General features: G+C 52.1%; 131 protein-coding genes, 2 tRNA genes and 6 pseudogenes (1 of these 139 running past the window's edge). 61 read left to right on the forward strand and 78 right to left on the reverse strand.

The annotated features are described in order from the left end of the window. A partial coding sequence (locus tag AAYN39_RS17750) for a phage tail protein (protein ID WP_346254052.1) occupies positions 1–462 on the forward strand: 462 nt, incomplete at its 5' end. 6 nt (positions 463–468) lie between these two features. On the opposite strand, the gene AAYN39_RS17755 is transcribed toward AAYN39_RS17750, so the two are convergent. From AAYN39_RS17755 to AAYN39_RS17925, 35 genes and pseudogenes are all read right to left on the reverse strand, one after another. Further along, a complete protein-coding gene (locus AAYN39_RS17755) occupies positions 469–1,086 on the reverse strand; it encodes a tail fiber assembly protein (protein WP_001057643.1) in 618 nt (205 codons plus the stop codon). Next, positions 1,086–1,589: a tail fiber protein gene (locus tag AAYN39_RS17760; RefSeq protein ID WP_001802272.1), complete on the reverse strand. Its 504-nt coding sequence runs from the start codon at positions 1,587–1,589 to the stop codon at positions 1,086–1,088. Before AAYN39_RS17760 ends, AAYN39_RS17755 begins: the two co-directional genes overlap by 1 nt. Positions 1,590–1,862: 273 nt before the next feature. Continuing rightward, positions 1,863–2,081 (reverse strand): annotated as a pseudogene (locus AAYN39_RS17765) (phage tail protein); the annotation flags it as partial. Beyond that, a complete protein-coding gene (locus tag AAYN39_RS17770) occupies positions 2,006–2,518 on the reverse strand; it encodes a phage tail protein (protein ID WP_346254053.1) in 513 nt (170 codons plus the stop codon). The gene AAYN39_RS17770 and the pseudogene AAYN39_RS17765, both read right to left, overlap by 76 nt. 10 nt (positions 2,519–2,528) lie before the next feature. Next, positions 2,529–3,482, reverse strand: coding sequence for a phage tail protein (locus AAYN39_RS17775; protein WP_001775322.1), 954 nt, complete (start codon positions 3,480–3,482; stop codon positions 2,529–2,531). Between the two features lie 2 nt (positions 3,483–3,484). Next, positions 3,485–4,063 carry a phage tail protein I gene (locus tag AAYN39_RS17780; RefSeq protein WP_000852584.1) on the reverse strand — a complete coding sequence of 193 codons (579 nt, stop codon included), beginning with the start codon at positions 4,061–4,063 and terminating at the stop codon, positions 3,485–3,487. After that, positions 4,056–5,159 (reverse strand): baseplate J/gp47 family protein, encoded by a 1,104-nt coding sequence (locus AAYN39_RS17785; RefSeq protein ID WP_001219103.1) that lies wholly within the window; start codon positions 5,157–5,159, stop codon positions 4,056–4,058. The genes AAYN39_RS17780 and AAYN39_RS17785 overlap by 8 nt, the downstream gene beginning before the upstream one ends. Beyond that, positions 5,150–5,497: a GPW/gp25 family protein gene (locus AAYN39_RS17790; RefSeq protein ID WP_000859114.1), complete on the reverse strand. Its 348-nt coding sequence runs from the start codon at positions 5,495–5,497 to the stop codon at positions 5,150–5,152. The genes AAYN39_RS17785 and AAYN39_RS17790 overlap by 10 nt, the downstream gene beginning before the upstream one ends. 56 nt (positions 5,498–5,553) lie before the next feature. Further along, positions 5,554–6,081 (reverse strand): phage baseplate assembly protein V, encoded by a 528-nt coding sequence (locus tag AAYN39_RS17795; protein WP_000148263.1) that lies wholly within the window; start codon positions 6,079–6,081, stop codon positions 5,554–5,556. Further along, complete coding sequence (locus AAYN39_RS17800; protein ID WP_000808000.1) at positions 6,078–7,232, reverse strand: contractile injection system protein, VgrG/Pvc8 family; 1,155 nt, start codon at positions 7,230–7,232, stop codon at positions 6,078–6,080. Before AAYN39_RS17800 ends, AAYN39_RS17795 begins: the two co-directional genes overlap by 4 nt. Further along, on the reverse strand, positions 7,220–7,432 hold the full coding sequence (locus AAYN39_RS17805) for a tail protein X (RefSeq protein WP_000478221.1): 213 nt from the start codon (positions 7,430–7,432) through the stop codon (positions 7,220–7,222). The genes AAYN39_RS17800 and AAYN39_RS17805 overlap by 13 nt, the downstream gene beginning before the upstream one ends. Beyond that, positions 7,432–8,316 carry a phage tail protein gene (locus AAYN39_RS17810; RefSeq protein WP_000458383.1) on the reverse strand — a complete coding sequence of 295 codons (885 nt, stop codon included), beginning with the start codon at positions 8,314–8,316 and terminating at the stop codon, positions 7,432–7,434. Before AAYN39_RS17810 ends, AAYN39_RS17805 begins: the two co-directional genes overlap by 1 nt. Further along, entirely contained in the window at positions 8,316–10,781 is a 2,466-nt protein-coding gene (locus AAYN39_RS17815; RefSeq protein ID WP_000135574.1) for a phage tail tape measure protein, read from the reverse strand. Before AAYN39_RS17815 ends, AAYN39_RS17810 begins: the two co-directional genes overlap by 1 nt. A gap of 93 nt (positions 10,782–10,874) precedes the next feature. Further along, positions 10,875–11,012: a GpE family phage tail protein gene (locus AAYN39_RS17820; protein WP_001148841.1), complete on the reverse strand. Its 138-nt coding sequence runs from the start codon at positions 11,010–11,012 to the stop codon at positions 10,875–10,877. Next, positions 10,957–11,292: a phage tail assembly protein gene (locus tag AAYN39_RS17825; RefSeq protein ID WP_000084228.1), complete on the reverse strand. Its 336-nt coding sequence runs from the start codon at positions 11,290–11,292 to the stop codon at positions 10,957–10,959. The genes AAYN39_RS17820 and AAYN39_RS17825 overlap by 56 nt, the downstream gene beginning before the upstream one ends. A gap of 97 nt (positions 11,293–11,389) precedes the next feature. Continuing rightward, the gene (locus AAYN39_RS17830) at positions 11,390–11,671 is read right to left on the reverse strand and encodes a hypothetical protein (RefSeq protein ID WP_000110118.1); all 282 of its coding nucleotides are present in this window, start codon (positions 11,669–11,671) and stop codon (positions 11,390–11,392) included. Between the two features lie 2 nt (positions 11,672–11,673). Then, positions 11,674–12,198 carry a phage major tail tube protein gene (locus AAYN39_RS17835; RefSeq protein WP_162828734.1) on the reverse strand — a complete coding sequence of 175 codons (525 nt, stop codon included), beginning with the start codon at positions 12,196–12,198 and terminating at the stop codon, positions 11,674–11,676. Continuing rightward, positions 12,195–13,622, reverse strand: a complete 1,428-nt coding sequence (locus AAYN39_RS17840) for a phage tail sheath subtilisin-like domain-containing protein (protein ID WP_000729859.1) — start codon at positions 13,620–13,622, stop codon at positions 12,195–12,197. Before AAYN39_RS17840 ends, AAYN39_RS17835 begins: the two co-directional genes overlap by 4 nt. After that, positions 13,612–13,863 carry a hypothetical protein gene (locus AAYN39_RS17845; protein WP_000666498.1) on the reverse strand — a complete coding sequence of 84 codons (252 nt, stop codon included), beginning with the start codon at positions 13,861–13,863 and terminating at the stop codon, positions 13,612–13,614. The genes AAYN39_RS17840 and AAYN39_RS17845 overlap by 11 nt, the downstream gene beginning before the upstream one ends. Continuing rightward, the gene (locus AAYN39_RS17850) at positions 13,863–14,327 is read right to left on the reverse strand and encodes a Gp37 family protein (protein ID WP_001101804.1); all 465 of its coding nucleotides are present in this window, start codon (positions 14,325–14,327) and stop codon (positions 13,863–13,865) included. Before AAYN39_RS17850 ends, AAYN39_RS17845 begins: the two co-directional genes overlap by 1 nt. After that, the gene (locus tag AAYN39_RS17855; RefSeq protein ID WP_000271668.1) at positions 14,327–14,773 is read right to left on the reverse strand and encodes a DUF1320 domain-containing protein; all 447 of its coding nucleotides are present in this window, start codon (positions 14,771–14,773) and stop codon (positions 14,327–14,329) included. Before AAYN39_RS17855 ends, AAYN39_RS17850 begins: the two co-directional genes overlap by 1 nt. Position 14,774: 1 nt before the next feature. Further along, on the reverse strand, positions 14,775–15,113 hold the full coding sequence (locus tag AAYN39_RS17860; RefSeq protein ID WP_000537457.1) for a DUF2190 family protein: 339 nt from the start codon (positions 15,111–15,113) through the stop codon (positions 14,775–14,777). Positions 15,114–15,122: 9 nt separating this feature from the next. After that, on the reverse strand, positions 15,123–16,076 hold the full coding sequence (locus tag AAYN39_RS17865; RefSeq protein ID WP_001286905.1) for a hypothetical protein: 954 nt from the start codon (positions 16,074–16,076) through the stop codon (positions 15,123–15,125). A 14-nt stretch (positions 16,077–16,090) separates the two neighbouring features. Then, a complete protein-coding gene (locus tag AAYN39_RS17870; protein ID WP_001273072.1) occupies positions 16,091–17,206 on the reverse strand; it encodes a hypothetical protein in 1,116 nt (371 codons plus the stop codon). 214 nt (positions 17,207–17,420) lie between these two features. Next, complete coding sequence (locus tag AAYN39_RS17875) at positions 17,421–17,879, reverse strand: phage virion morphogenesis protein (RefSeq protein WP_000135517.1); 459 nt, start codon at positions 17,877–17,879, stop codon at positions 17,421–17,423. A 2-nt stretch (positions 17,880–17,881) separates the two neighbouring features. Beyond that, on the reverse strand, positions 17,882–18,703 hold the full coding sequence (locus AAYN39_RS17880; RefSeq protein ID WP_000117561.1) for a phage minor head protein: 822 nt from the start codon (positions 18,701–18,703) through the stop codon (positions 17,882–17,884). After that, positions 18,684–20,180, reverse strand: a complete 1,497-nt coding sequence (locus AAYN39_RS17885) for a DUF935 domain-containing protein (protein ID WP_000090679.1) — start codon at positions 20,178–20,180, stop codon at positions 18,684–18,686. Before AAYN39_RS17885 ends, AAYN39_RS17880 begins: the two co-directional genes overlap by 20 nt. Further along, positions 20,180–21,721: a hypothetical protein gene (locus AAYN39_RS17890; protein WP_170825686.1), complete on the reverse strand. Its 1,542-nt coding sequence runs from the start codon at positions 21,719–21,721 to the stop codon at positions 20,180–20,182. Before AAYN39_RS17890 ends, AAYN39_RS17885 begins: the two co-directional genes overlap by 1 nt. A gap of 50 nt (positions 21,722–21,771) precedes the next feature. Beyond that, positions 21,772–22,317 carry a DUF3486 family protein gene (locus tag AAYN39_RS17895; RefSeq protein ID WP_000124060.1) on the reverse strand — a complete coding sequence of 182 codons (546 nt, stop codon included), beginning with the start codon at positions 22,315–22,317 and terminating at the stop codon, positions 21,772–21,774. After that, positions 22,317–22,628: a hypothetical protein gene (locus AAYN39_RS17900; protein ID WP_000227700.1), complete on the reverse strand. Its 312-nt coding sequence runs from the start codon at positions 22,626–22,628 to the stop codon at positions 22,317–22,319. Before AAYN39_RS17900 ends, AAYN39_RS17895 begins: the two co-directional genes overlap by 1 nt. After that, entirely contained in the window at positions 22,628–22,954 is a 327-nt protein-coding gene (locus tag AAYN39_RS17905) for a membrane protein (RefSeq protein ID WP_000175097.1), read from the reverse strand. The genes AAYN39_RS17900 and AAYN39_RS17905 overlap by 1 nt, the downstream gene beginning before the upstream one ends. Beyond that, positions 22,951–23,601 carry a lipoprotein gene (locus tag AAYN39_RS17910; RefSeq protein ID WP_000264664.1) on the reverse strand — a complete coding sequence of 217 codons (651 nt, stop codon included), beginning with the start codon at positions 23,599–23,601 and terminating at the stop codon, positions 22,951–22,953. The genes AAYN39_RS17905 and AAYN39_RS17910 overlap by 4 nt, the downstream gene beginning before the upstream one ends. Beyond that, positions 23,585–24,313: a transglycosylase SLT domain-containing protein gene (locus AAYN39_RS17915; RefSeq protein ID WP_001104436.1), complete on the reverse strand. Its 729-nt coding sequence runs from the start codon at positions 24,311–24,313 to the stop codon at positions 23,585–23,587. Before AAYN39_RS17915 ends, AAYN39_RS17910 begins: the two co-directional genes overlap by 17 nt. A 2-nt stretch (positions 24,314–24,315) precedes the next feature. Beyond that, complete coding sequence (locus tag AAYN39_RS17920; protein ID WP_000793143.1) at positions 24,316–24,666, reverse strand: putative holin; 351 nt, start codon at positions 24,664–24,666, stop codon at positions 24,316–24,318. A 243-nt stretch (positions 24,667–24,909) separates the two neighbouring features. Further along, a complete protein-coding gene (locus AAYN39_RS17925) occupies positions 24,910–25,440 on the reverse strand; it encodes a nucleoid-associated protein (RefSeq protein WP_000074408.1) in 531 nt (176 codons plus the stop codon). A 22-nt stretch (positions 25,441–25,462) separates the two neighbouring features. On the opposite strand from AAYN39_RS17925, the pseudogene AAYN39_RS17930 reads away from it, so the two are divergent. The 15 genes and pseudogenes from AAYN39_RS17930 to AAYN39_RS18000 all read left to right on the forward strand — a co-directional run. Further along, positions 25,463–26,107 (forward strand): annotated as a pseudogene (locus tag AAYN39_RS17930) (DUF3102 domain-containing protein); the annotation flags it as partial. 3 nt (positions 26,108–26,110) lie between these two features. After that, positions 26,111–27,880 carry a DDE-type integrase/transposase/recombinase gene (locus tag AAYN39_RS17935; RefSeq protein WP_000990529.1) on the forward strand — a complete coding sequence of 590 codons (1,770 nt, stop codon included), beginning with the start codon at positions 26,111–26,113 and terminating at the stop codon, positions 27,878–27,880. A 10-nt stretch (positions 27,881–27,890) separates the two neighbouring features. Next, positions 27,891–29,057: an AAA family ATPase gene (locus AAYN39_RS17940; protein ID WP_000960673.1), complete on the forward strand. Its 1,167-nt coding sequence runs from the start codon at positions 27,891–27,893 to the stop codon at positions 29,055–29,057. 2 nt (positions 29,058–29,059) lie between these two features. Then, the gene (locus AAYN39_RS17945) at positions 29,060–29,329 is read left to right on the forward strand and encodes a hypothetical protein (protein WP_000843446.1); all 270 of its coding nucleotides are present in this window, start codon (positions 29,060–29,062) and stop codon (positions 29,327–29,329) included. 27 nt (positions 29,330–29,356) lie between these two features. After that, on the forward strand, positions 29,357–29,887 hold the full coding sequence (locus tag AAYN39_RS17950) for a host-nuclease inhibitor Gam family protein (protein WP_001140134.1): 531 nt from the start codon (positions 29,357–29,359) through the stop codon (positions 29,885–29,887). Between the two features lie 97 nt (positions 29,888–29,984). Then, the gene (locus tag AAYN39_RS17955) at positions 29,985–30,179 is read left to right on the forward strand and encodes a hypothetical protein (RefSeq protein ID WP_000576352.1); all 195 of its coding nucleotides are present in this window, start codon (positions 29,985–29,987) and stop codon (positions 30,177–30,179) included. Further along, a complete protein-coding gene (locus tag AAYN39_RS17960) occupies positions 30,176–30,448 on the forward strand; it encodes a hypothetical protein (RefSeq protein ID WP_000632575.1) in 273 nt (90 codons plus the stop codon). The genes AAYN39_RS17955 and AAYN39_RS17960 overlap by 4 nt, the downstream gene beginning before the upstream one ends. A gap of 9 nt (positions 30,449–30,457) precedes the next feature. After that, positions 30,458–30,760, forward strand: coding sequence for a hypothetical protein (locus AAYN39_RS17965; protein WP_000197790.1), 303 nt, complete (start codon positions 30,458–30,460; stop codon positions 30,758–30,760). Next, positions 30,757–31,140: a hypothetical protein gene (locus tag AAYN39_RS17970; RefSeq protein WP_001315283.1), complete on the forward strand. Its 384-nt coding sequence runs from the start codon at positions 30,757–30,759 to the stop codon at positions 31,138–31,140. The genes AAYN39_RS17965 and AAYN39_RS17970 overlap by 4 nt, the downstream gene beginning before the upstream one ends. After that, positions 31,133–31,348, forward strand: a complete 216-nt coding sequence (locus AAYN39_RS17975) for a hypothetical protein (RefSeq protein ID WP_000132655.1) — start codon at positions 31,133–31,135, stop codon at positions 31,346–31,348. The genes AAYN39_RS17970 and AAYN39_RS17975 overlap by 8 nt, the downstream gene beginning before the upstream one ends. Next, positions 31,345–32,028: a DUF2786 domain-containing protein gene (locus AAYN39_RS17980; RefSeq protein ID WP_000131941.1), complete on the forward strand. Its 684-nt coding sequence runs from the start codon at positions 31,345–31,347 to the stop codon at positions 32,026–32,028. The genes AAYN39_RS17975 and AAYN39_RS17980 overlap by 4 nt, the downstream gene beginning before the upstream one ends. Continuing rightward, positions 32,025–32,255 carry a hypothetical protein gene (locus tag AAYN39_RS17985; protein ID WP_000631816.1) on the forward strand — a complete coding sequence of 77 codons (231 nt, stop codon included), beginning with the start codon at positions 32,025–32,027 and terminating at the stop codon, positions 32,253–32,255. Before AAYN39_RS17980 ends, AAYN39_RS17985 begins: the two co-directional genes overlap by 4 nt. After that, a complete protein-coding gene (locus AAYN39_RS17990) occupies positions 32,245–32,460 on the forward strand; it encodes a hypothetical protein (protein WP_010989166.1) in 216 nt (71 codons plus the stop codon). The genes AAYN39_RS17985 and AAYN39_RS17990 overlap by 11 nt, the downstream gene beginning before the upstream one ends. After that, positions 32,453–32,902 carry a regulatory protein GemA gene (locus tag AAYN39_RS17995; RefSeq protein ID WP_001315282.1) on the forward strand — a complete coding sequence of 150 codons (450 nt, stop codon included), beginning with the start codon at positions 32,453–32,455 and terminating at the stop codon, positions 32,900–32,902. The genes AAYN39_RS17990 and AAYN39_RS17995 overlap by 8 nt, the downstream gene beginning before the upstream one ends. Next, positions 32,874–33,263 carry a Mor transcription activator family protein gene (locus tag AAYN39_RS18000; protein WP_001281695.1) on the forward strand — a complete coding sequence of 130 codons (390 nt, stop codon included), beginning with the start codon at positions 32,874–32,876 and terminating at the stop codon, positions 33,261–33,263. The genes AAYN39_RS17995 and AAYN39_RS18000 overlap by 29 nt, the downstream gene beginning before the upstream one ends. A gap of 181 nt (positions 33,264–33,444) precedes the next feature. Here AAYN39_RS18000 and ydgH read toward each other — a convergent pair whose 3' ends face one another. Beyond that, on the reverse strand, positions 33,445–34,389 hold the full coding sequence (ydgH, locus tag AAYN39_RS18005; protein ID WP_000769298.1) for a DUF1471 family protein YdgH: 945 nt from the start codon (positions 34,387–34,389) through the stop codon (positions 33,445–33,447). Positions 34,390–34,915: 526 nt separating this feature from the next. Between ydgH and pntA the strand changes: the two genes are divergently transcribed. Together pntA and pntB are read left to right on the forward strand one after the other, a co-directional pair. Next, on the forward strand, positions 34,916–36,445 hold the full coding sequence (gene pntA / locus AAYN39_RS18010; RefSeq protein WP_001219360.1) for a Re/Si-specific NAD(P)(+) transhydrogenase subunit alpha: 1,530 nt from the start codon (positions 34,916–34,918) through the stop codon (positions 36,443–36,445). Positions 36,446–36,455: 10 nt separating this feature from the next. Next, the gene (pntB, locus tag AAYN39_RS18015; RefSeq protein ID WP_000014056.1) at positions 36,456–37,844 is read left to right on the forward strand and encodes a Re/Si-specific NAD(P)(+) transhydrogenase subunit beta; all 1,389 of its coding nucleotides are present in this window, start codon (positions 36,456–36,458) and stop codon (positions 37,842–37,844) included. Positions 37,845–38,018: 174 nt separating this feature from the next. Here pntB and AAYN39_RS18020 read toward each other — a convergent pair whose 3' ends face one another. Beyond that, positions 38,019–39,053: an AI-2E family transporter gene (locus AAYN39_RS18020; protein ID WP_001118268.1), complete on the reverse strand. Its 1,035-nt coding sequence runs from the start codon at positions 39,051–39,053 to the stop codon at positions 38,019–38,021. A 416-nt stretch (positions 39,054–39,469) separates the two neighbouring features. Here AAYN39_RS18020 and mdtJ point away from each other — a divergent pair, with 416 nt between their 5' ends. Together mdtJ and mdtI are read left to right on the forward strand one after the other, a co-directional pair. Next, complete coding sequence (gene mdtJ, locus AAYN39_RS18025; protein ID WP_000500278.1) at positions 39,470–39,832, forward strand: multidrug/spermidine efflux SMR transporter subunit MdtJ; 363 nt, start codon at positions 39,470–39,472, stop codon at positions 39,830–39,832. After that, entirely contained in the window at positions 39,819–40,148 is a 330-nt protein-coding gene (mdtI, locus tag AAYN39_RS18030) for a multidrug/spermidine efflux SMR transporter subunit MdtI (RefSeq protein WP_001183821.1), read from the forward strand. Before mdtJ ends, mdtI begins: the two co-directional genes overlap by 14 nt. A gap of 34 nt (positions 40,149–40,182) precedes the next feature. On the opposite strand, the gene AAYN39_RS18035 is transcribed toward mdtI, so the two are convergent. After that, positions 40,183–41,004 (reverse strand): serine protease, encoded by an 822-nt coding sequence (locus AAYN39_RS18035; protein ID WP_000549642.1) that lies wholly within the window; start codon positions 41,002–41,004, stop codon positions 40,183–40,185. A 268-nt stretch (positions 41,005–41,272) separates the two neighbouring features. Continuing rightward, on the reverse strand, positions 41,273–41,524 hold the full coding sequence (gene asr / locus AAYN39_RS18040) for an acid resistance repetitive basic protein Asr (RefSeq protein ID WP_001766314.1): 252 nt from the start codon (positions 41,522–41,524) through the stop codon (positions 41,273–41,275). Between the two features lie 235 nt (positions 41,525–41,759). Here asr and AAYN39_RS18045 point away from each other — a divergent pair, with 235 nt between their 5' ends. The 3 genes from AAYN39_RS18045 (at position 41,760) to AAYN39_RS18055 (ending at position 44,256) form a co-directional block, all read left to right on the forward strand. After that, entirely contained in the window at positions 41,760–41,852 is a 93-nt protein-coding gene (locus AAYN39_RS18045) for a hypothetical protein (RefSeq protein WP_001068153.1), read from the forward strand. A gap of 153 nt (positions 41,853–42,005) precedes the next feature. Continuing rightward, a complete protein-coding gene (locus AAYN39_RS18050) occupies positions 42,006–42,593 on the forward strand; it encodes a recombinase family protein (protein WP_346254054.1) in 588 nt (195 codons plus the stop codon). 280 nt (positions 42,594–42,873) lie between these two features. Continuing rightward, entirely contained in the window at positions 42,874–44,256 is a 1,383-nt protein-coding gene (locus tag AAYN39_RS18055) for an amino acid permease (protein ID WP_000412353.1), read from the forward strand. A 61-nt stretch (positions 44,257–44,317) separates the two neighbouring features. Here the strand turns inward: AAYN39_RS18055 and AAYN39_RS18060 are convergent, their stop codons facing one another. Further along, on the reverse strand, positions 44,318–44,653 hold the full coding sequence (locus tag AAYN39_RS18060; protein WP_000524877.1) for a GlpM family protein: 336 nt from the start codon (positions 44,651–44,653) through the stop codon (positions 44,318–44,320). 126 nt (positions 44,654–44,779) lie between these two features. Between AAYN39_RS18060 and rstA the strand changes: the two genes are divergently transcribed. From rstA to tus, 5 genes are all read left to right on the forward strand, one after another. Further along, positions 44,780–45,511, forward strand: coding sequence for a two-component system response regulator RstA (gene rstA, locus AAYN39_RS18065; protein ID WP_001080045.1), 732 nt, complete (start codon positions 44,780–44,782; stop codon positions 45,509–45,511). 480 nt (positions 45,512–45,991) lie between these two features. After that, entirely contained in the window at positions 45,992–47,143 is a 1,152-nt protein-coding gene (gene ompS2, locus AAYN39_RS18070) for a porin OmpS2 (RefSeq protein ID WP_000824321.1), read from the forward strand. 152 nt (positions 47,144–47,295) lie between these two features. Further along, positions 47,296–49,002 carry an amidohydrolase gene (locus tag AAYN39_RS18075; RefSeq protein ID WP_000928668.1) on the forward strand — a complete coding sequence of 569 codons (1,707 nt, stop codon included), beginning with the start codon at positions 47,296–47,298 and terminating at the stop codon, positions 49,000–49,002. A gap of 110 nt (positions 49,003–49,112) precedes the next feature. After that, positions 49,113–50,414, forward strand: coding sequence for a two-component system sensor histidine kinase RstB (gene rstB / locus AAYN39_RS18080; RefSeq protein ID WP_001681605.1), 1,302 nt, complete (start codon positions 49,113–49,115; stop codon positions 50,412–50,414). 75 nt (positions 50,415–50,489) lie between these two features. After that, on the forward strand, positions 50,490–51,419 hold the full coding sequence (tus, locus tag AAYN39_RS18085; protein WP_000092483.1) for a DNA replication terminus site-binding protein: 930 nt from the start codon (positions 50,490–50,492) through the stop codon (positions 51,417–51,419). On the opposite strand, the gene fumC is transcribed toward tus, so the two are convergent. Then, a complete protein-coding gene (gene fumC / locus AAYN39_RS18090; protein WP_000259129.1) occupies positions 51,416–52,819 on the reverse strand; it encodes a class II fumarate hydratase in 1,404 nt (467 codons plus the stop codon). The genes tus and fumC overlap by 4 nt on opposite strands. A gap of 167 nt (positions 52,820–52,986) precedes the next feature. Next, positions 52,987–54,633 (reverse strand): class I fumarate hydratase, encoded by a 1,647-nt coding sequence (gene fumB, locus AAYN39_RS18095; protein WP_000066606.1) that lies wholly within the window; start codon positions 54,631–54,633, stop codon positions 52,987–52,989. 199 nt (positions 54,634–54,832) lie between these two features. Between fumB and manA the strand changes: the two genes are divergently transcribed. The 5 genes and pseudogenes from manA to add all read left to right on the forward strand — a co-directional run bounded on the left by manA (position 54,833) and on the right by add (position 59,326). Then, positions 54,833–56,008: a mannose-6-phosphate isomerase gene (gene manA / locus AAYN39_RS18100; RefSeq protein ID WP_001170615.1), complete on the forward strand. Its 1,176-nt coding sequence runs from the start codon at positions 54,833–54,835 to the stop codon at positions 56,006–56,008. A gap of 102 nt (positions 56,009–56,110) precedes the next feature. Continuing rightward, positions 56,111–57,619, forward strand: coding sequence for a YdgA family protein (locus AAYN39_RS18105; RefSeq protein ID WP_000753325.1), 1,509 nt, complete (start codon positions 56,111–56,113; stop codon positions 57,617–57,619). A 118-nt stretch (positions 57,620–57,737) separates the two neighbouring features. Then, positions 57,738–57,958: pseudogene (locus tag AAYN39_RS18110) on the forward strand (glucose PTS transporter subunit EIIB); the annotation flags it as partial. A gap of 9 nt (positions 57,959–57,967) precedes the next feature. Next, positions 57,968–58,099: pseudogene (locus AAYN39_RS18115) on the forward strand (transcriptional regulator); the annotation flags it as partial. A gap of 225 nt (positions 58,100–58,324) precedes the next feature. Next, positions 58,325–59,326, forward strand: coding sequence for an adenosine deaminase (gene add, locus AAYN39_RS18120; protein ID WP_000565566.1), 1,002 nt, complete (start codon positions 58,325–58,327; stop codon positions 59,324–59,326). A gap of 73 nt (positions 59,327–59,399) precedes the next feature. On the opposite strand, the gene AAYN39_RS18125 is transcribed toward add, so the two are convergent. Next, a complete protein-coding gene (locus tag AAYN39_RS18125; RefSeq protein ID WP_000998242.1) occupies positions 59,400–60,440 on the reverse strand; it encodes an oxidoreductase in 1,041 nt (346 codons plus the stop codon). Between the two features lie 207 nt (positions 60,441–60,647). On the opposite strand from AAYN39_RS18125, the gene blr reads away from it, so the two are divergent. The 12 genes from blr (at position 60,648) to gstA (ending at position 70,895) form a co-directional block, all read left to right on the forward strand. Beyond that, a complete protein-coding gene (blr, locus tag AAYN39_RS18130) occupies positions 60,648–60,773 on the forward strand; it encodes a division septum protein Blr (RefSeq protein ID WP_031608772.1) in 126 nt (41 codons plus the stop codon). Between the two features lie 298 nt (positions 60,774–61,071). Next, positions 61,072–61,287 (forward strand): transcription modulator YdgT, encoded by a 216-nt coding sequence (gene ydgT / locus AAYN39_RS18135; RefSeq protein WP_000217946.1) that lies wholly within the window; start codon positions 61,072–61,074, stop codon positions 61,285–61,287. Between the two features lie 88 nt (positions 61,288–61,375). Further along, positions 61,376–61,816 (forward strand): DUF2569 domain-containing protein, encoded by a 441-nt coding sequence (locus AAYN39_RS18140; protein ID WP_000214061.1) that lies wholly within the window; start codon positions 61,376–61,378, stop codon positions 61,814–61,816. Positions 61,817–61,892: 76 nt separating this feature from the next. Then, positions 61,893–62,474 (forward strand): electron transport complex subunit RsxA, encoded by a 582-nt coding sequence (gene rsxA / locus AAYN39_RS18145; RefSeq protein WP_000133179.1) that lies wholly within the window; start codon positions 61,893–61,895, stop codon positions 62,472–62,474. Next, complete coding sequence (rsxB, locus tag AAYN39_RS18150) at positions 62,474–63,052, forward strand: electron transport complex subunit RsxB (protein ID WP_001092600.1); 579 nt, start codon at positions 62,474–62,476, stop codon at positions 63,050–63,052. The genes rsxA and rsxB overlap by 1 nt, the downstream gene beginning before the upstream one ends. Next, complete coding sequence (gene rsxC, locus AAYN39_RS18155; protein WP_000915581.1) at positions 63,045–65,066, forward strand: electron transport complex subunit RsxC; 2,022 nt, start codon at positions 63,045–63,047, stop codon at positions 65,064–65,066. Before rsxB ends, rsxC begins: the two co-directional genes overlap by 8 nt. Then, the gene (gene rsxD / locus AAYN39_RS18160) at positions 65,067–66,125 is read left to right on the forward strand and encodes an electron transport complex subunit RsxD (protein ID WP_000231887.1); all 1,059 of its coding nucleotides are present in this window, start codon (positions 65,067–65,069) and stop codon (positions 66,123–66,125) included. 3 nt (positions 66,126–66,128) lie between these two features. Further along, on the forward strand, positions 66,129–66,749 hold the full coding sequence (gene rsxG / locus AAYN39_RS18165) for an electron transport complex subunit RsxG (protein ID WP_000920820.1): 621 nt from the start codon (positions 66,129–66,131) through the stop codon (positions 66,747–66,749). 2 nt (positions 66,750–66,751) lie between these two features. Next, on the forward strand, positions 66,752–67,444 hold the full coding sequence (locus AAYN39_RS18170; RefSeq protein WP_001289628.1) for an electron transport complex subunit E: 693 nt from the start codon (positions 66,752–66,754) through the stop codon (positions 67,442–67,444). Further along, positions 67,444–68,079, forward strand: a complete 636-nt coding sequence (gene nth / locus AAYN39_RS18175; protein ID WP_001030324.1) for an endonuclease III — start codon at positions 67,444–67,446, stop codon at positions 68,077–68,079. Before AAYN39_RS18170 ends, nth begins: the two co-directional genes overlap by 1 nt. Before the next feature lie 600 nt (positions 68,080–68,679). Beyond that, positions 68,680–70,185 (forward strand): dipeptide/tripeptide permease DtpA, encoded by a 1,506-nt coding sequence (gene dtpA, locus AAYN39_RS18180; RefSeq protein ID WP_000100913.1) that lies wholly within the window; start codon positions 68,680–68,682, stop codon positions 70,183–70,185. A 104-nt stretch (positions 70,186–70,289) separates the two neighbouring features. After that, the gene (gene gstA / locus AAYN39_RS18185; RefSeq protein WP_000765713.1) at positions 70,290–70,895 is read left to right on the forward strand and encodes a glutathione transferase GstA; all 606 of its coding nucleotides are present in this window, start codon (positions 70,290–70,292) and stop codon (positions 70,893–70,895) included. On the opposite strand, the pseudogene pdxY reads toward gstA, so the two are convergent. The 5 genes and pseudogenes from pdxY to anmK form a co-directional block, all read right to left on the reverse strand. Continuing rightward, positions 70,887–71,584, reverse strand: a pseudogene (gene pdxY, locus AAYN39_RS18190) (pyridoxal kinase PdxY); the annotation flags it as partial. The gene gstA and the pseudogene pdxY overlap by 9 nt on opposite strands. Positions 71,585–71,643: 59 nt before the next feature. Next, on the reverse strand, positions 71,644–72,918 hold the full coding sequence (tyrS, locus tag AAYN39_RS18195) for a tyrosine--tRNA ligase (RefSeq protein ID WP_000168626.1): 1,275 nt from the start codon (positions 72,916–72,918) through the stop codon (positions 71,644–71,646). Positions 72,919–73,044: 126 nt separating this feature from the next. Continuing rightward, complete coding sequence (gene pdxH / locus AAYN39_RS18200; RefSeq protein WP_001282834.1) at positions 73,045–73,701, reverse strand: pyridoxamine 5'-phosphate oxidase; 657 nt, start codon at positions 73,699–73,701, stop codon at positions 73,045–73,047. Positions 73,702–73,759: 58 nt separating this feature from the next. Further along, positions 73,760–74,089, reverse strand: a pseudogene (mliC, locus tag AAYN39_RS18205) (C-type lysozyme inhibitor). An 87-nt stretch (positions 74,090–74,176) separates the two neighbouring features. Beyond that, on the reverse strand, positions 74,177–75,298 hold the full coding sequence (gene anmK, locus AAYN39_RS18210) for an anhydro-N-acetylmuramic acid kinase (RefSeq protein WP_000835021.1): 1,122 nt from the start codon (positions 75,296–75,298) through the stop codon (positions 74,177–74,179). A 272-nt stretch (positions 75,299–75,570) separates the two neighbouring features. Between anmK and slyB the strand changes: the two genes are divergently transcribed. After that, on the forward strand, positions 75,571–76,038 hold the full coding sequence (slyB, locus tag AAYN39_RS18215) for an outer membrane lipoprotein SlyB (RefSeq protein ID WP_000597179.1): 468 nt from the start codon (positions 75,571–75,573) through the stop codon (positions 76,036–76,038). Between the two features lie 47 nt (positions 76,039–76,085). On the opposite strand, the gene slyA is transcribed toward slyB, so the two are convergent. Then, complete coding sequence (gene slyA / locus AAYN39_RS18220) at positions 76,086–76,526, reverse strand: transcriptional regulator SlyA (RefSeq protein WP_000764554.1); 441 nt, start codon at positions 76,524–76,526, stop codon at positions 76,086–76,088. 194 nt (positions 76,527–76,720) lie between these two features. On the opposite strand from slyA, the gene AAYN39_RS18225 reads away from it, so the two are divergent. From AAYN39_RS18225 to AAYN39_RS18235, 3 genes are read left to right on the forward strand one after another with little or no spacing between them, the layout of a single operon-like run. Next, entirely contained in the window at positions 76,721–76,957 is a 237-nt protein-coding gene (locus AAYN39_RS18225; RefSeq protein ID WP_000649756.1) for a DUF1656 domain-containing protein, read from the forward strand. Between the two features lie 2 nt (positions 76,958–76,959). After that, the gene (locus AAYN39_RS18230) at positions 76,960–77,820 is read left to right on the forward strand and encodes an HlyD family secretion protein (protein ID WP_001538147.1); all 861 of its coding nucleotides are present in this window, start codon (positions 76,960–76,962) and stop codon (positions 77,818–77,820) included. Then, positions 77,820–79,859 (forward strand): FUSC family protein, encoded by a 2,040-nt coding sequence (locus AAYN39_RS18235; protein ID WP_000777620.1) that lies wholly within the window; start codon positions 77,820–77,822, stop codon positions 79,857–79,859. Before AAYN39_RS18230 ends, AAYN39_RS18235 begins: the two co-directional genes overlap by 1 nt. Here the strand turns inward: AAYN39_RS18235 and sodC2 are convergent. The 3 genes from sodC2 to AAYN39_RS18250 all read right to left on the reverse strand — a co-directional run bounded on the left by sodC2 (position 79,835) and on the right by AAYN39_RS18250 (position 81,622). Beyond that, positions 79,835–80,356 carry a superoxide dismutase [Cu-Zn] SodC2 gene (gene sodC2 / locus AAYN39_RS18240; protein WP_000826818.1) on the reverse strand — a complete coding sequence of 174 codons (522 nt, stop codon included), beginning with the start codon at positions 80,354–80,356 and terminating at the stop codon, positions 79,835–79,837. The two genes, AAYN39_RS18235 and sodC2, sit on opposite strands and share 25 nt — an antisense overlap. Positions 80,357–80,435: 79 nt before the next feature. Further along, entirely contained in the window at positions 80,436–81,332 is an 897-nt protein-coding gene (locus tag AAYN39_RS18245) for an aldo/keto reductase family oxidoreductase (protein ID WP_000250718.1), read from the reverse strand. A gap of 50 nt (positions 81,333–81,382) precedes the next feature. Continuing rightward, a complete protein-coding gene (locus AAYN39_RS18250) occupies positions 81,383–81,622 on the reverse strand; it encodes a DUF1289 domain-containing protein (RefSeq protein WP_001538148.1) in 240 nt (79 codons plus the stop codon). Between the two features lie 102 nt (positions 81,623–81,724). Here AAYN39_RS18250 and AAYN39_RS18255 point away from each other — a divergent pair, with 102 nt between their 5' ends. From AAYN39_RS18255 to rnt, 4 genes are all read left to right on the forward strand, one after another. After that, positions 81,725–82,324, forward strand: a complete 600-nt coding sequence (locus AAYN39_RS18255) for a TetR/AcrR family transcriptional regulator (protein ID WP_001041823.1) — start codon at positions 81,725–81,727, stop codon at positions 82,322–82,324. Between the two features lie 58 nt (positions 82,325–82,382). Next, positions 82,383–83,480, forward strand: coding sequence for an alkene reductase (locus AAYN39_RS18260; RefSeq protein ID WP_000092935.1), 1,098 nt, complete (start codon positions 82,383–82,385; stop codon positions 83,478–83,480). Between the two features lie 68 nt (positions 83,481–83,548). Further along, complete coding sequence (gene gloA, locus AAYN39_RS18265) at positions 83,549–83,956, forward strand: lactoylglutathione lyase (protein WP_001237787.1); 408 nt, start codon at positions 83,549–83,551, stop codon at positions 83,954–83,956. A 100-nt stretch (positions 83,957–84,056) separates the two neighbouring features. After that, complete coding sequence (gene rnt / locus AAYN39_RS18270; RefSeq protein WP_001282267.1) at positions 84,057–84,704, forward strand: ribonuclease T; 648 nt, start codon at positions 84,057–84,059, stop codon at positions 84,702–84,704. Positions 84,705–84,781: 77 nt separating this feature from the next. Here the strand turns inward: rnt and grxD are convergent, their stop codons facing one another. After that, entirely contained in the window at positions 84,782–85,129 is a 348-nt protein-coding gene (gene grxD, locus AAYN39_RS18275) for a monothiol glutaredoxin 4 (RefSeq protein ID WP_000108176.1), read from the reverse strand. A 334-nt stretch (positions 85,130–85,463) separates the two neighbouring features. On the opposite strand from grxD, the gene AAYN39_RS18280 reads away from it, so the two are divergent. Together AAYN39_RS18280 and sodB are read left to right on the forward strand one after the other, a co-directional pair. Then, positions 85,464–86,285, forward strand: coding sequence for a C40 family peptidase (locus AAYN39_RS18280; protein ID WP_001779739.1), 822 nt, complete (start codon positions 85,464–85,466; stop codon positions 86,283–86,285). A 126-nt stretch (positions 86,286–86,411) separates the two neighbouring features. After that, positions 86,412–86,993, forward strand: coding sequence for a superoxide dismutase [Fe] (sodB, locus tag AAYN39_RS18285; RefSeq protein WP_000007299.1), 582 nt, complete (start codon positions 86,412–86,414; stop codon positions 86,991–86,993). 82 nt (positions 86,994–87,075) lie between these two features. Here the strand turns inward: sodB and AAYN39_RS18290 are convergent, their stop codons facing one another. After that, positions 87,076–87,165, reverse strand: a complete 90-nt coding sequence (locus tag AAYN39_RS18290) for a YnhF family membrane protein (RefSeq protein ID WP_000102277.1) — start codon at positions 87,163–87,165, stop codon at positions 87,076–87,078. Positions 87,166–87,460: 295 nt separating this feature from the next. On the opposite strand from AAYN39_RS18290, the gene purR reads away from it, so the two are divergent. Beyond that, positions 87,461–88,486, forward strand: coding sequence for an HTH-type transcriptional repressor PurR (gene purR / locus AAYN39_RS18295; protein WP_000190992.1), 1,026 nt, complete (start codon positions 87,461–87,463; stop codon positions 88,484–88,486). Here purR and punR read toward each other — a convergent pair. After that, complete coding sequence (gene punR, locus AAYN39_RS18300; RefSeq protein ID WP_000269523.1) at positions 88,483–89,415, reverse strand: DNA-binding transcriptional activator PunR; 933 nt, start codon at positions 89,413–89,415, stop codon at positions 88,483–88,485. The two genes, purR and punR, sit on opposite strands and share 4 nt — an antisense overlap. A 112-nt stretch (positions 89,416–89,527) precedes the next feature. On the opposite strand from punR, the gene punC reads away from it, so the two are divergent. Together punC and cfa are read left to right on the forward strand one after the other, a co-directional pair. Then, the gene (punC, locus tag AAYN39_RS18305; protein ID WP_001182326.1) at positions 89,528–90,733 is read left to right on the forward strand and encodes a purine nucleoside transporter PunC; all 1,206 of its coding nucleotides are present in this window, start codon (positions 89,528–89,530) and stop codon (positions 90,731–90,733) included. A 288-nt stretch (positions 90,734–91,021) separates the two neighbouring features. Continuing rightward, entirely contained in the window at positions 91,022–92,170 is a 1,149-nt protein-coding gene (gene cfa / locus AAYN39_RS18310; protein WP_000098879.1) for a cyclopropane fatty acyl phospholipid synthase, read from the forward strand. Positions 92,171–92,211: 41 nt separating this feature from the next. Here cfa and AAYN39_RS18315 read toward each other — a convergent pair whose 3' ends face one another. Next, positions 92,212–92,853, reverse strand: a complete 642-nt coding sequence (locus AAYN39_RS18315; protein WP_000493973.1) for a riboflavin synthase — start codon at positions 92,851–92,853, stop codon at positions 92,212–92,214. A gap of 216 nt (positions 92,854–93,069) precedes the next feature. On the opposite strand from AAYN39_RS18315, the gene mdtK reads away from it, so the two are divergent. From mdtK to AAYN39_RS18330, 3 genes are all read left to right on the forward strand, one after another. Then, the gene (gene mdtK, locus AAYN39_RS18320) at positions 93,070–94,443 is read left to right on the forward strand and encodes a multidrug efflux MATE transporter MdtK (protein ID WP_001175077.1); all 1,374 of its coding nucleotides are present in this window, start codon (positions 93,070–93,072) and stop codon (positions 94,441–94,443) included. Between the two features lie 151 nt (positions 94,444–94,594). After that, a tRNA-Val gene (locus AAYN39_RS18325) sits at positions 94,595–94,671 on the forward strand. A 10-nt stretch (positions 94,672–94,681) separates the two neighbouring features. Beyond that, a tRNA-Val gene (locus tag AAYN39_RS18330) sits at positions 94,682–94,758 on the forward strand. 157 nt (positions 94,759–94,915) lie between these two features. Here the strand turns inward: AAYN39_RS18330 and ssaU are convergent. The 22 genes from ssaU to sseD form a co-directional block, all read right to left on the reverse strand. After that, the gene (ssaU, locus tag AAYN39_RS18335; RefSeq protein ID WP_001291715.1) at positions 94,916–95,974 is read right to left on the reverse strand and encodes an SPI-2 type III secretion system apparatus protein SsaU; all 1,059 of its coding nucleotides are present in this window, start codon (positions 95,972–95,974) and stop codon (positions 94,916–94,918) included. Then, positions 95,971–96,750, reverse strand: coding sequence for an SPI-2 type III secretion system apparatus protein SsaT (gene ssaT, locus AAYN39_RS18340; RefSeq protein WP_000194051.1), 780 nt, complete (start codon positions 96,748–96,750; stop codon positions 95,971–95,973). Before ssaT ends, ssaU begins: the two co-directional genes overlap by 4 nt. Beyond that, positions 96,751–97,017, reverse strand: a complete 267-nt coding sequence (ssas, locus tag AAYN39_RS18345; RefSeq protein WP_000999977.1) for an SPI-2 type III secretion system apparatus protein SsaS — start codon at positions 97,015–97,017, stop codon at positions 96,751–96,753. Then, positions 97,014–97,661, reverse strand: coding sequence for an SPI-2 type III secretion system export apparatus protein SsaR (gene ssaR / locus AAYN39_RS18350; RefSeq protein WP_000056360.1), 648 nt, complete (start codon positions 97,659–97,661; stop codon positions 97,014–97,016). Before ssaR ends, ssas begins: the two co-directional genes overlap by 4 nt. Before the next feature lie 67 nt (positions 97,662–97,728). After that, the gene (gene ssaQ, locus AAYN39_RS18355; RefSeq protein ID WP_000944194.1) at positions 97,729–98,697 is read right to left on the reverse strand and encodes an SPI-2 type III secretion system cytoplasmic ring protein SsaQ; all 969 of its coding nucleotides are present in this window, start codon (positions 98,695–98,697) and stop codon (positions 97,729–97,731) included. Further along, positions 98,678–99,052 carry an SPI-2 type III secretion system apparatus protein SsaP gene (gene ssaP, locus AAYN39_RS18360; protein WP_001223310.1) on the reverse strand — a complete coding sequence of 125 codons (375 nt, stop codon included), beginning with the start codon at positions 99,050–99,052 and terminating at the stop codon, positions 98,678–98,680. Before ssaP ends, ssaQ begins: the two co-directional genes overlap by 20 nt. Next, positions 99,033–99,410 carry an SPI-2 type III secretion system apparatus protein SsaO gene (gene ssaO, locus AAYN39_RS18365; RefSeq protein ID WP_000449096.1) on the reverse strand — a complete coding sequence of 126 codons (378 nt, stop codon included), beginning with the start codon at positions 99,408–99,410 and terminating at the stop codon, positions 99,033–99,035. Before ssaO ends, ssaP begins: the two co-directional genes overlap by 20 nt. Before the next feature lie 2 nt (positions 99,411–99,412). Next, positions 99,413–100,714, reverse strand: coding sequence for a SctN family type III secretion system ATPase SsaN (ssaN, locus tag AAYN39_RS18370; protein ID WP_000787208.1), 1,302 nt, complete (start codon positions 100,712–100,714; stop codon positions 99,413–99,415). Then, a complete protein-coding gene (gene ssaV / locus AAYN39_RS18375) occupies positions 100,704–102,749 on the reverse strand; it encodes an SPI-2 type III secretion system apparatus protein SsaV (RefSeq protein ID WP_001258227.1) in 2,046 nt (681 codons plus the stop codon). Before ssaV ends, ssaN begins: the two co-directional genes overlap by 11 nt. Then, entirely contained in the window at positions 102,734–103,102 is a 369-nt protein-coding gene (ssaM, locus tag AAYN39_RS18380; protein ID WP_000383695.1) for an SPI-2 type III secretion system apparatus protein SsaM, read from the reverse strand. The genes ssaV and ssaM overlap by 16 nt, the downstream gene beginning before the upstream one ends. A 57-nt stretch (positions 103,103–103,159) precedes the next feature. Beyond that, a complete protein-coding gene (gene ssaL / locus AAYN39_RS18385) occupies positions 103,160–104,176 on the reverse strand; it encodes an SPI-2 type III secretion system apparatus protein SsaL (protein WP_001682022.1) in 1,017 nt (338 codons plus the stop codon). Continuing rightward, entirely contained in the window at positions 104,142–104,816 is a 675-nt protein-coding gene (gene ssaK / locus AAYN39_RS18390) for an SPI-2 type III secretion system apparatus protein SsaK (protein WP_000011199.1), read from the reverse strand. The genes ssaL and ssaK overlap by 35 nt, the downstream gene beginning before the upstream one ends. Then, positions 104,813–105,361, reverse strand: coding sequence for a type III secretion system domain-containing protein (locus AAYN39_RS18395; RefSeq protein WP_001765123.1), 549 nt, complete (start codon positions 105,359–105,361; stop codon positions 104,813–104,815). The genes ssaK and AAYN39_RS18395 overlap by 4 nt, the downstream gene beginning before the upstream one ends. 17 nt (positions 105,362–105,378) lie before the next feature. Continuing rightward, the gene (gene ssaJ, locus AAYN39_RS18400; RefSeq protein WP_000862869.1) at positions 105,379–106,128 is read right to left on the reverse strand and encodes an SPI-2 type III secretion system apparatus lipoprotein SsaJ; all 750 of its coding nucleotides are present in this window, start codon (positions 106,126–106,128) and stop codon (positions 105,379–105,381) included. Further along, entirely contained in the window at positions 106,125–106,373 is a 249-nt protein-coding gene (ssaI, locus tag AAYN39_RS18405; protein ID WP_010989174.1) for a SctI family type III secretion system inner rod subunit SsaI, read from the reverse strand. The genes ssaJ and ssaI overlap by 4 nt, the downstream gene beginning before the upstream one ends. 11 nt (positions 106,374–106,384) lie before the next feature. Continuing rightward, complete coding sequence (locus tag AAYN39_RS18410) at positions 106,385–106,675, reverse strand: EscG/YscG/SsaH family type III secretion system needle protein co-chaperone (protein ID WP_000444714.1); 291 nt, start codon at positions 106,673–106,675, stop codon at positions 106,385–106,387. Continuing rightward, on the reverse strand, positions 106,653–106,868 hold the full coding sequence (gene ssaG / locus AAYN39_RS18415) for a type III secretion system needle filament protein SsaG (protein WP_000350226.1): 216 nt from the start codon (positions 106,866–106,868) through the stop codon (positions 106,653–106,655). The genes AAYN39_RS18410 and ssaG overlap by 23 nt, the downstream gene beginning before the upstream one ends. Positions 106,869–106,961: 93 nt before the next feature. After that, complete coding sequence (sseG, locus tag AAYN39_RS18420) at positions 106,962–107,651, reverse strand: pathogenicity island 2 effector protein SseG (RefSeq protein ID WP_000805847.1); 690 nt, start codon at positions 107,649–107,651, stop codon at positions 106,962–106,964. Beyond that, positions 107,648–108,430: a type III secretion systems effector SseF gene (sseF, locus tag AAYN39_RS18425; protein WP_000690723.1), complete on the reverse strand. Its 783-nt coding sequence runs from the start codon at positions 108,428–108,430 to the stop codon at positions 107,648–107,650. Before sseF ends, sseG begins: the two co-directional genes overlap by 4 nt. Before the next feature lie 15 nt (positions 108,431–108,445). Continuing rightward, positions 108,446–108,880: a SycD/LcrH family type III secretion system chaperone SscB gene (gene sscB / locus AAYN39_RS18430; protein ID WP_000979964.1), complete on the reverse strand. Its 435-nt coding sequence runs from the start codon at positions 108,878–108,880 to the stop codon at positions 108,446–108,448. A gap of 51 nt (positions 108,881–108,931) precedes the next feature. Next, positions 108,932–109,348: an LcrR family type III secretion system chaperone SseE gene (gene sseE, locus AAYN39_RS18435; RefSeq protein ID WP_000249605.1), complete on the reverse strand. Its 417-nt coding sequence runs from the start codon at positions 109,346–109,348 to the stop codon at positions 108,932–108,934. A 2-nt stretch (positions 109,349–109,350) separates the two neighbouring features. Further along, positions 109,351–109,925, reverse strand: partial view of an SPI-2 type III secretion system translocon protein SseD gene (sseD, locus tag AAYN39_RS18440; protein WP_000388328.1) — the 3' portion only. Its footprint extends 13 nt past the window's final position; 575 of the gene's 588 nt are visible here — the last part of the coding sequence; the start codon falls outside the window, past its right edge — the gene reads right to left on this strand; its stop codon occupies positions 109,351–109,353.

Here is a 109,925-nt window from a genome sequence, read left to right on the forward strand (position 1 = left end):
GCACTGCCCGTTGGTGTACCTGTTCCGTGGCCGTCAGCAACACTGCCAGAGGGATGGCTGAAATGTAACGGCGCAGCATTTTCTTCTGAAATGTACCCCAAACTGGCAAAGGCTTACCCCGCGAATAAATTACCGGATTTACGGGGTGAGTTTATTCGTGGCTGGGATGATGGGCGAGGAATTGATGCGGCACGCGCTTTATTGAGCATTCAAAACGGGATGTTGGAAAAACACCGCCATATTGTTGTAGCTAACGATGGATATGACACAAAAGATGAATGGGAGTTGGCCACGATTTTCAAAAAAACATATACACAAGGCAGGGGGCTTGATGCCACAAATACAGGAGGGAGTTTGATTCCATCACCAACGCTTCATTCACGAGGAAGTATTGGTAACACAGGTGGTAGTGAAACCCGCCCCCGCAATATTGCATTTAACTATATCGTGAGGGCGGCTTAGTTATATTCAACTGGCTGCTGCCAGAGGCATTTCCGGCCAGTTGATATCCGGTGCAGTGCTGATGTCAGTCGCATTAAGCACATCTATGAAATCAAGCACGGCGTTTAGTTTTTCCGTCTCCTGGGGCGTCAATCGGCGTCCGGCTCGTAGTTTGAGATTTATAAGCTCAACAGATGCCATTGCCTGTTCCTCAAGTTGCTGACGATGCGCTCCGGCAGCTTCCAGTTCTGCTGCGTGCTGTCGTCCCGCATCTGTCACCCAGGTCTCACCATCCCAGACATCATAGATAGTAGCTGGCTGTTTCACCGTCGTATCAGGAGGGTAATCTCCCGGTTGTGTGATTTGCACAGCGTTACCATTCTCTGTGCTGTAAACCGTTTCGCCTCTGTGGTCTGGAACATATTTCCAGATGTTCTGGTCGGTATCACGACAGACAGCGAAGCCGGGGCGTTTTTCTGGTGGCGCGTCAATGCATGAGTGAGCCGGAATTCCAACACCATAAGCGAGATACTCAACAGTGGCAGAGAGATATTCACGGTTTTCAGCATCGTAGTTATAAACGGTAATATCGCCTGCAGTTATAGCGATACCATTCTGATCAAGTACTGCAGCAGCATTATTCATTAAGTAGCCCTTACAATATAGTTAAACGCAATATTACGGGGGCGGTTTTCCGTTCCTGTATTCCCTCCGTTGGCACCTAATCTATAAACACCACGAGTGCCAATAGCACGTAGTGAAGATGGAACTTTTACACCTGACTCATCTGTTTTAACAATCCCGCCATCACCGTATGTAGCCAGTATACCAGGGTTTGTTCCTGCACGGGTGCTATTTGCGGCAAGCCCTTCACCAGTCCATAACTCCATATAGTGAATATGATCTATAACCGAATGTGATTGTGCATTAAGCAAGGAACGCCCTGAATCAATTCCCCGCCCGTCATCCCAGCCACGAATAAACTCACCCCGTAAATCCGGTAATTTATTCGTGGGGTAAGCCTTTGCCAGTTTGGGGTACATTTCAGAAGAAAATGCTGCTCCGTTACATTTCAGCCACCCTGCTGGCGGTGTGGCTGAGGGCCACGGAACAGGTACACCAACGGGCAGTGCAGAGCCTTCCCCCAAACCAACGTTTNTTGCGCCGACAATACTGGTACTTAGACCCGTTGCTGTTCGTTTGTTATTTTTATTCCCTTCGATCAGACAGTTGTAATCGTCATTACCAATTAACGAATTGGTGGCATCAATACCGTCCGGTGACAAGGCATTAGTTGTGGAACTTAAAGTCAGCATCTCGTCTGAACTTGGAAGATTTTTTAATGGGATTTCATTGCGTGAAATACCCGCATAAAAAAAGGACTCATGCCTGTGCGCTTCAAAAGAGTCATCCTGAAGCCTTAGCAAGGCTCGCCCCGCATCCACGCCACGTCCGTCATCCCAGCCACGGATAAATTCACCCCGTAGATCCGGTAGTTTATTTGTAGGATAAGCCTTTGCCAGATTGGGGTACATTTCAGAAGAAAATGCTGCGCCGTTACATTTCAGCCACCCTGCTGGCGGTGTGGCTGAGGGCCACGGAACGGGCACACCAACGGGCAGCGCCGAGCCTTCCCCCAAACCAACGTTTCTATGCCGCTCTTACNCCCACTTAAAGCAGCTTTGGCACGACCAGTGACGTTACCCAGAATTGCATACCATAAATAATCACTCCGGTAATTCGTTGAAAATGTTTTATCGCCACCGTAATCAATACTATTTCCGTTACTCATATATGAAATATCAACTGCGGCATCATTGTCATCTCTACCACCAACCAAAGTACCTTTCTGCCACTCAAGCAACTGGCGACCAGGATCAATCCCGCGCTCGTCATCCCAGCCACGAATAAACTCACCCCGTAAATCCGGTAATTTATTCGCGGGGTAAGCCTTTGCCAGATTGGGGTACATTTCAGAAGAAAATGCTGCTCCGTTACATTTCAGCCACCCTGCTGGCGGTGTGGCTGAGGGCCACGGAACAGGCACACCAACGGGCAGTGCAGAGCCTTCCCCCAAACCAACGTTTCTATGCCGCTCTTACGATGTAATTAAATGCAATATTACGCGGACGAGCTGATACATAAGCCCACCAGTCATATTTTTGTGCACCTTTACTGGATGCATCAAATATCCACTTTTTGCCATTTATGGCCCCCCATTGATTAGAGCTTAAAGTGTCACCAAATCCGTATTGTGTTGAGCTGAGTGAACTGATATCCCCAGTATCATTATCATCAAAACCGGAGACGATAGTGCCTTCCTGAAATGAAAGTATCTCTCGTCCTGCATCAATACCTCGTCCGTCATCCCAGCCACGAATAAACTCACCCCGTAAATCCGGTAATTTATTCGTGGGGTAAGCCTTTGCCAGTTTGGGGTACATTTCAGAAGAAAATGCTGCGCCGTTACATTTCAGCCATCCCTCTGGCAGTGTTGCTGACGGCCACGGAACAGGTACACCAACGGGCAGTGCAGAGCCTTCCCCCAAACCAAGGTTTTTGACAAACAGCGCAGGCTCAGGAATATCTGCGCCGTTCTGGTCTTTAGCCAGCTTTTCCGCCAGCTTGTTCAGTACCGTAGTCGCAAAGTTTGGATCATTACCGAGAGCGTCAGCCAGCTCTTTAAGCGTATCCAGTGTCTCAGGGGCGCTGCCTGCAAGTGCCGCAAGTGCTTTGGCCACAAACTCCGTCGTCGCCAGCTTTTTGCTGTTATCACCATTTGCAGGTGTAGGTGCTGTTGGTGTGCCGGTGAATGTCGGACTGGCTTTCGTCGCGTACTGGGTATGCGGGTCAACTGCCGCGATATGTGCAGCCAGGTCTGTTCCGCTTTTTTCGACCTTCTGTTTGAGGTATGACGTTCGGCTGGCCAGTTGTTTAGCCTGGCGGTTAGAAATTCCGTCAGGTCCGCCCAGAACGGGGTCAGAGACCTCAATCTGGTAGATGCCGCTTTCCCACTGCGGGGTTTCGGGTAGATTTGCCATAATTAACTGCTCCCGTGGTTGTAACTACCGTCATAACGGGTAGTACTGTTGTATCGAATGGCGACAGACTGATATTCCAGACTTGCCAGATGACAGCGAGCCGGAGCAAAGGCAGCAAGCGTCTGACGTAACAGCGCCGCCTGATCGTTAGTGATGGGTTGTTGAAGGATGACGCGATAGACTGCCCAGGCTTGTGCATCACCATGGACGAAAAGCCCGTTGTACGTGTGTCTGCCGTCATAGCCAATCTGCCCCGTACCTTCAATCAGATCCACTTCGCCGAAGCCAAAACGGCGGATAATTTCCCGGATTGACCACGGTGTTCCTTTATAGCGGTGTAGCTCGATAGCGGATTTGATAAGCATGCGGCGTACATCGTCCGATTCCGCCAGTTCCCAGCCATCGCCGAACAGCGAGAACTGCTCGCCAAGCCATGGCAGCGCGGAACTGTCGACAATATCGACGAGACCGACCATCAGTACGCTCAGGTCGATGTTATCCAGCCGTCCGGCCAGTCTTCCCAGCGTTCTGAGACTGATATCACCCTCAAGCGGTGGCGGGAGTTGTAGCACCTCAGCCATCGGACACCCCGGTCATGTTAAGAGTGATCGCTGTACAGTTTGCCCATTCGTTTTCTGCCACCACCCTCAGTGCCGGTGTCACCAGTTCGACCTGGTACACCCCGGAAACGGACAACACGCTGATAATCTGGCTGGGAACAATATCGCGCCCCAGCGTGGCGGTACGGGATGCCACCCAGTTCTGTATGGCGCTGTTAGCGTTGTCCTTTACCAACCTTGCATCCTGATCACGATAGATCGTAATCCTGGCTTCAATGGTGTAATCCACCTGAACAGGTGTTTTAGCCCGCACGGTATCAGTGAGTGGTCTGACTTTTTCGTCAGAACAGAAACTCTCTACCAGAGTGAGGATACTGCTGTCCGGCAGACCAGTGCTGAGCAGCGGATACAGCTCGACAGTGCCGGGAGCGGGAGAAAGAACAGCAACGTCGACAATGCCGGGATGCGCCCCCATAGCATGAAAACGGTATGCACCACGGCTTCCGGCATTGGTGAATGACTCCGGGGCCAGCCTGATACGCTCCCGGAGCCGGTCATCGTCTTCCTGCTCTGAACCGCCAGAGCTGGCCGTCAGATTGGTCACCAGCAGGTCAATGTTATCAATCTCATCGAGTAACTGACTGACCTGCGCCGGTTGCCAGCCGTTGCCAGCGGTACCCGGCTCGGTACAGGTGGCCGTGACATTGACCAGCAGCAATCCGGCCTTCAGCACCACATCTGTATCGGTGGCAAAAATAATACTGTCGGAAGCGCTGACGCGGGTGCCTGCCGGGATCAGCACATCAATGGCCAGTGCCTCATCCACAGAGAACTGAAGTGTGGTGGTGGCAGGCTGCGCAGCAAGGCGGTATACGTCGACCAGTTCACCGAGGTAATCAATCATCGGCTCACGGGAAAAAGCGACCAGATTCTGCTTCGCCGCCTCCTGTACTGCCACCCTGACCAGCATTTCGCGATAGGCCCACAGGTCAATCAGCAGACGTTCAGCCTGTGCCGGGTACAGCGTTTTTCCGGTATCCGCTTCATACTTCGCAATCATTTCTGCCGTGATTTTATCGGCATCGCGTTCAATAAAATCGGGTTCTGTCAGCGCCATAGCAGTTCCTGAGTACGGGGTTGTCCGTCTGAGCCTTTCCAGCTCACCCGGAGCGTAAGATGTTCGCCGTCGACGGCGGGTTTAACCGACATAAGCTGGCAGCGGGGTTCCCAGCGCCTGATGGCATCGACGGATTCGCGAACCACATGCGGAATGGCCCGGCCGACAGGCCAGTCGATATAAAGGTGCAGATTGCTGCCGAACTCCGGGCGATGCGGGTCGCTGCCGCGGGGAGTCCGCAGGATGATCTGGATGGACTGCCGGATATCATCCAGCCCCCGGACGATTTCGCCGGGAGCCTGCAGAGCTGGTTGCCAGAATACTGAGGTCGTTTTCATGGAGGCAGTATTGCCCCCGGGAAGTAAGCGCCGATATTAAAGGCGTTTAAGAAGGTTCAATGGGAATGGTGATTAGAGTTCTGACCATCAGCAAATATGTTACCCGTTGCATGGGCGCTTCCGTTGATTTCCAGATCACCATTGAGTGTCGCGGGGCCGTTGATCGTGGTAACTCCCGTGAGGTCGAGGTTTTTCCCTTTGAGAGAGATATCAGCGGCAACCTCCACCACGATACGCTCAATACCTCCTCTGACCGTCAGCGTATGGGTCGCGCGGTTATAACTGAACTCCGCGCCATCAGCGTATTTCGTACCCCGGACGTTTTTATCACTGAACGGCGGTTTATCGACGTCTGAGTACACCGCGCCCAGAATAACACCATCCTCGCCGTTGGCATCGAGCAGCACCTCAACCTGCTCCCCCACGTCAGGGAGCCAGTAATCCTTGTTATCCTGGGTATTGCGCTGTAGCACGTTAAGCCAGTTTGTGCGCAGATTATCGCATTCAGGCAGACGAACGCGGGCCTGAACCCTGTCGGCATCAACGGCACTGACCGTACCGATCTGACGGGTGACACCAGTCATTTTTTCTTCTCCTTAATCACCGTCGATGTACTGCCATCCGGGTGATAAACCGTGAGTTTCTGAGTTTTTTGTTTTTTCCCTCTTGTGACTGGCCCCCGTGCCACTTCCAGCTCTGTGGTGTAGCCGCTGTTACGCTCAAACGCATGGCGGGCAGTGATTATCAGCCATGGACCGGATAACTGTCCAAAGCCCACCAGTTCAATTTTGTTGCCTGCTGTCAGTTGAGGCGTTCCCGTCAGCGTCAGGGAGCCGTTCTGCTGGTATTCGTTATGTCTGGCCAGTGCTGAATCCGCTTTAATCCGGGCGCTGTCCGGGTCGCTGACGCGGCTGTTAACTTTAAGTGAGTCAGCGCTGGTAACCTTACCGCCTTTGAGCTTTTTGTCGCTTTCACGGGTACCACCATCAGCTTCGTAGACGATCAGTTTTTTACTGCTGCTTTTCTGGTGTTTTACCTTTGCAGATTTATAGACCCGGTTGATGGTGTCACGCAGGGAAAAGCGGGCCACACCCTGCGGTTTTAACTGCCTGACCGGCTCCTGACTGCGCAGTGTGGCCAGATGAGAAAAAATCAACTGGTCACTGACCACTTTCACTGCATAACCATACTCGCTGGCCAGCCGGCGCAGAAAACCCACGTCGGTTTCAGCATACTGGGTCACCCGGTCGATTTTGATGGACTCAATGCTGCCCACCAGTTTCAGTCGGTGCTTTCTGGCAATCCGCCCCGCAACAGCTGCCAGCGTGGTGTTCTCAAAACCACGGCTGGATTTAGTCCGCAGAGCACTGTTAACCGAGGTGGCCACCCCACGGATAGCGACAACGGACGCGGGCGAACTCACTTCGATCTCGTCTATTGAGAATGTACCGCAGGACAGCAGTTTCTCGCCCTGATAACCCATTTTCAGCGTCAGCGTGTCACCCTTGCCCGGATACCACTTATCCAGCCAGCGACCATCGGTGTCATCCAGCTCCACCTCAATGGTATCGGACTCATTTTTGATGTTATCGCTCCAGACCACACGGGTGACATAAGGCGCGATATCAGAGGTGATGTTTTTCTGCAGATACCACAGAGTGAATACCGGCGTCAGCACATCGCTGACGCTGGTTAACGCTGATGTGGCTTGCGCAGTACTGTTTATCTCAGCCATGGGGCAATATCCTCTTCTGTACGGGCATCTTCAGCCTCAATAACCGGGATCAGTAACAACAACCCGGAGGGCAGCACCGGCGTAATGGCCACGTGCGGATTGGCTGCAATAATCCGGGGATAGCCCAGCGGGTCACCGTAGTACTGCCATGCCAGCGAATCCCAGCGCTCTCCGTCACGGGTAATATGTTCAAGAAACATCACACACTCCTCGTCAGTATTCTGGCGGCCATTGCACTTAATCCCGGAGACATGCGGTTGAATGCTGTGCCGGCGGCGTTAAGCTGCCCGGAAACGGTATCCAGAGCACCTGCAATATTTCTTTTGTCCACACCACTCAGCGCCGACTGCGCCTGCTGTACATACGTGGCTGCCTCACTGGCTGTTCTGGCCAGACTGATGGCATCGGGCATGGATTCAGAGAGTGCATTAAACGCCGGAACACTTTTCCCCAGAGCTCCGGATATATTACCCAGTCCGCTCATCAGTCCCGGCACACGGGTCAGCGCGACAACGGGGTTACCCTTCATTTTCTGCGCCACCCGAACGGCACTGATAGTGGTCTGGAGTACAGACTGCGCCTGTTTCGCATAGTTGACGCCGTTACGGACGAACTGCGCCACCCCGGAAGGCGATGGAACAGCACCCGATACAGCTCCGGCACCGGGAACCTGCCTGCGTATTGCCGGCGGTTGCAGAGGATTTTTCGGGTCACCGGTGTATTCCCGGAGAGACACGGTGGCACTGACAGCCAGCACGTTACCGGTGCTGTCTGTCTGCTCGCTGGTTGCGGTCACATCGGTAATCACGAACCAGCCGCGATAGTCACCGTTGCCGAAGACCAGCGCCAGTGCCTGATGGGCCTTCATGGCTGTTCGCACTCTCGCCAGCTCCACGTCGGGCACACAATAATGCTGATGGAAGACTAGGCTTATCTGGATTTCGTCCAGCCTGTCGCCGACAAACTGCAGGCCGGGTTTACCCTCGATGCGGGCATGCTCCGCATAATCGACGCCGAACGTGGCCTCGAAGCCGTCCCAGTAGGTAATCAGTTCAAACTCAATATCACCCAGTACGGCAAACATCAGCTGTACTCCTTACGTTGTTTCTGAGCCAGCAGACGCTCCAGCATTTTTTCCAGCTCATGCAGGCTCATATTCAGGGCACCAGTCAGCCCGGCAGGCGCTGCGGTTTCCTTACCATTGAGGAAAAACTGAGGATTAAAGCTGACCTTGATACCGCCAGACGCTCCACCGCCAGTTGCAGTTGCGCCACGGCCTGAATATCCGGCAGCCATGATTTCCGGCGACGGGATACGGGGAACATCCGGTGTCATTTCAGCGGCCAGGCGCTGCCCGGCCAGTGCAGCAAGCGGAGTGGTCCGTTGCAGGCCAATGGCGGCACCCTGCGCGATATTGTCACCAAAGCCCATAAACACGCGACTCGGTGAATGGATGCCCAGCTTTTCGCTGAACCAGTCACTGATGCTGTCACCCATTCCGGTTACGCTGGTTTTGAGTGACGCCCATTTGTTTCTGATGCCATTTATCAACCCGTCAATAAGATGACCACCGAAGTCGGTGAATTTCGCCGGCAGATCAACGCCGAGATATTTCAGCGCAGCCGCAAAGGCTTTATAAAGCAGACCAGCCGGAGACCAGTTAACCAGCAGTTTACCAATTCCCACGATGCCGCCGTTAAAGGCTTCCTGAATGTCAGCCCAGCGCTGTTTAAACCAGCTACTGACTGCGCCCCAGTTGCGGTAGATAAGGTAAGCTGCTGCCGCGACGGCGGTGATAACGAGACCGATGGGATTCATCAGCAGCGCCCGGCCAATCCAGAGAACGGCACGCCCGGCGCTCATAATTCCGCGAACCAGCCCCCCTGAGAGCACACCACCCAGTGTTCTGGCTCCTCTGGCGACAGCACCAAAGCCTGTCACCAGCCAGCGGAGTTTACCGCCTTCCCCCAGTGCGAGCGTCAGACGAAGCCAGTTGGCCCGAAGTAAAACAGCATTTTTCCAGACGCTTACAAAGGGGGAAAGAAGGAGATTCAGCCCAAGCTTGAGACCGATAGTGGCCATCCTGAAAGCGAGTAATGCGCCCACAACCTTTATGGTGCTGCTGACGAGCTGCGGATTTGCCGCTATCCATTTGCCAACACTGTCCATTAAAGGAATAAATGTTTCACCCAACTGGAGCAAAGCCGGACGCAAGGATTGCCCGATGCTGATAGCAGAATCATTAAAGCCGATCTGCATTCTGCGCCAGCGACCTTCAAGCGTATCATTCTGCTTTGCAGCATCCTTATCCAGGGTAGAAATTGCAGCCGGAGCATTCATTTCCTGCTTACTGGAAAGGTATTTATCCCAGCCCTGTCGCATTGACAGTAAATGGTTGACAGTCTGAATATCGGTAAAGACCTCAGCCAGACCAAATGACTCCATGAGTTTCTGCTGACCTTCCTGATCGCCTCTTGCTCCTGCAGCTTTCCATTGCTGCAAGAACGCTTTGCCTTTACTGTCGATAAAACGGTTGGCAATCATCAGTGAAGCTTCGTACTGCGAAAAACCCTGAGCGACGTAATTCTGCATTGACCCCTGGTAATCCACCCCGGCTTTAGCATATTTCTGGATGGTATCTCCGCGGCCCATTGCTGCCAGCCAGTTGGACATATTGGTGACCGCTTCCTCTGCAGAGCCACTACCTTTACCGACCTCCAGACTGGCAACAATCTGGGTAATCGCATCTTTTCCATAAATACCACGAGCAGCGAAGGCTTTAGCCATACCGGGTAATGCTTTTGCCATATCCTTCAGCTCAAATGACCCAAGTTTGGCTCCTGTTGCCGCAATACCAAACGCCTGTTCAAGTTCTTTCGCATCAGTGATTCTGAGTGCATCGCTGAAGGCATAAGTCATTTTGGCAAGGTCGGTCATATCGGCTTTGGTTGCTGTAGCGGTCTTTCCAAGCATCTCTGCAAACGTTGCTGCCCGTTCGGGGGCCATACCATCAGCAACTAATTGTCCGACTCCCCCTAACAGAGACTCCTGCAGTTGGTTAACCTTCAGCGAGGCTTGTCTGATAGCCTGGCCAATTGCACGTTCCTGTTTTGCATCCAGGTCTCCTGTGACACTGATATCCCGCAACTGTGATTCAAACGAGGCATATTGTTTAACCGAGGCCATGACCGGTGCGCCCAGCGTTCTGCCAATAGCATAGGTTTCTGCACCCTGACCATAGAGCGCCAGGCGGTTAGCCTTCAACGCATCACCGGTGGCTGATACTGCTGACAGACGGCGCTGCTGACGTTCAATTTGCTCCATGGTGCGGCTTACCCGCAGCAACTCGCTGTTGAGATGCTGCATCCGGGAAGAACCCAGTTGACCATAACGTTCTGTTGCCCGGGTTAAGGCATTCTGGCGTTCCTGCAGACGGCGGGAGGTATCACCAAGGGAATCAAGGGCGCGTCGGGTGCCACTGACGGCTGAGCGGAAGCTGCTCCCGACAATGCCGCCAATAATGACGCCGACTGAAAATTCACTGGCCACGGTGGCTATCCTCTGAAAGCAAAAAAAACGGAAGGGAAGTGTCTGAAACCCATGCAGAACAGCCGCGACTGGCGGCTGTTAAGTGATACGTTGTTACTGATTGTCGCCGAACTCGCTTTTGATTTGCTCTTCAGCCTGCTCCAGCCACATCTCCAGATCGTCAGTATCGAGGGCATCAATCTCCCCCGGTTGAAACCTGAACCATCTCGCCAGCAGGCCCTGCGCCTGCATCAGTGTTTTTGTCGCTCTTGCCCAGCCCAGTGATTTTCTGAAATCGTTTCTGCAGCTCCATATAGTCGGCAAGATCCATGTTATCGAGGTCTTCCGGGAGGATACCGGTGCTACGGGCAATCAGTGGTTCGTCCCAGTCTGCCGGGTCTTTGTTGATTTTGCGCACCTGCTTCAGGTCTTTTACTGTCAGGCGTTTCAGTTCAATCTGTTCAATTCTGGTACCTGCAGCAGTGGTGAAAGGATAAGACAGCGTAAAAGTATCGGACTGGGTCTGTGACATGATCATACTCCTTTGTAAATTCAGAGCAGTATGTCTGGCGGTGGACGTGACGGATATTAAAGGGGATTAAGAAGAAGGGGCCGGAGCCCCTGTGATGTCAGCAAGTGCGAAAACCCTTGCAGTTACGCAGGAAAGCGATGAGAAGCGCCTTTCCCTCAGATTTGCCGGTGCCGGAGAACCACTGGTCGGGCGGCTTCCATGCTTCAATCAAATCGGCCAGTTTGCGGGCCTTTGAACGTGTGCAGTCAATCGGGTCATTGGTTTTACGGGTATTAAAGAGGGTCTCCACCCCCGGAATATCAAGGAGGGTAAACCACGTACCATTTGACATGCCCAGTGACGCACATCGCCCTCCTTTGTCAGTCAGTTCAACACTCACCGTCAGCCCCCGATATTGATTCGATAGTCAGTCAGTTGATCAACGCCACCGACGCGGAAGATGTTGGCCAGATAGTCCAGTTGCAGCAACTCTTCACCATCCAGTACCTGTCTGATATACGTGCAGGTGAAGCTACTGGAGAACTCGGCGTTCTCGTGCTGTTTGAACGTCCCCAGCGGGTTCTTCTTGAACATAATTGTCAGGAAGGTGACCAGCGGGATTTCGTCGATCAGCCCCTGCGAGCTGTAGCGCTGGACGCTGGAGCGACACTGCAGCGCCAGCGACTTGTACGGGTTCGCGGCAGACAACATCGCATCGCGGTAAAAGCTGTTCCATTTGATTTCGCCTTCCAGTTTGTCAAAACCAGCCGGGAGTTCCACCTTACCCACCATCCCCAGTGCCTTGTGCTCCTGCATAATCATGGAGACATCGGGGAGTTTAACTTCCTCAGCCCGTCCCAGCAGGTTAGTACCATCCAGATAGATGTTGGCATTCGTGATTCGGTTTATCTCAATCTTTGACATCAGTTGCCCCCTTTCAGGGTTAACAGGTATTCCGAGGTGATTTCAGTCTCAAACGTCAGTCGCTCCAGCGGCGGTGGTGGCGTATATTTGTAGCTCAGCAACAGGTGCCCGGCGGCCAGCTCCGTCTCCGGATTGCGGGCCGGATCAAACCAGCAACGGAAGCCCAGTACCGCACCATCACCAGTCATTTTGCGACCGTAGGCGTTGACCGACTCCGTCAGTGCATCAATCAGCGCCTGAGTAATCGGCATGTCGATGTACTGCTGGCTGAAGTAACGAATGGACTCGTTGATCACATCACCGGTGCGGCGAACGTTCTCAAAGTTACGCATATGGGTGACCGTTGGCCATGCTGCCGTCCGGTTACCCCACAGATGAAGGCCGCTGCCGTAACTGCTGAATACCGTGGTGATCCCCTGTTCGTTAAGCAGGTTCACCTCGCTCTGCGGATCGTCAATCATTGCCGACAGCTGGCGCTCCACGCCGGTGATCCCCAGAATTTCCTGATTGGAGGATGACCACCAGTACCCTTTGTCCAGGTCGACTTTGGCACGCAGGCCCGCCGCACGCTGGCTCAGTGGCTCCAGACGCTCCGTGTTCGTCACCGGGTCATATACCTTCACATGCGGGTAGCACAGGCGGACACGGTCAGAGCTGGTATTAAAGTTAATGGTGCCTTCCGGGCCACGTCCCGCCAGAGCCTGCGCAAAAGTGGTACCAACCGGCGCATCAATATAGGTTACTGCTCCCAGTTTCTCAGCCATGGCGATAAGCTCAACCGAGACGCTGTTCTGGGTGCAGAATACCGGAGCAATCAGGATTTTGGCGAAGTAGCCAAACAGGTTAAAACTGTCGTTAAGCAGCTTCATGCCGGTACGGTTGCCTGCAGCGTTAACGGTACCGATGATATCAGCCGGGGTGACTTTGGTCGGATCAGCATAGTTATAGCTGGCCTTCACCGTTGCATCTGCAGCAATGCTTTTACCCAGGTTAGTAATCACCCCGGTCTGTGCATCAAGCGAGTAGTCCTGACCTTCAACATAAGGCTGACCGTTGCTGTCCGGTTTCAGTACCAGCTGCGCGACCACCGGATTAGCCAGCCGGGCTCTGCCTGTCGCCTTGTCGAACGACACATTCTCACTGACCACAGCGATTTTATGCACAGACGGATCGAGTACGTTAATGACCAGAACGGTGCCTGCACCATGGTCATAAATCGCATCCAGCGCCTGCGGAATGGTAAAGCCGGTGAACTGGCTGCCAAATGCCGCAGCGTCTTTCTCAGACAGGCACTGTACCAGCGTATTGACATCCCCCATCGGGGCGGTACCAATCAGGCCAATAACGGCAGATTTCACCGTTTTAACCGGGCGGGCTCCGTTTTCCACCTCAATGGTTTCGACGCCATGCAGATAGTTAGCTGCCATGGGAGTCCTCCGTTTTCACTTCGCTGTCACTGCTGCTTCTGCGCTTTGGTGACTGCACAGCCGGTGTGACGGCGGGTTTAGTATCTTCTGGTACCGGCGTCAGATGCTTCAGCGCCACCAGTACCTTCACGTAGTCATGCTCCTCCGGCAGGGAAACCGTCTTCCCCGGCCAGAGCAGGATTTCGGTTCCGTCCGACAGCGTGACGCCGCTGGCCGGGCCGGAATAGCGGTATTCTTTCATCACTCGCTTTCCTCATAGTTCACTTCGGTTAACAGCGGGCCGGACGGTAAATCGCTGTCTTCGATAAAGACGCTTTCAGTCGCGAAGTCGAGGGCGTATTGCCACAGCCCCCTGACTTCACCGATAAACACCTCGCGGGTCAGCCAGATACGGCGGCGGCAGCCGGGCGGGGTGTGGCCGCCGAGAATGCGGCGGACAGCATCCAGGACATTAATCGCCCCTTTTTTACCGTTGAGCTGGCGGAAGACCACCGTGACGCAGAGCTGGATAGTCTGAGACTGGATCACCGCACCGGTATCATCCGGCCTGTCAAAGCGCGAACCGGCATAGCTCAGCAGCAACGCGCCAACCGGATGGTTCAGGCGATATTCAGCCGGTTTCTCCGGGAAGTACTCCACCTGCAGTTGCGGCAGCTTCTCGCGTAACCGGGCCAGTACCGCATCAAGGACGGGCAGAACGTTCATCAGTATTTCTCCAGTAAACCGTCACGACCGCCGAAAGTGGCCGGGCGGCTGCGTACACGAAACTCGCCAGGCTCAGGCACATCTTTCTGAGTGGACGGCAGCCCCAGCGTGAGCCTGTTATCACGTAACTCCCTGAGTTGCCGCAGCGCTTCTTTGTGGTCATCCTTCACCGTATCCGGGAGGTCACCTTCCGGGCGGCGGGCGTAGAGCCGGTAACGGACTAGCGTGATGGCAATGTCCCGCAGAACAGTCGGTATCTCTGCCAGTGGCAGGATATAGCGTCCGCGCAGATGGGCATCAATCAGCTCGTCGGCATAGCGGATACAGCTGTCCACCACACGGGTATTCACTGTTGCAGGCGAGTCGAAGTCCATCTCTTCACTGGTGAGCTCGATCAGCGTTCGTTCCGGCACCTGCGCAAGCAAATCCTCCAGGGTGCAGTACATGTCACACCCCGCGCAGGATACGAATGACGTCGCCTTCACCCCCGGCTTCATCAAGTGCAATACCACAGGATTTACCGTCGCCGGACTGCGGCACGGCTCTGGCCTGAGCATCTGACTGAACAGCCACACCACGGCTGACAGCGGCCCCGGCCTCGACAGCAATAATGCCCAGAACGCTCACCGGCGTGCTGTCGCCGGTAACAGCATCCACTTCGGCAACCCCGAGCGCTGCGGCACCGGCTTTACAGGGGGTATTATCTGCCCCGACAAAACGCTGCTGTGCCAGTGCGGCCCCTGCCGTTACGGTTGTGATCAGAATGACCTGCTGAGTGGTTCCCATAACGCCTCCTTATTTACTGATACCGGTAATGAGATACCCGGCATCGCCACCAACCACGGCGACTTTGTAGATATCGGTATAACGGCAGTACTTCACCTTGCCGCCGGCTCCGTCGTACTTGTCGGCAACAGGCATCCCCTTACGGCGCAGGGTGTAGCCGAAGGACGGCTCGTTCTCGTCCGCGCTGTCCGCCCCCGGCTGCGGCTTGCCGACGTAATGCAGCATCAGATTGTCTCCCCAGATATCCGTCGGCACGCTGTCCTTATCCATTGCCGCTTTCATGGACGGCAGGGAGACAGGAGCACCGATGACGATCTCTTCGATCTGAAAGAGGTCCTGCAGGATCTCCGTGGTGATGCGCTTGCGTTCGTTGGCTCCGATGGCTGCCTGAATTGCCGGGTGGAACTTCAGCAGCGCCATCACGCCGGCCCCCATGGTCATCAGGTTAGGACGCAGCCCCGTGGCCGTACGGACCGCTTCCATACCGGCTTCAATTACCCCGATGGGGTCCCCCTTACCACCGGCCCAGCGGTCGCCGGCTGTCAGTTTTTTAACGTGCCCGGTACGGTAGACCTTTTCATCCTGAGCCAGACGGGCGGCGATAAGTTCACGGCGCAGATTCACGCCATTCGTGGCGCGACGGATGGCCTTGCTCTCCTCGTTAAACATGGACTCCGCCTGTTCGCGATAGTCCACTGGCGCAGCCAGATCGTGCTCACCCAGCACCAGATCAAGCGTGCCGGTTTTCTCACGGACCAGAACATTGCTGTCCGCCCCGACGGCACGCTCGGTGTCATATTCCACAAAGGCGGTTTTCCCGAAGGTCGGCACACGCACGCCTTCCTTGTCCGTCAGCACGACGGGGAAAATACGTTCGCCAATGAATGCGGCATTTTTATAGCCTCGGGCGATACTGGTCAGTACCGGATCAACGACACGTTTACCTTTTAAGTAATCAGACATGCTCTCTCCTTAAATTACAGGCAGCGTGCGACAGCAGCCTCATAGCTGATGCCTTCTTTTTTGGACAGGGCCACTGCTTTCTGATGCAGGGCCAGACGCTCAGGATCGGCTTCCGCAAACTCCGCCACATCCACCTTCACCGCGTCGCCGACACGATCCTTTGTGGCCTGTTCGGCGAAGTTCATCACCGGCTCCCCGTCGGAGAGCAATGAACGGAAGGCGGTGGCCAGCGGTGTGCGGCTTTCCCCCTCAGCAAACTCCACCGGCTTGTCGCCACCGGCGACGGCATCCAGCAGGGCAACCACCACGGAGGAGGCGCGGGGAGCCAGACGCCCCTCTGCGACCAGTTTTTCTGCAAAGGCCACATTGTCCTTATGCAGTTGCTCCTGTCTGACCTGTGCATCACGCGCATCGCGATCAGCAGCCTGCTGCTTCAGGCGGCGGTTCTCCTCCTGAAGGGCTTCAATCTCTTCTTTTGTCATCGATGATTCCTCGTTACTTGCGGAAGACGGCCCCGGGCCTGTCTCACTGAATTGTGCACCTGCTGCATCCTGCGACAGTGTGTCGCGGTACGCCTCTTCGCGCAGACTGTTGAGCTGCCATTCCGGCAGGACTTTTTCTGCCTCGTCCAGACTGAAGCGGGCGATCAGAAAATCGCGCAGCTTTCCCCACAGGGAGGCATTCGTGATGGCCTGCCAGTCGGCGAACTCCACCACACCTTCTTCCTGCTCACTGAAGGACACCTGTTTCAGCCCTTTGACGGAAGGTGGCTGTGCCCCGAGAAAGCCCACATGGCGAAGGTAGAGCACGCCGGGCTTCGGATTGGACGGTGAATCCGGGAGGTAGAAAGAGGCGGACACTTTTTTGAATCGTCCGTCGGTGACCATCTCAGCAAACTGCGGGTCCAGCTGGGCAGGCTCTGCCATCAGATCGACGCCGCTGAGCGACAGGGCTTTCACCCAGCCCCACGCCGGGTCTTCCGTTCTGGGATGACCAATCACGAGTGGTGCTTCATGGACGGACGGGTCATAGGCTTTCACGCAGGCGGCAAGATCGTCTGGCGTGAACGGCAGTTTTTTGCCGTGCATATCGGTATGAGTACCGGCTTTAAAAATGTGAATGGCTGACATTTTGCTGTCCCGCGTTATGTTGTCGGAGACAGTTTGTGAGAAATGCAGGCCCGGCGATTTTAATCTGCTTTAGAAAACATCAGGGGAGAAGGACAGGGAAAGCAATGCGGTGAACCGGAGGCGGTTATAAAACAGAGGCTGTAAAGCCTTTATAAAGGTAATACAGCCCCTCATTCGCTGGCAATGATAAATCACCCACCTGAAGAGAGAAAACTCAGCGACGGGCCGCTGATTCAAGATGGCGGACAATGGTATCGAGGATGGGGATTACCACTTCAGGCTGTAGTTCTCCATCCCCCGTCACCGGCAGGAACGGGCGGGCCGGAAGTTCAACAGACTCATTACGCCCCGTTTTACCCCCGAACTGGTGAATGGCACCGTAAACAACGTTGGTCCCCACAACAGCCTGCCGGTCGTCATGGTCGGTTGATACTGACCCCATCAGACGCCCGGTATCCTGCAGTGTCTGCCCGTCACGTTCTTCCGCTGCCAGCGAGGGCATCCACCCCGGACGCCCCTCATCAAGAAAGTTAAACTGTGTTTCCGCCAGCAGGGTTCCGGCGATTTTGCGCATCGCGGGCTCCATGTCTGTGGCAGCCAGATCCAGCGCACGGAGGCTCCGGCGCAGGGATTTATCGTTAATGGTGATACTGACCAGGTTATCGGAAGCCATTGTTATCCTCTCAGTTCCTGTTGTGCCAGTGGCTGAAGCGTACCCTGATAGCGGGCCAGGTCGGGACGGTATGCTGCCCCCGGTGCATAAGACCAGCCGACGTCGGTGGTCACCTTCGTGGTGCCGGTATTAAAGGTGGCCACGTTCCGCATTTCGCCGGTTTTCTCTGAGACCAGTTTCAGTTCCTGGCCCATGGCAGAGCCGGAGCTGATAACCTTCAGGCCACGGGCACGTACATCCGTCGCACTCAGGGCAATCACACTACAGCGGCAGCGCCAGCCGTTCGGCGGGTAAAATGCCTGCCAGAACGGGTCATCCCAGCGCAGCACCAGACCATGCAGCGCCAGATGGCTCCTGCGGGTATGGCTGTCGTTGATGCCGGTATACATCCAGTACGGCCTGTCGTCGACGTTTTCCATCTGTTCCGCCCAACGACCGGCGCTGTAGAGTACGGACATATTGGTGCGAAAGATGGTATCGAGCCGCCACGGACTGCCCTGCTGAATGGTGACCGGCTTACCCGTTACCGGGTCAGTCGTGTCACGTGGTCCCCACCATCCCTTACGCTTCAGCACCGGCTCCAGCTCCTGCCGGAACCAGCGATCGGTTTTTCCTTCATCGACAGCCTGCTGCAGTGCCCCGCGAATATCTTCCAGGATATCCAGGCGGGTCACTTTAGCAACGGTAAAGGCGCGGGCATGGGCCTCCTGCCACATTTCTTCCCAGTCCCAGGTAATCTGATACCCTTTGGACTTCAGGTAACTGACTGCCCGCTTCGGGGGAAGCGTCATGCAGTACGCCAGTTCAGCCGTTGTCACGCTCATGCAGGCGTCCCCAGATATTTGCCACAAAGAGAATGCGGGCCAGCCGTTCCTGCAGATCGTCCGTGTTCATCTGAGGGTAGAGCTCCGCCAGTTCGCCCAGCAGCTCAGTCGGGTTAACCCCGTTTTCGACCCGCTTAAACAGAGGTGCCAGGACGGGTTCCAGCGTGCCATTTAACACACCTCCGTTCATCAGAATGTCCAGCGCGTCGTCAAGCTGCTGCTGAGCCTGAATATCGGCATCAATCGCCTCGGCAAATGACAGCGGCAGCATGTTATTCTGGCGTTCCGACGGTGGTGTCTCGTCAATATCGCCGTCCTGCAGCTGGTACTCACGCTTAAAGTATTGCGGGGTCAGACGCAGACCCGCCCGGGTGAGTTTTTCGTCGCGGGTGGCGCGGGTGTCATCAATGGTCTCCTGTTCCCACATGGCCCAGACCGGACACGGCACATCGCCGAAGTTCAGGGTGACCACCGTTCTGATAACCTGATTCACTGCTGCCTGAATGATGTCCGCATCCGCATCGCGGATATCAGCCGTTACCTCCAGCCCGGCCTGTGCTGAGGCCTTGTTACTGTTCGCTTCCGTGGTCTGATTCTGACCAAGTAATGCAATGGAGATCTCACTGCGTGACAGTGTGATCAGCTCGCGGAATACCTCGCTGCTGTCCGCCTTACCATCCGCGGCTTTGAGTTCGATGCTGCTGTCATCGGGGATGGCGGCCACCGCGTCCTCCACCATCTGCTCCATGGAGTCCAGCAGTTTTTCAATCTCTGCATCATTTGCACCCCTCGGGTGCTTACCGATCACCCACGGGGAGCCAAACTTTTCGGCAAAGCGGAGCCAGAATTTCATCCCGCCTTTCTTGAAGGCGACCGGCCAGAAGCACATGGACAGGTCCGGGAAACCGTAAGGATTGTCATACGAGGCATCCTGTGCCGGCACCACGAATTTTGACGGTGACAGCAGCTCACCCTCCACACCCGCATCACGCGCCCGGAAGCGCAGGCAGTTGTCCGTATCAAACTGAAACCACTCAGGCGGTTTGCCGACAATATCCGTCACTGCCCACGCCCTGACCGAACGGCCCCACATGATTTCACAGGGCTGATACCCGTAGAGCACGGCATCACTCATCTCACCGATGATGCGGGACAGATCCAGATCGTCGAGCATGTCGCGGATGAAACGGAAGACCCGGGCAGAAGCGTGACCGCGCTCCAGTCCACGCTCCAGTGATTTGAGCGCTGCTTTACGTCTGCGGATACAGCCCCCAACCAGCGGGTCGGTGCGCAGTTCGCGGTAGATACGGATATCCCGTCCCTGAGCCTTGAGAATGGGATCAGGATTGGGCAGATACATGCCCAGTCCGTAAAAGTCGATCGCGCGGCTGCGGGAGGCAATCTGCGCGGTCAGTGATTTCTGAGGCTCAGAAAAAGCAACAAATTCATCGGGTGAAACCCAGATACCCCTCGCCATCAGAATCCCTCCAGCATACGGGCCGCCTGACGACGACAGCGTGAGCTTGCCTTCACCGGCCCTTTGTTAATTTCACGGCTGGCGAAATACGCCAGCGCCAGTGCGATGGCTGAATCCCCGTGGCGTTTACCACCGTCAGCCTTTGCTTTTGAGCGTTGCTCCGGCACGCGGGGGACACCGTTCACCACCTGAACGGCCCGCAGGTCATCCAGTGTGTCTTCATCCTTTGGTAAGTCCACCAGGTTACCGTCTTCCAGTGCAGCTTTGACCGGAGGCATATGCTCCCGGTACCAGCCTTCAGTTGGCATCACCTGCTGAACCCGGCTGGAGCCGTAGCGCTGCATGGCGTATTCAGCCAGATAGGCACCATTACCACGGGCATCAAACGCTGCACCCAGCAGACCGGGCAGGCCATCCATCAGATACCAGGTGATTTGCTCCTGCTGTCTGAACGGCACGTTACGCAGCTCCAGTACGAATGGCACGCGTCGTACCAGGTTCTTCTCCTGCAGCAGGGGATAGTCCACCGACAAATCACCGCTACGGCCAAAGTCGCGCCCCAGGAAAGAGCGGGCATCAGCGGGGAGTGCCTCCAGCAAGGGTTTCAGATGCTCATCAAGCCAGTCCTGTGTCTCGTGGAAGCGAACCTCATCAGACAGCAGTTCATAACCTTCCTGACAGGTCAGACGCAATACCGGCGTATCAGCGGACATGCGGGACTCTATCAGGGCACGGGACAGCCAGGCGCCGCCACCGTTGGCCGGAATACAGTCAAGCTCTTCGGATGCGCCGGCAGCGTAGAATTTGTACACCGACGCCATCCAGGCCTGCTCGGATGCCTCTGACCATTCCTTCCCGGTGCGCAGACAAACGCGCCGGAACAGCCCCTCAGATACGGCTTCCCGGAAAGTGATGCGATGTACGCTGCCTCCCTGACGTCCGGCACGGATATCCCCGATAAGCGTATTGAACGGATTGTCGTCACCGTCATGGGTGGAGATAACGCGTACCTTTCCCCCCCAGATAAGCATCGCCAGCGCCGCTTTCAGCAGTTCGTCCAGTTGCTCATGGAACGCCGCTTCGTCGATAACAATAATACCCTGACGGCCACGCAGGTTAGACGGGCGGCTGGAGAGCGCAACAATACGAAAGCCGGAGTCAGGAAATTTGATGGTGTAAGTCTTGATGTGTTTGTCGTCGTCGTCCTCTTCCCAGAATCCTTCTTCAATTTCACTGGCCGCATAGTTGAATGCCCGTGCCCACATTGCACACGCCTGAATGTATTCGACGGTCATGTCCTGGTTATAAGCGATGTAATACACATTCATCCCGCCTGCTGGCGCAGAAGAGGCGGCGGTCAGTACGTTATCGGATGCCTCAGCCCATGTAATACCGGTACGACGGCTCTTTTCTATCACCTTAAGCGGAGAGGTGTCTGCCACCCAGCGCTGCTGGTAAGGCAACAGAACGGGAGGGGCATCCAGCGCCGAGGTATCAGGCAAAACGGGAGCAAGGTTATTCCTCCCGTCCATGGGACTCATCCCTTCGGGGCCGCCGCCAGCGGCGTTTAAAATCACTCCGGATGATTTTGTCATGTGGCAATCCCCAGAATCTCGCGACGAAGCGCCTGTACTGCGTCGCTTGACAGTCCCCCCTTACGGGCAATTTTCTCGGCGTTGCTGGCTGCCTGCTGCGCTCTGGCCCGTACTTCAGACTGGAACTTTTTGAGGTTGACGGACGCGCGGGACAGCGTAGCCACATTCTTCGCCACCTTCGACAGCAGGGCCACGCGTTCTTTAGGATCGACTTCGCCTTCTTCCGCCTCCTGCAACTGGACAATACTCTCGAACAGCTCGGTCTGAATAAGGGCTATCACAGCCTCCGAACGCGCATCCTGATCGTCTGCTGCGCCTTCGGTCAGCATGCGGGCCGCTTCTGTTGCCGCACGGATAGCACCATAGCGGCGCTCAATCTTCTGTCCATAGCGATGGATAGCGGATTTGCTGATAACGTACCCCCGCTCACGCAGCAGGGACTCCAGCTCGTTATACCCGCTGAAGCCGGATTCAGTCAGCGCCCGTTCAAGCCAGCGGCGCACGTCTTCCGGCAGCTTTTCTATTGTGCTGCGTCTGGCCATTATTCACTCCAGTACTTTTCCGGGCGGGCAATACCCGGACCACATTCCACGGTGTATTCCACCAGGTCTACGCCGAGGCGGGTCAGGTCAGCAAACCAGTCGCCAGAAGGTTTTTTCTCCAGATCAACCATTTTACGGTCAGCCAGATAATCCAGTTCGCGGCGCAGTTCCAGCGGTGTGGTGTCCGGGTAGATGGCACGGGACACATCCAGCAGCAGCGTCTCGCTGGCGGTGTAAGGGCGGGTCTTGTTCAGGGCAACCAGCAGACTCCAGCGCAGGGATTCGCGGCGTACCCGGGTAATATCGACCATTATTGACCTCCGGTATTGCGGTACTGCTGTACCACTTCCAGTTTGTTATAAAGCGCGTCCAGTTTGGCCTCAATGACTGTCTGGCCACGGATATAATCCTCTCGACGGACATAATTCAGCGGTAAATCCGCTTTAAATCGCATAAATTCTTTTTCCAGCTCGCCCCAGTTGGAGGCGGATTGTTGCAGGGCCTGTTCAAGGGAGGCGAATCGTGCCGCCTGGCGTTCTTCTGTTTTACTGAACAACCATTTGGCGAGCCCTCCCACAAACCCCATGAAGGTGAGCAGAAAACTCACTACCGTCCAGAATTCAACCTGCAGTGTCATTTCTGTAATCCTTCCCGTTCATCCAGTAACGCGTTTATCTGGTTCCGCCAGCGACGACATTGTCCTGCGTTGTCGATGATGTTGGCGAGAACGTCACGCTGGGAGACACCCGAATCGCGTAACCGGGTGTCAGTGGTTTCAGGTTGCCCGGTCGCTGTGCCAGAGCGGGTGCCAGCGGCGGCAACTGAGTCTGAATGACCGGTGTCGACGGATGCATTGTCATATCCGAGTGCGGCGTTGTACTGGCGCACGAAACCGCGAGTAAACACGCACTCAATGGGATGGCTCTTACCTTTTTCATCAATCCAGCGCTGTGTGACATCGTTAATTTGCCCCTGTAGTTGTTTATTCCGGCTCTCCAGTTGAGCAATCTGCTCAAGATAACCGGCTTCAGCCCGCTGCCCGGCGGCCACCTGCTCCTGATACCGTCTGGCCCAGGCCCGCAGCGCAGCATTCTCAAGCGTTGCCTGCTCCGTTTTGTACGCGTCAAATGCTGACTGCAACTGACTGAGCGCGGTATCACCGTCACGCTTTGCAGAGTCATGACCACTTCTGTATCCCATGGCATACAGGCCGACCAGAAAGGCATTGATAAGAATGGCCAGCAGAATGCCGCGCCACGGCAGCTTTTTAACCAGATGCCACACAACTGCAGCCTCCCCATGTGAGATATCGCGGTGCCAGTTCGCGCAGGATGCGCTGCGGATAATGGCGGTTCTCCCGCCAGCTGGCCGCATTGCGTCCGGCATTCACCGTGGCGACATGTCCGAACCAGCGGGTGCTGTCCAGACCTTTCTGTGATGCAAGCCGCCTGTCCCGTTGTACCCAGCCCAGACCACCGTTATAGCCCGACAATGTCATGGCCATACGCTCGCAGTCGTTGGCGGCGCTGACGCGCTGCCACAGCCAGCGGTCATAGCTGACCAGCGCCCGGATAGCCCATGCAGGATTAAACGGCTCACGATTGCTCAGCATCGGTATCAACTGGCTTATCCAGTCGGCAGTGGCAGGCATGAACTGCGCCAGTCCCTGAGCGCCAGCCGGCGAGACCACATCAGGTCGCCAGCCGCTTTCCTGATGCAGTTGCGCGGCGAAATCGGCCACCGGCGCAGACAGTCCCCATTCAAGCCGGGCATTACGGATCACATCATCGCGATACTGCAGCGCAGCCTGCGGAGGCTGCGCTGCGCGGGCCTGACTGAAGAAGCCGCCACACCAGAGCAGCCAGACAATCACCAGGTTGCCAGCAAGCTGCCACCAGAAGCTGTATTTATCGTTACGTGGTTCTCCGTGTCTGATGGCGGTTACGCCCAGACCAAAGGCGAACAGAATAATGAGGGTGATTTGAGGCCAGTTCATGGTCACAGTCCTGTTGCCACAGCCAGACAGACCGCTGCAACAATCAGTGCACGGCGGATTAACGCAGCAGAAAATACAAGGTGAAGGCCGGTCTGCACAGGGAAACGCCCTTCAGCCATCAGTCTGTCGTCATGTTTCAGGTACTGACCGGGACGGGCTTTGGGGAAGAGCGAACGGTCAAGCCAGTAACCCAGCACTGCTGCCAGCGTGATGAGTGCCAGCTTGTAGATCACAACAGGCAACTGCTGTGGCGAGACCAGAGCGATGATGCCCAGCAACAGCACTGAGGTCAGCAGCCAGCCGCTGAGGCGAGGTTTTTTAACAGGGGGAATGAATTTTTTCAGGTTTTTCATGTGTGTCTCCTCGTTTGGTGGAGACAGCATCACAAATGTGGCGGGATACGGATTTTAAACAGCGTTAATAGTGAAGATGTAAACGTGCACTGCATGATGGCTTTGAAAGAACGACCAGCCCGGTACCCGAACACCGGGCTGGCCATCGCCCCACAGGAATGCGCTGTGAGCCGACACGAAACCCCTCTTGGAATTCCATACGACGATACAGAGCTGTCAGCATCTCAAATGAAATCGCCACGATTAAACCTCAGTCATCCACATTTCCCTAAATTCTTCAGGTACATTACGTAGGGTGATAATATTTGTTTCCGGATCATAATCAATATAGCCTTCAGTTTTCCCTTCCCGGTCAAACTTAAGTTCCCAATATTTAGACTTGCCTTTAAAAGATACCAGAGCCCGAATGACTCGACCATCAGGAACGAAGCCATCCGATAACTCCAACTCTTCAGCAGCAAGTTTACCAGATAACTCCTCGGGAGCCTGGGGCCAAATGGCATTAACAAGGGTTTCAAGACTAAGTGGTTCACCAGCCTTACTTAGTGCATGTAAGTGTTCAAACGCACTCTTAAGAAATGCATCTTTTTCAGCGCCGTCAAGTCCTTTCTCTGCCGCAAATGCTTTTAAAACGTCACGTAACTTTTCAGACTCTCGTTTGGCGATTAAGACATCATTACAGCCTAGGAACTGTGTGCGTCCTGCATATTTTGCACAAATATCGTTTATAAGGCGCTGAGAGGCTTCAGTAACTAGACCTTCTTCAGGACTCAATCTCTCAGAAGCGTCTCCATTTGAAAGTGAGTTGGGGCTGGCATACCGGACATCTGTGAGAATGATGCAAGCATCGACAAAATACTTATCCCCGGCGCTGAAACCAAATGTGCCAACGTTGGCACATTTGGGAAAAGCCAAACTTTTCGAATTAATGACAGAAGACGACGAAGAGCTTGCCGAACTGGCCGACGGCGGCACAGTTGCCGGCCTGACGCTTGACGACGTTGATCGCATGTCAGTACGCGAACTTCGCCAGGCCCTGCGCGAAGCGCGCGAAACCAACGCAGCACAACAGCGCGTACTCGCCGATAAAAATGAAAAAATTGATTCTCTCTCTACCAGACTGGAAAAGAAATCCCGTATTCAGCCGCCTGAGCCTGATGAGGAGGTTAAGAAGCTGCGGGCGGAAGTGACAGCATTAGCGGTTGAGGCGGAATCTGCTATCGCCGTTCGACTGTCCAGCGCTTTTGAGACACTGTGCGCATATTGAGCTGAAAACATGATTGATACCCCCAGAGACTTCATGGCAGGCCTGGTCTGTCAACTGGAAAGCACAGCGCGTAGCCTGCGCTCCACATTTGACCTGCCGGACGAGCCAACAGGCAATGCAGCGCCTTCATGGCTGACTGAGCCGACGCCACAGATTAACGGGCTGGAGGCATAACCAATGAATGCTGCCCTGACTGAACGACTGGTTTATGTCGCCCGCGCGGCACGTGACGCGGGGCATGGTAAACGCGGTGCAATATACGACGCTGCCTGTGCTGAACTTGGCATGTCCCGCGCCACTCTGCTGCGCAGGCTGAAGGAGGTCTCTGTGACTGATAAACGCAAAAAACGCGCCGATGCCGGGCGCAGCGCCCTGACCCGCGACGAAGCCGCGCTGATATCTGCCACACTGCGTGAGGCCACCCGCAAGAACGGTAAGCGTCTCTATTCCATCGCGGATGCAGTGGAAACCCTGCGGGCTAACGGCTTTATCTCCGCAGGCAGAACAGATGAAACCACCGGTGAGTTTTTCCCGTTGTCCGAAGATGCCATCAGCCGTGCCCTGCGTAACTATGGCCTGCACCCGGAACAACTGGATGCCCCTGCACCATATACTGAAGTGGCCAGTCTGCATCCCAATCATGTCTGGCAGATTGATGCCTCGCTCTGCACGCTTTACTACCTGAGCAATGGACATAAAGGGCTGCAGGTGATGGACAGCGCGAAGTTCTACAAGAACAAGCCCGCTAACCTTGCCCGTATCGCCAGTGACCGCGTGTGGAGTTACGAGATTACCGACCATGCCAGCGGCTGGATTTACGTTGAGTATGTGACGGGGGCGGAATCCGGTGAGAACCTGTGTTCTGTGCTTATCAACGCCATGCAGGAGCGTGGCGGCGCAGACGTGTTGCACGGTGTGCCGAAAATACTCTATCTCGACCCCGGCTCGGCAAACACCGCGGGTATGACGAAAAACATGTGTCGCTCACTGGGCATTGACCTGATAGCGCACAAGCCGCATAACGCCCGCGCCACCGGACAGGTGGAAAAGGCGCGTGACATTATCGAACGCAAGCTGGAGCCGGGTCTGAAGTTCCGGCCGGTTCACAGTCTGGAAGAACTCAACGCGCTGGCCGCGAAATGGCGCAGCCACTTTAACGCCACGGCTGTTCACAGCCGCCACGGTAAAACCCGCACGGATATCTGGCTGAAGATTACTGCTGAGCAGCTGAAAAAAGCGCCTTCCGTTGAGGTATGTCGTGAACTGGCTGTGGCGGCACCAGAACTCCGCAAAGTCACGCCAAAACTTCGTGTCTCGTTCCGGGGCACTGAATTTGACGTATCAACGGTACCGGGCGTACTGGTCGGTGAAAAACTGATGATTACCCGTAACCCGTGGCGCAGCGATGTGGCACAGGTGGTTCTGACCGGTGAGGACGGCCACGAGACGTTCTTCCTGGTCGAAGAGGTCAGAAAGAACGAGTTTGGCTTTGCTGAAGGCGCGGCGGTATTTGGCGAAAGTTACAAAGCCCTGCCGGAAACCCCGGCGCAGATGGCGGCAAAAGAAACCGAAGCGCTGGTCACCGGTACAGACAACGCCGCAGATGCAGCTGCCGCACGCAAGGCGAAGGCGCTGCCGTTCGGCGGGCGGCTTGACCCGTATAAACATATTGATGACGCCACACTTCCGGCCTGTATACCGAAGCGAGGTCAGGCCTCTGACGTACGCGGACCGCGCACTGAACAGCGTCCCATGACTCATGTGGAGGCCGCGAAAGCCCTGCGCGGGAAGTTCAGCGCCAACGGCCTTACCTGGACGCCGGAACATTACCGCCAGTTAACGGCACAGTATCCGGACGGCGTACCGGAAGCCGCACTGGATGAAGTCATGGCTACGCTGACCACGCCGGCCCGCAGCAGCGTTATCAGCATTGTTAACGGCAACTGAGGAGGGAAACATGCTGGTACTGAAGCAGCAACTGAAAGAGGCCCGTATTCCACAGGCGGTGGTGGCGAGAGCTGTCGATGTTTCTGAGGCCACGCTGGCCCAGATTGTGAATCATAACGCGTGGCCCCGCACCAGCCCCGGAGAAGTGCGCCGGCGTCTTGCGTCCTGGCTGGAAAGTCAGGGGATTGATACAGCGAAGAGTTTTGATGCTGTACAGGGCGCGGCCACGCCCCGTACAGCGGGTACCACAGATAAAACGAGCCTCAGTGAGGAAGAGAATATGTTACTCAAAAAACAGGTGTTATTTCCAGCAACCAAAAAAGCGTTTGGTCTTTTCCGTGACCCGTTCGCCGACGAAGCCATGCAGGGTTCTGATGATGTGTTCACCACACCAGACATTCGCTACGTGCGTGAGGCGTTGTACCAGACAGCCCGTCATGGTGGGTTTATGGCCGTCATCGGTGAGTCCGGTGCGGGTAAATCCACGCTGCGCCGTGACCTGACTGAACGTATCAACCGCGAGAATGCGCCAGTGATTGTTATCGAGCCATACATCATCGCTATGGAAGACAACGATGTGAAAGGGAAAACTCTGAAGGCAGCAGCGATTGCCGAAGCCATTATCAGTACCATCGCACCACTGGAAAGCATCAGACGCAGTCAGGACGCCCGCTTTCGCCAGTTGCATCGCGTCCTGAAAGACAGCAACCAGGCGGGGTTCAGCCACGTTCTGGTGATTGAGGAGGCTCACAGTTTGCCCATTCCGACACTGAAACACCTCAAACGCTTTTTTGAGCTGGAGTCCGGTTTCAAAAAGCTGCTGTCCATCGTGCTGATTGGCCAGCCGGAACTGGCGACAAAACTCTCTGAACGCAACATGGAAGTCCGCGAAGTCGTTCAGCGCTGTGAGGTGGTCGAACTTCTGCCTCTGGACAATCACCTTGAAGAATTTCTGACGTTCAAACTGCAACGGGCCGGTAAACAACTGACGGACATTATGGACGCCAGCGCAGTGGATGCCATACGTACCCGCCTGAGCAATCCGGGAAGTCATCGTAAAAATATGGTCAGCCTGCTGTATCCGCTGGCCGTCAGTAACCTGGTAATAGCCGCCATGAATCTGGCCGCTGAAATCGGGGTTCCACAGGTCAACGCTGACGTTGTCAAAGGGGTTTAATAATGAAATCCACCACAGGTATCAACCAGCAAATCAGTAAAGTGCAGTCAGCCATTATGGCGCTTAAGGCGACGAACACGGATGTACAAAGCATCACCATCAGGGGTAACAAACCTGTCATCCGCGTTTCCAGGAGTGCGCATTGCATGCGCATGCTTGAGCAGGGAAAGGCCTGTTATCTGTATACCGGACATGACCACAGGGGATATTTCCGTCAGGGCGTTTTCGAACTGCACGGCTGTCGCGTCGTGTGGCCGGAATCTTTGTGGTAATCAGCACAACTGGAGAAATCATAAAAAATGGCAAAAAGTACAAAAGGTGCAAAACGTATCAAGGCCGCAGCAGCACTCTGGGTGCCGGGGACACGTGAAGAGGTCATTGAGGGCATCAGACTGCTCGGTGACGCACACCGTGAACTGGTCAGGGCTGAAACAGAAATGAATGACGCCATTGGCGATATCACCGCACGTTATGCCCCGCTCACCGAGAGCCTGAAAAAACGCATGGCCGAACTGCAGTCCGGTATTCAGACATGGTGTGAGGCACACCGTGATGAACTGACCGGCAACGGGAAGGTGAAGTTTGCTAACCTCACCACCGGCGAGGTGCAGTGGCGAAACCGCCCGCCGTCAGTCAGCATTCGCGGAGCGGATAATGTTATTGAACTACTGAGACGTCTGGGGCTTGAGCGCTTTATTCGTGTAAAAGAGGAAATAAATAAAGACGCTATCCTGAATGAAAAAGAGGCCGTGAAAAATATTCCCGGTATTTCCATTAAAAGCGACATTGAGGATTTTTCAATAATTCCTTTTGAGCAGGATGTGCAGTAAACACACCACGTTAATTATTTAATAAAAACATTTTCTTTTTTATTCCGGCGTCAGCGCCGTGGGCTTCTGCACGCTGGAAACAGAGGAGAATTAAATTATGATATTTAAATGTATTCAGTGCGAGAGGGATATAACAGCCCTGCGTTTTCACAGCGCCATCGCCGTGATGTCCGGTAAATACCACATCCCTGCGGTACGCGTCACCCTGGTCTGCCCGTACTGCAGCCAGCATTTTTCGGCAGACGTGCCTGTCATGGAATTCTCCCGCCCTGACAGGGAGGACGCGCAATGATTACCCCACAGGAAGCACGCCAGCGTACCCGCGCCCTTGTTGAACACTATGTCAACGAGTGTGAATGCCGCGACCTCACCGATGTGAAGCACGTCCTGACGGCGCTAATCAGCATGGCCACGCAGGCCATTGTGGCGACCAACGGAAAGGCGGCTGCACTGCAGGTACTGGTGAACACACTCACCCACACGGCAGAGAACGAGGTGCCGTACCGGATGGAAACCACTGCAGAAGGCGGCCTGCACATCACCGTCAGCCGGAAGCACTGAGGGCGCGGCATGACACGGAACACCGAACTCACCCGCACCGCCCTCTACCGTCTGGCCCTGCAGCGTTTCGGGCCGGACGCACAGGCCCTGAAACTGACAGAAGAGGCCGCTGAACTGGCGGCCAGTGCCGCCCGCAACCTGAACGGACAGGGCAGCGAAAGTGACCTCGCGGCAGAGCTGGCAGACGTGGAAATCATGACAGAGCAGCTGCGCCTTCAGGGAATGGACCGGCTGATTGACTTCCACAAACAGAAAAAACTGGAACGCCTTGCCGCACGGCTGGGCGTCACATACACCGGAGAAATCATATGAACCGCACCGAACAGACGCCACAACTGACGCCGGAAGATGCTGCACAGCGTATTCGGGTACTGGAAGACGAAAACGAATACCTGCGCAAGAGATTTGAAGAGGTGGACCTGTACTTCGGGCGCAATCTGGTCGTCATGAAAGCTGCAGTGATTGAGTGGCGGGCCACCGGTGATGCCAGGAACGGCATGGCGTGGATTTACAACACCCTGTGTGGGCCGGGCGAACTGCCGCCGCAAGAGGAGAAAGAGGCACAGGAATACTTCAACAGGGAAACTGAAGTTATCGACAGAAAACTGGCTGCCCTGTACCACTGGTTCAGGAAATACCACAGGACACACGCCGCACCTGACCAGACCACCACAGGAGGTACCAGTGACTGACACCATTATGGAAATTGTGGTATGGGCTTTCCTGCTTACTGGTATAGCCGTGTGCATCTGCGCCGGATTCGCCCTGGTTGCCCTGCTGACCCACGTGGTGACGCAGTGGTTATGGGAAAAGCTTAAAGCAGCATACAGCCTGAAAGAGCTGTCCGACGCTGTTCGGGCATGGGAACAGCAAAAAAATACCGGAGATACTGAACAATGACAGACCAGGATAAGCACATTGAGAAACTGAAAAAGTTGCTGGCGCTGGCAGCATCCGGCAACCCGCATGAGGCTGCTCTGGCACTGCGCCGCGCCCGTAAACTGATGGATGTTCACGGCATCACACATTCCGACATCGCCATGAGTGATATTGATGAAACCATCAGTCACTACTGGCCGACAGGCAGCCTCCGTCCGCCGCGCTACATGCTGGGCCTGATGAACATCATCCGCGAGGCATTTGGTGTTAACTCCATCATTCACCCCGGCACATATCCGGGTGTGGGGTTCTACGGCAACCGGGAACGGGCCGCACTGGCCGCGTACACCTGGGAAGTGCTGGCCCGTCAGCTGAAAAAGGCGCGTCAGCAGTATATCAGTGCACAGAACAAAAGAATAAAAACCGCCACCCGCACCAGCCGTGGAGACCAGTTTGCTGAAGGCTGGGTGCTGGCCGTTATCAGTGAAATACAGTCCTTCGCCCTGACCGATGACGAACGTGAACTGATGCAGCAGTGGCTGGAACATAAATACCCGCAGACGCAAACCACCAGGGCGCGTAAACCGGGAAGAAGTCGCAATGGCGACGCCTCGCGCTATGCGGGGTTTCGAGAAGGGCAGAACGTCAGACTGCACCGACCGGTCAGTGGGCGGGAACAGCAGAAACTGGAGGCCAGATGATTACGTTATCAGGTAACAGCCGGAAATTAAAAGCCTGCCGAATATCTGCCAGATACCTTTTTGCCCGCGCCTTTTTTAAGAACGTCAGGCCGGGGATCACAATTGGTGTTATTGCCGGACGCGAACAGGTTGAAAAATACATGTCAGGTGCATGGTGGAATAAAGACCCTGTCATTGCTGCCCGTAATATTCATATCAGTTGGGGGGATATTCAGAATGACGACTGAATCTGTTGTATGTGCCCTGTTCTGGTATTGTTTTGTCGGTTGGTGTACTGCTGAACTGCACCGCCGTTCAGGGTTTTATTCACGTTACAGTGGTGCCGGTTACTGGATTAGCTGGTCGGTGATGTTCCTGTGCTGGCCTGTGGCACTTCCTTTATATGTCGATTATATCGGTGATGCAGGCAGAAGGAGCAACAATGATGACTAAACAACGTCTTATCCAGCTCATTCATATTGCCCGTAATGAACTGGGTATGGATGAAGACACCTACCGCCAGATGTTACAGGGGCTGACCGGTAAAGCCTCAACCAAAGGAATGGATACCACACAACTAAACTGCGTGCTGGAATCCATGAAAAGGAAAGGCTTTCGCGTTAGGCCTGCAGGAAAAGCCAGCTCCGGTTTACCGCTGGATAACCATCCGCAATCCAGGAAAATCCGTGCGCTATGGCTTGAAATGGCTGCTGCCGGCATTGTTCGTGACCGTTCAGAAAATGCATTAGCGCGGTGGATCAAGCGGGAAACGGGCATCAGCGCCCTGCGCTGGCTCAATACTGAACAGGCAAGCAGTGTTATTGAGAAACTGAAGAAGTGGCAGCGCAGAGCTGCGGGAGTAAAACATGAGCGACCTGAATCAGTTTCGAAGTAAAGGGCCGGAACTCCTGGTGGAACTGGCACAGCATACCTCTGAGACCGTTCGCGAGATTATTGATATTGAGCCCGCAATTGCCGACCAGATTGGTCAGGCCGTCGCGAACCGCATGATGCAGGTCTGGGGCGGGCAAAACGTTTATTTCCCGATGGGCATGGTATGGAAGGTCAGTCAGCGCGACCGGGAAATCTTCAGGGAGTTTAACGGACGTAACCACCATGAACTGGCCCGCAAATTTGGTGTTTCGCTTCAGTGGGTCTACAGCGTGGTTAAGCGGGTAAGAAAAGAAGAACTGGATCGGATGCAGGGCAAGCTATTTGCTGATGAACCCGATGTAGATACGGAGAAAAAAGAGTAATATCTGCAATCAGGCTGGCGCGAGTTCTGTTTTTGTTCGGGCCGGTCTGATTTTCACATACTGTAAGGTTATTGCATATTCCTCCTGGTCTCTTCCCATTTTGACCCAGTTCTTCCCATAAATATCTCACTTATTCCCTGTCATTTATCTCAAGTCTAATCACCTGATGGCGACGCGCGCCTTATTTATAGAGGTCGGCGCTGATGGTGATGTTATTACCGCGCTCCTGCCACTGACGCGTAATATGATAATACTTAGCGCCTTTCTTCGCCGCGCGTTTGGCGACCTGGTAGGAGATTTCTGTCATATTGCCGTAGTTGCCGGTGAACTTAACGCTGTCGAAAGGCACCATCATCGCAGCCGTCGCTTTATTCAGCTCCTCAACTTTTGTGCCATCCGGAAGTGTGACAGTGTAACGCCCGCCTTTGGAGGATTGCGTTTCGAAGAAACGGCCTACTTCGGCGCTCGGCGAGGCTGACGTGGCGACGCCTGGAATTTCGACTTTCTTCGCAGCTTCGCCGCCCTGAGCCAGCGCGGCACGGCCAGCTTCAGAGTCTGCCGGAATAGCGTCCGGGCTCTGGACGATGCGTTTTTTCGCATCTTGTTTATAGATAAATACAGTGATGCGTTGGTTTCCGCCCTGATTCGCATCTATCTGACGAACAATATAGAAAGCGTATGCGCCTTTTTGTTTCGCCGCTTTCGTAATGGCATCGTTAACTTCCGGCTGGCTACGGTAGAAGCCCTGAACGGTGACGGTGTCATACGGTTCTAATTGTACGGCCTGGTCTTTCGGTAATTCCACGATGCCATTAATGACACGATTTTTGGGCGCGTCGGCTTTCGGCGCGTCGGCTTTATACACGTCCGCCACAACACGCCAGTTACCACTGTTGCCGAACTCCGAGGTGTCGACAACATAGAAGGAGGCTGCGCCTTCTTTATCTGCGCGGCGGGACACGGCGGAGACCGCATCGCCAATAGCATTAAAACGACCGGTAATAACGATGCGGTCATAAGGTTTTAGTGCAGCCGCTTGCTCCGGCGTCAGTTCTGTTGCTGCATGGACAGAAAAAGCAGCCGCAGAAAGCAGAGCCGACGCCAGGAGAGTGTTCTTAAGCTTCATAAAAATAATCCTTTGCCTTGCGCAAACCAGGTACTGGTATTGTTATTGACTAGAAACGTGGCTGATTATTGCATTTAAACCATATGGATGTCTGCGGGATTTTTCACGCATCGTGTCATGTATCCTATCTTTGATGATAACATTTACTGATATGTCGAAAAAAACGGCGTCCGGGCGGCTAAGCTAATGAAGCGCATAAATTTAATAAGTTAATTTAATGTTAATTTCTTGATCTCGCCAGGGGTTTAATGATGTTTTGCTGTCAAATTTGAGCGAATTATCAGCCCTCGCAGGCCATTTTCAAGGCATTATGGCTGCTTAGCGGCTGAATCGTTCATGTTTTGTAAATTTGATAAAAAATTCTGTTTTTTGGCGCTAGATCACAGGCGTTATTTTCAGTAGGTTATAGAGAGTTTGTAACGGTTTTATTCTGCTGGGGTAACATTTACCTCAAACGCGGGCAGGCGTACGCTTCTCGCGCTTACTGACAAACCATCATCAAAAATACCGATGGAAGGGAACATTTATGCGAATTGGCATACCAAAAGAGCGGTTACCCAATGAAACCCGTGTCGCTGCGACGCCGAAAACGGTAGAGCAGCTACTGAAGCTGGGGTTTAGCGTCGCTATCGAAAGCGGGGCGGGTCAACTGGCAAGTTTTGACGACAAAGCGTTTGCGCAGGCTGGCGCGGATATTGTAGACGGCAATGCTATCTGGCAATCGGAAATTATTCTCAAGGTTAATGCGCCTGAAGAAGAGGAAATCGCTTTACTGAACCCCGGGACTACGCTGGTCAGTTTTATCTGGCCTGCGCAAAATCCTGGGTTAATGGAGAAACTTGCCGAACGTAAGGTTACGGTGATGGCGATGGACTCCGTGCCGCGTATTTCCCGCGCGCAGTCGCTCGACGCGTTAAGCTCAATGGCGAATATCGCGGGTTATCGCGCCATTGTAGAGGCCGCGCATGAATTTGGGCGCTTCTTTACCGGGCAAATCACTGCCGCCGGGAAAGTGCCGCCGGCGAAGGTGATGGTGATTGGCGCGGGCGTTGCCGGTCTTGCGGCTATCGGCGCGGCAAACAGCCTGGGGGCGATTGTCCGCGCGTTTGACACTCGTCCTGAAGTCAAAGAGCAGGTCCAGAGTATGGGGGCTGAGTTCCTCGAACTGGATTTTAAAGAGGAAGCCGGTAGCGGCGATGGTTACGCCAAAGTGATGTCCGAGGCGTTTATCAAAGCGGAAATGGCGCTCTTTGCCGCCCAGGCCAAAGAAGTCGATATCATTGTTACCACCGCGTTGATTCCGGGCAAACCTGCGCCGAAGCTGATTACCCGCGATATGGTCGATTCTATGAAGGCCGGCAGCGTGATTGTCGACCTGGCCGCGCAGAACGGCGGTAACTGCGAATATACCGTCGCCAATCAGGTTGTGACGACGGACAATGGCGTAAAAGTGATTGGCTACACCGATCTACCGGGGCGTTTGCCGACGCAGTCATCCCAGCTTTATGGCACCAACCTGGTTAACCTGCTGAAGCTGCTGTGCAAAGAGAAAGACGGCAATATTGACGTGGATTTTGACGATGTCGTGATCCGTGGCGTGACGGTGATTCGTGACGGCGACATTACCTGGCCTGCGCCGCCAATCCAGGTTTCCGCGCAGCCACAGGCCGCGCCTAAAGCAGCACCTGCGCCAAAAGAGCCGGAAAAGCCCGCTTCCCCCTGGCGGAAGTATGCGTTAATGGCGCTGGCGATCATTCTTTTTGGCTGGCTGGCCGATGTCGCGCCAAAAGAGTTCCTCGGCCATTTTACCGTGTTTGCGCTCGCCTGCGTGGTTGGTTATTACGTGGTGTGGAACGTGTCTCATGCGCTTCATACGCCATTAATGTCGGTGACCAACGCAATTTCAGGGATTATTGTTGTCGGGGCATTATTGCAAATTGGTCAGGGCGGCTGGGTCAGCTTCCTGAGCTTTATCGCGGTGCTTATCGCCAGCATTAATATTTTCGGTGGCTTCACCGTGACTCAGCGTATGCTGAAAATGTTCCGGAAAAACTAAGGGGTAACACATGTCTGGAGGATTAGTTACAGCTGCATACATTGTTGCCGCGATCCTGTTTATTTTCAGTCTTGCCGGGCTTTCAAAGCATGAAACGTCCCGCCAGGGGAATAACTTCGGTATTGCCGGGATGGCGATCGCGTTGCTGGCGACCATTTTCGGGCCGGATACCGGCAACGTGGCATGGATTCTGGTCGCCATGATTATTGGCGGCGCGATTGGCATCCGCATGGCGAAAAAAGTTGAGATGACCGAGATGCCGGAGCTGGTCGCGATTCTGCACAGTTTCGTGGGCCTGGCGGCGGTACTGGTTGGCTTTAACAGCTATCTGTACCATGACGCCAGTCTGGCGCCGGTGCTGGTGAATATCCATCTGACCGAAGTCTTCCTCGGTATCTTTATTGGCGCAGTCACTTTCACTGGATCGATCGTAGCGTTTGGTAAACTGCGCGGCAAAATCTCTTCTAAGCCGTTGATGTTGCCTAACCGTCACAAAATGAATCTGGCGGCGCTGGTTGTTTCTTTCCTGTTGCTGCTGGTTTTTGTTCGTACCGAAAGCGTGGGTCTACAGGTTCTGGCGCTACTGCTGATGACCATTATCGCGCTGGCGTTTGGTTGGCATCTGGTCGCTTCTATCGGCGGGGCGGACATGCCGGTGGTTGTTTCAATGCTGAACTCCTATTCCGGTTGGGCTGCCGCGGCGGCTGGCTTCATGTTGAGCAACGATTTGCTGATTGTGACCGGCGCGCTGGTCGGTTCGTCAGGCGCGATCCTGTCTTACATTATGTGTAAAGCGATGAACCGCTCTTTCATCAGCGTTATTGCTGGTGGGTTCGGTACTGACGGCTCCTCAACGGGCGACGATCAGGAAGCTGGCGAACATCGCGAAATTACGGCGGAAGAGACCGCTGAGATGCTGAAAAACTCCCACTCCGTCATTATTACGCCGGGGTACGGGATGGCGGTAGCGCAGGCGCAGTATCCGGTGGCGGAAATCACCGAAAAACTGCGTGCGCGCGGTATCAACGTGCGTTTCGGCATTCATCCGGTGGCGGGTCGCCTGCCGGGGCATATGAACGTGCTGTTGGCGGAGGCGAAAGTGCCTTATGACATCGTGCTGGAAATGGACGAAATCAATGATGATTTCGCCGATACCGATACCGTGCTGGTGATTGGCGCGAACGATACGGTGAACCCGGCGGCGCAAGACGATCCCCGCAGCCCGATCGCCGGTATGCCGGTTCTCGAAGTGTGGAAAGCACAGAATGTCGTGGTCTTTAAGCGTTCCATGAATACTGGTTATGCTGGTGTGCAGAACCCGCTGTTCTTTAAAGAGAATACGCAAATGCTGTTTGGCGATGCCAAAGCCAGCGTGGATGCAATTCTGAAAGCGCTTTAATCTTTTAAACGTGCGGCGGCCTCTTTGGAGGCCGTTTTTATACATTTCACCCTATAAGCTGCCTCTTTGTTGGCTGCGCTCAGAAACCCCGGTCACATCGTTATCTATGCTCCCGGGGATTTCTTCCCTTGCCGCCGCGATGCATCTTGAATGATTTTGTGTATATATTGCATTTTATCTTTTGTTTAAATCGCTAAGCAGAACGGCGATACTCTGCCCGCCGGTGGTCTGTTCGAGGGCGATTTTGACAATGATGGTTAACGGAACGGAGAGCAACATGCCCACCGGACCTAATAGCCAGCCCCAGAAAATTAACGACAAAAATACCACTAAGGTTGAAAGGCCTAAACCACGTCCCATGATACGTGGCTCAAGGATATTGCCGAAGACCAGATTAATCAGCAGATAGCCCGCCAGCACCAGCAGCGCATCATAAAACCCGTTAAATACCAGCACCTGAATAATGGGCGGCAGGGCAGCGAGCACCGATCCAATATTAGGGATATAGTTCAGCGCGAAGGCCAGTAGACCCCAGACAAAGGCGAAGCGGACATCCAGAGCGGCCAGCATTCCCCATGCGACCAGTCCCGTCACGATACTGATCGCTGTTTTTAGCACCAGATAATGTGAAACGCTATCAAGCGCGCGTTGAATTGCCGCCATACCTTCTACCGGACGGCTCATCATCTGCTGCAGTTTTTCAGGCAGTTGTGGAACCTCCAGCAGCATGAATACCACGGTCAATAACAATAAAAAGATGGATGACATGGCATTGGACAGTTGGGTGAGCAGGTTCGTTACCAGAGTCATGGCGGCGTTTGGATCGATATATTTCGCCAGCTCATCAACCGACACGCCAATGCCTGCTCGCTGCAACCACGGTTCAATACGTTGCAACGGTATCACCAATGAGGAGCGATACTGCGGTAGGGTACGGGCCAGTTCATTTAATGATGTCCCCAAATAGGCCAGTAGCAGTACCATTAACATAACAATAATCACAATGAGCAATGATACGGCGATAACGCGCGGAATTCGACATCGGGTCATCCGTTGCACAACGGGATTGAGAACGACTGCAATAAATAACGCCAAAATAAAGGGAACAATGATATCTGCGGCGAAGCGGATACCGCTCAGAATAACCACCAGCATTCCCAGCATAATGACGATTTTTAGACCATTGAGCGTGATGATCGGTTTTGCCATATCAGTCCCTGTTTTCTATGCCGACACGAATAATAATGTGATGTCGGTCGACCTGTTCTGGTTAAAATCAAACACTTCAGGTAAAGAAGTGAAAATATTTTGAGTTAATTCCTGGCTTATGATACAAATCAGGCGTGTTCAACTACCGAGGACAATTATCATCCGCGATGACGAGAAGCAACACTGCGGATAATTGTAATATTATGGACAATATGTTCAGCGCTTTTTTCTCCACGCAAACGCATCTTCACTCTACCTCCTTTTTCCTGCTTATCGGCGAGCAGCACTGGCGTAACGCACTTTAGTCTCTCACTTCTGCCTGAGCTGGCGCAATGCGCTGTGCTAACTGATTTTATTTTTTAGTTTGCTGCGTGCAGCAGACTCGAAAGAGTATATTCTCATGCAGGAGAAGTGTCATGTTTTACTGGATTTTATTAGCTCTGGCTATCGCGACTGAAATTACCGGCACGCTCTCAATGAAATGGGCTAGCGTGGGTAATGGCAATGCGGGTTTTATTTTAATGCTGGTGATGATCACGCTGTCATATATATTTCTTTCTTTTGCGGTAAAAAAGATTGCCCTGGGTGTAGCGTATGCCTTATGGGAAGGGATCGGCATTTTATTTATTACCATTTTTAGCGTGCTGCTATTTGATGAAGCATTATCAACCATGAAGATTGCCGGCTTGCTGACGCTGGTCGCCGGCATCGTATTGATCAAATCAGGGACGCGTAAACCCGGCAAACCGGTGAAGGAGGCGACTCGTGCAACAATTTGAATGGATACACGGCGCCTGGCTTGGGCTGGCAATAATGCTGGAAATCGCGGCTAACGTTCTGTTGAAATTTTCGGACGGCTTTCGCCGTAAATGCTATGGCATCTTATCGCTTGCCGCTGTTCTGGCCGCCTTCAGCGCGCTTTCCCAGGCGGTAAAAGGGATAGACCTGTCGGTGGCGTATGCGCTATGGGGCGGTTTTGGTATTGCCGCCACGCTGGCGGCGGGCTGGGTGCTCTTCGGCCAGCGCTTAAATCCCAAAGGCTGGGTTGGCGTGATATTGCTGCTCGCCGGAATGGTCATGATAAAATTTGCCTGAGACGATCGCTGCCGGTCAGGCAGCGATTCCCGCATTAATCCTGCGCCAGAGCTTTCAGCTTATCGCGAAAGCCGGTGACGGATATAGCGCGGTTATCGGCGCGCCAGCGATCTTTAGCCGCAGGGGCGGAGCTTTGTACGCCAATGAGCTGCCATCCGCTATCCGTGTGCAATAATAACGGCGAGCCGCTGTCGCCAGGTAACGTGTCGCACTGGTGTGAGAGTACGGCATTCTGCGCCCAGCCGGTCACGACGCAATCCTGATGGGAATAGAGCGCATTCAGATGATCTTCCGGATAACCGGACTGCGTGACTTTTCGGTCTGCGGCTTTCAACGCCGCAGTGAGCGCCGCTTTATCGCCGGTAAATAAAGGCACTGGCGTGATACCGGAAGGTGGGTAGCGCAATATTACCAGACCAAAATCCCAGCTTGCCGCGGCAGGCGGCACAATCCAGCCATCGCCATCCGCTTTCAAACGTCGGCCCAGCGACGGTTCAACGCGGCCTTCAATGCCGTGGATTTCATAGCGCCATACTCCTTTTCGCGCCACAAAACGCAGCGCAACCGCTTTGTCCGGTTTTCCTTTCGGCGGCGTTAGCAGGCAGTGACCTGCTGTCAGGGCGATATGCGGGGAGATAAGCGTTGCCGTACACAAATTACCGCTGGCGGTCTCTAGTTGCCCGATGGCATCCCACGGCGATTGGGTCGGATCGGCGACGGGCACTCGATCGTCATGGTTAAAAAAAAGCGTTTTGACGTCGCTGGCATCCGTGGCGTCTGTTTCAGCCCCCCCGGCTTTCGCCATAACCGGTAAAAAACACACTATGCCCAGTAATACAGCAATGGTTTTATGCATATCACACTCTGGTGGGTAATTATGATTATTAACAACAAACCCTCAGTACTACTATAGACGTGACGGTAAGAAAGTGGGAGTAAAATCAGATAACTACACTCAGGAAAGATAGAAATGCGTGGCAATAACGGCGCATAAAATAAGCACGATAAGAATGAGCTCAAAGCGGTAGCGAGACACTTTTTTGCCCTCCCGGAAGGCGGCGCTAAACCAGAACGATTTAGCGCCGTAAAAACGGGCGCGGGGGCGCGCCGCAGCATGTTACGACTTACGCAGCTGGTTGCGAAGTTGTTTTTGACGTAGATTTGGCTGGGGCTTTTTTGCCATCTTTTTTCTGGTGCTTTTTAGCCGCCTGCGCTTTTTGCTCAACGGTTTTTTTATGCTGTTTTTTGTGGTGCTGGGTGGTCTGGGTTGTTTTGGCAGGCGCTGCGGTTTTTGCAGGCGTTGCAGTCTCAGCCGCGAATGCTGCGGAAGAGAGACCCATTGCAGCGGCAACAACCAGAGCTAATACTTTTTTCATTTTGATACCCTCGATTTGGTTTTCATTCAACCCCACTGCGGGGCCGGTGAAATGACTATATCGCTGTTATCAAAAGGCTTCCGTGAGTGATTGGTTTCGGCATGTAACGCTATGTACAATCCCCCGGTAACGCGATGTAAGCCCCCACCATAATAGGTAGCTTTACGTTACCGGCCGTTATTTTTGGTCGCAGAGTCGGTAATATCCGCCCTCCAGAATAACAGGCACACCGTATATGAATCCGATAATCTGGGTGGTATTTACGCTTCTGGCGCTGGATGCAATCAGAGAAGTCATGGGCGTATCAAGCCTGGCAGGTCTGTGGTGAACAGTGAGTCGTGGCGTGAAACCAGCCCGGCGATAGCGCACGTTGCTATCGCCGGATTATTGTCTATGGAAAACCCCCAGCTAGGCTGGGGGTTCCGGAAAGCTTTCAGCTTTAAGCCAGTTATTAAAACCCCTTTTGATTTGTTAAAACATCTTGCGGTCTGGCAACTGCAAAAGTTCAACAANTCGTGTGTCAACAAATGACCAGAATACAGATTTACAACGAAACGCACTGAACTGCGCAGGATGTGAACTGATTTTTGAGGATAAAATCAGCGGAACAAAGTCAGCCCGACCGGGATTGAAAAAGCTGCTCAGAACGTTATCAGAAGGAGATACGCTCGTTGTCTGGAAGCTGGACAGGCTGGGCAGAAGCATGAAACACCTCATCACTCTTATTGAGGAACTGCGGGAAAAAGGGGTTAACTTCCGTAGTCTTACAGACAGCATTGATACGTCAACACCCATGGGACGTTTCTTTTTTCACGTCATGGGGGCTTTAGCGGAAATGGAGCGTGAATTAATAGTTGAACGAACACTGGCCGGACTTGAAGCAGCACGTGCACAGGGGCGTATTGGTGGACGTCGTCCGAAACTGACAAAAGAGCAACATGAACAAATAGCAAGGCTGATCAAAAATGGCTATAGCAGGAAACAGTTGGCAATTATTTACGATATCGGTATATCGACGATTTATCGTTATCACCCTGTAGAGGAACTTCAAACTCAAGCTGAGTTGTAATTCTTTTTCTGATATTGAAATGCCGCGGCGATGTAATTTATCTCACGGAAATAGGTACGTTTATCGCGCGGCGCATCAATCAGGCTTTCTCGCGGGATGCCAGTTCCGTCAAATATCGCGATGAATCTCACTTTTCGCTTTTTTGGCGATAAATCTTATCCAGGCCGTTGCATGCGGTCCCTTCTCTCCGTAAAATCCCGCGCCTTAGTGGCTTTCACCATTTTTATGCGTTTTGCCATAATAATTATTCTTCCAATTTCATTTTTATAGCTGGATACCAATGGAAAAAAAACTGGGACTGAGCGCGCTGACCGCGCTGGTTTTAAGCTCAATGCTTGGCGCAGGTGTTTTCAGTCTGCCCCAGAATATGGCCGCCGTTGCCAGTCCGGCTGCGTTGTTAATTGGCTGGGCCATTACCGGCGTGGGGATACTCCTACTGGCATTCGCCATGTTAATCCTTACGCGCATTCGCTCCGAGCTTGACGGCGGCATCTTTACTTACGCCCGCGAAGGCTTCGGCGAACTGATTGGCTTTTGTTCTGCCTGGGGCTATTGGCTGTGCGCGGTCATCGCCAACGTATCCTATTTGGTTATCGTCTTTTCAGCGCTGAGTTTCTTTACCGATACGCCTGCCCTGCGTCTGTTTGGCGACGGTAATACCTGGCAGGCTATTGTCGGCGCTTCAGTCCTGCTCTGGATTGTCCATTTCCTCATCCTGCGCGGCGTACAAACGGCAGCCAGCATCAATCTGGTCGCGACTCTGGCGAAACTGTTACCGCTCGGCGCGTTTATTGTGCTGGCTATCATGATGTTCAAACTGGATACCTTCACACTGGACTTCACCGGTGTTGAGCTCGGTATTCCCGTATGGGAACAGGTCAAGAACACCATGCTTATTACGCTGTGGGTGTTTATTGGCGTTGAAGGCGCCGTCGTCGTCTCGGCCCGAGCGAAAAATAAACGCGATGTAGGCCGCGCCACGCTACTGGCGGTACTCGCAGCGCTGGGAATATATCTCCTGGTCACGCTGCTTTCTCTTGGCGTTCTTGCGCGTCCGGAACTGGCGGAGATGCGCAACCCGTCGATGGCCGGTCTGATGGTGAAAATGATGGGGCCGTGGGGAGAAATTATTATTGCAGCGGGACTGATTGTGTCTGTCTGCGGGGCTTATCTAAGCTGGACTATCATGGCGGCAGAGGTGCCGTTTCTGGCGGCAGCCTATAAATCCTTCCCGGGCATCTTCGCGCGACAAAATGCGCAAGGCGCGCCTTCTGCGTCGTTATGGCTCACCAACATCTGTGTGCAAATCTGTCTGGTGCTGATCTGGCTGACCGGTTCGGACTACAACACACTATTGACGATTGCGTCAGAAATGATTCTGGTGCCCTACTTTCTGGTCGGCGCATTTCTGCTGAAGATTGCAACGCGTCCCCTCCATCGGGCGGTCGGTATCGGAGCCTGTATTTATGGCTTATGGTTATTATATGCGTCGGGCCCTATGCACCTGCTGCTGTCCGTCGTACTGTACGCGCCTGGATTACTGGTTTTCCTGTATGCGCGTCGGACGCACAAGCATGACAATGTATTAAATCGTCAGGAAGTCGTGCTGATTGGTTTATTGCTGGTCGCGGCGGTTCCGGCTACGTGGATGCTGGTGGGTTAACAACCTCCCTATCGTAATATCCGTCTGTATTACGATGGGGAAACCACGGTCTTTGCCAATATTAATGCCATTTAATCCAGCAAAAAATCAGCAGCCACGCGCTTAGCCCCCAGCAGACCACCGCACCGCCAAGCGCGACGGGCAGGCGCATCACGCCGCTGAAATACCATAGCGTTGCAAGATAAATGAAATAAGGAATGATCGACCACATGCTAAAGACGATGGTGGTACGCATCGCGTCGATGCCCCGCTCGCTAGCCACGATATAGTGCGCGATAAGCGCAAACGTTGGAAACAGAGGAATTAATCCGGCGATATAATAATTTTTTGTTTTTGACAGCAGACCAATCAATACGACGACCAGCGCCCCCAGGGCAGCTTTAATCACGAGTCCCATTACCTTGCCTTAACATGCTAATAACAACAGCATGTAGCATAACGGAACCGCTCTCGTTTAGAAAAGATTTATGGAAGGGAAAACAGAGGAGGTGTATGTTGGCGTTTTCTATTCTCCATTTATAATATGAACCGCATTGTATTTGTTGAAGACGACGCTGAAGTGGGTTCTCTCATTGCCGCTTATCTGGCGAAACATGATATTGATGTCATTGTTGAGCCGCGTGGTGACCGGGCGGAGGATCTTATCCTCATCACTCAGCCCGATCTGGTTTTACTGGATATTATGCTTCCAGGTAAAGATGGCATGACGATATGCCGCGATTTACGCCACCGCTGGCAAGGTCCGATTGTCCTGCTCACCTCGCTGGACAGTGATATGAATCATATTCTGGCGCTGGAGATGGGCGCCTGCGACTACATCCTCAAAACCACGCCTCCGGCCGTTTTGCTGGCGCGTCTGCGCTTACACCTGCGGCAAAGCGAACAAACGCAACAGGCAAAAAGTCTTCAGGAGAGCGCGCTTACGCCGCATAAAGCGCTGCGTTTTGGCGCGTTAACCATCGATCCCCTTAACCGGGCGGTCCAGCTCAATGGCGATTTCATATCGCTCTCCACCGCCGATTTTGAATTGCTCTGGGAACTGGCGACACACGCCGGACAAATTATGGATCGCGACGCGTTGCTAAAAACGCTGCGCGGCGTTAATTATGATGGTCTGGATCGCAGCGTGGATGTGGCGATTTCCCGCCTGCGTAAGAAACTGCTGGATAGCGCTGCTGAGCCCTATCGTATAAAGACCATTCGCAATAAAGGCTATCTTTTTGCCCCTCATGCCTGGGACGAAACGACGGGATAAGTGAGTCGACAGATTTTACCTGCCTTTATCAAGTCATAGTGGCGATGCTCATCACCGCCACTGTTCAAAAAACAGACACCGTATACATCAGTGCTATTTTTATTAGTCGGAACAGCCCCTTTATTACCGTTTTCTCTGCGTTGCGGTTCATGATTACGTCTTTTTCGCTCAAGAAAATTAAATTAAAAAAAACTCGAAGCCAGTTCACAAAATTGATAACAGAATGTCTGCCCGCCGCTATATTGCCATCTTTTTTCGCAAATTGTGAAATCAAACAAATCACAACCATGAATATATAATAACAAACATATTCACCATAAATATATGCGTTTCCGATAGTAACTTTTGTATTAATTAATAACATATAAGAAAAGTTAGCATTTGCTGAAATAATATTATTCAGATTAGGATGCCTTTGATTCAACGAATCTGTAGAAGTTCAATCTTTTGCAAATAAGTTAAGTTTTTAAGGATAAAAAAATGAAAAGAAAAGTATTGGCACTTGTCATCCCGGCTCTGCTGGCTGCTGGCGCAGCACACGCCGCTGAAATTTATAACAAAGACGGCAACAAACTGGACCTTTACGGGAAAGTAGACGGCCTGCACTATTTCTCTGATGACTCTTCTAAAGATGGCGATCAGACCTATATGCGTGTCGGCTTTAAAGGCGAAACGCAGATTAACGACCAACTGACCGGTTACGGCCAGTGGGAATATAACGTTCAGGCTAACACTACCGAAGGCGAAGGCGCGAACTCCTGGACTCGTCTGGCATTCGCCGGTCTGAAATTCGGCGACTACGGCTCATTCGACTATGGTCGTAACTACGGCGTCCTGTACGACGTGGAAGGCTGGACCGATATGCTGCCTGAGTTCGGCGGCGACTCCTATACTTACGCTGACAACTACATGACCGGTCGTGCTAACGGCGTGGCCACCTACCGTAACACTGATTTCTTCGGTCTGGTAGACGGTCTGAACTTCGCGTTGCAATATCAGGGTAAAAATGAAAGCCAAAGCGCTGACGATGTAAATATCGGTACCAATAACCGTAATAATGGCGACGATATTCGTTACGATAACGGTGATGGCTTCGGTATTTCTACTACCTATGATATTGGCATGGGCTTCAGCGCAGGCGCTGCGTATACCACTTCCGATCGTACTAATGAGCAAGTCAATGCTGGCGGCACGATTGCTGGCGGCGACAAAGCGGATGCATGGACAGCTGGCTTGAAATATGATGCCAACAACATCTATTTAGCGACTATGTATTCTGAAACCCGTAATATGACGCCTTATGGTAAAACGGACAAGGGTTATGATGGCGGCGTAGCAAACAAAACGCAAAACTTCGAAGTTACAGCCCAATATCAATTTGATTTCGGTCTGCGCCCGGCGGTTTCTTTCCTGATGTCTAAAGGTAAAGATCTGACCTATAACAACGTTAATGGCGATGATAAAGACCTGGTTAAATATGCTGATGTAGGTGCTACCTACTATTTCAACAAAAACTTCTCCACCTATGTTGATTATAAAATCAACCTGCTGGATGACGACGACCCGTTCTATAAAGATGCCGGTATCAGCACTGATGATATCGTCGCGCTGGGTATGGTTTACCAGTTCTAATTATTCATTAATTCTTCTCAAGCCCGCCGTTTCGGCGGGCTTTTCTTTTTCTATCACCACCGTTCTAAAAACAGAACGCACTGTTCCCTGGGCACAGATTGAACAATTCTTGTTCGCTCTCTATGGTTTGCTTATCTCCCGACAAAAGGAACATGCTAATGATCAGTCTCGTCCCGCCTCTGCTTTCCAGAACCGCGCTTCTCTTTCTGCTCACGGCCACAGGCGCAGCCACCGCCGCCCGCCCGGCAGCGGATATTATTTTGCATAACGGTAATATCATCACTCTGAATGATGCCCAGCCGCAGGCCAGCGCGCTGGCGATTTCCGGCTCGCGGATTGTGGCGATTGGCGATGATACGGCGACAAATGAATGGCGCGGCGACCATACCCGTACCATCGATTTACAGGGTAAAACCGTGATACCCGGCCTGACCGATACCCATATTCACGCCATTCGCGGCGGACAAACCTGGACATTCGAAACCTACTGGTACGACAGCCCTTCGCTTAAAGACGCGCTGGATAAATTACGCGCCGACGCTAACCGTCGTCCCCACGATCAATGGGTAGCCGTAGTGGGATCATGGATACCGGCGCAATTTGCAGAAAACCGGGCGTCGACGGTAGCCGAACTGAGCCACGCCCTTCCCGATCATCCGGCTTATATTCAGTATCTTTACGACTATGCGTTAGTGAATCAGCGCGGTATAGACGTACTTGGCCTTAACGACACCCCTCCTCCTGATTTAGCGGGAATCCGCGTAGAGCGCGACGCAAAAGGTAGCGCCACGGGGAAATTATTTGGTGACATCGCCGCGTTTAACCAGCTTTTTGCCAGCATAAGTAGTAACGCCGATCGCGAGGGCGGTCTGCGACAATTTTTCGCTGATATGAACGCTCGCGGCGTGACCGGCATCATTGACCCCTCTGCCGGGCCTGCCGCCGCTTATGAGCCTTTATTTGCAATGCGAAACCAGGGGGATTTACCGCTGCGCGTGGGGTATCGCATTCCGGTACAGCCGGAAGCGAAAGGTCATGAAGCGCAGTGGTTCAGCAACCTGATGGCCTTTCGCCCGGCGCGTGCCGACGACGGGCAACTGGCTTTTCTTGGCCTGGGGGAAAGCCTGGTGGCAGGAATGAATGACGGCGTGCGGATGGCCCCAGGGTTTTCTTCCTCAGAGCAGGACAAAACCGCGCTTCGCCAGGTCGCGACGTTTGCGGCAAAACGGGGAATACCGCTTGAGATCCACGCCTATACCGATGACAGCGCCGACGCGATATTGACGATTTTTGAGCAGGTAGCGCAGCAGTACGATCTGCGCCCTCTCCGCTGGTCTATTGCGCATCTGAATACCGGTTCGCCACAGACACTTGAGCGAATGCGTAAGCTGGGTCTGGCATACACTGTGCAAATGGGGCCTTACTTTGAGGGGCTTGCCATCCGTGACGCCAACCCACCCGGTGCGACGGACAATTCGCCGCCGGTTCGACTGGCGCTGGATAAAGGGCTTGTCGTAGCTGGCGGCACCGATTCGACGCGTATTGGCATTGCCGGTGTCTGGCACGCTATCGAATATCATATCACCGGTATAGCGTCAGGCGGTTCCGTGCGTAAACCCGCCAGCGAGCGGCTCACGCGTCTGGAAGCGCTAGCGTTATATACACGTCATGCCGCCTGGCTCGCCTTTGCCGAACAACACCGGGGCCAGCTTAGCGTCGGAAAACAGGCCGATCTGGCGGTGCTCAATCAGCCCTTTATGACGATGCCGGAAGACAGAATTGATACCATTCGCGCTGTTTTGACGCTTGTCGATGGACGCATTGTTCACGAAAGTCCGGACCTTAACGCCGGACAATGAGGTTGTCAGTTGACGCAAAGCCTGCTTTTATAACCCACCAGCGGCGCTGACGGGAAATCTTTTCCGTCAGCGCGCGATAGAGCTAATGTATTGAGATCCGGTGGGCGTTGATGAAAAAGCTGTTTGTGCAGTTTTACCTTTTGCTGTTCGTCTGTTTTCTGGTCATGACCTTATTGGTCGGACTGGTGTACAAATTCACTGCCGAACGCGCGGGCAGGCAATCGCTCGACGATCTGATGAAAAGTTCGCTCTATCTGATGCGCAGCGAACTGCGGGAAATTCCGCCGCGTGAATGGGGGAAAACGTTAAAAGAGATGGACCTGAACCTCTCTTTCGATTTACGCGTTGAACCGTTAAATCACTATAAGCTTGATGCCGCCACCACGCAGCGACTGCGTGAAGGCGATATTGTCGCGCTTGACGATCAATACACCTTTATTCAGCGTATCCCGCGCAGCCATTACGTCCTGGCGGTTGGCCCGGTTCCCTATCTCTATTTCCTGCATCAAATGCGACTGCTGGATATCGCCTTAATGGCGCTCATTGCCTTTTCTCTCGCCTTTCCTGTGTTTATCTGGATGCGCCCGCACTGGCAAGAAATGCTCAGGCTCGAATCCGCCGCGCAGCGCTTTGGCGAGGGTCATTTGACTGAACGCCTGCATTTCGATAATGGTTCCAGTTTCGAACGTCTGGGCGTCGCGTTCAACCAGATGGCGGATAACATTAATGCTCTGATCGCCAGTAAAAAACAGCTGATTGACGGTATCGCCCATGAGCTTCGCACGCCGCTGGTACGTTTACGCTATCGGCTTGAAATGAGTGAAAATCTGACTCCGCCGGAATCACAGGCGCTCAATCGCGATATTGGTCAACTGGAAGCGCTGATTGAAGAACTGCTCACCTATGCGCGCCTTGACCGACCACAAAATGAACTGATGTTGACCAAACCCGACCTCCCCGCCTGGTTGTTCGCGCATTTGCAGGATGTGCAGAGCGTGAACCCGGAACGCGCCGTAAATCTTCTCACATGTGTAATCGGCGATTATGGCGCGCTTGATATGCGGTTAATGTCGCGAGTGCTGGATAACCTGCTGAATAATGCGTTGCGCTACAGCCGTACCACCGTTCAGGTCAGTCTGTTACTTGACGGCAGTCAGGCAACGCTGATAGTCGAAGATGATGGCCCCGGCATTGAAGCGGATGCGCGAGAGCGCGTATTTGAACCTTTTGTCAGACTCGACCCCAGTAGAGACCGGGCGACAGGCGGCTGCGGGCTTGGACTCGCCATCGTACACTCTATCGCTCTGGCGATGGGCGGTAGCGTCGTCTGTGACGATAGCGAACTGGGCGGCGCAAAATTTAGCTTTCGCTGGCCGGTCTGGCACGCGATGCCCGACATGACCGCGGCCTGACGTATTTTGCACGCTGGTTGAGCCGCGGGAATTGTGCTATACAGATAGTATGTTGTAACTAAAGTGAGTGATACCATGTCCCGCTACGATCTCGTTGAACGCCTGAATGGCACTTTTCGCCAGATAGAACAACACCTGGCGGCGCTGTCGGATAATCTACAGCAGCATTCGCTACTTATCGCTAGTGTCTTTTCACTGCCGCAGGTGACCAAAGAGGCGGAACATGCGCCGCTGGACACTATCGAGGTCACGCAACATCTGGGGAAAGAGGCCGAAGCGCTGGCGCTACGTCACTATCGCCATTTGTTTATTCAACAGCAGTCCGAAAACCGCAGCAGTAAAGCCGCCGTCCGCCTGCCTGGCGTTTTATGCTATCAAGTGGATAATGCGACACAGTTAGATCTGGAAAATCAGGTACAGCGCATTAACCAGTTGAAAACCACCTTCGAGCAGATGGTTACGGTAGAGTCCGGTCTTCCCTCAGCGGCACGTTTTGAGTGGGTGCATCGGCATCTACCCGGCTTAATTACGCTGAACGCTTACCGCACGCTGACGCTTATCAATAACCCCGCCACCATACGTTTCGGTTGGGCAAATAAACATATTATTAAAAATTTAAGCCGGGATGAGGTTCTGAGCCAGTTGAAAAAAAGCCTCGCGTCGCCGCGCAGCGTCCCGCCGTGGACGCGCGAACAATGGCAATTCAAGCTGGAACGGGAATATCAGGATATCGCTGCCTTACCGCAGCAGGCCAAACTCAAGATTAAGCGCCCGGTTAAGGTACAGCCGATCGCCCGCATCTGGTATAAAGGCCAGCAGAAACAGGTGCAACACGCCTGCCCCTCGCCGATTATCGCATTAATCAACACGGACAACGGCGCTGGCGTGCCGGATATTGGCGGGCTGGAAAACTATGACGCCGATAATATTCAGCACCGTTTTAAACCACAGGCGCAGCCGCTGCGACTGATTATTCCGCGACTGCACCTGTATGTGGCGGATTAACGTCCCGGCGTCATACTGCCAACCATTAACTCCGGACGTACCCAGGCGTCGAACTCCGCGTCGCTAAGGTATCCTAATGCCACGGCTGAGGCTTTGAGCGTCAGCCCTTCTTTATGCGCCTTCTTCGCAATCTCCGCCGCTTTATCGTAACCGATGTGCGTATTGAGCGCAGTGACCAGCATCAGCGACTCATTCAGCAACTGCGTAATACGCTCGCGGTTTGGCTCGATTCCTGACGCACAGTGTTGATTGAAACTCGCCATGCCATCGGCCAGCAGGCGCACCGTTTGCAGAAAATTATGAATAACCATCGGACGATAGACGTTGAGCTCAAAGTTGCCCGATGCGCCCCCCATATTGATGGCCACATCGTTACCCATTACCTGGCAACATAGCATCGTTACCGCTTCACACTGGGTCGGGTTCACTTTACCAGGCATAATGGAACTGCCTGGCTCATTCTCCGGGATAGCAATCTCGCCAATGCCGCAGCGCGGGCCGGATGCCAGCCAGCGAACATCGTTGGCGATTTTCATCAGCGAGGCCGCCAGTCCTTTTAATGCGCCATGCGCCTGTACCAACGCGTCACAGGTCGCCAGCGCTTCGAATTTATTCGGGGCGGTAACAAACGGCGCCGCGGTAATGGTCGCCAGTTCCTCGGCCACGCGCCGGGCATATTCCGGGTGGGTATTAAGCCCTGTCCCTACTGCGGTTCCGCCGAGCGCCAGTTCCGCGACGTGCGGTAAACTGTGCTCAATGTGTCTGAGGTTATGTTCCAGCATGGCTACCCAACCGGAAATCTCCTGGCCTAAGGTGAGCGGCGTCGCGTCCTGCAGGTGAGTACGCCCAATTTTGACAATATCGGCGAAAGCGTGGGATTTATCGCGAAGCGTATCCGTTAATGCGGATAATTGCGGGATAAGGTGTTCGCGTAACGCCAGTAACGCCGCCACGTGCATGGCGGTTGGGAACACATCGTTTGAGCTTTGACTCTTATTGACGTCATCATTGGGATGCACTTTGCGTTCCATACCGCGAACGCCGCCCAAAATTTCACTGGCGCGGTTCGCTAACACTTCATTCATATTCATGTTGCTTTGCGTACCGGACCCGGTCTGCCAAATCGCCAGCGGAAACTCATCAGCATGTTTTCCCGCCAGCACTTCATCAGCTGCCTCGATAATCGCGCTGGCTTTTTCCGCCGCCAACAACCCTAAGTCCTGGTTGACCTTCGCAGCGGCGCGCTTGGTCAACGCCAGAGCGTGAATGAGCGAGACGGGCATTTTCTCCGTGGAAATCCGAAAATGCTCCAGCGAACGTTGCGTTTGCGCCCCCCACAGTTTATCTGCCGGGACTTCAATCACGCCCATTGAATCTTTCTCGCGGCGTACCGTTACCATTACCTGCTCCTTACTCAAGTTGATGAGATCATGTGTCGACATTGCTCACATGTTTGCGGTCTTATGAGTATTAACGATAACAACACAACGGTGTAGACCGGATAAGGCGCTTGCGCCGTTCTCCGGCAAAATAGCGAATCATGTTACCGCCCCGCAGGGCGGCGACATTACTTAACGCAGCGCGCGCACTGCGATGACTGAATCTGCTGGAAGAAATCGTTACCTTTATCATCCACCAGAATAAAGGCCGGAAAATCCTCCACTTCAATTTTCCAGATAGCCTCCATACCCAGTTCAGGATATTCCACACACTCCAGGCGCTTGATACTGCCCTGCGCCAGAACGGCTGCCGGGCCGCCGATACTGCCCAGGTAGAAGCCGCCATGTTTCTTACAGGCATCGGTCACCTGCTGGCTGCGGTTGCCTTTCGCCAGCATGATCATACTGCCGCCCTGCGACTGGAGCTGATCAACATAAGAGTCCATCCGTCCTGCGGTAGTCGGCCCAAGCGACCCGGAGGCGTACCCTTCCGGCGTTTTTGCCGGCCCCGCATAATAGATAGGATGATCTTTGATGTACTGCGGCAAACCTTCGCCTCTGTCCATCCGTTCTTTCAGTTTAGCGTGCGCGATATCGCGGCCCACAATAATCGTGCCGTTCAGCGACAAGCGCGTTGATACCGGATACTGCGACAGTTGTTGCAGTATCTCGCTCATGGGACGGTTAAGATCAACGCGCACCGCCTCGCCCTCTCCCGCCTGGCGCAGCGCCTCTGGAATATATTTACCGGGATTGCGCTCCAGCTTCTCGATCCAGAACCCTTCCCGGTTGATCTTCGCTTTAATGTTTCGATCCGCGGAGCAGGACACGCCCATACCTACCGGACACGATGCCCCATGGCGCGGCAATCGGATGACACGAATATCGTGAGCGAAATATTTGCCGCCGAACTGCGCGCCTAAGCCAAGATTTTGCGCCTCAAGCAACAATTCTTTTTCCAGCTCAATATCGCGGAAGGCCTGCCCGTGTTCATTGCCTTCGGTCGGTAGCGCATCATAGTATTTTGCCGAGGCCAGCTTAACGGTCTTCAGGTTCGCTTCCGCCGAGGTACCGCCAATGACAAACGCAATGTGATACGGCGGACAGGCGGCGGTGCCCAGCGTACGCATCTTATCGACGAGATAATTTTTGAGCTTACCCGGCGTCAGTAGCGCTTTTGTCTCCTGATAGAGGTAGGTTTTATTCGCCGAACCGCCGCCTTTAGCGATACAGAGGAATTTATATTCATCGCCATCGACGCTGTAGAGATCGATCTGCGCCGGCAGGTTAGTACCGGTATTGACCTCTTTGTACATATCCAGCGCCGCGTTCTGCGAATAGCGCAGGTTATCTTCGATATAGGTGTTATATACGCCGCGAGCCAGCGCCGCTTCATCACCTCCACCAGTCCAGACGCGTTGGCCTTTTTTGCCGACAATAATGGCCGTACCGGTATCCTGGCAGGTGGGCAACACGCCCTTGGCCGCGATATCGGAGTTTCGCAGGAATTGCAGCGCGACATATTTGTCGTTTTCACTGGCCTGCGGATCGCGCAGAATATCCGCCACCTGCTGCTGATGCGCGGGACGTAGCATAAAAGACGCATCGTGGAAGGCCTGACGCGCCAACAACGTTAGCGCTTCCGGCGCGACTTTCAGGATCTCTTGTCCTTCGAACTCGGCGACGGAAACATGTTCGCTGGTCAACAAGTAGTACTCGGTATCGTCCTTTTTGAGGGGAAAAGGGTCTTGATAAAAGAAGGGTTTGTTTGACATTGTGCTCTCACTTACCGCTCGGTATGGTTATTCTCTGGGCAGGTGTTCCATTGCCCGACTCAAAGCGAGTTACACTATCCTACACAATTTTTTAACAAAAACTGAGACAAGTACGACTTTTTACGCCCGGAGGTTACTTCATGCGGGTTTCTTGGTTTAATACCTCCCATTGATCTCCACATTGAAACAGGGCTTGATAATGCAAAAACTCATTAACTCAGTGCAAAACTATGCCTGGGGAAGTAAAACTGCGTTAACGGAACTTTATGGCATCGCCAATCCGCAGCAGCAGCCAATGGCTGAACTCTGGATGGGCGCGCATCCCAAAAGCAGCTCGCGAATCACCACCGCCAACGGCGAAACCGTCTCCCTGCGTGACGCCATCGAAAAGAATAAAACCGCCATGCTGGGCGAAGCGGTAGCCAACCGTTTCGGCGAACTGCCGTTTCTGTTTAAAGTACTGTGCGCCGCGCAGCCGCTCTCTATTCAGGTGCACCCGAATAAGCGCAATTCCGAAATCGGTTTCGCGAAAGAAAATGCGGCGGGTATCCCCATGGATGCCGCAGAGCGGAACTATAAAGATCCTAACCATAAACCAGAGCTGGTTTTTGCCCTGGCGCCTTTCCTGGCGATGAACGCGTTCCGCGAATTTTCTGACATTGTCTCTTTACTGCAACCTGTCGCCGGCGCGCATTCCGCTATCGCCCACTTTTTGCAGGCGCCGAATGCTGAACGTCTGAGCCAGCTTTTCGCCAGCCTGTTGAATATGCAAGGCGAAGAAAAATCCCGCGCGTTAGCCGTACTCAAAGCGGCGCTTAACAGCCAGCAAGGCGAACCGTGGCAAACGATCCGCGTGATTTCAGAGTATTATCCTGACGACAGCGGGCTTTTCTCTCCTTTGTTGCTGAATGTGGTCAAACTGAATCCCGGCGAGGCGATGTTCCTGTTTGCCGAAACGCCTCATGCTTATCTGCAGGGCGTTGCGCTGGAAGTCATGGCGAACTCCGATAACGTTCTGCGCGCTGGCCTTACGCCAAAATATATCGACATCCCTGAGCTGGTCGCGAACGTGAAGTTCGAACCTAAGCCTGCCGGCGAGTTGCTGACTGCCCCGGTGAAAAGCGGCGCGGAGCTGGACTTCCCAATTCCGGTTGACGATTTTGCTTTTTCACTGCACGACCTGGCGCTTCAGGAGACGAGCATCGGCCAACACAGCGCCGCGATTCTGTTCTGCGTTGAGGGTGAGGCGGTGTTACGTAAAGATGAACAGCGTCTGGTACTGAAGCCGGGTGAATCTGCCTTTATCGGCGCGGATGAGTCTCCGGTTAACGCCAGCGGCACGGGCCGTTTAGCGCGTGTTTATAACAAGCTGTAGCAACGTACTGAATTTTTTAACAACTCTTGCTAAGCTTATAACAGACGTAAAACTCCTCCAGGCGGTTTAATCCGCCTGGTTTCATTTTTATGGACAATTGATATGAAAAAAACACTGGTAGCTGCAGGTGTAGTAATTGCACTTGGCATCGTCTGGACAGGCGGCGCCTGGTATACGGGGAAAAAGCTGGAGAACCATCTTGCAGAAATGGTGACTCAGGCCAATGAACAGCTCAAGCGTACTGCGCCGGAGGCCGGTGTCGAATTAAGTTATCAAAACTACCAGCGCGGCGTGTTCAGTAGCCATCTGCAACTGGTTGTCAAACCGGTTGCCGGCGCAGACAATACCTGGTTGAAGCCCGGGCAAAGCATTGTGCTGGACGAGTCCGTTTCACATGGCCCCTTCCCGCTCGCCCAGCTCAAAACGCTCAATCTGATCCCTTCTATGGCGTCGGTAAAAACCACTCTGGTGAATAACGATGCGGCAAAACCCCTCTTTGATATTGCGAAAGGCGACGCGCCCTTTGTTATCAATACCCGCATTGGTTATGGCGGCGATACCCGCTCCGATATCTCTCTCAAGCCGTTAAACTACGAGAATGCCGGTGAAAAGGTCGCCTTTAGCGGCGGCGAGTTCCAGCTTAACGCCGATAAAGACGGTAATGTGGTTTCGCTGTCGGGCGAAGCGCAGAGCGGCCTGGTCGATGCCGTTAACGAATATAATCAGAAGGTACAACTCACCTTTAATAATTTGAAAACAGACGGTACCAGTAAGCTGGCAAGCTTTGGCGAGCGTGTAGGCGACCAAAAGTTAACGCTGGATAAACTGTCCATCGCCATTGAGGGTAAAGAGATGGCGGTGCTGGAAGGGATGGAAATTGCCGGCAAGTCCGATCTCGTCAACGACGGAAAAACCATTAACAGCCAGTTGGATTACTCGCTTAACAGCCTGAAAGTGCAGAATCAGGATTTGGGCAGCGGTAAATTAACGCTGAAAGTCGGTCAAATCGACGGCGAAGCCTGGCACCAGTTTAGTCAGCAATATCATGCGCAAACGCAGGCGCTGCTGAATCAGCCGGACGTGGCGCAGAATCCTGAGCTTTATCAGCAAAAAGTCACTGAAGCGTTCTTTAGCGCTCTCCCCGTGCTGTTAAAAGGCGATCCGGTTCTGACCCTGGCGCCGCTTAGCTGGAAAAACGCCAAAGGGGAAACCACGCTGAATCTGTCGCTGTTCCTCAAAGATCCGGCAACCACAACGGCACAACCGCAAACGCTGGCACAGGAAGTCGACCGCTCCGTGAAATCGCTGGATGCGAAACTGGCAATTCCGATGGACATGGCGGTCGAGTTTATGACGCAGATAGCAAAACTGGAAGGCTATCAGCAGGATGATGCGGAAAAACTGGCAAAACAGCAGGTGCAGGGGCTGTCCGCAATGGGTCAGATGTTCCGACTGACAACGCTGAAGGATAATACTATCGCCTCCAGTTTGCAGTACGCCAATGGCCAGATCACGCTCAACGGACAAAAAATGCCGTTGGAAGACTTTGTCGGCCTATTTGGGATGCCGGCGCTTTCCGTTCCGGACGTTCCGGCGCTGCCTCAACAATAATCGCCTTGCCGGGTGTCGCGACGCTGCACCCGGTCTGCGCCGAACGACGCGCAGCCTCTACTTTTGCGTTACCAGGCGAGCGGCTATCGTTTGACTCCGCACATGGTGCTCGTCGTGAGCATTAGGCGGCACGGAAAACATCGTGAGTCTGGACAACTGCATCCCCCCCTACGCCTGTCAGTGAAAGATATGTCGTTTGTCGATGTCCAGGCATTGAAGGACAATCACGCGACAGGCATCGTACAGCTCAATCAGCATAATTTGCAGGTAATTATCGGCCCGCAGGTTCAGTCGGTAAAAGATGAAATGGTTGGCCTGATGAATACCGTTCAGGCATAAGGAAGGGATATGTTCGATTTTTCACAGGAAGTTGACCGACGCGGGACATGGTGTACGTAGTGGGATTATGTCGCCGATCGTTTTGGCGAAGCCGATCTGCTCCCCTTTACGATCTCGGATATGGATTTTGCCACCGCGCCGTTCGCTGATACCGTCTACAAGCGGGGGGTTGACCCTTTATCCTGAGAGGCGATAACAGAGACAACCCCCGTGAGCTGACCGGGGGCGCGTTACAGAGAATGATACAAAATTTCTCCCGCGCTCTCGCGAAGTTGCAACGTAATGACTCCGTTTTTGCAAAATTTCCAGAGCATTATCAATCTGTAGTATAATGGTGCGCACTTTTATTAAAAATTGAGTGCGCCCATGATTGATATTACGCTTCCTTTGACTGACATCCACCGCCACCTTGATGGCAACATTCGCGCCCAAACAATTCTGGATCTTGGTCGGCAGTTCAACATCGCCCTTCCCGCCCAAACGCTGGAAACGCTGATTCCGCATGTCCAGGTCACCTCAACCGAACCCGATTTAGTAAGCTTTCTCACTAAACTCGATTGGGGGGTAAAAGTCCTGGCATCGCTTGACGCCTGCCGCCGTGTGGCCTTTGAAAATATTGAAGATGCGGCACGTAACGGCCTGCATTACGTCGAGCTTCGCTTTTCGCCCGGCTATATGGCGATGGCGCATCAGTTACCGATCGCAGGCGTGGTTGAAGCCGTTATCGACGGTGTACGCGACGGCTGTAACACGTTTGGCGTCGAGGCACGACTCATTGGCATTATGAGCCGTACCTTCGGCGAGGCGGCATGTTTACAGGAGCTTGATGCGCTGCTGGCGCACAGAGAGAAAATCACCGCGCTGGATTTAGCCGGTGATGAGCTTGGCTTTCCCGGCAGTCTGTTTTTGTCGCACTTTAATCGGGCGCGCGATGCGGGCTGGCATATTACCGTTCACGCTGGCGAAGCCGCAGGGCCGGAAAGTATCTGGCAGGCGATTCGCGAACTGGGGGCCGAGCGTATCGGACATGGCGTAAAAGCTGTCGAAGATCGCGCGTTAATGGATTTTCTTGCACAGCAGCGTATCGGTATTGAATCCTGTCTGACCTCGAATATTCAGACCAGTACCGTCGCATCGCTGGCGGATCATCCACTAAAAACCTTCCTTGAGCATGGCGTTCTCGCCAGTCTTAATACGGACGATCCGGCTGTTCAGGGCGTAGATATTATCCATGAATATCACGTCGCCGCGCCAGCGGCAGGATTGAGCCGCGAACAGATTCGCCAGGCGCAGATTAACGGTCTGGAAATCGCCTTTCTGAGCGATAGCGAAAAACGTGCGCTACGCGAAAAAGTGGCCGCGGCGTAAGATTGCTTTATTGACACTAACGCTCTTCTCCGCCTGCGGTTTAATGCTATCCCAGGCGGAGAAATGCGACATCTCAGGCAAGACACAGCGTCGCGCGATGTTTTGCCGATTCCATGCCCAGTTCAATCAACTCCATAATTTGAATCGCCTGGCTTGCCGGCACGGGATTTTCACCGTTACCGTTTAACGCATCGCGGATGGCGGCATAATATGCCGGATAGTTACCCGGCAACGTAAGCCAGTTCTCTTCTTTGCGCGTCTCTCCCTCAACCAGGGTCAATACGCCGTCACGCATGTCGTATCCCCAGTCTTCCTGCGGTAAACGCTCGCCGTTTTTTAACCGTTCTTCCTGGGGATCGAGGCCATATTTAACATAGCTACCGCGCGAACCATGAACGATGTATCGCGCGGATTCCGCCGCGGCCAGCATCGTACCGTGCAAAATCACGCGGCGCTGGGGGTAGGATAAAATCGCGTGGAAATAATCTGTAGATTGCGCGCCCGGACGCAGTTGCGCTAAATCCACCGTCATGCTGACCGGCAGGCCAAAAAGTTGAATGGCCTGATCCAACAAGTGCGGCGCCAGATCGTACCAGATACCACTTCCCGGCCCGCCTTGCTCGCGCCAGCGGTCGCGCACCTGGGGACGGAAGCGATCAAAGTGGGATTCAAACAAGGACACCTCGCCGAGCACGCCATCCGCCAGCAAGGCCTTCAGCGTCAAAAAATCGCTGTCCCAGCGTCGGTTGTGGAAGACGGAAAGTACCCGACCAGTGCTCCGCGCAAGCGCATCCAATTCTCGCGCCTGTGACAGTGTCACGGTAAAGGGTTTATCAACCACCACATGCTTACCGGCTTCCAGCGCAGCTTTCGCCAGCGGGAAATGGGTATCGTTGGGCGTCGGGATCACGATCAGGTCGATATGCGGATCGTTAAATAAATGTCGGGGCTCAGAGACCACGGAGACCGCCGGCCAGTCTGCTTTCACTTTTGTTTCATCGCTGCTGGATACCGCCGCAAGCTCTAACCCTGGCGTTCCCATAATTAAGGGCGCATGAAAGGTTTTACTGGCGTAGCCATAACCGATTAACCCAACGCGGATTTTGTCATTCATCTCACTGCCTCCGGTTTTAGATATCGCTATTCCACACCATCGTGCGACTAGCCGCAATAGCGTCCTGACCATCAACGTAGCATCAAATGATTAACTTGTTACAGAACAGAGGCTGAAATCGTTCCCCTCCCTCTTGCCGACCGTTCGCCAGGAAAGTAACATTTACTCTCTGTGTTTATGGATAAATCAAAGCAAATGTCGTCAATAATGAATCGTCTTATTGAATTAACTGGGTGGATAGTTCTCATTATCTCAGTCATTCTTTTAGGTATTGCCAACCATATTGACAATTACCAACCACCTGAGCCCACGGCTTCCGTTCAGAAGAAGTAAGCGTCAGATAATGTAAAGGCATTTTCGCGCGGTACGGTAAGCAGCGCCCCGGGGCGTGCAAAGAAAAGTCAAAAACCGGCAAAAAAAACGAAATATGTTCTATCTGGTCTGACGTTTATTGCCTGTTGTAGTAAAGCGCGTTAACCTTTCGCCCCAGGCGCCATGTGGCGCCTGACTCTTTACCGGTAAGAATATTCCCTTTTTACCTGCACCCCTGACCTCTCACTGGTGCAATTTTGTTTATTTTTTTATCAGTGACTACTCCGTTGGCATTATATTTAATATGGATCAACTTTATATGACTGTTCAGGATTATCTATTAAAATTCCGCAAAATTAGTTCGCTCGAAAGTCTGGAAAAACTGTTCGACCACCTTAACTATACCCTTACTGATGACATGGACATCGTTAATATGTATCGCGCTGCAGATCACCGCCGTGCCGAGCTGGTTTCCGGAGGACGCCTGTTTGATGTAGGTCAGGTTCCGCAATCCGTCTGGCGCTATGTGCAATAAAGAAAGTAGCGTTTAACATCAAAAACCTTATAATATTTGCCCCAAAATGAGCGGCATGACCGTTAACGCGCGTAACCCCGGAGAAGATATGACTACAACACCGCCACAACGAATTGGAGGCTGGCTTCTTGGCCCGTTAGCCTGGCTGTTAGTCGCGTTGTTGAGCGCCTCGCTGGCGTTATTACTCTACGTTATGGCGCTTGCCACACCGCAAACGTTCAAAACGCTTAGCGGACAGGAAACCGGTAATTTACTGCTATGGGGCATTTCATTTATTACCGCTATCGCCATGTGGTACTATACCTTGTGGTTGACGATCGCATTCTTCAAGCGCAGACGCTGCGTGCCAAAGCATTACATTATCTGGCTGCTGGTGTCGGTGTTACTGGCGGTTAAAGCATTTGCCTTTTCGCCCGTCTCAGATGCCTTTGCCGTGCGTCAGTTACTCTTCCCACTGTTGGCGACGGCGCTCATTGTGCCTTATCTCAAACGTTCAGCGCGCGTTAAAACAACGTTTGTTAATCCGTAATAACCCTACAGTTAACCTGTTGTCGCCTGTGGTAGTTTGACAGATAATAGGCGGCTTTTTTATTTCAGGCCGAAACATGACTGATTACCTGCTGCTCTTTGTCGGAACTGTACTGGTCAATAACTTTGTACTGGTCAAATTCCTGGGCCTTTGTCCCTTTATGGGCGTATCCAAAAAACTGGAAACCGCCATGGGGATGGGCCTCGCGACGACCTTTGTCATGACGCTGGCGTCGATATGCGCCTGGCTTATCGACACCTGGATACTTATTCCGCTGGATCTGATTTATCTGCGGACGCTGGCCTTTATCCTCGTCATTGCTGTGGTCGTGCAATTTACCGAAATGGTTGTGCGGAAAACCAGCCCGGCGTTATACCGCTTGTTAGGCATCTTCTTACCACTGATTACCACTAACTGTGCGGTTCTGGGCGTAGCGTTACTGAATATTAATCTCGGTCATCACTTTCTTCAGTCGGCGCTGTACGGATTTTCCGCCGCCGTCGGTTTTTCATTAGTGATGGTTCTGTTTGCCGCTATCCGCGAACGCCTTGCCGTGGCGGATGTGCCCGCCCCTTTTCGTGGTAACGCGATAGCATTGATTACCGCAGGATTAATGTCTTTGGCCTTTATGGGCTTTAGTGGTTTGGTGAAGTTGTAATGAATACTATCTGGATTGCCGTTGGCGCCCTGACCCTTCTGGGTCTGGTGTTCGGCGCCATTCTGGGTTATGCCTCCCGCCGATTCGCGGTTGAAGATGATCCGGTTGTTGAAAAAATCGATGCGATTTTGCCGCAGAGTCAGTGTGGTCAGTGCGGCTATCCCGGCTGTCGCCCCTACGCCGAAGCCGTGGGTCTCCAGGGCGAGAAAATCAATCGTTGCGCGCCCGGCGGCGAAGCCGTCATGCTGAAAATGGCAGAGTTGCTAAACGTAGAGCCGCAACCATGCGATGGTGAAGAACAGCAGGCCGCGCCAGTACGTATGCTGGCAGTTATTGATGAAAATAACTGCATTGGCTGCACAAAATGCATTCAGGCCTGCCCGGTTGACGCCATCGTTGGCGCAACGCGCGCCATGCACACGGTCATGAGCGATCTCTGTACTGGCTGTAATCTGTGCGTCGATCCGTGTCCGACGCACTGCATCGAATTACGTCCGGTGAATGAGACGCCCGACAGTTGGAAATGGGATTTGAACACCATTCCCGTTCGCATCATTCCCGTGGAACAACATGCTTAAACTATTTTCCGCTTTCAGAAAAGATAAAATCTGGGATTTCGACGGTGGTATTCATCCGCCCGAAATGAAGTCCCAGTCAAACGGCACGCCGCTGCGCCAGGTGCCTTTGGCGCCGCGCTTTGTTATCCCTTTAAAACAGCACATTGGCGCTGAGGGCGAGCTGTGCGTTAGCGTCGGCGATCGCGTGCTACGCGGCCAGGCGCTTACCCGTGGACGTGGGAGAATGCTGCCGGTACACGCGCCCACCTCCGGGACGGTTATCGCTATTGCGCCCCACTCGACGGCGCATCCTTCGGCGCTGGCGGAGTTAAGCGTCATCATTGATGCCGACGGCGAGGACCGCTGGATTGAACGCGAGGGCTGGTCTGATTACCGCGCCCACAGCCGTGAAGCGCTCATTGAACGCATTCATCAGTATGGCGTTGCCGGGCTTGGCGGCGCAGGGTTTCCCACCGGCGTTAAATTGCAGGGCGGCGACGATAAAATCACCACGCTTATTATCAATGCCGCAGAGTGCGAACCTTACATTACGGCGGACGATCGTCTGATGCAGGACTGCGCCGCGCAGATTGTGGAAGGTATTCGCATCCTGGCGCATATTCTGCAACCGCGTGAGGTATTAATCGGCATTGAAGATAACAAACCGCAGGCTATTTCCATGCTGCGCGCCGTACTGGCTGACGCTCATGATATTTCATTACGTGTTATCCCGACCAAATACCCTTCCGGCGGCGCAAAACAGCTCACCCAAATACTGACGGGAAAACAGGTTCCCCACGGCGGGCGCTCCTCTGATATTGGCGTGCTGATGCAAAACGTCGGTACGGCATATGCCGTGAAACGCGCCGTGGTTGACGGCGAACCGATCACAGAACGCGTCGTCACCTTAACGGGTGAAGCGATAAGCCGTCCGGGTAACGTCTGGGCGCGGCTCGGCACTCCCGTTCGTCATTTGCTTAACGATGCCGGGTTCTGCCCCTCTGCTGACCAGATGGTCATCATGGGCGGCCCGTTGATGGGATTCACCCTTCCCTGGCTTGACGTACCGGTCGTAAAAATCACCAACTGCCTGCTGGCGCCATCCGTGACTGAAATGGGGGCGCCTCAGGAAGAGAAAAGCTGTATTCGTTGCAGCGCTTGCGCTGACGCCTGCCCTGCCGACCTTTTACCGCAGCAGCTTTATTGGTTCAGCAAAGGGCAGCAGCATGACAAGGCTACCGCTCACCATATTGCTGATTGTATAGAATGCGGCGCCTGCGCCTGGGTCTGCCCGAGTAATATTCCGCTCGTCCAATATTTCCGTCAGGAAAAAGCGGAGATTAATGCGATCAGGCTTGAAGAAAAACGCGCCGCCGAAGCCAAAGCGCGTTTTGAGGCTCGTCAGGCAAGACTGGAGCGCGAAAAAGCCGCCCGCCTTGCACGTCACAAGAGCGCAGCGGTACAACCAGCGGCAAAAGATCAGGATGCCATTGCCGCTGCGCTGGCGCGGGTAAAAGAGAAACAGGCGCAGGCCACGCAACCGGTGGTTATTCAGGCGGGTAGTCTGCCAGACAATAGCGCCGTCATCGCGGCCCGTGAAGCGCGTAAAGCGCAAGCGCGCGCTAAACAAGCCGCTCATCCGATGGCTGACAGCGCGATATCCGGCGACGATCCGCGTAAAGCCGCAGTGGAAGCGGCTATCGCCCGCGCCAAAGCTCGTAAGCAGGAGCAGCAGGCCGGAAGCGAACCTGCCGAGCCGGTCGACCCGCGTAAAGCCGCGGTGGAAGCGGCTATCGCCCGCGCCAAAGCCCGCAAACAGGAGCAGCAGGCCGGAAGCGAACCCGCCGAACCGGTCGATCCGCGTAAAGCCGCGGTGGAAGCGGCGATCGCCCGTGCCAAAGCCCGTAAGCAGGAGCAGCAGACCGTAAGCGAACCTGTCGAACCGGCCGACCCGCGTAAAGCCGCGGTTGCTGCGGCTATCGCTCGCGTTCAGGCAAAAAAAGCAGCACAGCAGCAGGTTGTTAACGAGGATTAAATGGTATTCAGAATCGCAAGCTCGCCTTATACCCATAACCAGCGCCAGACATCGCGAATCATGTTGCTGGTATTAATCGCCGCTCTGCCGGGGATTGCCGCGCAGACGTGGTTTTTTGGTTGGGGAACGCTTTTCCAGATCGTTCTGGCTGCTATCACGGCGCTCGTCGCGGAAGCCATTGTCCTTAGACTGCGCAAACAATCGGTCGCCAGTCACCTGCAGGATTATTCCGCGTTATTGACGGGGCTTTTGCTGGCGGTCAGCATCCCTCCGCTCGCGCCCTGGTGGATGGTCGTGCTGGGAACCGGATTCGCCATTATTATCGCTAAACAGTTATATGGCGGGCTGGGACAAAACCCCTTTAATCCGGCCATGATCGGCTACGTGGTGCTATTAATTTCCTTTCCGGTGCAAATGACAAGCTGGTTGCCGCCTTATGAAATAGCCGCAACAACGCCCGATATACTGGACACGTTACGGATGATTTTTAGCGGGCATACCGCCAGCGGCGGCGATATGACGCTACTACGTATCGGTATTGACGGTATCAGCCAGGCGACGCCGCTGGATACGTTTAAAACGTCCTTGCGCGCCGGGCACTCCGTTGAGCAAATCATGCAGTACCCGATATACAGCGGTGCGCTGGCTGGCGTGGGCTGGCAGTGGGTTAACCTCGCCTGGCTTGTCGGCGGCGTATTCCTGCTGTGGCAAAAAGCCATCCGCTGGCATATCCCGGTCAGTTTTCTGCTCACGCTGGCGCTATGCGCCGCGTTAGGTTGGCTTTTCTCGCCCGCTACGCTGGCCTCGCCGCAGCTTCATCTGCTGTCAGGCGCCACCATGCTGGGCGCATTTTTTATCTTGACGGATCCGGTTACCGCCTCCACGACCAACCGTGGACGTTTAATTTTCGGCGCGCTGGCTGGGGTATTAGTGTGGCTGATTCGTAGCTTCGGCGGCTATCCGGACGGCGTTGCTTTTGCTGTCCTGTTGGCGAATATCACGGTTCCTCTGATCGACTACTACACGCGCCCCCGCGTCTATGGACATCGCAAAGGATAAACCATGCTGAAAACGATTCGTAAACACGGTATTACGCTGGCGCTTTTTGCCGCAGGCTCTACGGGATTGACCGCGGTGATTAATCAGATGACAAAATCAACCATCCACGAACAAGCGCTGCAACAACAACATGCCCTGTTCGATCAGGTATTGCCGCCAGATCGTTACAATAATAATCTGCAAGAGAGCTGTTATCTGGTCGATGCGCCCGCCCTCGGCAAAGGCACACACCGTGTTTTTATCGCTCGCAAGGATGATAAACCCGTAGCGGCCATCATTGAGGCCACCGCGCCAGATGGCTATTCCGGCGCTATCCAGCTTATTGTTGGCGCAGATTTCAACGGTACTATCCTGGGGACGCGCGTGACGGAACATCATGAGACGCCAGGGTTAGGTGATAAAATTGAGCGCCGTTTGTCTGACTGGATTACCCACTTTAGCGGTAAAACCATCAGCGGTGAAAATGATACGCACTGGGCGGTGAAAAAAGATGGCGGTGATTTTGATCAATTTACCGGGGCGACAATAACGCCGCGCGCCGTAGTGAATGCGGTTAAACGCGCCGGGCTGTACGCCGAATCACTGCCCGCTCAGCTCCCCCATTTAACCGCCTGTGGAGAATAGCCATGAGCGAAATAAAAGACATTGTTGTTCAGGGGTTATGGAAAAATAACTCTGCTCTGGTGCAGCTACTTGGCCTGTGCCCTTTACTGGCAGTGACGTCTACGGCAACCAACGCTCTGGGGCTGGGTCTCGCCACAACGCTGGTATTAACGCTGACCAACCTTACGGTGTCCGCACTACGTCGCTGGACGCCGGCAGAAATCCGTATCCCGATTTACGTTATGATCATTGCTTCGGTGGTCAGCGCAGTACAGATGCTGATCAATGCGTATGCGTTCGGTCTGTATCAGTCTTTAGGGATTTTTATTCCGCTGATTGTAACGAACTGCATAGTTGTTGGTCGCGCCGAAGCGTTTGCCGCGAAAAAAGGACCGTGGCTTTCCGCGTTGGACGGTTTTTCCATCGGCATGGGCGCGACAGGCGCGATGTTCGTGCTGGGCTCACTGCGCGAGATCCTCGGGAATGGTACGCTTTTCGATGGCGCGGATAGCCTGCTGGGAGGCTGGGCAAAAGTATTACGGGTCGAGATATTTCACACCGACTCGCCTTTCCTGCTGGCGATGCTGCCGCCAGGCGCGTTTATCGGTCTGGGACTCATGCTGGCGGTAAAATATCTTATTGATGAAAAAATGAAGAAACGCCGCGCCGAAACCGCGCCTTCCGCTGTTCCGGCCGGTGAAACAGGGAAAGTCTGATGAACAAAGCAAAAAGGCTGGAAATTCTGACGCGCCTGCGCGACAGCAATCCGCACCCCACAACGGAACTCAATTTCACGTCGCCGTTTGAGTTGCTGATTGCCGTGTTGCTTTCCGCGCAGGCAACCGACGTCAGCGTGAACAAGGCGACCGCCAAACTTTACCCGGCCGCCAATACGCCAGCCGCGATGCTGGAACTGGGCGTAGAAGGCGTGAAATCCTATATCAAAACCATCGGCTTATTTAACAGTAAAGCGGAAAACGTGATTAAGACCTGCCGTATTTTAATGGACAAGCATAATGGCGAAGTGCCGGAGGATCGGGCGGCGCTGGAAGCGCTTCCCGGCGTGGGGCGTAAAACCGCTAACGTGGTGCTAAATACCGCCTTCGGCTGGCCGACCATCGCCGTTGATACGCATATATTTCGTGTATGCAACCGAACACAGTTCGCGCCGGGTAAAAATGTCGAGCAGGTAGAAGAGAAGTTACTGAAAGTGGTGCCGAATGAGTTCAAAGTGGACTGCCATCACTGGTTAATTTTGCATGGCCGCTATACCTGTATCGCCCGAAAACCCCGCTGCGGCTCCTGCCTCATTGAAGACCTTTGCGAATACAAAGAAAAAGTCGATATTTGATATGGTCGGAGTGCGCCCGTCATACCAGCGCGCTCCCACCTTCGGCCTGGATCTATTTTAGCCATCAATCATTCCAGTCTCTGTCCTTTTTCTGATGTAATGTGCTTTCGTTTTCCCTCCACGTCAGGTTAATCATTTTTTAATCGCAAAAATTTCTATCTATCCGTGATCAGGATCACTTTGATAACTTCATGTGAAATTTAATGACACCTAAGGTTACATTTACAACCGGATAGACTGACGCCCCGTTTTCACTACAAAACATTACTCTGCCATTTTTTCAGATAATGGCCTATATCACTGCTTTTCACCTTAAATAGCAGAAGATATCGCCTTTTATCCAAACTAATGGCCTTTTTGCAGTGTAAAAATCTGCCATTCTTCAAATGAAGAAATTTAACGCTGGATAACATTTCTGACATCGGACGATTCAACCAGAAGAGTTATATGTAACAGATTATTACAAAGCTCTTGTCTGGAGAGGAAAGATAGTGAACATTACCTGCCGTTTCCCCTCCAATATAACAATCGGACGGATGAGTCTGACTCATCACGCGCCAGACAATCCCTGTTAATACGGGGCGTAAAAAAGAGGTAAAAGTGTCTACTGCAAACAAAAAACCAACTGAAAGCGTCAGTTTGAACGCTTTCAAACAACCGAAGGCGTTCTATCTAATCTTCTCGATAGAGTTATGGGAGCGTTTTGGTTATTACGGCCTGCAAGGCATTATGGCCGTCTACCTGGTAAAACAACTGGGTATGTCAGAAGCGGATTCCATCACCCTTTTCTCTTCCTTCAGTGCGCTGGTGTACGGCCTGGTCGCCATTGGCGGTTGGTTAGGTGATAAAATTCTGGGCACCAAACGCGTTATTATGCTGGGTGCCGTGGTGCTGGCTATCGGTTATGCGCTGGTCGCATGGTCTGGTCATGACGCTGGCATCGTCTATATGGGCATGGCGGCTATCGCTGTGGGTAATGGTCTGTTTAAAGCTAACCCGTCTTCCCTGCTGTCTACCTGTTACGCGAAGGACGATCCGCGTCTCGACGGCGCATTTACGATGTATTATATGTCCGTCAACATCGGCTCCTTCTTCTCTATGCTGGCGACGCCGTGGCTGGCGGCGCGTTATGGCTGGAGCACCGCGTTTGCGCTTAGCGTCGTCGGTATGCTGATAACCGTCGTTAACTTTGCTTTCTGCCAGCGCTGGGTGAAAAGCTACGGTTCCAAACCCGACTTTGAACCGATCAACTTCCGTAATCTGCTGCTGACAATCGTGGGTATTGTCGTTCTGATTGCGGTCGCCACCTGGCTGCTGCACAACCAGGATATCGCGCGTATGGTGCTGGGCGTAATCGCTCTTGGCATCGTCATTATTTTCGGTAAAGAAGCGTTTTCCATGCACGGCGCGGCTCGCCGTAAAATGATCGTCGCCTTTATTTTGATGCTGCAGGCGATTATCTTCTTCGTACTGTACAGCCAGATGCCGACGTCGCTGAACTTCTTTGCCATTCGTAACGTCGAGCACTCTATTCTCGGTATCGCGTTCGAACCGGAACAGTATCAGGCGCTGAACCCATTCTGGATCATTACCGGCAGCCCGATTCTGGCCGCTATTTATAACAGGATGGGCGATACGCTGCCGATGCCGATGAAATTCGCCATTGGTATGGTGCTGTGTTCCGGCGCGTTCCTGATTCTGCCGCTGGGCGCCAAATTTGCGAACGATGCCGGCATCGTATCCGTAAACTGGCTGATCGCAAGCTACGGCCTGCAAAGTATCGGTGAGCTGATGATCTCCGGTCTGGGCCTGGCAATGGTCGCACAGTTGGTTCCGCAGCGTCTGATGGGCTTCATCATGGGTAGCTGGTTCCTGACAACGGCAGGCGCTAACATCATCGGCGGTTATGTCGCCAACCTGATGGCTGTGCCGAGCGACGTGACTGACCCACTGATGTCCCTAGAAGTCTATGGTCGCGTATTTATGCAGATTGGCATAGCAACCGCCGTTATCGCCGTCCTGATGCTGCTGACAGCGCCTAAGCTGAACCGTATGACCCAGGACGATGATACCGCTGAAAAAGGCTCTAAAGCCGCTACAGTTTAATTTTCCGGGAAACAACATTCAGGCCGCTAACTGTGCGTTAGCGGCTTTTTTTTTGCTCGTCCCCGCACTACCATACTTTAAACCTCAGCAAAAAGGAGTTACCGATGAAACTGTTCTACAAACCGGGTGCCTGCTCTCTTGCTTCCCATATTATCCTGCGCGAAATTGGCAAAGACTTTACGCTTGATGGCGTCGATCTCGCGAAAAAACGCCTGGAAAACGGTGATGATTACCTGGCAGTCAACCCTAAAGGACAGGTTCCGGCTCTGCTGCTGGATGACGGCACACTGTTGACTGAAGGCGTCGCCATTATGCAGTACCTCGCCGACAGCGTTCCCGACCGCCAGCTTCTGGCGCCGGTAAGTAGTCTTGCTCGCTATCATACGCTGGAATGGCTCAACTATATTGCAACGGAACTGCATAAAGGCTTTACCCCGCTGTTCCGCCCTGACACGCCGGAAACACTTAAACCCGCCGTTCGCGCCGGTCTGGAAAAGAAATTTCAGTATGTGGATGAGTCGCTTTCAGACGACCAGTGGATTTGCGGCCAGCGTTTTACCATTGCAGACGCTTATCTGTTTACCGTATTGCGTTGGGCCTATGGCGTAAAACTGAATATGGACGGGTCAACGCATATTGAAAGTTATATGCAGCGTGTCGCAAAAAGACCGACCGTTGCGGCAGCGCTTAAAGCGGAAGGACTGAATTAATGTCATGTTGCCGGATAGCTCGCTGTAGCGCCAACCGGCTGACGTGAGCCGAAATCCACCAGCGGACGGCTAATATGCCAGGCTTCCTGCGCTGTCACCAGCAGCATTTCAAAGCGTTCTGAACTGTAACCGGCGCGGGCGAGATGTTTTACCAGTACAATTTCTGGCCCCTGAGCAATCAGTTCTCGCGCCACCTGCACGGCGTCATTCACATTATTCACGCTATGTTTGCTGAGAATTTCCAGTTCAATCAGGTTAGGCGCGATAATATCGCTGGCGGGTAGCGCATAACGCACATGGAACTCTGCGACGCCAGGCGCCACGATACAACCCTTTTCCGGATGCCCCATCACGGGATCGCAGAAATATTTTGCCTGCGGATTTGCTGCTTTAACCTGGCGCACAATACCGAGAATGTGTTCTCCCTGCTCGGCAGATCCCAGGTAACCGCTAAGTACGGCGTCGCAGTGCGCTAACTGGCCAATGTCCGCAATCCCCTGGACAATCTCAGTCAGATGGCTGGGCGGCATGACACAGCCGGTCCATTTACCATATTGCGTGTGGTTAGAAAACTGAACGGTATTCAGCGGCCAAACATTCGCGCCAAGACGGCGCATGGGAAATTCGGCGGCGCTGTTGCCCGCATGTCCGAAAACAACATGGGACTGGATAGCGAGGATATTCTTCATTTTTTTACCTGAACATCAAAAATAAGGGAGTGATTTCTCACTCCCTGTTACTTAATGCCTTATTTCCAGCAAATCAGACAATAGTTCTTTTTGCCGCGACGTAATAAGGTATAGCGGCCAAACAGACGGTCCTCATCGTTAAAGATGTATTCAGGATCGGATTGTTTTTCACCATTGATAGTGACAGCGTTGGAGGCGATAGTCTTACGCGCCTGACCACGTGACGGCTGGAGTTCGGCGTCTACCAGCGCCTGCATCAGGTCGGCGCCTTTTTCCATTTCAACCATCGGTACGCCGTCCTGGGCCAACTGCTCAAAGTCAGCTTCGCTCAGCGCGCTCAGTGAACCGCTGAACAGGCATTCAGTGATCCGTTTCGCCGCGACCAGCCCCTCTTCACCATGAACCAGGCGCGTCACCTGCTCGGCCAGTACATACTGCGCGCGCGGCGCTTTACCGCTGTTTTTATCTTCTTCTTCCAGGGCATTGATCTCCTCAATGTCCATAAAAGTGAAGAATTTCAGGAAGCGATAAACATCGGCATCTGCGGTGTTAATCCAGAACTGGTAGAATTTGTACGGACTGGTTTTCTTCGGATCCAGCCAGACAGCGCCGCCTTCGGTTTTACCGAATTTCGTGCCGTCAGCTTTGGTAATCAGCGGAACGGTCAAACCAAATACCTGATTCTGGTGCAGGCGACGGGTCAGGTCGATACCGGAAGTGATGTTCCCCCACTGGTCAGAACCGCCAATCTGTAAGGCAACGCCGTGCAGTTTATTCAGACAAGCGAAGTCGTACCCCTGTAGCAGGTTATAAGAGAACTCCGTGAAAGAGATACCCTGATCGTCACGGTTCAGACGCTGCTTCACCGCTTCTTTGTTGATCATCTGATTAACGGAAAAATGTTTACCGATATCGCGCAGGAAAGTCAGCACATTCATGCTGCCGAACCAGTCATAGTTATTGGCCGCGATGGCGGAGTTTTCGCCGCAATCAAAGTCCAGGAATGGGGCAACCTGTTTACGAATTTTCGCCACCCACTCCTGAACGGTCTCTTCAGTGTTCAGTTTACGCTCGGCGGCTTTAAAGCTCGGGTCGCCAATCAGACCGGTCGCGCCGCCTACCAGCGCAACAGGTTTGTGCCCTGCCTGCTGGAAGCGTTTCAGGCATAACAATGGAACCAGATGCCCCAAATGCAAGCTGTCAGCGGTAGGATCGAAGCCGCAATAGAGCGCGATCGGGCCTTGCGCCAGTCGCTCTGCCAACGCGTCTTCGTCCGTCACCTGGGCTACCAGCCCCCGCTCTTGCAATTGTTTAATCAAGTTACTGCTTGCCATCAAAATCTCCATGTATAAAACGACTGCACCTTTGCCGGTACACGACTTTTCGCCAGACGCGAAAGAGACATAGCATAAAACGGCGGATTCATCCGCACCAGTGCTTAAAACAAGATTTTTGCATCTTTAGGGCGCAAGACGGTCGATTTTCCATGCGCCGTCGTCGCGTTGGTATAAAAAGCGATCGTGCAGACGATGTTCGCCGCCCTGCCAGAACTCCATCTGTTCGATACTCACGCGAAAACCACCCCAGAAGCTGGGTAACGGCACTTCGCCCTGTTGAAACTTCTGCTTGAGCTCCAGGAATTTGCTTTCGAGGATACCGCGCGCGGAAATGCGGCTGGATTGTTTAGAGACCCATGCGCCGATCTGGCTGTCGCGCGGACGGCTGTGGAAATACCTCACCACCTCAAGTGTGGAGAGACGCTCGGCTTTGCCTGTCACCATCACCTGGCGTTCAAGCATATGCCAGGGAAATAACAGACTGATACGCGGATTGTGCTCAATTTGATGCGCCTTGCGGCTTCCCAGGTTAGTATAAAAGACTAGGCCTTTTTCATCATAATGTTTGAGCAATACGATACGCTGGTACGGTTGCCCCTTGTCATCTACGGTCGCCACGACCATTGCCGTTGGATCGGCCAGTCTGGCGTCACACGCTTGCCCAAGCCAGCGCTCAAATAAGGTTAACGGTTCAGCGGGTAAATCGCGGCGACGCAAGCCGCCTTTCGTGTATTCACGGCGCAGATGCGCGATCTGCTGCAATTGGTTGTTATCAGACATGGCGTTGATCAGAAATAATCAGTGGGTGGCGCTATTGTGCGCCCCCATACTGAAAATCTCAACGCTTCGGATTTTGTAACTGACAGTTATTAAGCACAATTCTGTCTCGTTTATAGACCGTGGCGCTCTCGCCTTACGACCAGAAAACATAAATCCCGTCGGTATAACGCGCGCCCGAGGCCGAGATTCCTTGCTTCAGGGTCAGCAGCTTATTGTCATAAACAAAACTGACCTCTTCACGCGGGTTATTGGCTTTAACGGTAAGCGGCTTCTCATCACACTGATATTCCAGCGTATCCGTTTGCATACGTTCAACAAATTGTTGATAAACGCTACAGCCGGTCAGCAGCACAGGTAAAAACATTATTGCGATCTTTTTCATAGGCATATCCCGAAAGCTCTCCTGCTTCTGGAAGGGCAAACGCCCCTTCCTGACCTTGCTAGTTTACCGATATAGGGTCCGGGAAAAATTCAGTTAACTCTGAGTTATTGGGTTAGCCGGGTAAATAGCGCCTAAAACACTGGCTTCTGTAGCCCCCGTCACGGAAGGTAAATTTCCCGGCAGGCCCGCGAGCGTTCGCCAGGCAAGCCATGCAAAGGCCAGCGCTTCCATATCATCGCCGCTGATCCCCGCCTTATCGGTGGTCGAAACCTCGATACCGGGCAACAGCGCCGCCAGACGGGCCATCACTAACGGATTCCGGCTTCCGCCGCCACAGACCATCAGCCGCTCGCAGCCGCCATTGAGCAGCACCTGTTGGGCGATGGAGACCGCCGTCAGCTCCGCCAGCGTGGCCTGTACATCGCGCGCGTCTGCGCCAGGGAAAGCCGTAAGATGACGCTCTAACCAGCCATAGTTGAAATATTCGCGTCCTGTACTTTTGGGCGCCGACGCAGCAAAGTACGGATCGCGCAACATCTTTTGCAGCAATGGAAGAATAACCTGACCTTCTTTCGCCCATGCCGCGTCTTTGTCGTAGGGCTGCGCGCATTGTCGCCAAATCCACGCATCCATCAACATATTACCCGGCCCCGTGTCGTACCCGCGCACCGCCTGTCCGGGGAAAAGCAGAGATAAATTGGCGATGCCGCCGATATTCAGGACCATACGTTTTTCCGTCGGATGTCCCAACAGCGCGTGATGGAAAGCGGGCACCAGCGGCGCGCCTTGTCCGCCCAGCGCAATATCCCGCCGCCGAAAATCGCCGACCACTGTAATCCCCGTATGGGCGACGATGTGATTATTATCGCCAATTTGCAGCGTATGCGGGGCCTCGCCGGTCGGCTCATGCCAGACCGTTTGCCCATGACAACCAATGGCGACGATATCCCGCGGCTGCAAACGTTGTTGCGCTAACAGCGCATTAACCGCCTGTGCAAAAAGCCGGCCTAACTGGGTATCCAGCTGGCCGAGTTGCGAGAGCGTAAGCGGTTGTCCCTGGCAAATATCGAGAATGCCTTTTTTCAGATGAACGGGAATGGGCCAGGTGAGACTTGCCTGTTGCGCAACCATGGTTTCATCAATTGCCGCCAGTACAACATCCACACCATCAAGGCTGGTCCCGGACATAACGCCAATAAAACGGCCCGATTTCATACCTCTTCCTTATTAAGCTGGGTTAAGCCTTAACACTCGGCATAACGTATTTTGCAATGCGATGCCCGCGTCACGTTTTTTGCCGTGCCGTCCACGGATATCAATAACCTATCTTTTCTTGCTTCCCACTTCGTTTAAGATTAGTTAATTAACTTCTGATTATGATTTTTACATTCTTTCGGCAGAAGATATGACCTTAACTGCATAAATGCCATATAATTTAGCTATAGGGATGCTGAAATAGCGTTTCGTGAAGAACAGGAGATGGGTAAATGATTAAACGTGTACTGGCCGTTTCACTGATGGGGTTATCCTTAGCTGGGTGTGTTAACAATGATAGCCTTTCGGGTGATGTTTATACCGCATCCGAGGCTAAACAAGTTCAGAATGTAACGTACGGTACTATCGTTAACGTTCGTCCGGTTCAAATTCAGGGCGGTGATGATTCTAACGTGATTGGCGCTATCGGCGGCGCGGTGTTGGGCGGATTCCTCGGCAACACTATCGGCGGCGGTACGGGTCGTTCACTGGCGACCGCGGCAGGCGCGGTGGCTGGTGGCGTAGCGGGCCAGGGCGTCCAGAGCGCAATGAATAAAACCCAGGGTGTGGAACTGGAAATTCGTAAAGACGATGGCAACACCATTATGGTTGTGCAGAAACAAGGAAATACGCGTTTCTCGGCAGGTCAGCGTGTCGTGCTGGCCAGCAACGGCAGCCAGGTTACTGTCTCTCCACGCTAAACCAGGCTTTACGTGTGGTCACATGGCCACACGTATGCCCCTGCACCTCAATCGTGAGAGTGCAATTCCATAATGTTGTGTTCAAGTTTAGCGACAAGTTTAATCAGAAGCTCAATCTCCTCTGAAGAAATCCCAGCCAAAATTTCACCGCGCGTTTTATGAATGACCTCTTCCATCTCAGCGATCAGCGGCTCCGCTTTTTCGGTCAGTTTAATCCGCTTAGCGCGACGATCGCTGGCGCAGGTTTGCCGCGAAATTAGCCCCTTATCTTCAAGTTGATCCAACGTGCGTACCAGCGATGGCTGCTCAATGCCTATCGCTTTAGCCAATTGAATCTGCGACTGGTCAGGCGGCAATTGATGAATATTGTGCAACGTGACCCAATGTGTCTGCGTCAATTCCAGAGGCTTGAGGCGATGGTCAATCAGAGCACGCCAAATGCGCACCAACCGTGCCAGATCAGAACCTAGTGGCGATTCCAATTTCACCTCCTTATAATTAGCTTGCTAAGTTATTATGCTGATTTTAGAATAGTGTGCAGTATTTGTATTCTCAAAACAAATGTATTGCTAAATTTGCTTACCAATAGACATTTTTTCAGACATAGTGCGCACCTGGCACCTGTAGCTTCGGTTTTGGCTAAAACTAAAGCATCGATGTCTGACGCAAAGGAACATTGCTTGTGAAGTGTATACTCAACGCCACAGGATTGCCCTTACAAGATCTCATGTTGGGAGCATCTGTTTACTTTCCGCCATTCTTCAAAGCCTTTGCGCTTGGGTTCGTTATCTGGTTGTTTATTCACCGACTCCTGCGTGACCGGATATACTCTGATGAAATCTGGCATCCCCTGTTAATGGATCTCTCCCTCTTTACGCTTTGCGTATGTCTGGGCCTCGTTTTACTGATCGTGTGGTAAATATGTCGTTAAAAACAATAAAATATTTTTCTACTCTCATTGTCGCCGTCGTCGCCGTTCTGGCCGCGTGGTGGTTATGGAATTACTATATGCAGTCACCGTGGACGCGCGATGGTAAAATCCGCGCGGAACAGGTCAGCGTAACGCCACAGGTTTCTGGCAGCATTACCCAACTCAATATCAAAGATAATCAGTTCGTCAACGCTGGGGACGTTCTCTTTGTCATTGATAAAACGCCCTTCCATATTGCAGAACTTAACGCGCAGGCACAGTTGGCCAAAGCGCAGTCCGATCTGGCAAAAGCGAATAATGAAGCCGATCGACGTCGACATTTATCGCGTAACTACATCTCTGCTGAAGATCTGGATAGCGCCAATCTGAATGTTAAAGCGATGCAGGCCAGCGTAGATGTCGCACTGGCAACGTTAAAACAGGCGCAGTGGCAGCTTAGCCAGACGGAAGTAAAAGCGCCGGTATCCGGCTGGGTGACCAACCTTTCCACGCGTACCGGTGATTATGCTAGCACCGGTAAGCCACTTTTCGCCCTGGTAGATAGCCATTCATTTTATGTAATGGGATATTTCGAAGAAACCAAACTACGCCATATCCGCGAAGGTGAGCCTGCATTAATAACACTGTATAGTGGCAATGTTAAGTTACAGGGTCACGTTGGCAGTATCGGGCGCGCTATTTACGACCAAAGCGTGGAAAGTGACTCCGGTTTAGTGCCCGATATCAAACCCAACGTACCGTGGGTACGTCTGGCGCAACGCGTACCGGTACGTATCGAATTTGACGCTTTGCCGCAGGATATCACGCTCGTCTCCGGCACTACCTGCAGCGTAGCCATTGGACAGCGGTAATGAAACTCTCCCTGCCGGCCCTGCGAAATACGCCCTGGTTTAAAGCGACCTCCGGCCAGTGGCGTTACGCGTTGCGCAATACCATTGCCATGTGTCTCGCGCTGACATTCGCTTATTATCTCAATCTGGATGAGCCCTACTGGGCGATGACTTCGGCCGCAGTGGTGAGCTTTCCGACCGTAGGCGGCGTAATCAGTAAAAGTCTGGGGCGTATTGCCGGGAGTTTACTCGGCGCGACCGCCGCGTTGATTATTGCCGGCCATACGCTGAATGAACCCTGGTTGTTCTTATTTAGCATGGCCGCCTGGATCGGTTTTTGTACCTGGGCCTGCGCGCATTTTACCAATAATGCCGCTTATGCTTTCCAGTTGTCCGGCTACACGGCGGCGATCATCGCGTTCCCGATGGTTAATATTGTAGAAATCACGCAGTTGTGGGATATCGCCCAGGCACGTGTATGTGAAGTTATCGTCGGCATCCTCTGTGGCGGCATGATGATGATGATCCTACCCAGCACATCGGATGGCACTGCCCTGCTCACCGCGTTGAAAAACATGCATGCGCGCTTGCTGGAACATGCCAGTCTACTGTGGCAGCCGGAGACTACCGACGCTATCCGCTCCGCGCATGAGGGGGTCATTGGGCAAATCCTGACCATGAACCTGCTGCGTATTCAGGCCTTCTGGAGTCACTACCGTTTTCGCCGTCAGAATGCATTGCTAAATGCATTGTTACACCAGCAATTACGGCTAACCAGCGTGATCTCCAGTCTGCGTAGAATGCTTTTAAACTGGCCGACGCCGCCGGAAAACAGCCGCGAAGTCATTGAACAACTCTTAGCTGAGTTGGCAAAACCGCGCGCGGACAGCTACACCGTGGCGCGGATTATTGCGCCGCTATGCCCGCAGGATGAACAGGATTATCGTCACCTCGCGTTCTGGCAGCGATTACGCTATTTTTGCCAGCTATATCTGCGCAGCAGCCGTCAATTATATCTGATCGAAAGCGGCGCGCCGGTGGATCAAATCCATATCCGCCGCACTCCCGGCCTTGCGCGGCATACGGATAACGCAGAGGCCATCTGGAGCGGCGTGCGTACCTTTTGCACGCTCACGGTGATTGGCGCCTGGAGTATTGGCGTGCAATGGGAATCCGGGCCCGGCGCATTAACCCTGGCGGCGATCAGTTGCGTCCTCTACTCCATCGTCGCCACGCCGTTTAAGTCGCTTTCCTTATTGATGCGTACTTTAGTGCTGCTGTCCTTATTCAGCTTCGTGGTGAAATTTGGCCTGATGGTGCAAATCACCGATCTGTGGCAATTCTTGCTTTTCCTTTTTCCGCTGTTCGTCACGATGCAACTGCTTAAACTGCAGATGCCTAAGCTGGCGGGACTGTGGGGGCAGCTTATCGTTTTTATGGGCTCATTCATCGCCGTGACCAATCCACCGGTGTACGACTTCGCCGACTTCCTTAACGATAATACCGCCAAGATCGTCGGCGTCGCGATTTCCTGGCTGGCGTTTGCGATTTTGCGCCCCGGTTCCGATGCCGTAAAAAGCCGCCGCCATATCCGCGCGCTACGCCGGGATTTCGTCGATCAGCTTAGCCGTCACCCTTCCCATAGCGAAAGCGAGTTTGAATCGCTGACCTATCATCACGTCAGTCAGCTCAGCAATAGTCAGGATGCGCTGGCGCGCCGGTGGTTATTACGTTGGGGAGTGGTGCTGCTGAACTGCTCGCATGTGGTGTGGCAGCTGCGCGCCTGGGAGTCGCGTTCCGATCCGCTTTCCCGGGTGCGGGATATTTGTATATCCCTGCTGCGCGATGTGATGAGCGAGCGCGACGTGCAGCAACGCCCGCTTGCCGTCACGCTACAGGAACTACAGCGTATCTGCGACACGCTCGCACATCATCATCAACCCGCCGCGCATGAGCTGGCGGCGATTATCTGGCGTTTACACTGTTCGCTGTCGCAGCTGGAACAGGCTCCAGCGCAGGGAACACTGTCTCCGGGTTATTTAATGACGCCGCAGGCGTAACGCGTTCCGCCGCCGCCGAGCGGTTTCGGCTGATCGGACATGTTATCGCCGCCCACATGGATCATGAGCGCTTTATCTTTCACTTCATCAAGAGACTTCAGACGCGGCGCAGTAACCGGTTCGGTGGCGATACCATCATTATTAACGACTAACACCGGGAGGTCGCCCAGATGCCCCTGACCTTCCGGTCCTTCATGCTTACCGGTATTTTGTGGGTCCAGATGACCACCAGCGGCTTCTGCGGCAACCGCTTTGCCGTCTTTAATCGCGGGCTGGCAGCTACCTTTGGCATGAATGTGAAAACCATGCTCGCCCGGCGGCAACGCTTTAAGGTGTGGGGTAAATTTTAAGCCGCCTTCGGTTTCATCGATGACGACGGTGCCGATAGACTGTCCTACGCCTTGCGCCGTCACCAGATTCATCTCTACTTTCTCGCTGGCAGCCTGCGCACCCGCACAGGCCAGCAGCGTCACCATCGCTAAACTTAATCGCTTCATAAAACCTCCGTTACATGTGGTCGCCTGTTAAGTGTAAACCACTGGCGAAAACATGAACGGAAAGTCAACGAGTTGGCGATTACGGCACGTCATAACCCAGTGCCGCCTTGCGGATTCGGAACCACTGTTGACGCGACAATGACAGCGTTTCCGCTTCTAGTGCGGCGCGTACGCGTTCGATTTTACCCGAGCCAATAATCGGCAGCGGCTGCGACGGCAAACGTAAAATCCAGGCATAGACCACCTGTTCAATAGAACTAGCGTTGAGTTCTTGCGCGATAACGGAAAGTTCCTGGCGCAACGGCTGATAAGCCTCATCATTAAACAGACGACCGCCGCCAAGACATGACCAGGCCATCGGACGAATACGCAGTTGCTGTAATTGATCTAATGTGCCGTCCAGCAACAAAGGCTGGTGAACCGGCGAGATCTCCACCTGGTTGGTCGCCAGGGTGAACGGCAGGCGCGATTGCAGCAACGTAAATTGCGCTGGCGTAAAATTAGAAACGCCAAAATGGCGCACTTTGCCGCTTTGATGTAGATGTTGAAACGCCTCGGCGACGTCATCCGCATCCATTAACGGATCGGGACGGTGAATTAACAACATATCCAGATAATCTGTCGCCAGATCTTTTAATGACTGTTCGGCGCTCAGAATAATATGGCGGCGATCGGTAATATAATGACCGAGCCTATTTTCCGCTCTGGCGGTGGTCGCAATACCACATTTGGTAACGATTTGCAGTTTTTCCCGCAAATGCGGCGCCAGCGTTAGCGCCTCGCCAAACGCCGCTTCGCACTGATAACCGCCATAAATGTCCGCATGGTCAACGGTAGTGACGCCCAAATCCAGATGTTCTTCGATAAAACTCACTAACTGACGCGCGGACATATTCCAGTCCATCAAACGCCAGTAACCCATGACAAAACGCGAAAATTCCGGGCCTTGTGGAGCGATGGTGACACGCTGAACCATAACAGATTCCTCATAGAGAATAATGAGGTTGAGTATACGCAATTCCGCGTTTAAAAGAGTGAAGGTTGTTGAGGATCTTCCGATGGGAGAGGCTTATTTGCGCGTATTTTACGCAAGAAACGCTGGCGACAAAGCCGCAGTACATTTTGTTTCTCGGCATCGCTCATTTTTTGCCAGTTAAACCGTTCGTCGCGGCTGCGCATACATCCCCGACAAAAGCCACGCTCATCAGACTGGCAGATACCGCGACATGGGCTTGCTACAGGAAAAAACTCCAACTGCTCGGCCACATCCCCTCCTCAACGTTTGGCGCTTATGACTATTGAAGACGCTAACTGACATTATGGCAACTCTGCTTGCAGTAGACCGACTGGTCTACTATACTGCCTGTCATGAATAAGCAAACCGAACATGATACCCGCGAACATCTGCTGGCCACCGGCGAGCAGCTTTGTATGCAACGGGGTTTTACCGGCATGGGGCTTAGCGAGTTGCTCAAAACCGCCCAGGTACCTAAAGGGTCGTTTTATCACTACTTTCGCTCGAAAGAAGCCTTCGGCGTCGCCATGCTTGAGCGACATTACGCCTGCTATCATCAGCGTCTTACGGCGCACTTCACCTCCGGTCCCGGTAATCATCGCGATCGTCTTCTCGCCTGGTATCAGGAAACGTTAAAGCAGTTTTGCCAGCAAGGCGCCATCAGCGGTTGCCTGACGGTGAAACTGTCAGCGGAAGTCTGCGATCTGTCGGAGGATATGCGCTCTACGATGGATAAAGGGGCGCAGGAGATCATGGCACTGCTTGCACGCGCGCTGGAAGATGGCCGTAATAGCCACTGTTTACATTTCACCGGCCAGCCGTTGCCACAGGCGCAGGTACTTTATGCCCTGTGGCTGGGCGCCAATTTGCAGGCCAAAATATCCCGTAGCGCCGCGCCGCTGGAAAATGCGTTGGCGCATGTTAAGACCATCATTGCAACGCCTGAGCAGTAACGGGCGTTTTTATTTCCTTTATTACAAGACGACCGGTCTACTTATATCAGGAGCCACTATGTCATCAGCAAAACTGTTTACCCCCCTCAAGGTGGGTGCCATCACGGCGACAAATCGCGTATTTATGGCGCCTTTGACGCGTTTGCGGAGTATTGAACCGGGCGACATTCCTACGCCGTTAATGGCGGAATATTACCGTCAACGCGCCAGCGCCGGATTGATCATCAGCGAAGCCACACAAATCTCCGCGCAGGCGAAAGGCTATGCCGGCGCACCGGGATTACACAGCGATGAGCAGATCGCCGCCTGGAAAAAAATCACTCAGGGAGTCCATGCCCAGGGCGGCCATATGGCGGTGCAACTGTGGCATACGGGCCGTATTTCACACGCCAGCCTGCAACCAGGCGGACAAGCGCCCGTCGCGCCATCCGCTATCAATGCGGGAACCCGCACCTCTTTGCGTGACGAAAACGGCCAGGCCATCCGCGTAGAAACTTCCACGCCGCGCGCGCTGGATACTCATGAGATCCCCGGGATCGTCAACGATTTCCGCCAGGCTATCGCCAATGCCCGAGAGGCAGGCTTCGATCTGGTGGAGCTGCACTCCGCGCACGGTTATCTGCTGCACCAGTTCCTCTCACCGTCTTCTAATCACCGTACCGATCGGTACGGCGGCAGCGTAGAGAATCGCGCCCGTCTGGTGCTGGAGGTGGTTGATGCCGGCATTAAGGAATGGGGCGCGGACCGTATCGGCATCCGCCTTTCTCCTGTCGGCACTTTCCAGAATGTCGATAACGGCCCGAATGAAGAAGCTGACGCCCTTTATCTGATTGAAGCGTTAGGCAAACGCGGCATCGCTTATCTGCATATGTCTGAACCAGACTGGGCGGGCGGCGAACCGTACAGCGACGCGTTCCGTGAAAAAGTGCGCGCGCGTTTCCACGGTCCCATCATCGGCGCTGGCGCCTATACGCCAGAAAAAGCGGAAGATCTGATCGAAAAAGGGCTGATTGACGCCGTGGCGTTTGGTCGCGATTACATCGCTAACCCGGATCTGGTGGCGCGTCTGCAACGTAAAGCGGAACTTAATCCACAGCGTCCCGAAAGTTTTTATGGCGGCGGCGCGGAAGGCTACACTGACTACCCTACTCTGTAATTTCATTGATAGCGGCCTCACATCGCCGCTATACTTTGAATATCTTGACTATTTTAAGGACAACGAAAATGCGTTTATTGCATACTATGCTGCGCGTCGGCGATTTGCAGCGTTCCATCGCTTTTTACACTAACGTTCTGGGCATGAAATTGCTGCGTACCAGTGAGAATCCGGAATACAAATACTCGCTGGCCTTTGTGGGATATGGTCCGGAAACGGAAGAAGCGGTCATCGAACTAACCTATAACTGGGGCGTTGAGAGCTACGACATGGGCAATGCGTATGGGCACATCGCGCTGAGCGTTGACAATGCTGCTGAAGCCTGTGAACGCATTCGTCAGAACGGCGGCAACGTGACCCGTGAAGCGGGGCCGGTAAAAGGCGGTTCGACCATCATCGCCTTCGTTGAAGATCCGGATGGCTATAAAATCGAATTGATTGAAGCTAAAGACGCAGGCCGCGGTCTGGGTAACTGATCCCCCGCCGGGCGCAGGTCACTGCGCCCGTTGTTTTACTGCATCCCGGCGTAAAATTTGCCATAATACGCGCTGCATTTTTTCGTATTAAGAGACTCAGATGTCCGATAACGCTCAACTTTCCGGTCTGTGCGACCGTTTTCGTGGTTTTTATCCTGTCGTCATCGACGTTGAAACTGCAGGATTTAACGCTAAAACCGATGCGCTGCTCGAAATCGCCGCCATCACGCTGAAAATGGATGAACAAGGCTGGTTGATGCCGGACATGACGCTGCATTTCCATGTAGAGCCGTTCGCTGGAGCCAACTTACAGCCGGAAGCGCTTGCGTTTAACGGTATCGATCCCTCTAACCCGCTACGCGGCGCGGTGAGTGAATATGAGGCGCTACACGCTATTTTCAAAATGGTACGTAAAGGTATCAAAGACAGCGGTTGTAGCCGCGCCATTATGGTCGCGCATAACGCCACTTTTGATCACAGTTTTATGATGGCCGCCGCAGAGCGCGCCTCGCTGAAACGTAACCCGTTTCATCCGTTCGTCACCTTTGATACTGCGGCATTGAGCGGACTGGCGCTGGGACAAACGGTGTTATCAAAAGCGTGCCTGGCGGCAGGTATGGAGTTTGACGGTGAAAAAGCCCATTCCGCTTTGTATGATACCGAGCGGACAGCGGTGCTGTTTTGTGAAATCGTCAATCGCTGGAAGCGCCTGGGCGGCTGGCCGTTACCTTTGCCGACGGACAAATAACGAGGCTAACAACGCCGCTCTTGCTCACGATGGCGGTAAAAAAGCGACCTTTACAGGTCGCTTTCCCCTTTCACAGATTACTCTGCGTCCGGCTCCTGAGTTTTATATTTTGCCGCAGTTTCTTTAATAAGCTGCTGCAGCTCGCCACGCTGATACATTTCAATCACAATATCACACCCGCCGACCAGCTCGCCGTCCACCCACAGTTGTGGGAATGTCGGCCAGTTGGCGTATTTCGGTAATTCAGCGCGAATATCCGGGTTTTGCAGGATATCAACATAGGCAAAACGTTCCCCGCAGGCTGAAAGCGCCTGAACGGCTTGCGCAGAGAAACCACAGCTTGGCAGTTTCGGTGAACCTTTCATATACAGGAGAATCGGGTTTTCAGCGATCTGGCGCTGAATTTTTTCGATAGTGGTGCTCATTGTCTCGCTTCCTTAAACTACTTTTACGACCGAAGCCTGTCATTGTAACGGGTCAGGCTGGCAACGGAAAATAACATTTTCATCATGCCTTATTATTTTACCGTCTGCGGGAATAAGTTGTATACAAAATATCTTTTAAGCGGGTTGCCGCGCAGTGATTTGTAGATAACGCGTTCGTGTTTAGCATTAATTGCTATTTTTTTACATCTGTTAACGAAACATAGCTTCAGAAACCAAAAGCAATTACCAATCTGTGCTTTTGTAGATTAGAATTATCAGGTTTTGTAAATCATACGCAGGCATGAATCGCCTGCCTTTAACAGAGGATTGCTCAGTGGCGCGGATAAACAAAATCTCGATCACGCTCTGTGCTTTACTTTTTACTACTCTCCCCTTTACGCCAATGGCCCATGCTTCCAGGCAAGCCAAAGCGACGCCTGCTGTTTCTCATGTCACGAAAACGGCAGATAAAAAGAAAAGCACAACTAAAAAGATCAGTAAAACCAGCAAAAAAAACGTAAAAAAAACCTCAAAAACCAGCCGTTCTTCTTCCGCTTCTACGCCAAAACGTACCACCGCCGCCACAAAATCTCGTCATACGACGCATCGTCGTAACAGAACCGCGCCCACGTCAATCGCCGCCCTCGACGTAACGGAAAAATGCACGACGCGTAAAGGCCGTAAGCCGCACTGCGTGAAGGGGAAAGGAACATTGCCGGTCTCTATTGCCGATGCGCATCGTGCAAAAGTACAAAAGGCGACGAAAACCGCGATGTCCAAGCTCATGAATCAGATTGGTAAACCGTATCACTGGGGAGGCGCATCGCCGCGCACCGGTTTTGATTGCAGCGGTCTGGTTTATTATGCCTATAAAGATTTAGTGAAGATCCGTATCCCCCGAACGGCGAATGAGATGTATCACCTGCGTGACGCGGCCCCCATTGAGCGTAGCGAGTTGAAAAACGGCGATCTGGTGTTCTTCCGTACACAGGGGCGCGGCACCGCTGATCACGTTGGCGTCTATGTCGGCAACGGTAAGTTTATCCAGTCTCCGCGCAGCGGTCAGGAAATTAAGATCACCTCACTGAACGAAGAGTACTGGCAGCGTCATTATGTCGGCGCCCGCCGGGTGATGACGCCTAAAACAATTCGCTAATATTTTATCCTGTCGTTTAACGACAGGATAACTTCTTCTTTTGCGCCACCTCTCAATTTGCTACCCTATCCTTACGCGCACCAGGGTTATTGTGCGTGCGCAATATTAATAATAAGGAGAGAAGCAATGTCGTTCGAATTACCTGCATTACCGTATGCCAAAGATGCTCTGGCGCCGCATATTTCTGCTGAGACGCTGGAATATCACTATGGCAAACATCATCAGACTTACGTGACCAATCTTAACAATTTGATCAAAGGCACGGCGTTTGAAGGCAAATCGCTGGAAGAGATCGTGCGCACTTCCGAAGGCGGCATCTTTAATAACGCCGCTCAGGTGTGGAACCACACCTTCTACTGGAACTGCCTGGCGCCAAACGCTGGCGGCGAACCGACCGGGAAACTGGCTGATGCTATCGCGGCATCTTTTGGCAGCTTCGCGGAATTTAAAGCGCAGTTCACCGATGCCGCTATCAAAAACTTTGGTTCCGGATGGACATGGCTGGTAAAAAGCGCTGATGGCAAACTGGCTATCGTTTCTACCTCAAATGCCGGTACGCCGCTGACTACGGATGCAACGCCGTTGCTGACGGTTGATGTGTGGGAACACGCGTATTACATCGACTACCGCAACGCCCGTCCAAACTATCTGGAGCATTTCTGGGCGCTGGTTAACTGGGAATTTGTTGCGAAAAATCTCGCCGCATAAGTCTGAGTACGCAGAAGGTACGCCTTCTGCGTTTTAGAGAGGGATAGAATAGAGGAGACGCCCACTCTCAGAAGAGAGGAAATCAGTGCAGAGCGGCCGTTAATCCACCTGCGACAATCACGCCCAGAACAATCAGCGTAGTAATCAACGAAAATTTCAGGTCGGTACTCATCAAGTTTTCTCCTTTTTATTCCCACACAAAAAGTGATATAGCGCATTTTTGCACATTCCCGCACAAAAATCTCTCATGTTTTATATTGATAACTGTTTTTAACGCTTCCCCTTTTCCTCAAGATCAGACAAAATTCCAGGCTTACTGAATTAGCGTAACGGCCATTGACCCCTTCCTGACGTTCCGTGTCGTTTTTCCGGCGTGCCGCAACCCTGATGTTGCGATTAGGGTGTGTGTAGGCAAACGTTTACCTGGCGTTTCTCAGGAGCTTAGCGAGGGTCTGGAGTGAAATGTAATGGCAACAATTAAAGATGTAGCGAAACGGGCAAACGTTTCCACTACAACTGTATCACACGTAATCAACAAAACGCGTTTTGTCGCTGAAGAAACGCGTAACGCGGTCTGGGCGGCAATTAAAGAGCTGCACTACTCTCCCAGCGCCGTCGCGCGTAGCCTGAAGGTTAACCATACCAAGTCGATAGGCTTACTGGCGACCAGCAGCGAAGCGGCCTATTTTGCCGAAATTATCGAGGCAGTTGAAAAAAACTGTTTCCAGAAAGGCTATACGCTGATTTTAGGCAACGCCTGGAATAACCTGGAAAAACAGCGCGCCTACCTGTCCATGATGGCGCAAAAGCGCGTGGATGGCCTGCTGGTGATGTGTTCTGAGTATCCAGAACCTCTGCTTTCCATGCTGGAAGAGTATCGCCATATTCCGATGGTGGTGATGGACTGGGGTGAGGCGAAGGCCGATTTTACCGACACGGTGATTGATAACGCCTTTGCAGGCGGCTATATGGCGGGTCGTTATCTGGTTGAGCGCGGCCACCGGGATATCGGCGTTATTCCCGGCCCGCTGGAGCGCAACACAGGCGCGGGGCGGCTGGCAGGCTTTATGAAAGCCATGGAGGAGGCGCTGATCAACGTGCCGGACAACTGGATTGTTCAGGGCGACTTCGAGCCGGAATCCGGTTACCACGCGATGCAGCAAATCTTATCGCAGTCACATCGCCCTACCGCCGTTTTCTGCGGCGGCGATATTATGGCGATGGGCGCGCTTTGCGCAGCTGACGAAATGGGGCTTCGCGTACCGCAGGACGTTTCGGTGATCGGTTATGACAATGTGCGTAACGCCCGTTTCTTTACCCCGGCGCTGACGACGATTCACCAGCCCAAAGACTCTTTAGGCGAAACCGCATTTAATATGCTATTGGATCGCATCGTCAATAAGCGTGAAGAGTCACAGTCTATTGAAGTTCATCCACGCCTGGTTGAGCGTCGCTCGGTCGCTGACGGCCCGTTCCGCGACTATCGGCGTTAATCCCCGCTGTCGGGAGCCTCTTCTGGCTCCCGCAGCCACTCCCGATTCAACGTTTCGCTATCGCCCAAATAGTCCAGCAGCCATGCCAGCGCGGGCGAGGCCTCGTTTTGCTGCCACGTCACGCAACAGGCCGCATCGGGAAACGGATTCTCTAACGTCAGCGCCACCCATTTTCCGCTGTCTATCCACTGTCGGGCAAAATGCGTCGGCACCATTCCCACGCATAGTCCTGCCGACAGGCAGGTTGCCGATGACTCCCAGTCCGGTACGACGACCCTTTTTTGGTTATCCAGCAACCAGGTAATCCGTTTCGGTAAGGTTCGCGAAGTGTCTTCCCTGACCAGCGACGGCCAGTTGCGCAGGGTATCATCGCTTAACGGCCCAGGCATCGACGCCAGCGGGTGATCGCTTGCCACTACGCAGCTCCAGCTCAGGGTCCCCATATCCCGAAAAGCGTAACGCCCCCCTACCGGAATCGCCTGCGTCGCCCCAATCGCCAGTTCGACACGCCCGTCGGAGAGCGCGTCCCAGACGCCGTTAAACACCTCCTGAAAAACCAGCAGTTCCACATCGTCAAAATGACGATAAAAATCGACGATCATCTGCCGGGTACGTTCTGGTCTGACGATATTGTCCACCGCAATAGCTAACTGCCCGCGCCAGCCATTAGCAATTTGCTGACACTGTTGGCGAGTGATCTGCATTTTTTTGATAACAGAACGCCCTTCTTTTAAAAACCAGACGCCAGCAGGCGTTAGTTCAACATCACGGTGACGTCGTACAAAAAGCGGTACGGCCAGCCACTCCTCTAACTGACGAACGGTGTAACTGACTGCTGAAGGCACACGGTGCAGTTCTTGCGCCGCCGCGCTAAAACTGCCATTGCGCGCCACGGCGTCAACCACTTCAAGCGAGTATTCCGACCACATAATTTGCCTACAAAAATTTTGAATTCACTGGACAAATATTAACGTTTCACAACCGTAATTTCACTCCCTACACTCTGCGACAATGTCTGTCTGATAAGAAAGAGAAACAAATATGCAACCTGGAAAAGGTTTTTTAGTCTGGTTAGCCGGCCTTAGCGTGCTGGGATTTCTGGCTACGGACATGTACCTGCCCGCGTTTGCCGCCATACAGGCGGATTTACAAACGCCTGCCGCCGCTGTCAGCGCCAGCCTAAGCCTGTTTTTAGCTGGCTTTGCCGTCGCGCAACTACTTTGGGGACCGCTATCGGATCGTTATGGCCGTAAACCGATTTTACTGCTGGGGTTATCTATCTTTGCACTCGGAAGTCTGGGGATGCTGTGGGTAGAAAGCGCGGCAGCACTGCTGACGCTGCGCTTTGTGCAGGCCGTCGGCGTTTGTGCGGCAACGGTAATCTGGCAAGCGCTGGTGACCGATTATTATCCTTCGCAAAAAATTAACCGTATCTTCGCCACGATCATGCCACTGGTGGGATTATCCCCGGCGCTTGCGCCCTTACTGGGAAGCTGGATACTGACGCATTTCTCATGGCAGGTGATTTTCGCCACCCTGTTCGTGATTACGTTGTTGCTGATGTTGCCGGCGCTGCGCTTAAAACCATCGGTAAAAGCGCGTACCGAAGGACAGGATAAACTCACTTTCGCGACGTTGTTACGCTCTAAAACCTATCGCGGTAATGTGCTGATTTATGCCGCCTGTTCCGCCAGCTTTTTTGCGTGGCTAACAGGGTCCCCGTTTATTCTCAGCGCGATGGGTTACAGCCCGGCAGTGATTGGCCTGAGCTATGTTCCTCAAACCATCGCTTTTCTGATTGGCGGATATGGTTGCCGCGCGGCGCTACAAAAATGGCAGGGCTACCAATTGCTTCCGTGGCTGTTAGGGCTGTATGCGCTGAGCGTTATCGCCACCTGGGGAGCGGGCCTTCTGAATAATGCCTCACTGGTGGAGATCCTGATTCCTTTCTGCGTAATGGCGATTGCTAATGGCGCAATCTACCCTATCGTCGTCGCGCAAGCGTTACGCCCTTTCCCTCAAGCCACGGGGCGCGCTGCGGCGCTACAAAATACGCTGCAACTGGGGTTATGTTTCCTGGCAAGCCTGGTGGTTTCATGGCTCATCAGCACGCCGCTGCTGACCACCACCAGCGTAATGCTCTCTACCGTTGTTCTGGCGGCGTTAGGTTACAAAATGCAGTCTCATGCAGATTGCGCTGAGACTGGATTTCCCCATGCCAATGTCGCCCACGACAAGTCTCACTAAAGACTTGTTAACCGCTGGTAATTAGCACGCTAACAATTTTCGGTTGAATCATCAAAAATTGCGGCCTATACTGATTCCCGGTTGTTATATTACGATAATTATTAGGCATTAACGGGAACCGGAGTGTTCCCGATTCACCATGGATGGCCTTTTCGGCAAGGGCTCCTCCCTTCCTCTGTTCTACGTCGGATAACTGGCTCACGGAATTGTCCGTGGGATTTCTCACAAAGCCAAAAAAGCGTCTACGCTGTTTTAAGGTTCTGATCACCGTCCAGTGATGGAGAAACTATGAGTTCATCGTGTATAGAAGAAGTCAGCGTACCGGATGATAACTGGTACCGAATCGCCAACGAATTGTTAAGTCGTGCGGATATTACAATTAATGGTTCCGCCCCGTCTGACATTCGTGTTAAGAATCCCGATTTTTTTAAACGCGTCCTCCAGGAAGGATCGTTGGGGTTAGGTGAGAGTTACATGGATGGCTGGTGGGAATGCGAGCGTCTGGATATTTTCTTCAGCAAAGTCTTACGTGCCGGTCTTGAAAATCAACTCCCCCACCATGTCAAAGATACGCTCCGTATCCTCGGCGCGCGTCTGATTAATCTACAAAGTAAAAAACGCGCCTGGATTGTCGGCAAGGAACATTACGATCTTGGTAATGACCTTTTTTCCCGTATGCTCGATCCCTATATGCAATATTCTTGCGCCTACTGGAAAGATGCCGATACGCTGGAAGCGGCACAGCAAGCCAAGCTGAAATTAATTTGCGAAAAGCTACAGCTACAACCGGGGATGCGTGTGCTGGATATCGGCTGCGGCTGGGGCGGCCTGTCGCAATATATGGCGACCCATTATGGCGTTAGCGTGGTGGGCGTAACGATCTCCGCTGAACAACAAAAAATGGCGCAGACGCGTTGCGAAGGTCTGGATGTCTCCATTCTCCTGGAAGATTATCGCGACCTTAACGATCAGTTTGACCGAATCGTCTCCGTCGGCATGTTCGAACATGTCGGGCCAAAAAACTACAACACCTATTTTGAAGTTGTTGACAGGAATTTAAAACCGGATGGTCTTTTCCTGCTCCATACTATTGGTTCTAAAAAAACCGATCATAATGTCGATCCGTGGATCAATAAGTATATTTTCCCCAACGGTTGCTTGCCGTCTGTTCGTCAAATCGCCGAGGCCAGCGAATCACACTTTGTAATGGAAGACTGGCATAACTTTGGCGCCGACTATGACACGACTCTGATGGCGTGGCATGAGCGCTTTATCAATGCCTGGCCAGAGATTGCGGGCAATTATAACGAGCGCTTTAAACGTATGTTCAGCTATTATCTCAACGCCTGCGCGGGTGCGTTTCGCGCGCGTGATATCCAGCTTTGGCAGGTGGTATTTACGCGCGGCGTTGAAAACGGTCTGCGCGTTCCTCGCTAATCATCTCCCCCGCATTTCATGCGGGGGAATCTTATTTTCCGTTAGCCAATGTCGGCCTGATTTCTGACCACATTTTCTCGTGTAGCCAGTACGCGTTCTACGGTATCGACAACCGCCTGCGTTTGCGGATCGATCTCGATATTCACACGCTCACCCAGTTTTTTTCTGCCAAGCGTAGTACGTTCCAGCGTTTCCGGAATGAGATGCACGCAGAAGCGCGTTGGCGTTACCTCGCCGACGGTCAAACTGATGCCGTCGACGCCGATAAAGCCCTTGTACAGGATATACTTCATCAGGGACGCATCCTGCACTTTAAACCACACCTGATGGTTATTTTCAGAGGTCAGGATTTTCGCGATCTCCGCCGTCGTAATAATATGCCCCGACATCAGATGTCCACCGATTTCATCGCTGAATTTGGCGGCGCGCTCTACGTTGACCTCATCACCTACCCTCAACGCGCCCAGATTGGTGATGCGCAACGTTTCTTTCATCAGATCAAAGCTTATCTGATTGCCGTTTATTTCAGTTACCGTCAAACAGCATCCGTTATGCGCTACCGACGCCCCCGTCTCCAGCCCCTCCAGCATGTAGTCCGGTAACGTCACCACATGGGTGCGAAAGTTGGGTTTTTCATCAATCGATACCAGTTTCGCGGTACCCTGTACGATCCCCGTAAACATATCTTCAACTCCTGAAATAAATAAACGCAGAACTGTTCAGCACAATAGCAGGTGGAAAAACAGCTTGCCAGCAATGCGCCGTTAACAACTGTTTTTTCACTGGAGAAATAGTAATACCCCGCTACAATAGACTGAAATTTCCCCTGCTATTTCTTTTGGCTGCCACTACGGCGGCTTTTTAGTCTTTCATATAACAACAAAATAAAAGGTGAATACGTGCAGAAGTATACCAGTGAAGCGCGTCAGTTATTAGCGTTAGCGATACCGGTGATCCTTGCGCAAGTGGCACAGACCGCAATGGGATTCGTCGATACCGTCATGGCGGGAGGCTATAGCGCTACGGACATGGCTGCCGTCGCTATCGGCACCTCTATCTGGCTTCCCGCCATTTTGTTTGGTCACGGCTTACTGCTGGCCTTGACGCCTGTGATTGCGCAACTCAATGGCTCCGGCCGTCGTGAGCGTATCGCGCATCAGGTTCGACAAGGGTTCTGGCTGGCGGGCTTTGTCTCCGTGCTGGTGATGATCGTCCTGTGGAATGCCGGATACATTATCCGCTCTATGCATAATATTGATCCGGCGCTGGCCGATAAAGCCGTGGGTTATCTTCGCGCGCTGCTGTGGGGCGCGCCAGGATACCTTTTCTTTCAGGTAGCGCGAAACCAGTGCGAAGGTCTGGCCAAAACCAAACCGGGTATGGTGATGGGATTTTTGGGCCTGCTGGTGAATATTCCGGTGAACTATATTTTTATCTATGGCCATTTTGGTATGCCGGAACTCGGCGGTATCGGCTGCGGCGTTGCGACTGCGGCGGTCTATTGGGTGATGTTTATCGCCATGCTTTCTTACATTAAACACGCGCGTTCAATGCGTGATATTCGTAATGAAAAAGGCTTTGGCAAACCTGATAGCGTCGTCATGAAGCGCCTGATTCAACTGGGGTTGCCGATTGCGCTGGCGCTGTTCTTTGAAGTGACGTTGTTTGCGGTCGTTGCGCTGCTGGTTTCGCCATTAGGTATTGTGGATGTCGCCGGTCATCAGATTGCGCTTAACTTTAGCTCGCTGATGTTCGTACTGCCGATGTCGCTGGCTGCGGCGGTAACGATTCGAGTGGGTTATCGTCTGGGCCAGGGCTCAACGCTGGATGCGCAAACCGCAGCGCGTACCGGTTTAGGCGTCGGCATTTGTATGGCTGTGGTTACCGCTATTTTTACCGTTACTCTGCGTAAGCATATTGCTTTGCTCTACAATGACAACCCTGAGGTCGTGGCGCTTGCCGCGCAATTAATGCTGCTCGCTGCGGTTTACCAGATTTCCGACTCTATACAGGTTATCGGCAGCGGTATTCTGCGCGGTTATAAAGATACGCGTTCCATCTTTTTTATCACCTTTACCGCCTACTGGGTGTTAGGTTTACCCAGCGGTTATATCCTGGCGTTAACGGATTTGGTGGTGGATCGTATGGGACCGGCAGGCTTCTGGATGGGGTTCATCATCGGCCTGACCTCGGCGGCGGTGTTAATGATGCTACGGATGCGCTATCTACAACGTCAGCCGTCCGCCATCATTTTGCAGCGCGCTGCGCGATAATACGACGATAGCCGTCGCATGGCGGCTATTTTTTCGACATGTTGCATATTTCCACCGCAATCAGGTGATTTCAGGAAGAAAATTGCGATTTCCCTCTTGCCTCATTGCGGTTGTGACGCTAATATTCGTCCCCGTTGTCACCTACAACGTTGCGTTCATAGCTCAGTTGGTTAGAGCACCACCTTGACATGGTGGGGGTCGTTGGTTCGAGTCCAATTGAACGCACCATCATTTTAATGCGTCTGTAGCTCAGTTGGTTAGAGCACCACCTTGACATGGTGGGGGTCGATGGTTCGAGTCCATTCAGACGCACCAATCCATTATCTTGTTTAATTTTATAATACGCTATCTGGTGCTTGTGCCAGGCTAAAAGCGATTATTTTCAGTCTCTCACCTTTATCGTCAAGCACTGCTCTATACGCTATTACCCTCTTAACCTTCGCAGTGGCCTGAAGAAGCATACCAAAAGCATTTATGGTGTTTCGGTAGAATGCGCATAATCTATCTTCATCACCATACGTAACAAGGCTGCAACGGGTTCAAATAACGTTTCAGGAATTTTATCTCCGCGTTCCACTTCAAAAAATAATGAGCGGGCCAGCTCAACATTTTCAACAACGGGGATGCAGTTGCGTTCAGCGATGTTAACAATATAGTTAGCTTGAGCATCACTGCCTTTTTCCAGGACGCGTGGTATTGGCATATCGGTGGGATGATAGCCAAGACAAACCGCAATATGCGTTGGATTACGCACTACCGCAACAGATTGTTTAACAGATTGAGCTAAACTCCCACTTTGTATTTCACTCTGCATTTCCCGACGCCGTGTCTTCATTTGAGGATCGCCCTCCAGATCTTTATGCTCCTGTTTTACGTCATCTTTACTCATTTTTAGATCTTTTCTAATCTTATAATATTGAAAAGAATAGTCCAGTATGCCAACGACGATATAAAAAGCCATCACCCCTACCCATAACCATTTTATTAAAGAAGAAACCACAAGCACGCCACAGGCTAACCCACAGTACGGTAGCGCCCGAAAAGTACTGGCATAATAATAAAAGAAAAAGGCAAAGATAAGAGATAACATGATAACTTTTAGGCTGGATTTACATAATTCTACTACGCTATGTAAAGAGAATATCTGCTTAAAATTACTTACCGGATTTATATGCTCGCTTTTAAAACCAATGGCCTTGCTGGCAATAACCACCCCCACCTGAAGAAACACGCTACCCACAGTAGCAACTATTACCCCAGCGCCCAGAAACAGCAGTGCAGAAGTCAGTGACTCTATTAAAGCATGACTCAATTGCGTTAGTGCATAAGAAAATGGTTTATTTACTAATTGTAATGTGAACGTTATTGACTCAATCAGTATCAAAATCATCTTTTCAGTAAAGAAATGAAAATACAAATAAAGCGCAATCAGCTGAAATAATGATGTTATTTCAATACTTTTGACAACCTGCCCTTCCTTACGGCCATCACGTAATTTCTTTTCTGTAGGCTGTTCTGTTTTCTCGCTCATACAGATGGAAACCAGTCTTTTAGATAAATATAAAACTTATCGCTTTCAACCAAATAGTGATGAAGAGCATAAGGGAATGAGATCAGGAGCGTTAGTAGAACTAATATACTTTTGAGCGGCATTGAGAAGAAAAACACATTCAATTGTTGTGCCGACCGATTTAAAAGACCTAAAGCCAGATCGGCTAATACCATACATATTATGGCAGGAAGAGAGAAGCTGATGCATAATTGATAAAGCGTTCTCCACTCTGCCTGGATATATTTTAAAAATTGCCGATCAAATAATAAAGTACGCCCTGGCGGTAAATATTGGTATGACTCATACAGAATGTTTAATATAAACTCCATGCCGCCGCTTATAAAGAAAATAACACACAAAAACTGGCTGAAAAGCAAGCCAAAAAGTGAGGTTTCAGCTTCCATTGTAGAATTGAATATCGTACCCATTGTCGCGCCACGTAAAGTATCAAGCAGAAACCCCGCCATATCAACGGCCCAAAAGGGAACCGCCGCACAAAACCCAATTAAAAAACCAATAATCACCTCTCCGGTGACTAACCCTAACCAGCTGTAATCTTTACCAATATGCATCATAATCTTCTGCTGGTAAATGATTGGTAATATGGGAAAGGTAAGTGACATAAGCACGCCATTACGTAAAAGCGCGGCCCCTAAACTGCCACTTTTTAATAGAGGAAGTAATAAAGAAAGGCTCAATGGTCGAATAAAAGCCACAGCCAATGCAATAAGCCACTCATTTACCTGTTGTGTCATTCAACCATGCTCTCCAATTCGTAACATTATCTGCCGGGTATAATTCAACAGGATTCCGCTAAGCCATGGGTAGCTGACCATCAAAGTTATTGCAATTGCTAATAATTTAATCATGAACTGTAGCGTTTGGTCCTGAATTTGAGTCAAGGCCTGGACAAGACTTACGATGACACCAACTACCGATGCCACCAACACCACCGGCATAGACGTAAAAAGGACGATCCATAAAAGTTGCGTTATAAATTGCGTCAATTCAGAATCATTCATGAAAAGCTCTGTACCAATTGCGCCAGTGTCAGATCCCAACCGCCTGCCAGTAAAAATATTAGCAGCTTAAACGGTAATGAAATGGTCATTGGCGATACCATCATCATCCCCATAGCCAGCAGTATATTTGAAATAAGCAGGTCAATAGCCAGAAAGGGAAGATAAATAAGTAATCCAATCCGAAATGCCTGCGTTAACTGACTCACCGTAAATGCCGGAATTAATATGAGCAAAGAATCAGGTTTTATCTTTCTTTTTATGTCTTCAGGCCAGGTTCGTTTTATCAAATTCCGAAAATAATTGGCTTCCTTCTCTTCAGAGTTTTTTTGCAAAAACTGTCGATAAGGCGCTAATGCTTTACTGTCCCACTCAGACGTCCAGAAAGGAGCGCCAGCGACCTGAACCGGATGCCAGCGCTCTTTTACAGCTAATAGCGTCGGCCCCATAATGAATAAGGAAAGTACAAGCGCGAAGCCATACAGTGCGATATTTGGAGGAACTTGTTGAATACCCAGAGCATTTCGTAAAATCGAAAATACCACCGCCAGTTTAAGGAAAGAGGTTCCCATGACGATAATGAGAGGCAGTATTGAAAGCAGAAACAATATACCAATCAGTTGCAAAGGCGAATCGGGTAAAGACATACTGTATCTCTCATGACACGACCTGGAACGCTATTATATTGTTCGCATATTATTTTTCTTATCAGGTTTACGCTGTATTTTTGCAAAGATACCAACGTGTAATACGTACCATGAATTCATTCCCACAGGCAATCAACTCACCTTGCCCAATAATACGGTCATTTACTCTTATCGTCACTTCTGGCGCAAAACATCCGCCTACAGGCAAAACGTCCCCCGTTTTAAGTTGTCGTAATTGTCCAATTTCCAGACTCGCACGTCCAATCTCAAAGAGCACCTGTTGTGGTATCTGCTCAAGTTCGACTGAAGACGTTCCATCACTCTTTAACATCGGGCTCCCTGACGCAAGTAGCGTTTCGATATCCTGGACTAATTCGTCAAATTTCATCGTGTTATCCTCTGTCAGCAACACCCTCGCGTAAATACCCCCAGGTAGTTGAATAGCAAAAAAACCGAGTCTGATGTCGCCAAAGCAATGAATCCGAACGCCCATGCCGATTTCGATAGACTCAAGTTCAATTAATGTAAGCTGACACCAGCCTAAATATACAGGGACTACCACAGGAGGAGCAGGATAAATCTGTTGACGCTCAGCAGAAAGCTCTCCGACTATATTGCGCAAAAAACCCGTTGGCCATGTAAAAATAATGCTATGGAACTCATGTTCTTCAACTGTCCATTTAATATGCAACGCTAGCTGATGTGGTAGATTACTGCAGGATGTTGGCGGCTCGTTCTGACAGAGGGTTGCATCACTGGCTTGCAATAACGGCGCCAGCCCCCATTCAGCTATTCCATATAGCAATTCAGGCTCAATAGCCGATCGATTAGCGGTGCCAATTAGCCCTTCACACCAGCGCTGCCAGCATTGTTCTGCAATCCACACCCTACCCAGCTCATTATGATAATTTATGGTAAATAATGTCCCTTGCTGTACTGGATATTGTTGCATACTCAATGTCAGCTCACCAATAGTAGCGCCTTGTGTTGGAAGTATCTCCACCCACGGACGCTCTTCATTCGCTATTCTTAACATAGAATATCTCCAGGGAAATTATATACCCCATATGCAGCAACTGAGACTCCAGCCACTGCTTTAGCGCTTTCATCGAACGGTAAATTTCATGATGAGGGACATTGATTCTTAACTGGATTAGCCCTCCTGACTCACAGACTTCACACTCTACACCGTCAAGATAACCGCCACTAACACGATAACGTTGCGTGAAAACCACGTTCTTATTCAATGCTGCAGGAGGATTATTCTCACCAATGGGTAATGCCTGGTGCATGAGTTGTTCAAAGTCCATACGTTCCACCTCCGCCTCGTTATCATCCTGATAAGACTGGCATGGCAACCCAAGACTTCCCTCAACTTTGGTAATACGCATCGCTTAATACCATAGTAATTTTTTCTTTCTTTTTCATAAGCGCATTAAAATTCTTCTGTAATTCGCTTCGCCTGGAGACAAGCTGCTGATACTGATTCTCTAACTGCTGCCGTTGCGTCAAAAAGCTCTGCGCCTGAGTGAATAGTCCGGCCATTTGTTGTTTCTTATCCAACAATAAATGACAAGATAACGTACCTTGCCAGCCCATTAATTCTTTCAGTCTGGTAGTCACTGCTAAAGCGCGCGTCTGGCAAATCTGCTGTTCAGTAATAATCGCCTGTTGCTGCTGATCAAGCACGGTAAGTTTGCTGCGTAATTGCTTTTCACGCCGCGCGATTATCTCCAGCAAAGTTTCCATGATCACTCGGTGAGTATTTGATGTAATTTTTCTATGAGTAGCTCGGGTCCGCATACTTCATCCTTACTTTGTCGCAAAAATGTGCAAATATCCGGATAGGTATCAATGGCTTTATCGGTATCAGTATCAACTCCTCGCTGGTATTCCCCAATGCGTATTAACAGTTCAACCTCCTGGTAAAGCGCCAGGCGCCGTCGCAATATAGCCGCCAGTTGACGATGCTCATGGCTGGTAACGACTGGAAAAACGCGGCTGAGCGTTGCCAACACGTCAATGGCAGGATAATGCCCCCTCTCTGCAAGCCGCCGGGATAGCACAATATGTCCGTCAAGCAGTGAACGGACTTCATCCGCCAACGGCTCATTCATATCATCGCCTTCCACCAGGACCGTATAAAATGCGGTAATACTGCCTTTTTCCCCCATTCCTGTACGTTCTAAAAGTCGTGGCAATGCACTAAATACGCCTGGCGGATATTCTCCAGAAACTGCGGTCTCTCCGGCGGCCAGAGCGATTTCCCGTGCGGCCCTGGCATAACGCGTCAGTGAGTCGGCAAGCAAGACGACTCGTTTTCCATTATCGCGAAAAAATTCTGCTATCGTGGTGGCCACAAACAGCGCCCTCACGCGCTCTAAGGCGGGTCTGTCAGAGGTTGCGACAACAATGACACAACGTTTTCGGGTCTCTTCAGACAGTGTAAAATCGATGAACTCGCGGACTTCTCGTCCACGTTCACCAATTAACACCAGAACATTGCAGTCTGCGTCTGGCGCATTACACAGCATCGCCAGAAGCGTGCTTTTCCCCACGCCAGGAGCAGAAAAAATACCCACTCGTTGCCCTTCACCACAGGTCGCAACGCTATCAATAGCGCGAATCCCCGTCATTAATGGTTGAGTGATAGGCTGTCGAACCATTGCGGGAGGAGGCATTGCATCATAGTCTTTCCAGCAGACGTCGGGCAGTTCGCAGCCATCAAGGGGACGACCAAAACCATCAATGACTCGCCCTAATAACGCTTCGCCCACGGGAACCTGATGGCGTCGCCTTAAGGCCATCACTTGCTGCCCGCAGTGAAGCCCGATAGTACTCGTAAAAGGAGATAGCAAAGCTTTGCTGCCATTAATCCCCACGACTTCAGCAAGTTCTTCTCCAGGCTTTATACAGCACAACTCTCCCATAAATACCCCAGGCAACCACGCATTTAACAACGTTGCGCTGACATCTTGAATTCGGCCCCATCGACAATAACCATCGGGGGGCGGATATTTCAGCCTCAGACGTTGCATCAATTCATTCTTCATTGTCCGCCAACTCCTCTTCGCTAAGGTCAATACTTTCTACCACTTGTATAAGGCTCTCCTCTCCTAATTCCTGCCATGACAAAATCGGTACGTCGAACAAGGTGGCTTCTGTAATTTTTCGCAAGAAACGGCGGGTGTCGACAGAAGTGACAATGAATAATTTGGCTGACTGCTTCAGCGCCTGCTCAATAAGTTGCAGGATCTGCGTCTTATGACGAGACGACAGCGCAGTATAGGTCCCCATTGCCGTCTGGCGAATGGATTCACGCACGAGGTTTTCAATACCTTCGCCGATCCGCAAAATCGGCAGCGGTTTTCCTTCCGGATTAAGACGACGCAGAATATGACGGCGAAGCGCGATACGGACATATTCTGTCAACATCAGGACATCTTTTTCGCGTGGCGCCCAGTCAATTAATGTGCCAAAAATAAGACGTAAATCTCTAATAGAAACCCGCTCTGATACAAGCCGTTGCAAAGTTTCAGCGATTTTATTAATGGGTAACTGGCGCTGAAGTTCTTTCACCAGTTCAGAGTAGTTTTTTTCCATCGCATTCATTAGATAACGCGTTTCCTGAACACCAATAAACTCTCCCATATGCCGAAGCAGGACACATTTTAATAAGGCAGAGATACGTTGGCTGCCCGCGAAAACGTCCAGTCCAAAACCTTGCGCCTTATGAGCCATGTCTTTTGAAAGCCAACAGATCTGCCCCATTCCGTTCGGTAACGTCTGGCTGTCACCCACCACACTAGCGTCCGCGCCTATCAATAAATAATCCGCCTGGGCGGGAATAGATAAACTAAACACGGGTTCCTGATATAGCAGTACCGTCAATTTTTCGGTGGGTTCAGGCAAAACCTCAATATTCACCTCAGGGAGAGGGACGCCGGTATCCTCAAATAAAAACCATCTCATGGCATCAATATCACGAATCAGGTCGGCAGAATGTAACGTCGGGGTAAGACGTAAGATTAGAGGACATGCGCCGGGAACCATACTATCTTTTTCCGGCGCTTCGATGCCATTTGCGGAAACCACAGACTTTTTGCGGCGAATGAGGATAATTGGCAATGCTAACAACGCTGAAAAGAAAGCGAGAGTGATAAAAGGAAAGCCAGGAATTAAAGCGAGGAGCATTAAAACCACAGCGGTTAATATGAGCGACTGAGGTTGTCTGGCAATTTGAGAACTCAACTCTGTCGCCAGGTTCTGGCGTTTCTCACCCGGAACACGGGTGACAATAATTCCCGCGCTAAGGGAAATCAGCAGCGATGGAATTTGCCCACATAAACCATCTCCGATTGACAGTACGCTATAAGTGTGAACAGCCTCACTCATCGACATATCATATTGTACGATAGCGATAATAATACCGCCGATAATGTTCACCAGAACAACAATAATACCGGCAATCGTATCGCCTTTAACAAATTTCATTGCACCGTCCATCGCACCGAGAAAACGGCTTTCCTGCTGGACGTGCTGTCTTAATGTACGGGCATGGTCTGCATCGATAACTCCGGCACGCAAATCGCCATCGATACTCATTTGTTTGCCTGGCATCCCATCAAGCGAGAAACGTGCGCTAACTTCCGCCACCCTCTCGATACCTTTTGTAATGACAATAAATTGCACAATAGTAATGATGGTAAATACGACCAACCCAACGGTGAGATTTCCTCCTACGACAAACTTACCGAAAGCATCCACAATATTACCGGCATTATGTTGTAACAGTACCAGCCGTGATGTGCTGATTGTGAGTGACAAACGATATAATGTAGTAATAAGTAATAAAGACGGAAATACCGATAAATCGAGAGGGTCACTAAGATAAATAACAATTAAAAGCAGGATCACTGAAAACATAAGGTTGATAGTAATCAGGATATCAACCATCCAGGTCGGCAAAGGTAACAGCATCATCACGATAGCGATTAATAACACCGTCGCCAGAACCATATCCTGACGACCCGCGCATACACTGAGCCACTGTTGCGCCCTGATTCCCTCACCTAACCATGAACGCATTGCGACTCCAGAAATTTTATTTGTCGATGATGTAATCGTAACCAGAGCTCGGCGGAGCTGGAAAGAGGTGGAGAACAACTCATTGCAAGCCCATCGCGCAACAAAAATAATCGTTGAGGAATACCCTGGAACGCTGCGGGTTTCCAGTTAGCCAACGCTTTAAAAAGCAGTTCTTCGTCTAAGAAGGTTTGCTTGAGTATCTGACATAAGTGAATACGACCATTATGATAGTTTAGACAGGTTTCATATTGTCCTTGCCGCCAGAACATATTGGTTGCTAAAGGCCGTTCAGCTAATCCTGCTAATTGAATAAAAAGCTGAATATTACGTTCAGTAATGAGATCCCAATCCATCCTGACGCCTCATGATGAGCCAGAAAGCCAATTTACCTAAATATTGAAAGCCAGGTATCAGAATAAAACCTGATTTATCTTTACTTCACGAAGCGTTTCGAGAATTTGTTCACGTTGATCTTCGTCGTTAAAACAGTTATCGGGTATCAGCATAAACTGCGCATCAAGTTGTTGGAGTAACCGATTGAACATCTTCGATGAAGAAACTATAGCGGTAAGTCTATCAAGCAACCAATCGCTGAAAAGCCAGCGCTCACAAATGATATCGAGTAGTAGCGGCAGTAATGTATTAGGCGGCAACTGGCAAATCCACTCCTCACGCTGGCACTCTTTTTCAAGGCCAAGGAATAACAACAAACGACGCAAGCGTACTAATGCTGCGGCCAAACGACTTTGCTCCGAGGGTTCGATGCATATGCTAAGTTCAAAGGCTATTGCTCTTAGCAAAATACGGACCCGTTCACCGCGATCCGGCCAGTCTGCCACGCGTCTGAACCACTGCGATAAGGGCATTTCATCGTTGTCTATCGCCTGTTGCATAAAACGCTTCAGCGAGGACAGCGTAGCGGTATCCACTTCGCCAAGTTCCAGTAAACTAAAAACGGCAAGTTCCCATCCCTCCTCCGCTGTAAGCGTATCCAGTTGCGATTGCAAATCGCGTTTTTTCTTTTTTGACAACCCGCCGGCAGTAAGCGCCATTGCAAGAGCGATAATTTGATACGCATTCTGTAAATCAGGATCACTATTCTCTTCGGTAAGCGGACGCAACGCTGCCCCATTATCCTCCTGTATTTGTTTTATCAAACGCAGCAAAGCCTGCTGCCTGCGCTCCAGTTTCTCAGCATCAGTGAATTTATTACTTTCGCGCAGTTTACCACTCAGCGCCATTCCTATTTCTTCCATCGTCTCATAGAGCGCTGCCCCCGCCGTTTCCTGTAACTCATGGAGAGCTAACATTGAAGGCGAAATAACCTCTTGTTCCTCTATAACCAGGCCAGGGGTAAATGCTGTAGGGGGCGTCATTTTTATCTCATTAATTTTAATATTCATCGCTACCTCTTTTATCTTCACCATTACGTAACCATTTCAGTAACGCGTTGAAATGACGAGAAAGTGAAAACTCAACGGCATATCGTGTTGAGGAAAGTTCAGCCTGATCGGGAGAGAAACCAGGCTCGATAATCAGCGTAAACCGCTTGCCAAAAGTTTCACGCATCAATGCCTCTTTTTCAGGATGAATACGCAAATAAAGCGCTCCCTCTTCCGCCATAGCCGTGGCCTGGCGTGCCAGACGATGGCACATAACACTGTCTACCGACTGTTGGTCGAACCAGGCCAACAGAACCTGTTCTATACTATTTTTAATATGATGCGCGGCGTGATCGACCAATGAACGAAATTGATTTTCATCTTCTTGTAAATGTTTTACATGTTGTTCCAGCCATTCTACTTCCATTTTTTCCAGCGTATTTTTACGCAACCACGCTATTTCTTGTTGCTGCTCAACTTTCTGTTCACGCTGATAACGATAGGCGTCTCGGATGATTTTTTCAGCCTTACGGTAAGCGGAGCTCACAATAGCATGTGAAACTCTCTTAGCTTGTTGCTCTTGTGCAAATAAAGTTAATTGTAATGTTATCCACTGTGACTCAATAATATTTCGAGCGGGTAGCTTATGGTTAATTTCCGTCAGAGGAAGTGAAGTAAAACTCATAGCAAATGCTCCATGAAGATAATCTCGGTAAGAGAAGTCTTCGGCCAAAGTATACGCTGCGGAGGGGGTAATAATACTAATAGCGCATGTAAAACCGCATCGTCATGCGCTTCCCGATTAAGAATGGCGGTACCGATCTGCAATGCAGTTTGTTGCATCACTTGCGGAGGAAGTAATTTGCCATCTCTTTGCCCCAACCAACCATATAGCTGCCAGATCTCATCCTCGCTAAACCACTGTAGAAGCAATTGCCGATACTCTGGTAGCATAAAATAGTCACTACACCTGAGTTTGAATAATCCCAGTCCAAAGGCAAATGCCGATATACGCGGCGCAAGACGAATCTGTCGTTTTTGCCTGTCATTTAAACAGGCTGGAATAACAGAGCTTCCCCTTAGTCTATTTAACGCTCTGTCAAGAAGACGATCCAATTTGGGCCGATCGCCATAACGCCAGCAGTTTGAAAGATGAAAGCCCAGCTTATCCAGCCATTCCGGTACAGCGTAACGAGCAGGTTGCCAGAAATAACGATAAAGTTGCAACACTTCGGGATCAGGTCGGCTCAAAAACGGCGTCTCAGGCAAAAATAGCCGATCAGGATGCCCACTCCTAATAACAGTCCTGTCAACGATAACATCAACTGATAAGGGTATTTCATCAACCACTTCACCACCTTCCCTTTATTGGCGTTGATAACGTCCATAATCCAGAATGTTTGTCTCGCGGGTACGTCAGGTACCATTCTGAATTCAGCAGGCTGCATCAAGATACTAATCTTACTGTATTGCAACCCAGGGATTGACATCTCTATTAAATCCTTAATTTTTACCCGAAAGGCCTCCATGTTGACCTGAGGTGAATATTTTATAAATACGGCAACTGAGCTCGGAGAAGCGTTACTTCCCTCATCATAAGTCGGTAGCGCAATGGTCACTTTTGCATTAATCACGCCCTCCATCTGACTCAGCATTCCTTCAATTCTTTGTTCTTTTAAAAAATTAATCTTCTGCTGTTCTTCCTGGGGTGATACCACTAACTGATTAGCCGGAAACATCTTATCCGCCGTTGTAAACTGCCGATGCGGATAACCGTTAAGTCTAAGTAGCTCAACCGCATTAATAAACTGCGACTGCTCGACACGTAAGGTAACACCGTCCTCTTCCTGTTTTTTTTCCGCATCGATATGATGCTGCATAAGTAATGCCAGCATTTGATTCGCCTCATCTTCTGGCAATGAGCGATAAAGATCCACATCACATGCCGTAAGAAAGAACGTAAGGACAGTAAGAAATATTATACGATGAACCTTCATGTCATGCTATCCAGCTTATTAAGCGCTTGCGATGCTGCGCCTGATATTCTGGCAAGATAATCGACGCCTACCGTTAACTGCATATAATCCATTTGTCTGGTCAACATAACCTGCGGTAATAAAGCACTGGCGTTACTGGTGGATGCTTCATCTTTCAGCAATTGTTTAAAAAAATTAATTTGCTCCTGGCTCGGTTCTGCAAAGGACTTTACATAAGATTGAGTGCTTACAGGCACTATGCTCATATCAGAAATATTCAATTTTCAAACCCCTCATTTGGTGCAGGAAATAACATTCGTAGCGCCATAGCCTCTGGCAAATCAATATCCGATAAAATTTTCGCGGCCTTTAACGGCTCATTTAAACCCGCCAACAATAATGCCAAACATACCAACTGTAATTTTTTATCCGGAACAATAACCGTTAGCGCTGGTAACATCGCATGTACCTGGGAAATCAGGCTATGGTTAACGCCCGCAAACATGATTTCCAGCAGCAACCGTCGAACATCGTCGCTAATAACTTCAGATTTTAGCAATGATTCCACTAAGCATATCCTTGATCATTTTGATCAGTGAACTTTCGTAATTAATAAATGTAGAATACTGCTGTAAGGCAAATTGCGCTTTAATCATCGATTCTGGGTTGAGCAAATCATTACCATTCATTTTGTCATTAATGGCCTGGCCTGCCTGGTGCGCCATGTGGGAGAGCATATCCACTAATTGTGCAATATCCATAATGCTTTTCCTTAAAATAAATACATCGTAAGGATACTGGCAACATAGCAAAATTTAGAAAGCAATGAACATCCGGTATATACCTGAAAACGATTACTCCGGCGCACGTTGTTCTGGCGTCACCTGAGCCAGCAAACGATATAATGGGCTGCTGACCTGCATACCGGTCATTGCCATCCCATCCATACCGAAGCGAGTAAAACTCATTAGTCCGTAGGTAAGATCATTAAGATGCTCTAATAAGTGAGGCTGTAGTCCCAAACTCCCACTCCAGTATGAATGCGTCACTACCGTCGCGGTTAAGGCTAATCTACCGCCCAGGGAGACGGCTTTAGCAATCGCCATACTTTTGCGTTGATTGGCGAAACAATTAGCAATATAAAAAACGGCATTGCCTATACTGTCGTGAGCCATAGGCAAATGATGTTTATGATGGTAGATAAGACAGGCGACATCCGCGATGGCAATAGCAAGGCCAATTCCTGCCAGGGCTACGAGCGGTGCGCCTCCACCACTTAGCACTGTTAATGCTATTCCAGCGGAACAGCATAAAATCTGTCCGCCCAAAATGACCGTTTGCCAACTAAAAATTTCTTTTGGAAAACACTCTATCACTCGTTTCGCAAGTCCGGCCAATAACCGCTCTTTTCCTTGTTGAGGTCCAATTCTACCACTCTCCATATTGGTTTCCGGATGTGGCAATGAGGGACATGGAGGTGATTCCTCAGGCGCGTTAACAGGACGTTGCCCTCCGACCTGAGCATTTGGGCTAACAGGTTTCATGGTTCTCCCCGAGATGTATGACCAGAACTGTCCATTAATGCAGGTGTAGTAGCAGATTGACAGAGCAATGCCATTTGTTCCGCCAATAACACACTGGGATCGGCATGAAGTTCATCAACAGAATTTTCCTGATCGTCGCCAGAGGGGCGGGCAAGGCAATAATCCAGTACCGCACCTATCGCCGTCAGGCTAACGGAGGTAATTACACTCCCCATGTCCAAAGAGGCCGCTATATTTTCAGCCGCGGGCAGTGGAAACTGTAGGGGTAAAACCAACATAGAAATAGCGATTCCTGAACGTATTAATAAAGAAAGACAATTAGCAAGGGTGTTAGCGCAGTTAAGACTTGCCCCGCATTTTAAGGCCAGCGCACTGACCACAAGAGCAACGCTATCACTGGCGGTTTGTAACGGCGCCTTTTGCTGACATATCAATTGATAATTATGATACGCACAGCAAGCATCCCCAATAGCAATCACGAGCGCCGCCCCCGCAAGAATAGCAATGGGTAATCCTGCTCCGCCAGAAATTACCGCTGCAGCAACCGATAATCCAAACACGACTGTCGCCCCCAGCGCACGAATCGTGTATTGCATAAAATGTATAGCATAATCCCTCTGCTGCCTTATTTGTTCAGGCGTAAGCACCACAGGAACTGTAGGGGTGCCAGGGGCTGGAATTTCAGGGGGAGGAAACGATGCCTCCTTCGCTTGTATACCGGAAGGAGGACTATTACCATCGACTATATTGCTTGCCGCTGACGGAATATGAATTTTCATATTTCGTTCTGTTATTTAAGCAATAAGAGTATCAACCATTTTTTGCGCATTCTGGCGAATCTCACTCCATGAGGCATCCGCATAGCTCATCTTGATTGCGGTTTGAAAAGCCTCTCTCGCCAACCCGGGTTCCCCCATCATTTTGAGACAGACGCCCGTTTGGTAAACCGGTTCTGGATGGCTGGCATCCAGCATCAAGGCATGTCCATAGAAATTAATGGCCGTCGTGTATTCTTTAAGCATCATCCAGGTGCCAGCCAATGCAATATGGGCACGCCAACTCCATGGCTGGGCCATCACCAGCCAGCTAAAATCGATTACGGCGCGCGAATAATCCCCCTCCTGCCATGAGGCGTAACCACTGGCATAAACGGTTTCCGGATCAACGGATAATAGCTGTTTCAGAATGTCTTCGGGTATTTTATTTTTCTGATCTTCTTTCATCATCATACCTATTGATTGTTATTTTCACGTGATAATGATTTACGCCAGGAAGGTCATTTAAAAACGTCGCTGGATAAGATGCTCGGCGGATAAAATTGTCCAGTTATCGCCATCAAGCTGTGTAAAGGTCGCTCCCATTACTGTCAGGATGCGCAATAATTTCCTGCGTAGCATAGCTTTTTTTTCATCCAGAACGTCGGTGATTATCAACATCTTTAAACATGTTAACTGCGGGTGATGCACAAATATCCCGCGTAAAAGTCCCAGTAAGTGAAACAATTGCTGTGGTCGAGGTTGCCCGGGCGTCAGGCGCCTGAACTCACAAATAATCATTTCTTTTGCCTCAATACGATAGATCACCAGGTAAGGCGATAATATAAACTGCTGCCCAAGTAATATGGCGGTCTCCCCTAAATATGCAGGCTCAGTAAACACCTGATGCCGACGCAACCATTGCTCTATTTCTTGCACCATATTTACCTCGTTAATGCCCGGAGTATTTCAGCAAGAACCGTAACCAGTGACGACCCCACGCCGATGATTTGCTGCATAATTTCAGTTGCTTTCTCCATAATGTCCGTCAGGGATTTATTATAAGATTGTGCCCCATTTTGTTGCAGGTCGGCAATCGCTTTATCTTGATCACTTTGACGTTGCGCTACACCGGACCCCAGGCCCATGACTCCCCCAGCGGTGTGTCCTACGGCTTGACCCGCTATAAGACCGGTTTCCCCGCCTACAGCCCCTAATCCTATCGTCAGCACTCCCGACAACATGGCGCCACCCGCAGTAATCATTGATGCTCTAAACGCTTCATCAATTGTTTTCATTTGCGTCTGCAAAACATTGACTTGCAGTTCCCAGGACAGTCGTTGTTTTTCTACGTTATAGCTGCGCATGATATCGCGCAGCTTTTTGGCAAGCTCCATTAGCTTCATCCAGATATCATCAAATAACAGAAGCATTGATTCAGTACCCATTCCCTCCCCGGAGGGAGATGGAGTGGAAGAAGGCGTTAACAAGGAAGGCGCTGGTAATACCAGTGCTACGT

It is taken from the genome of Salmonella sp. K21076 (genome assembly GCF_039650795.1).
GTDB lineage: Bacteria > Pseudomonadota > Gammaproteobacteria > Enterobacterales > Enterobacteriaceae > Salmonella > Salmonella enterica.

Excerpts from the sequence above, each read along its gene's own strand:
- AAYN39_RS17755 (WP_001057643.1), bottom strand. The coding sequence starts at position 1,086 with ATGAATAATGCTGCTGCAGTACTTGATCAGAATGGTATCGCTATAACT.
- AAYN39_RS17775 (WP_001775322.1), bottom strand. The coding sequence starts at position 3,482 with ATGGCAAATCTACCCGAAACCCCGCAGTGGGAAAGCGGCATCTACCAG.
- AAYN39_RS17780 (WP_000852584.1), bottom strand. The coding sequence starts at position 4,063 with ATGGCTGAGGTGCTACAACTCCCGCCACCGCTTGAGGGTGATATCAGT.
- AAYN39_RS17785 (WP_001219103.1), bottom strand. The coding sequence starts at position 5,159 with ATGGCGCTGACAGAACCCGATTTTATTGAACGCGATGCCGATAAAATC.
- AAYN39_RS17790 (WP_000859114.1), bottom strand. The coding sequence starts at position 5,497 with ATGAAAACGACCTCAGTATTCTGGCAACCAGCTCTGCAGGCTCCCGGC.
- AAYN39_RS17795 (WP_000148263.1), bottom strand. The coding sequence starts at position 6,081 with ATGACTGGTGTCACCCGTCAGATCGGTACGGTCAGTGCCGTTGATGCC.
- AAYN39_RS17800 (WP_000808000.1), bottom strand. The coding sequence starts at position 7,232 with ATGGCTGAGATAAACAGTACTGCGCAAGCCACATCAGCGTTAACCAGC.
- AAYN39_RS17805 (WP_000478221.1), bottom strand. The coding sequence starts at position 7,432 with ATGTTTCTTGAACATATTACCCGTGACGGAGAGCGCTGGGATTCGCTG.
- AAYN39_RS17810 (WP_000458383.1), bottom strand. The coding sequence starts at position 8,316 with ATGTTTGCCGTACTGGGTGATATTGAGTTTGAACTGATTACCTACTGG.
- AAYN39_RS17820 (WP_001148841.1), bottom strand. The coding sequence starts at position 11,012 with ATGCAGGCGCAGGGCCTGCTGGCGAGATGGTTCAGGTTTCAACCGGGG.
- AAYN39_RS17825 (WP_000084228.1), bottom strand. The coding sequence starts at position 11,292 with ATGTCACAGACCCAGTCCGATACTTTTACGCTGTCTTATCCTTTCACC.
- AAYN39_RS17840 (WP_000729859.1), bottom strand. The coding sequence starts at position 13,622 with ATGGCAGCTAACTATCTGCATGGCGTCGAAACCATTGAGGTGGAAAAC.
- AAYN39_RS17845 (WP_000666498.1), bottom strand. The coding sequence starts at position 13,863 with ATGAAAGAATACCGCTATTCCGGCCCGGCCAGCGGCGTCACGCTGTCG.
- AAYN39_RS17850 (WP_001101804.1), bottom strand. The coding sequence starts at position 14,327 with ATGAACGTTCTGCCCGTCCTTGATGCGGTACTGGCCCGGTTACGCGAG.
- AAYN39_RS17855 (WP_000271668.1), bottom strand. The coding sequence starts at position 14,773 with ATGTACTGCACCCTGGAGGATTTGCTTGCGCAGGTGCCGGAACGAACG.
- AAYN39_RS17860 (WP_000537457.1), bottom strand. The coding sequence starts at position 15,113 with ATGGGAACCACTCAGCAGGTCATTCTGATCACAACCGTAACGGCAGGG.
- AAYN39_RS17865 (WP_001286905.1), bottom strand. The coding sequence starts at position 16,076 with ATGTCTGATTACTTAAAAGGTAAACGTGTCGTTGATCCGGTACTGACC.
- AAYN39_RS17870 (WP_001273072.1), bottom strand. The coding sequence starts at position 17,206 with ATGTCAGCCATTCACATTTTTAAAGCCGGTACTCATACCGATATGCAC.
- AAYN39_RS17875 (WP_000135517.1), bottom strand. The coding sequence starts at position 17,879 with ATGGCTTCCGATAACCTGGTCAGTATCACCATTAACGATAAATCCCTG.
- AAYN39_RS17880 (WP_000117561.1), bottom strand. The coding sequence starts at position 18,703 with ATGAGCGTGACAACGGCTGAACTGGCGTACTGCATGACGCTTCCCCCG.
- AAYN39_RS17885 (WP_000090679.1), bottom strand. The coding sequence starts at position 20,180 with ATGGCGAGGGGTATCTGGGTTTCACCCGATGAATTTGTTGCTTTTTCT.
- AAYN39_RS17890 (WP_170825686.1), bottom strand. The coding sequence starts at position 21,721 with ATGAGTCCCATGGACGGGAGGAATAACCTTGCTCCCGTTTTGCCTGAT.
- AAYN39_RS17895 (WP_000124060.1), bottom strand. The coding sequence starts at position 22,317 with ATGGCCAGACGCAGCACAATAGAAAAGCTGCCGGAAGACGTGCGCCGC.
- AAYN39_RS17900 (WP_000227700.1), bottom strand. The coding sequence starts at position 22,628 with ATGGTCGATATTACCCGGGTACGCCGCGAATCCCTGCGCTGGAGTCTG.
- AAYN39_RS17905 (WP_000175097.1), bottom strand. The coding sequence starts at position 22,954 with ATGACACTGCAGGTTGAATTCTGGACGGTAGTGAGTTTTCTGCTCACC.
- AAYN39_RS17915 (WP_001104436.1), bottom strand. The coding sequence starts at position 24,313 with ATGAACTGGCCTCAAATCACCCTCATTATTCTGTTCGCCTTTGGTCTG.
- AAYN39_RS17920 (WP_000793143.1), bottom strand. The coding sequence starts at position 24,666 with ATGAAAAACCTGAAAAAATTCATTCCCCCTGTTAAAAAACCTCGCCTC.
- AAYN39_RS17935 (WP_000990529.1), top strand. The coding sequence starts at position 26,111 with ATGAATGCTGCCCTGACTGAACGACTGGTTTATGTCGCCCGCGCGGCA.
- AAYN39_RS17940 (WP_000960673.1), top strand. The coding sequence starts at position 27,891 with ATGCTGGTACTGAAGCAGCAACTGAAAGAGGCCCGTATTCCACAGGCG.
- AAYN39_RS17945 (WP_000843446.1), top strand. The coding sequence starts at position 29,060 with ATGAAATCCACCACAGGTATCAACCAGCAAATCAGTAAAGTGCAGTCA.
- AAYN39_RS17950 (WP_001140134.1), top strand. The coding sequence starts at position 29,357 with ATGGCAAAAAGTACAAAAGGTGCAAAACGTATCAAGGCCGCAGCAGCA.
- AAYN39_RS17955 (WP_000576352.1), top strand. The coding sequence starts at position 29,985 with ATGATATTTAAATGTATTCAGTGCGAGAGGGATATAACAGCCCTGCGT.
- AAYN39_RS17960 (WP_000632575.1), top strand. The coding sequence starts at position 30,176 with ATGATTACCCCACAGGAAGCACGCCAGCGTACCCGCGCCCTTGTTGAA.
- AAYN39_RS17965 (WP_000197790.1), top strand. The coding sequence starts at position 30,458 with ATGACACGGAACACCGAACTCACCCGCACCGCCCTCTACCGTCTGGCC.
- AAYN39_RS17970 (WP_001315283.1), top strand. The coding sequence starts at position 30,757 with ATGAACCGCACCGAACAGACGCCACAACTGACGCCGGAAGATGCTGCA.
- AAYN39_RS17980 (WP_000131941.1), top strand. The coding sequence starts at position 31,345 with ATGACAGACCAGGATAAGCACATTGAGAAACTGAAAAAGTTGCTGGCG.
- AAYN39_RS17985 (WP_000631816.1), top strand. The coding sequence starts at position 32,025 with ATGATTACGTTATCAGGTAACAGCCGGAAATTAAAAGCCTGCCGAATA.
- AAYN39_RS17990 (WP_010989166.1), top strand. The coding sequence starts at position 32,245 with ATGACGACTGAATCTGTTGTATGTGCCCTGTTCTGGTATTGTTTTGTC.
- AAYN39_RS17995 (WP_001315282.1), top strand. The coding sequence starts at position 32,453 with ATGACTAAACAACGTCTTATCCAGCTCATTCATATTGCCCGTAATGAA.
- AAYN39_RS18000 (WP_001281695.1), top strand. The coding sequence starts at position 32,874 with ATGAGCGACCTGAATCAGTTTCGAAGTAAAGGGCCGGAACTCCTGGTG.
- ydgH (WP_000769298.1), bottom strand. The coding sequence starts at position 34,389 with ATGAAGCTTAAGAACACTCTCCTGGCGTCGGCTCTGCTTTCTGCGGCT.
- pntA (WP_001219360.1), top strand. The coding sequence starts at position 34,916 with ATGCGAATTGGCATACCAAAAGAGCGGTTACCCAATGAAACCCGTGTC.
- pntB (WP_000014056.1), top strand. The coding sequence starts at position 36,456 with ATGTCTGGAGGATTAGTTACAGCTGCATACATTGTTGCCGCGATCCTG.
- AAYN39_RS18020 (WP_001118268.1), bottom strand. The coding sequence starts at position 39,053 with ATGGCAAAACCGATCATCACGCTCAATGGTCTAAAAATCGTCATTATG.
- mdtJ (WP_000500278.1), top strand. The coding sequence starts at position 39,470 with ATGTTTTACTGGATTTTATTAGCTCTGGCTATCGCGACTGAAATTACC.
- AAYN39_RS18035 (WP_000549642.1), bottom strand. The coding sequence starts at position 41,004 with ATGCATAAAACCATTGCTGTATTACTGGGCATAGTGTGTTTTTTACCG.
- asr (WP_001766314.1), bottom strand. The coding sequence starts at position 41,524 with ATGAAAAAAGTATTAGCTCTGGTTGTTGCCGCTGCAATGGGTCTCTCT.
- AAYN39_RS18045 (WP_001068153.1), top strand. The coding sequence starts at position 41,760 with ATGAATCCGATAATCTGGGTGGTATTTACGCTTCTGGCGCTGGATGCA.
- AAYN39_RS18055 (WP_000412353.1), top strand. The coding sequence starts at position 42,874 with ATGGAAAAAAAACTGGGACTGAGCGCGCTGACCGCGCTGGTTTTAAGC.
- AAYN39_RS18060 (WP_000524877.1), bottom strand. The coding sequence starts at position 44,653 with ATGGGACTCGTGATTAAAGCTGCCCTGGGGGCGCTGGTCGTCGTATTG.
- rstA (WP_001080045.1), top strand. The coding sequence starts at position 44,780 with ATGAACCGCATTGTATTTGTTGAAGACGACGCTGAAGTGGGTTCTCTC.
- ompS2 (WP_000824321.1), top strand. The coding sequence starts at position 45,992 with ATGAAAAGAAAAGTATTGGCACTTGTCATCCCGGCTCTGCTGGCTGCT.
- AAYN39_RS18075 (WP_000928668.1), top strand. The coding sequence starts at position 47,296 with ATGCTAATGATCAGTCTCGTCCCGCCTCTGCTTTCCAGAACCGCGCTT.
- rstB (WP_001681605.1), top strand. The coding sequence starts at position 49,113 with ATGAAAAAGCTGTTTGTGCAGTTTTACCTTTTGCTGTTCGTCTGTTTT.
- tus (WP_000092483.1), top strand. The coding sequence starts at position 50,490 with ATGTCCCGCTACGATCTCGTTGAACGCCTGAATGGCACTTTTCGCCAG.
- fumC (WP_000259129.1), bottom strand. The coding sequence starts at position 52,819 with ATGGTAACGGTACGCCGCGAGAAAGATTCAATGGGCGTGATTGAAGTC.
- fumB (WP_000066606.1), bottom strand. The coding sequence starts at position 54,633 with ATGTCAAACAAACCCTTCTTTTATCAAGACCCTTTTCCCCTCAAAAAG.
- manA (WP_001170615.1), top strand. The coding sequence starts at position 54,833 with ATGCAAAAACTCATTAACTCAGTGCAAAACTATGCCTGGGGAAGTAAA.
- AAYN39_RS18105 (WP_000753325.1), top strand. The coding sequence starts at position 56,111 with ATGAAAAAAACACTGGTAGCTGCAGGTGTAGTAATTGCACTTGGCATC.
- add (WP_000565566.1), top strand. The coding sequence starts at position 58,325 with ATGATTGATATTACGCTTCCTTTGACTGACATCCACCGCCACCTTGAT.
- AAYN39_RS18125 (WP_000998242.1), bottom strand. The coding sequence starts at position 60,440 with ATGAATGACAAAATCCGCGTTGGGTTAATCGGTTATGGCTACGCCAGT.
- blr (WP_031608772.1), top strand. The coding sequence starts at position 60,648 with ATGAATCGTCTTATTGAATTAACTGGGTGGATAGTTCTCATTATCTCA.
- ydgT (WP_000217946.1), top strand. The coding sequence starts at position 61,072 with ATGACTGTTCAGGATTATCTATTAAAATTCCGCAAAATTAGTTCGCTC.
- AAYN39_RS18140 (WP_000214061.1), top strand. The coding sequence starts at position 61,376 with ATGACTACAACACCGCCACAACGAATTGGAGGCTGGCTTCTTGGCCCG.
- rsxA (WP_000133179.1), top strand. The coding sequence starts at position 61,893 with ATGACTGATTACCTGCTGCTCTTTGTCGGAACTGTACTGGTCAATAAC.
- rsxB (WP_001092600.1), top strand. The coding sequence starts at position 62,474 with ATGAATACTATCTGGATTGCCGTTGGCGCCCTGACCCTTCTGGGTCTG.
- rsxC (WP_000915581.1), top strand. The coding sequence starts at position 63,045 with ATGCTTAAACTATTTTCCGCTTTCAGAAAAGATAAAATCTGGGATTTC.
- rsxD (WP_000231887.1), top strand. The coding sequence starts at position 65,067 with ATGGTATTCAGAATCGCAAGCTCGCCTTATACCCATAACCAGCGCCAG.
- rsxG (WP_000920820.1), top strand. The coding sequence starts at position 66,129 with ATGCTGAAAACGATTCGTAAACACGGTATTACGCTGGCGCTTTTTGCC.
- AAYN39_RS18170 (WP_001289628.1), top strand. The coding sequence starts at position 66,752 with ATGAGCGAAATAAAAGACATTGTTGTTCAGGGGTTATGGAAAAATAAC.
- nth (WP_001030324.1), top strand. The coding sequence starts at position 67,444 with ATGAACAAAGCAAAAAGGCTGGAAATTCTGACGCGCCTGCGCGACAGC.
- gstA (WP_000765713.1), top strand. The coding sequence starts at position 70,290 with ATGAAACTGTTCTACAAACCGGGTGCCTGCTCTCTTGCTTCCCATATT.
- tyrS (WP_000168626.1), bottom strand. The coding sequence starts at position 72,918 with ATGGCAAGCAGTAACTTGATTAAACAATTGCAAGAGCGGGGGCTGGTA.
- pdxH (WP_001282834.1), bottom strand. The coding sequence starts at position 73,701 with ATGTCTGATAACAACCAATTGCAGCAGATCGCGCATCTGCGCCGTGAA.
- anmK (WP_000835021.1), bottom strand. The coding sequence starts at position 75,298 with ATGAAATCGGGCCGTTTTATTGGCGTTATGTCCGGGACCAGCCTTGAT.
- slyB (WP_000597179.1), top strand. The coding sequence starts at position 75,571 with ATGATTAAACGTGTACTGGCCGTTTCACTGATGGGGTTATCCTTAGCT.
- AAYN39_RS18230 (WP_001538147.1), top strand. The coding sequence starts at position 76,960 with ATGTCGTTAAAAACAATAAAATATTTTTCTACTCTCATTGTCGCCGTC.
- AAYN39_RS18235 (WP_000777620.1), top strand. The coding sequence starts at position 77,820 with ATGAAACTCTCCCTGCCGGCCCTGCGAAATACGCCCTGGTTTAAAGCG.
- sodC2 (WP_000826818.1), bottom strand. The coding sequence starts at position 80,356 with ATGAAGCGATTAAGTTTAGCGATGGTGACGCTGCTGGCCTGTGCGGGT.
- AAYN39_RS18245 (WP_000250718.1), bottom strand. The coding sequence starts at position 81,332 with ATGGTTCAGCGTGTCACCATCGCTCCACAAGGCCCGGAATTTTCGCGT.
- AAYN39_RS18255 (WP_001041823.1), top strand. The coding sequence starts at position 81,725 with ATGAATAAGCAAACCGAACATGATACCCGCGAACATCTGCTGGCCACC.
- AAYN39_RS18260 (WP_000092935.1), top strand. The coding sequence starts at position 82,383 with ATGTCATCAGCAAAACTGTTTACCCCCCTCAAGGTGGGTGCCATCACG.
- gloA (WP_001237787.1), top strand. The coding sequence starts at position 83,549 with ATGCGTTTATTGCATACTATGCTGCGCGTCGGCGATTTGCAGCGTTCC.
- rnt (WP_001282267.1), top strand. The coding sequence starts at position 84,057 with ATGTCCGATAACGCTCAACTTTCCGGTCTGTGCGACCGTTTTCGTGGT.
- grxD (WP_000108176.1), bottom strand. The coding sequence starts at position 85,129 with ATGAGCACCACTATCGAAAAAATTCAGCGCCAGATCGCTGAAAACCCG.
- sodB (WP_000007299.1), top strand. The coding sequence starts at position 86,412 with ATGTCGTTCGAATTACCTGCATTACCGTATGCCAAAGATGCTCTGGCG.
- AAYN39_RS18290 (WP_000102277.1), bottom strand. The coding sequence starts at position 87,165 with ATGAGTACCGACCTGAAATTTTCGTTGATTACTACGCTGATTGTTCTG.
- purR (WP_000190992.1), top strand. The coding sequence starts at position 87,461 with ATGGCAACAATTAAAGATGTAGCGAAACGGGCAAACGTTTCCACTACA.
- punR (WP_000269523.1), bottom strand. The coding sequence starts at position 89,415 with ATGTGGTCGGAATACTCGCTTGAAGTGGTTGACGCCGTGGCGCGCAAT.
- punC (WP_001182326.1), top strand. The coding sequence starts at position 89,528 with ATGCAACCTGGAAAAGGTTTTTTAGTCTGGTTAGCCGGCCTTAGCGTG.
- cfa (WP_000098879.1), top strand. The coding sequence starts at position 91,022 with ATGAGTTCATCGTGTATAGAAGAAGTCAGCGTACCGGATGATAACTGG.
- AAYN39_RS18315 (WP_000493973.1), bottom strand. The coding sequence starts at position 92,853 with ATGTTTACGGGGATCGTACAGGGTACCGCGAAACTGGTATCGATTGAT.
- ssaU (WP_001291715.1), bottom strand. The coding sequence starts at position 95,974 with ATGAGCGAGAAAACAGAACAGCCTACAGAAAAGAAATTACGTGATGGC.
- ssaT (WP_000194051.1), bottom strand. The coding sequence starts at position 96,750 with ATGACACAACAGGTAAATGAGTGGCTTATTGCATTGGCTGTGGCTTTT.
- ssas (WP_000999977.1), bottom strand. The coding sequence starts at position 97,017 with ATGAATGATTCTGAATTGACGCAATTTATAACGCAACTTTTATGGATC.
- ssaR (WP_000056360.1), bottom strand. The coding sequence starts at position 97,661 with ATGTCTTTACCCGATTCGCCTTTGCAACTGATTGGTATATTGTTTCTG.
- ssaQ (WP_000944194.1), bottom strand. The coding sequence starts at position 98,697 with ATGTTAAGAATAGCGAATGAAGAGCGTCCGTGGGTGGAGATACTTCCA.
- ssaP (WP_001223310.1), bottom strand. The coding sequence starts at position 99,052 with ATGCGTATTACCAAAGTTGAGGGAAGTCTTGGGTTGCCATGCCAGTCT.
- ssaO (WP_000449096.1), bottom strand. The coding sequence starts at position 99,410 with ATGGAAACTTTGCTGGAGATAATCGCGCGGCGTGAAAAGCAATTACGC.
- ssaN (WP_000787208.1), bottom strand. The coding sequence starts at position 100,714 with ATGAAGAATGAATTGATGCAACGTCTGAGGCTGAAATATCCGCCCCCC.
- ssaV (WP_001258227.1), bottom strand. The coding sequence starts at position 102,749 with ATGCGTTCATGGTTAGGTGAGGGAATCAGGGCGCAACAGTGGCTCAGT.
- ssaM (WP_000383695.1), bottom strand. The coding sequence starts at position 103,102 with ATGGATTGGGATCTCATTACTGAACGTAATATTCAGCTTTTTATTCAA.
- ssaL (WP_001682022.1), bottom strand. The coding sequence starts at position 104,176 with ATGGTGAAGATAAAAGAGGTAGCGATGAATATTAAAATTAATGAGATA.
- ssaK (WP_000011199.1), bottom strand. The coding sequence starts at position 104,816 with ATGAGTTTTACTTCACTTCCTCTGACGGAAATTAACCATAAGCTACCC.
- ssaJ (WP_000862869.1), bottom strand. The coding sequence starts at position 106,128 with ATGAAGGTTCATCGTATAATATTTCTTACTGTCCTTACGTTCTTTCTT.
- ssaI (WP_010989174.1), bottom strand. The coding sequence starts at position 106,373 with ATGAGCATAGTGCCTGTAAGCACTCAATCTTATGTAAAGTCCTTTGCA.
- ssaG (WP_000350226.1), bottom strand. The coding sequence starts at position 106,868 with ATGGATATTGCACAATTAGTGGATATGCTCTCCCACATGGCGCACCAG.
- sseG (WP_000805847.1), bottom strand. The coding sequence starts at position 107,651 with ATGAAACCTGTTAGCCCAAATGCTCAGGTCGGAGGGCAACGTCCTGTT.
- sseF (WP_000690723.1), bottom strand. The coding sequence starts at position 108,430 with ATGAAAATTCATATTCCGTCAGCGGCAAGCAATATAGTCGATGGTAAT.
- sscB (WP_000979964.1), bottom strand. The coding sequence starts at position 108,880 with ATGATGATGAAAGAAGATCAGAAAAATAAAATACCCGAAGACATTCTG.
- sseE (WP_000249605.1), bottom strand. The coding sequence starts at position 109,348 with ATGGTGCAAGAAATAGAGCAATGGTTGCGTCGGCATCAGGTGTTTACT.